Source organism: Burkholderia sp. E168m22 (assembly GCF_001319805.1).
In the GTDB taxonomy this organism is placed as follows: Bacteria; Pseudomonadota; Gammaproteobacteria; order Burkholderiales; family Burkholderiaceae; genus Burkholderia; species Burkholderia orbicola.
Window position 1 is genome coordinate 1 of sequence record NZ_BBSK01000109.1, and the last position, 112,617, is coordinate 112,617.

Consider the following 112,617-nt stretch of genomic DNA (forward strand, 5'->3'; position numbering starts at 1 on the left):
CTGGCCGTGCCGATGAAATAGGCCGTGTAGGCGAGCAGCAGGTTGGCCGAGAAGAAGGTGTGGACGTTCATGCGAACCTCGCGGGGATGATCGGGAGATTGTTGGCAAACCCGCGCCGTCTGCCCATGGACAATTACGCGGCCAATCGCTGGGCCAGTTGCGTGGCCATGCAACCAATCGCCGCGCCGAACCGTCTCTGTTTTGAAACAACTGGCGCGTTCGCCGCCGGTTCGCGCGATGCGGCGGCGTGCGCTCCATGCAGCCGTTTCACGTCGGCGAACGCACGGCGGGCATGGCCGCACCGCGCGGCACGCATCGTTCCGGCCATTCGCCGGCACGAGCGCGCGATGCGCCGGACGCCCGCGTTACGTTACATCCGTGAAGCATTTCGCGTCGCCGCGCCGCGTCAGGCGCCCGACGTCGCTTACCTGCCGCCCGTAGATGCCCTCCTCGATCGCCTGCGCGATCCAGTCCCGGCGGGACTCGCCGACCGACGCCGGATCACGGCTCAACATTGCTCAACAATCGTCCGGCGGGGCTGGTACGGAATCTGCATTCCGTTCGGGCAGAAGCCGCGCCCGGTACCGCGCGGACATGATTTCACCCTCGGGCGCTCCCACGGATACGCCCGTACGATATGCACACGCAGCGAGGCTCTTCATGGATGCGCAGCCCAATTCGTCCGATACGTCATTCCAGCTCTTCCTCGCGAAAGTGCTCGAACAGCCACTGCCCGACTGGACCGAAAAACAGCAGATGGAACTCGAGATGGCGCGCACGCTGTCGACGCAAATGGTCACGCTCGCCGAAGACATGCGCGGCCGCACGCCCGATCTTGCTCGTTGCCTCGTGCTGCTCCGCTACGCGAAGGTGCTCGACTTCATGCTGACGTCGCTCGCCGCGCACCGCGACATCCATCCGCAGACGCTGCGCACGCTGTTCCGGCTCGCGAACCTGAAGGTCGACGATGCGTATCCGGTGTGAGCGGACGCAAGGGATCGGGCGCCGCGCACGACCGTCGCGGCAACGCCGGCCATGCGCGATTCGCGCGAATGTCGGATAACCTCGCCGCATGAGCGTTAGAAATAGAAACCGGACATCCCGGCTCGCCGGCGAATTCGGCTTCTTCGTGAAGCAATACGGTCGCAACGCGCGGAAGCATCCCGATCGAACGATCGCCGCTACGATCACGACACCGAGCGCATGATGAAGCGACTGTCGCCGGCCGATCGCGCCGATCTGCTGGCCGACGGCGAACGGGACGTCACCCCTGGCTCCCCCTGACTTGCCCCACTCCACACGCACGGCCCGCCTGCCCCTCCACGCAAACGGAGGTACAATCGCGCGCCATGAACGCACTTCGCCGCTTCCTGCTCCGGCCAGGCGTCGCACGACAGTGGCTGTGGGGGTTCCTCCTCGTGACGCTGCTGTCCCGCGCGCTGATGTCGGGCGCCGTGATGCTCGATCCGGACGGTCCGGATGCGGGCTCGGTGGTGCTGTGTTCAGGCCAGGGCCCGCTGATCGTCACCGCCGCCGCGCTGGCCGCCCGCTTCGACGCGAGCGCGCCGATCACGCCGGCCAACGATGCGCTGGCGCTCGTCGATGCACTGAAGCACGACGCGCACGCCGACAAGGCGGCGTCTTCCGGTAACGGCGACAGCCTGTGCGCATTCGGCGCCGCGCTGTTCACCGCGATCGCATCGTTCGTGCTGCTGGTGCTGCTGTTTCCCGCGGCGCCGCCGCGACGCTTTCGCGTTCACTTCGACAGTCTTCCTTTCGTGCGATCGGTATTCGACGATCGCCCGCCCTCCCGCGCCCCTCCTCGGTTCTGCTGAACGTTCCGCCCAGTGGCGCAGGCACGTCGACGTGCCTGCGCGTTCACGCCGTTCGTTTCACCCGACCTGATTCACGCGTTCACCCGCCTGCCCGCATCGCGCGGGCGACGCCGCCCTGCGCCCCGTTTGCGCAGCGCACCGCGCCGCCTGCTGCGGCGATGCCCGCACGCGGGTGCGACGCACGTTGACGGCCGCCGGCCCGCGCCGGCCCCGCCGCTCGACGAACCGAGGAGTTCACACCATGTCGACCACCGTCGATCGGGCCATCTCGCCCGCCCGTTCCGCCAGCGCCGGTTACCGGACGCTCTGGCGCTGGCACTTCTACGCCGGCCTGTTCGTGATGCCGTTCCTCGTGATCCTCGCGATCACCGGCACGCTCTATTGCTTCCAGCCGCAGATCGAGCCGCTGCTGTACCCGCACCGGCTGGTCGTCGAACCGCGCGCGACGCCGCGGCTCGATGCCGACACGCTGCTCGCCCGCGCCCGCACCGCGATGCCGGCCGACGCCACGGCGGTTTCCGTGCAGGTCTCCACCGCGCCGGACCGCAGCGCCGAGTACGTGTTCCGGTTGCGCGACGGCAGCCGCGAGAGCGTGTACGTGAACCCGTACGACGGCAGCGTACTCGGCACGCTGAGCGTCGAGAACCGCTTCATGCAGGTCGACCGGATGCTGCATCGCAAGCTGCTGCTCGGCAAGACCGGCGAGTTGCTGATGGAGCTCGCCGCCTGCTGGACCTTCGTGATGATCGGCACCGGCATCGCGCTGTGGTGGCCGCGCGGCGCGGCACGCGTCGGGCGCGCGCTGCGGCCCGACCTGTCGCTGCGCGGCCGGCCGCTGTGGAAGAGCCTTCATGCGACGGCCGGCATCTGGCTCGCGGCCGGCACGATCGCGTTCATCCTGACCGGGCTGCCGTGGTCGGGCTCGTGGGGCAAGAACTTCAAGGCGCTCGCCGCGACCGTGAACCTCGGCGCGCCGGAAGGCGCGTGGGGCGGCGCGTCGATGCGCTCGACGCGTCCGGGTGCCGCCGCGACGGCCGCGCATGCGCCTGCGCAGGCCACCGCGCCGTCCGGCCATCACCACGATTCCGACGAATCGATGCCGGGCATGGTGATGGACGACCTGCCGTTGCCGCAAACGCCGTGGGCGGTCGGCAACGTGCCCGTGCCGCATTCGCCGGCCGCGCCGACGCCCACACCCGCGCCGCTGCCGCTGGCCCGCGCGATCGCGATCGTCGCCGGGCTCGGCGTGACGAGCGGCTACACGCTCGCGCTGCCGTCCGGCCCGGACGGCGTGTTCACCGCGTCGTACTTTCCGGCCGACCCGAAGGCCGAACGCACGATCTACGTCGACCAATACAGCGGCGCGGTCTTGAAGGACATCCGCTATGGCGACTACGGCGCGGTATCGAAAGCGGTGTCGTACGGCACGTCGCTGCACATGGGCCGTTATTTCGGGCTCGCGAACCAGATCATTTGCGCGGTGCTGTCGCTCGGGCTGGCCGCGATGGCCGTCACGGGCACCGTGATGTGGTGGAAGCGCCGCCCGGCCGGGACGCTGGGCGCGCCGTCGCGCGAACGCGGCACGCCGCCGATGCGCGGCTGGCTCGCCGGGCTCGTGCTGCTCGGCCTCGTCTTCCCGTTGATGGGGCTGACGATCGTCGCGGTCTGGTTGCTCGACCGGCTGCTGTTCGGCCGCGCGGCGCGCGCCGCGGCGTGATCGACGCAAGCGCTTCCCCCATTCTAAGGAAACCGAAACAATGAAGTTCAGATTGATGCTGCCCGCCGCCGTGCTCGCGGCGCTGTCGCCGGCCGGGCAGGCACAAACACAGGAACGCAGTGTCGACGGCGCCGGCGCCATGCTCGCACCGATTCGCGTCGACGCGCAGAAGGCGCCCGCCCTGACGCAACCGCTCGACACGGGCAGCCATCTCGGGCTGTCGCCGCTCGAAACGCCCGCGAGCGTCGAGCAGATCAACCGCGCGACACTCGACACGCGCGGCGACAGTTCGATCATCGACGCCGTGAGCCGCGCCGCCGGTATCAGCGCGTCGCCGCATCCCGGCAACGGCAACTCGGAGCTCGCCGCGCGCGGCTTCGTCGGCGCGTCGTCGGTCACGCAGCTCTACGACGGCGTGCGCCCGTACGGCGCGATCGGCGTCACGTTCCCGTTCGATACGTGGTCGGTCGACCATATCGACGTGCTGCGCGGCCCCGCGTCGGTGATCTACGGCGAAGGCGCAATCGGCGGCGTGGTCAACATCGTGCCGAAGAAGCCGACGCGCACGCCGATCCGCAACGAACTGCAAGTCGGCGGCGGCACCGAAGGCACGGCACGCGCCGCGTTCGGCAGCGGCGGCGCGATCAACGACAAGCTGTCGTACCGCTTCGACATCAGCGGCAACCGATCGTCGAACTGGGTCGACCGCGGCGATTCGCGCAACCTGTCGGTGTCCGGCGCGCTGCGCTACGACGTGACGCCCGACCTGTACGTGACGGCGTCGTATGCGCAGGGCTTCATGCATCCGATGCAGTATTTCGGCGTGCCGCTCGTCAACGGTGCGCGCGATCGCGCGCTCGACAAGAAGAACTACAACGTCGGCGACGCCGACATCGCGTTCCGCGACAGCTGGGCCACCGTCTCGGCGAACTGGCAGCCGAGCGACAGCCTGAACGTGACGAGCACGCTGTACCGGATGAAGAGCAACCGTCACTGGAAGGATGCGGAGTACTACACGTACCTGCCGTCGAGCGCGCAAGTGCGGCGCAGCAGCTACACGGAAATCTTTCACGACCAGGAACAGTACGGCAACGTGACGACGGCCACCGTCGGCGGCGCGCTGCTCGGCATGCGCAACACGTTTTCGGCGGGCGTCGAGTTCAACCACACGACATTCCAGCACGACAACAATTCGCCGTATGCGGGCACGTCGACGGTCGATCCGTTCAACTTCGATCCGGGCAGTTTCATCAACACGGCCGGCACGTTTCCGAAGTACCGCAGCCAGTCGAACCAGTACGCGCTGTTCGCGGAGAACCGGCTCGAGATCACGCCGCGCTGGTCGGTGATCGGCGGGCTGCGCTACGACCATGCGAGCGTGAACCGCGACGATCTCGTGAACGGCGGCGCATTCACGAAGGTGTTCGCGAACACCGGCTGGCGCATCGGCACCGTGTACGACGTGCGGCCCGGCCTCGCCGTGTACGGCCAGTATTCGGTCGCGGCCGATCCGGTCAGCTCGCTGCTGTCGCTCAATGCGTCGAAGGCGAACTTCACGCTCGCGACCGGCCGGCAGATCGAGATCGGCGTGAAGCAGTCGTTCCTCGACGGTAAGGCCGAATGGACGCTCGCCGCGTACCGGATCGTGAAGAGCAACCTGCTGACGGCCGACCCGGTGAACCCGAACCAGTCGATCCAGGTCGGCCAGCAGTCGTCGCGCGGGCTGGAGGCGACGGTCGGCGCGGAGATCGCGAAGGACTGGCGCGTCGATGCGAACGTGTCGATCCTGCGCGCGAAATACGACGATTTCCAGCAGTCGTCCGGCGGCACGACCGTGTCGCGCGCAGGCAACGTGCCGGTGTCGGTGCCGCAGCGGCTCGCGAACCTGTGGGTGAGCTGGCGCTTCGCGCCGGACTGGACCGGCATAGCGGGCGTCAAGTACGTCGGCAAGCGATTCGCCGATACCGCGAACCAGCTCGTGATGCCGTCGTACACGACCGTCGACCTCGGCCTCGCGTGGAAGCCGCGCAAGGACACGACGATCACCGCCCGTGCGTACAACGTGTTCAATCGCCGCTACGTGCAGTCCGCGTACTACAACGAGACGCAGTATCTGCTCGGCAACGACCGGCGCGTCGAGGTGCTGGCGAACTACCGGTTCTGAGCGCGCAGGCCGCCGCGCAACGTGCCAGGCGGCACGGCCGCGGCGGCGTGCCGGTCAGCCTTCGGCATCGCCGGCGCGCGTCGATGCATCATGCACGCGTGCCCGCCGCGCGCCCGGCCATCCACTTCCGGTAGCGCCGCGTCTGGCACTGCGCGGCCAGTTGCTGCCGCACCAGCGCGCGCAGCGGCGATACCTGCGGATGCGTGCGGCGCCCTTCGCTCAATCGCGTGAGCTGGAACTTGACGACGGCCATGTTCGCCAGCGCGCCCAGCGCCTTGTTCTTCCAGCGGATCGGCTGCAGCACCGGCGCGCTGTCCTTGCCGGCGCGCCAGTCGCGCGGCAGGTTCGGGTCGATCGACAGCGCGGTCGCGATGCCGACCATCGCCACGCCGCTGTTCACCACCTGCTCGGCCACCGCACGACGCCGGATGCCGCCCGTGACCATCAGCGGCATCCGCGCGACGGCGGTGATGTCGCGCGCGAATTCGAGGAAATACGCTTCGCGCGCCAGCGTGCGGCCGTCGCGCGCCTCACCCTGCATCGCCGGCACTTCATAGCTGCCGCCCGACAGTTCGACGAGATCGACGCCGAGAGGATTCAGCAGTTCGACCACGCGCTTCGCGTCGTCCGCGCTGAAACCGCCGCGCTGGAAATCGGCCGAGTTCAGCTTCACCGCGACGACGAATGCCGGCGACACCGCCGCGCGCACCGCCTTCACGATATCGAGCAGCAGGCGCGCGCGATTCTCGATGCTGCCGCCCCATTGATCCTGCCGGCGGTTCGTCAGCGGCGACAGGAACTGGCTCAGCAGATAGCCGTGCGCCGCATGCACCTGCACGCCGGTGAAGCCGCTTTGCTCCGCGAGCTGCGCGGCGCGCACGAAGCGCTGCTGCACGTCGGCGATGTCGGCGGCCGTCATCTCCTTCGGCACCGGGAACTGCTTCGACAGCGCGCCGAGCGCGAGCGGCACGGCCGACGGCGCGAGCGTCGTCTGGCCGAGCGCCGCCTGCATCTGGCGCCCCGGGTGATTGATCTGCATCCACACGTGCGCGCCGTTCGAGCGGGCGATCTGCGCCCAGCGGCGGAAACGATCGAGATGCGCGTCGTTTTCGAGCACGACGCCGTTCGGCCCCGTCATCGCGCGGCCGTCCACCATCACGTTGCCGGTCAGGATCAGCCCGGCCTGACCGTCGGCCCACGCCTGGTACAGGCGCAGCAACGCGTCGGACGGCGCGTGATCCGCATCGGCCATGTTTTCTTCCATCGCGGCCTTGGCCAGACGGTTCGGAATCACCGCCCCGTTGGGCAGTGTGAGGGGCGCAAACAGATTCATGGTGGGACATCCTTGATTGACGATGGCCCACGATAACTTTAAAGTCAACTTTAAGGTCAAGCCCTTTTTGGAGCCCATCATGAAAATCGGCGAACTGGCGAAGGCGAGCGGCCTCGCGGCGTCGCGCATCCGCTTCTACGAAGCAAGCGGCCTGCTCGAACCGGCCCGCCGGCAGGCGAACGGCTATCGGGAATACGGGCCGGAAGCGTTGACGCGGCTCGCGATCATCGACCGCGCGCAGTGCGCGGGCTTCTCGCTCGACGAGATCCGCGCGGTGCTGCCGCCCGATCTCGGCGCATGGCCGCACGACGAACTGCTGGTCGCGCTGCGGCACAAGGTCGACGAAATCGCGCTGCTCGAACGGCGTCTCGCGCAGAACCGGCAACATCTGGAAACGCTGATCGACGAAATCGAGAACAAGCCGGCCGGCGAGGATTGCGCGGGCGCCGCGCAGCGAATGCTCGACCGGCTGTGCGAGCAGGCCGCCGAGCCGCTGGAGGCGACGCCCGTCGTGCGGCCGGCGCGCAAGCGGGCGTGATGGAGTGTGCTGCAGGATTGTGATGCGGAATCGCGCCGCGCCGGCCATCGATCGATGCGCGCCACGGCCTGAAACACGATGCGGTGCAGTTGTCCGGATTTGCTTACGTCGCAGGTAATCGACGCGCGCAGCCCGCGCCGCGATCATGGCTTCATCGACTCTCGAACCGCATCACGCCAAGGAGCCCGCCATGACCGCCTACGCCATCGCCCACCTGCACGACGTCGAAATGTGCGACGACATCGTCGAATACCTCGAACGGATCGACGGCACGCTCGCACCGTACGACGGCCATTTCGTGATTCACGGCGCCCGGCCGGAGGTACGCGAAGGCGTGTGGCGCGGCGACCTGATCGCGATCGCGTTTCCGGATCTCGACATGGCGCGCGCGTGGTACGACTCGGATGCGTACCGGCAGATCCAGCCGCTGCGTGAACGGCACGCGAGCGGCCCGTTGATCCTGATCGACGGCGTCGACGAACGGCACAAGGCGACCGACATTCTGCGTTGATCGCCGACGCCCGAGGCCGCCGCCCTGACTTATTTCACGTTGCGCTCCATCGGCTCGCCGACGACGAACCCGCCGCCCTGGAACCGCTGCGCGGGATCGTCGTATTCGGCCGTCGGCGCCGTCACCGGGAACAGCCCCGCGAACTGCTCGGAGCTGTCACGCGGGCGAAAGCCGAGGAAACCGACCTTCGTGTTGTCCCACCACTTCACCGGGTTGTCCGACGCGCCGTAGACGATCGCGTGGCCGACGCGGTTCGTCAGCAGCGAGCAGCGCACGAGCTCGATGAAATCGCGATAGCTGAGGAACGTGACGAGCATGCGCGGGTTCTTCGGCACCTCGAACGACGAGCCGATCCGCAGGCATACGGTTTCGATCCCGAAGCGGTCGAAGTAGTAGCGCGACAGCGATTCGCCGAAGCACTTCGTCACGCCGTACAGGCTGTCCGGGCGCAGCGGCGCATCGGCGTCGAGCACCTCGGTGACCGGATGGAAACCGATCGCATGGTTCGAGCTCGCGAACACGACGCGCTTCACGCCGTGTTTGCGCGCGGCTTCGTACAGGTTGTACGTGCCGGTGATGTTCGCGCCGACCAGATCGTCGAACGGCGCATCGACCGAAATGCCGCCGAGGTGAACGATCGCGTCCACGCCGTCGACGAGCTGCATCACGGCCGGCCGGTCGGCCAGGTCGACCACGCGGAGTTCTTCATGCGCGGCCGCGTCGCCGAGCGCCGCGATGTCGCTGACGCGCACGACGTCGGCCCAGTCGGCGAGCGCGCCGCGCAACTGGCGGCCGAGGTTGCCGGCCGCGCCCGTCAGCAGCAGGCGGCCGAACGGTTTGCGCGCGGCGGTGGATGAGGCGTTCATCGAATCTCCTTGATCTGACCTAAATCGGAAAACGTTTTCCAACTATACGCGTGCGCGGCGTCGAGCGTCAATGGTCGAATCTGCTCGCAGCCATCCGCACTTTCCCGATATCGACGGGTGGCTGCGCGCCGTCTTTTTCTGCCACAATCCGGCGTTATCGAACGAAAACGTTACCCTTCCGATGAAAAAAGTTTCCTCGACGATCCGCGACGTGGCCGCCGAAGCCGGCGTGTCGGTCGCGACGGTATCGAAGTACGTGAACGGCACGCAACGCTTCTCGCCGACCGTCGAGGCACGGCTCAAGGAGGCCATCGAGCGGCTCGGCTACCGATCGAATCCGCTTGCGCGCTCGATGATCACCGGCCGCACGCGCACCATCGGCCTCGTGATCCTCGACATCAGCAACCCGCACTTCACGAACGTCGTGAAAGGCGCGAACCGCGTCGCGCTGCAGCACGACTACACGCTGCTGCTCGTCGATACCGAGGAAAGCCAGGCGCGCGAACGTTCGCTGATCGAGGCGCTCGCGCAGCGCGTCGACGGGCTGATCGTCAGCACGCGGATGCCCGACGAGGAAGCCGGCTGGATGCTCGACCTCAACAAGCCGCTCGTGCTGCTGCGTCGCAGCCCCGGCCTGCCGATTCCGAGCGTCGGCATCGACAACCGGCTGTCGACCTACATGCTCGCGCGCCACCTGCTCAACCTCGGCCATACGCGCATCGCATATCTCGGCTTCGGCACCGCGCGCGTGAACGACGAACGAATCCAGGGCGCGCGCGACTGCCTCGCCGAAGCGGGGCTCACGCTCGACGTGCACGACGCGCACGCGCCGACCGCCGAGGCCGGCGAGCGCGCGTGCTCGCGCGTGATGCTCGGGCCGCAGCGCCCGCAGGCCGTGATCTGCTACAACGACCTGATCGCGCTCGGCTTCATGAAGGAAGCCGCGTCGCTCGGCTTCCGGCTGCCGCAGGACGTGTCCGTCGCCGGCATCGACAACGTGCCGTACGGCGCATACGCGGCGCCCGCGCTGACGACCGTCGACATCCAGAGCGAGAACATGGGCGAACTCGCGATGCAGAAGCTGATCGATGCGCTCGCCGGGCGCACCGACGCGAGCTATTCGACGTTCGAGCCGCGGCTGATCATGCGCGCGTCGACCGCATCGGCCGCGGCCGGATAACGCAATCGCGACGCGTCACGCCCCCGAACGAAAAACGCCGCCCCCGAGGGCGGCGTTGTTGCTTGCCGACACGCGATCACGCATCGAGTTTCGCGGGCTTCATCTTCGGCGTGAGCACGTGCATCACGGCCAGCGCGATCAGGTAGGCCGACGCGCCGATCGCAAACAGCACCCAGTAGTGGCCGGTGCGCTGCAGCACCTGGCCGATCACTTCCGAGAACAGCACGCCGCCGATCGAGCCGGCCATCCCGCCGATGCCGACCACCGACGCGACCGCGCGGCGCGGGAACAGGTCGGACGCCGTCGTGAACAGGTTCGCCGACCAGCCCTGGTGCGCGGCGGCGGCGAGGCCGACGATCAGCACCGCGATCCACAGGCTCTGCACCTGCGATACGAACGCGATCGGCAGCACGCAACATGCGCAGATCAGCATCGCCGTCTTGCGCGCCCGGTTCACGCTCCAGCCCGCGCGCAGCAGCATCGACGACAGCCAGCCGCCGCCGATACTGCCGACCGTCGTCAGCGCATAGATGCAGACGAGCGGCAAGCCGATGTGCTGCATGTCCATCCCGCGCGATTCGTTCAGCCACTTCGGCAGCCAGAACAGGTAGAACCACCACACCGGATCGGTCAGGAACTTGCCGATCAGGAAGGCCCACGTCTCGCGCTTGCGGATCAGTTCGCCCCAGCGCGGCGCGCCGGCGTTCGCGTTCGCCGCGTCGAGCGCTTCGGCTTCGTCGCGCGGCTCGTCGTATTCCGCGGCGAGCGCGCGCGTGTCGGCCGTGCGATACATCACCAGCCACACCGCGAGCCACACGATGCCGATAGCGCCGATGATCACGAACGCCGCGCGCCAGCCGTAGGCCACCGCGATCGCCGGGATGATCGCCGGCGCGAACACCGCCCCGATGTTCGCGCCCGAGTTGAAGATGCCGGTGGCGAGCGCGCGTTCGCGGCGCGGGAACCATTCGGCCGTCGTCTTGATCGCGGCCGGGAAGTTGCCGCCCTCGCCGATCCCGAGCAGCGCACGCACGAACGCGAAGCCCGTCACCGAGCCGACCGCCGCATGCAGCATCGCGGCGATGCTCCATACCAGCATCGCCACCGCGTACGACACGCGCGTACCGAGCCAGTCGACGATGCGCCCGAAGCCGAGCAGACCCAGCGCATAGAACGCCGAAAACGCCATCACGATGCGGCCGTACTGCACCTGGCTCCAGCCGATGTCGTGCTGGAGCATCGGCGCGAGCAGGCCGAGGATCTGCCGATCCATGTAGTTGATCACGGTTGCGAAGAACAACAGCGCACACACGGTCCAGCGGTAGCGGCTGGCGGCCGCGCGCACGGCGCCGACGACGGCAGATTGCATGAATGTCTCCGATGCGCGGTCGCGCCCGTCGCGCCGCGCGGTATTCGTTGACCGGCGACCGGCGCCGGGGTGAACGGCCCACGCGCTGACGCACCGGCCCTTTCACCAACCTATCTGGAAAACGTTTTTCAAAGGATAGGACGTCTGCCGCTGCCGTGTCAGTCGGGGATTTCGATGAGTCATCTCAAATTAGTCGCGGTAAAAGAGACGACTGTTTCGCAGAGTGGTATTAACCGTTTTTCCCCTGATTTTCCCGCTGCGGCGCGGCAGGCGCGCGGCGGCCGACACACATGTCCGATTCCAGCCAGAATCGACCGCGAGGATGGTTTACAGTCGCCCCATGCGCCTCGATCCTGACACCTGCTACGACGCCCTGCTTTCGCGGAACCGCCGCTTCGACGGCTGGTTCTTCGTCGGCGTCGCGACGACCGGGGTGTACTGCCGCCCGGTCTGCCCGGTGAAGCCGCCGAAAGCGCAAAACTGCACCTACTACCCGACCGCCGCGGCCGCCGAGAAAGCCGGCTTCCGGCCCTGCATGCGCTGCCGCCCCGAACTCGCGCCCGGCCACGGGCTGCTCGACCTGTCCGGCAATCTCGCCGACGCGGCCGCGACGCTGATCGACGACGGTTTCCTGAATGCGCATTCCGTCGCCGCGCTCGCACGGCGCGTCGGCGTGACCGAACGCCATCTGCGCCGCATCTTCGGCGCGCAGTTCGGCGTGTCGCCGGTCGAGTTCGCGCAGACGCAGCGGCTGCTGATGGCCAAGCGGCTGCTGACCGATACCGCGCTGCCGGTGGCCGTCGTCGCGTCGACGGCCGGGTTCGGCAGCGTGCGACGCTTCAACGACCTGTTCCGCCAGCGCTACGGCCTCAATCCGCTACGGCTGCGCAAAGGGGCCGGCGCGTCGGCCGACGGCGACATGACCTTCCCGCTGCCGTACCGGCCGCCGTTCGCGTGGGCCGACCTGATGCGTTTTCTCGCGCAGCGGCAGATCGACGGCGTCGAACGAATCGACGCGAAGGGTTATGCACGCATCGTCGAATTGCCGAATCGACACGACGGCGGCCGCGTCGCCGGCTGGCTGTCCGTCACGCACGTGCCGCAGCGCTTCGCGCTGGCCGTCACCGTGTCGCCCGCGCTGACGCCGGCCGTGCCGGCCGTGCTCGCACGCGTGCGCCGGCTGTTCGATCTCGACAGCCGCCCCGACGTGATCGACGCGCATCTCGGCGATCTCGCGAGCGGCTCGCCGGGGTTGCGCGTGCCCGGCGCGTTCGACGGTCTGGAGATCGCGATCCGTGCGATCGCGGGCGAGCAGCTGGCGGCGGCGCAGGCCGATACGCCGTTGCTCGCACGGATCGCTGAGCGCTTCGGTCACTCGGTCGACGGTGCGCCGCCCGGCCTCACGCACGCCCTGCCCTGCGCCGCGACACTAGCCGCACTGCCGCCTTCGGCCCTCGAAACGATCGGCATCGAGCGAGACATGGCGCATGCGATCGTGTCGCTCGCCCGTGCTGTCGACGACGGCACGCTCGCGCTCGAACCGATGGCGCCGCTCGATGCGACGCTCGCCGCGCTGCGCGCGCTGCCCGGCTTCGACGAACGCGCGGTGCAGTACGTCGCGATGCGTGCGATGGCATGGCCGAACGCGTTCCCCGCCGACGACGCGTTGCTGCCCGCCCGCCCCGAGCGCACCGACCGCACGCGCGTGCCATCATCAGCGCCGCATGCGGCACGTTGGGCGCCGTGGCGCGCGTATGCCGCACTGCATGTGTGGCGCCTTCATGGAGATGGATTGCGATGACTCCCGCTCACCTGATTCCGAGCCCGCTGGGCGACATCGCCGTACGCATCGAGGACGATGCGCTCACGGGCCTGTACTTCGTCGGCCAGAAATACTTCCCGTCGCTTGCGATCCTGAACGACGCGCACACGCTCGCCACGTCGCCGATCGCACGTCGGGTCGCAGAGGAAATCGCCGAATACTTCACCGGCGCGCGCGACACGTTCTCGGTACCGATCCACCTGCGCGGCACCGCGTTTCAGCGACGGGTATGGCAGGAACTGCTCGCAATTCCGTTCGGCGAACTCGTGTCGTATGGCGACATCACCGAACGCGTCGGGCTGCCGATGAGCGGCGCACGCGCCGTGGGCGGTGCGGTCGGCCGCAATCCGGTATCGATCATCGTGCCATGCCATCGCGTGGTCGGCGCATCGGGCAGCCTGACCGGCTATGCGGGCGGCATCGAGCGCAAACGTGCGCTGCTGTCGCTCGAAGGCGCAGAACTTTCACGCGGCGCGCATCATCCGATGCAGCAGGCGCTCGCGTTCTGATCGACGAAGCGCGTCACGCGGGCAGCACCGGCCGGCGCGCTTCACGCTTCGCATATGCGCCGGGCGTCATGCGGAATTTCGCCTGGAACAGCGCGATGAACGACGACGTCGAGTCGTAACCCAGTTGTGCGGCCACCGTGCCGATCGGCTCGCCTGCATCGAGCAGCGGCAACGACGCGAGCAGCCGCACGCCCTGCCGCCATTCCGTGAACGACAACCCCGTGTCCTGCCGGAACAGCCGCGACAGCGTGCGCCGCGTCGCGCCGACCTGATGGCCCCATTCGTCGAGACTGCGCGTATCGCCCGGCGCCGCATGCAACGCGCGCGCGATTTTCAGCAGGCGCGGATCGCGCGGCAGCGGCACCGTGAGCGGCGCCGGCTGCATGCGCGCGATCCGGTCCGCGATCAGGCACACGAGCGCACCGTCGGGCCCCGCCTCGTCGTAATTCACCGGCAACTCGCCGGTCGCGATCACCAGCTCACGCAGCAGCGGCGTCATGCAGAGGATCGTGCAATCGTCGTTCACGTCGCCGCGCGCGAGGGCTGCGTCGAGATACAGGCTGTGGAACGCGACGCAATCGCGCGTCGACACCGCGTGCGGCACGTGTGGCGGAATCCACATCGCATAGTGCGGCGGCAGCAGTTGCCGGCCCGACGGCGTCGACACCTCGAGCACGCCGCTCGTCGCATACATCAACTGCGCCCACGGATGACTGTGCGCGTCGACGCTCACGTTGCCGGGAATGCCGAACGCGCGCACGTACAGCGGCCTCGGCAGGCGCGTCATCGGCGGCACTGCGTAAGGGTCGCCGGGTTGTCCCGCCAGCAACATAAGACGTCCTCCGAAGGTCATTGCACGAACGCACGCGATGCTACCGTGGCGGCTCCCTTTTTCACACGGCTTCCGCCCATGAGCGCTCATACCCGCATCACCCGCAAGACCGTCACCGCGATCCGTTCGACCAAAGGCATCGGCAGCCTCGTGTCGCTGACCGCGTACTCCGCGCCGATGGCGAAGCTCGTCGATGAAGTGGCCGACGTGATCATCGTCGGCGACTCCGTCGGCATGGTGCTGTACGGGATGCCCGATACGCTGCGCGTCACGCTCGACATGATGATTGCACATGGGGCGGCCGTCGTGCGCGGCGCCGCGCAGGCGTGCGTCGTCGTTGACCTGCCGTTCTCCACGTTCCAGGAATCGCCCGCGCAAGCGTATCGCTCTGCCGCGCGGCTGCTCGCCGAAACCGGCGCGCAGGCCGTGAAGCTCGAAGGCGGCTGCGAGATGACCGACACCATCCGCTTCCTGACCGATCGCGGCATTCCGGTGATGGCGCATGTCGGCCTCATGCCGCAGCAGGCCAACGCGGCGGGCGGCTTCCGCGCGCAGGGCATGGACCCGCGTTCGGCCGCGCAGGTGTTCGACGCCGCGTGTGCGGCCGAGCGGGCCGGCGCGTTCAGCGTCGTCATCGAAGGCACCGCCGAAGCGCTCGCGCGCCACCTGACCGAAACGCTGACGATCCCGACGATCGGCATCGGCGCATCGCCCGCGTGCGACGGGCAAGTGCTCGTGACCGAGGACATGATCGGCGCGTTCGATGCGTACACGCCGCGCTTCGTGAAGCGCTACGCGGATGCGAACGCGGTGATGCGCGACGCGATCCGCCAGTACGCTCACGACGTGCGGCAGCGCGTGTTTCCCGAGCCCGCGCATTGCTTCGGATACGGCAAGCCGCTGCAACTGGCGGACGCGGCCACCGCCGCGTGATGCCGGACGAACGACACGGTGGACTTACGTCATGTGCGTTTGCGCATCGCGTGCGCGACCCGCGCGTTCGCTTCGAATTTCGCGCGATGCGTCGAAAAAAACGTTCGCACGTTGCGGACGTTCGACGCGCCGGTGAACAGCCGCCGCGCGAATTCGTCGTATTCGGCAACGTCGGCCAGATCGGCGATCACGACGAAATCGGGCCCCGGCGACACGCGATAGCACTGCGTAACGGCCGGTTCCGCGCACACGTACGCTTCGAACGCGTCGTAGTCTTCGGCCGTCTGCCGGTCGAGGCTGATCTCGATCAGCGCGGTGACGGCCGTGCCGATCGCGACCGGATCGAGCACCGCGACCTGCCGACGGATCACGCCGGCTTCCGTCAGCCGGCGCACACGACGCATGCAGGTAGGCGGCGATGACAGCGCGCGCTCGGCGAGTTGCAGGTTGGACACCGACGCGTCGTCCTGCAGGATCGCGAGGATGCGCAGATCGAGTTCGTCGAGGGTGATGCCGGCCATCGGCCACTCCTTCCGATCAGAGAGTGAAATTTAATTTCAACATGATAGACTATCATCCGTTAGTTTCATATTTATTTGTTTTTTGAAATTTAATTCCATTTCACCGGCTCTACCATCGCTCTCACTGATCCAGACAGGACATTTACGGAGCGCGATATGTGTGGAATTGTCGGGGCGGTTGCCCAGCGGGACATCCTGCCGAACCTGGTCGATGGCCTGAAGCGGCTCGAATACCGCGGCTACGATTCGTGCGGCGTCGTGGTCTACCGCGACCGCGCGCTGGCGCGCGCCCGCAGCGTCGATCGCGTCGCGAACCTGCAGCGTGAGATCGCCGATCAGGCGTTGTCCGGTTACACGGGCATCGCGCATACGCGCTGGGCCACTCATGGCGCCCCCGTCACGCTCAACGCGCATCCGCACTTCTCGCCGAGCGACGCCAATGCGCGCATCGCGCTGTCGCACAACGGGATCATCGAGAACTGCGATCAACTACGTGCGGAATTGCAGACGCACGGCTATGTGTTCGCGAGCCAGACCGACAGCGAGGCGATCGCGCACCTGATCGACCACCTGTACGACGGCGACCTGTTCGAGGCCGTTCGGCGTGCGGTCGCGCGACTGCGCGGCAGCTATGCGATCGCGGTGATGTGCCGCGACGAGCCGCACCGGATCGTCGGCGCACGCGACGGGATGCCGCTCGTCGTCGGAGTCGGCGAAGGCGAAAATTTTCTGGCGTCCGACGCGATTGCACTGTCGGGTATCACCGATCGCATTGCCTATCTGGAGAACGGCGACGTCGCCGACATTCAACTGCATCGCTACTGGATCGTCGACGCGGCTGGCCAGCGCGTCGAGCGCGCGGTGCAACGCGTCGCCGCGCATAGCGGCGCGGCCGATCTCGGATCGTATCGCTACTACATGCAGAAGGAGATCTTCGAGCAGCCGCAGGCCGTGGCCGATACGCTGCTCGACGTTTCGTCGATCATGCCCGAGCTGTTCGGCGACGGCGCTTGGCGTGTGTTCAATGACGTCGATTCGGTGCTGCTGCTCGCGTGCGGCGGCAGCTATCACGCGGCGCTGACCGCGAAGTACTGGATCGAGAGCATCGCGAAGCTGCCGGCCAGCGTCGAGATTGCCAGCGAGTTTCGTTATCGCGACAGCGTGCCGAATCCGCGCACGCTGGTGGTTGCGGTGTCGCAGAGCGGCGAGACGGCCGACGTGCTCGGCGCCGTGCATGTCGCGAAACGCAGCGGGATGATGCACACGCTCGCGATCTGCAACGTGGCGACGAGTGCGCTGATGCGCGAATGTGCACTGCAGTTCGTGACGCGTGCGGGGGTCGAGATCGGTGTCGCTTCGACGAAGGCGTTTACGACGCAGCTCGTTGCGCTGTTCCTGCTGACGTTGTCACTGGCGCAGGTGCGCGGGCGGTTGAGTGACGACGAGGAGAAGGAACATCTGCGGGCGCTGCGGCATCTGCCCGATGCGATGTCGAAGGTGCTCGCGCTGGAGCCGCAGATCATGGCGTGGTCGGAGTTGCTCGCGAGGCGCGACAACATGCTGTTTCTCGGGCGCGGGATGCATTATCCGATCGCATTGGAAGGCGCGCTGAAGATGAAGGAGATTTCCTATATTCACGCGGAGGCTTATCCGGCGGGGGAGTTGAAGCATGGGCCGCTGGCGCTCGTCAGCAATGAAATGCCAGTGATCGCGGTTGCGCCGAATGACATGTTGCTTGAAAAGCTGCGATCGAACATGCATGAGGTCAGTGCGCGGAATGGGCGGCTTTTTGTGTTTGCGGATGTTGACTGTGGGATCGTGCCGAGTGAGGGGATCGAGGTGATTCGGCTTAACGAGTACTACGGGCCGTTGTCGCCGATCTTGCATACGGTGCCGATGCAGTTGCTGGCGTATCACGCGGCGCTCGCAAGGGGGACGGATATTGATAAGCCGAGGAATTTGGCTAAGTCGGTGACGGTGGAGTGAGGGGCGTTTTCCGCCCTTTCGTGGTGGTTTACAAAGATGTTGTCCTATCGCGCCTCGCTGCATGCTCGAACTTCAACAACGTCGTAACACGTCGCCGGAATCCCACAACATCGAAAGTCGATTCACCGCCTAAATGGCTAGGAAATTCCGCCGTAGATCAAGAAACGGAGCTTGAGCAGTTTCGCTATCAATTGTAGAGATTGATCCGTGCTACATAGCGGAAAGCGACTGAATGAACGGTGATTCAGGGGTACCGGACTGGAGTGCACGCCACACCGCCATCAAGTTCTCCCGGTTCGCTGCCGCCCACGCCGAAACCGACTTGTCGTATTTGCGATCGAGGGTTCCCTCGATTCTCTCGCCTGTGTCTATAGCATATGTCGCGACATGATTGTTTTTACCGTAATCGACATGAAAATGCGCCCTAGCATGTTGTTTTTCTTGATACATCTTAATTTTTATATTCTCATGCTTGAGCACTAATTGTTCAAGCATGCCAGATGCCTGACCACGAGATGGCCGAGACATCAAGTCAATTAACGCAAGTTGGTTTTGGAGTGATGCAAGATTCAGTTCCACGGCGTCTCTCGTCGGATGTAGTGATCGCGATCATATCGGATACACTTAGAAACCGTGAATTTCAATCGTTCCGTATTGCCCCGAGATTGTCGTCGTGATCTTTAGCCGGCTACTGACGGCAGCGGTACCGGTTACCTTACGAGCTTCACTCAAACGTTGCCTACCTCAAGGAATGCCCTGAGCCGAACAGAGCTCAGGGACAAGCTTATTTGCGAAGGTACACTTCGACTGCGCGAACGCATCGTCTGACGACCGCTCCTGCACATGTCAGGCCGCCGCTGATCGGCCCCGAACGAAATGATGCTCCACCCTCGTCCGTAGCACCCCCTCCACCGCCGCAAGCCGCTCACGCAGCCTTACCGCCTGCCCTTCCGTCATTTCACCGAGCACGATTTTTTGTTCGAGAACGTCGCCACAGCGCGTGATGGCCCACCGATCGACCGTAGCCGTTTCCCCTTCGAGCACGGCCGCCGCGGTCGAAACGATGCCCGGATTCCGTCTCGAAACGAGATGAACCGTATGCGTCAAAGTGAAACCGGGAAGAAAATGCGACCAGTCTTCACAGACCGTCTGATGGGAAGCGGAGGAAACTTGGCTCATGGTTGCTCCGGATGAATGGTTATCGAACCGGTGCCAGCCATGCTGCTCCCGTTTCGTTGCCGTCAATCGGCCGCATCGCCTCGAGGGCGTCCACCTTGCCCGGGAGGGCAGGTTGGCGTCGGGAAACCCGACTCTGGATGCTTGATTTCTCACGTTCGACATTCCGAACGTGGATTCATTATATCGAAAAATCGACGGCGAACAAGGAGTCTGTGAAAAGCAGCACTTCGGCGGGACAGGCGCCCCCGCCCGCCCCACCTCCACCGAGCGCCTAGTATGAGGGTCGGAATCCCGTCATATCCGACGAAAACCACACACTGAACCGCGTCCCCGTCGCCAGCACATCGACCGTCAGCTTCCATTGATGGGCCTCGGCAATCTCCTTGCAGATCGCCAGCCCGAGCCCCGCACCGTCATACCGCGAATCCGGCGCCCGCCAGTATCGATCGAAGACCAGCGGAAGATGTTCCCGCCGAATCCCCGGCCCTTCATCTTCGACATGAATCGCCGTATCAAGAACAGTCAGCACCACGACCCCGCCCGACGGCGACGCATTGATCGCATTCTCGAGCAGGTTCTTGAGCAGGATGAAAAGCGCCCCGCCATCCGCCCGTATCGGCGACGCGGAATCGCGCGCTTCGATATGAAGCGTCACCTGCTTCGCATCGGCCTTGCCGGCCAGCAAGCTCACGACGTCCCGCGCGACGTCGGCACCATTCACATCCCCGAAACTGAAGTTCTGCGCTTCGCTGACTTCAGCCAGATGCAGCAGTTGCTTGACCTGCCGCGCCATCAAATCGATCTCGCGAAGCAAAAGCGCCTTCTGGCTAATGTCCGGTTGCAGCTCGATCTGCCCTCTGACCAGCGTGAGCGGCGTCTGCAACTCGTGCGCGGCGTCGGCCAGAAACTGCTGCTGCACCGCAAAGCCATTCTCGAGCCGGGTCAGCGCGTCATTGAATGCATCGATCAGCGGCTTGATCTCGCTGGGAATCCCCGCCGACGACAGCCGCGTCTTCAGATTGCGCGGCTCGATTTCCCGCGCGGCACGCGATACCTCCCGCAACGGCTTCAGCACATGGCTGATCGTCAACGGCAGCGTCAGTCCGAAAATGACGGTCGCAATGACCAGCACATAAACGACGGTCTTCGGTATCGGATCGATCCGCGTCCTGACGAGCGCATCGACGAGTTGGTCGCTGTGCGCCACCTGCACGTAATAGACGACGCTCCCGTTCAACGCGCGCTGCGTCGCGACCGCGTATGCCTTGCCGTCGATCGTGGTGGGCAGCACCTTGCCTGCCACCGTCGCGAGGTCCTCTGTCAGCCACGGTCGATCGTCGCTCGAAGGCACCGACGCCAGCAACACCTTCCCCGTCGCATCGAGCACGCGATACTTCACGTCGGCCGGCAAGAGCCGGAACATCACCGCCGGATGCTCGCCCAATCGCACGGATGCCGGCCGCCCGGCCGCATCGAAACGCATCCCGGCCACGATATGACGGATGCTCTCCATCTGCTGGCGCCGTCCCAGGAACTCGGGATATCGATCCAGAAAATAGACGGAAAGCGCGGACAGCAACGCCAGGCTGATGGCGAACGCGGCAACGTTGGTCACCCACAGACGCGTCGACAGACGCAGGACCCAATGACGGAACATGGCGGTTTTCTTACGAGGGAGTAGCCACGTGCGACACGCGGCGAAGCATCGTCACGCGTCCCGCAGCGCGAAGCCGGCGCCGCGGATATTGGTGAGCCGCATCGTTGCGCCGATCGCCGTCAATTTCTTGCGCAAGCGGTGCACGGTCACCTCGAGCGCGTTCGGCGTGACCGCTTCCGCGAGCCCCCATGCGGCATGCTCGAGGTTCGAATGCCGGACGGTCCGGCCCGCCGCTTCGATCAGGCAAAGCATGATCTGCAGCTCGGCCGGGGCCAGCAATACCGTCCGGTCGCCACAGCGCATCGCCCGCTGGGGCGGGTCCACGGTCACGTCCGCGAACGACGCGACGAGCGTCGTGAGCAGCGCCGGACGCCGCATCAGCGTACGGACGCGGGCGACGAGTTCGCTCATTTCGAACGGCTTGGTCACATAGTCGTCGGCGCCGCTTTCGAGTCCGTCGATGCGGTCATGCAACGCGTCGCGTGCCGTCAGCATCAGGCAAGGCATCATGCGCCCCGCCGCGCGCAGCGTCCGCAAGAACGCCAGACCGTCTCCGTCGGGCAATCCGCGATCGATGATCAGCAGCGCGTAATCGGCCCGGTCGACACCGTAAGCAGCTTCCCGAGCATTGCCGAACCGGTCGGATTCTATTCCCGCCGCGGCCAACGCCTGGGACAACAGGCCGGCCAGGCGCTCGTGATCCTCGACAATCGCCACTCTTGGCATGCTCGCACTCACTTGAACCGATACATGTAGCCGATCCGGGCCTCGGGAATGAACCGCCTGCCGACGAGCGGACTGTCGGTGATGCCGTCGCCGAGACGCGACACGCCCACGTCCACGAACATCGTCTGCTGCTTCGTCAGCCGGTAGTCGACACGCGTGCCGGCCGACACGTTCACGGCCGAACCCGCGCTGTAGGCGGCGCGCCAGGCACGCGCCTCGGATGGTCGCACGCCGTAATAGTAGTCGACGTATTTGTTGCTCAGCCATTCCACGCCGACATGTGGCGCGATCGAAAATGCGCCGACGGCGAACGCCTTCTCGAAGCCGATCTTCGCGCGCTCGCCCTTGTTTCCGCCGAGCAGGAAGCTACCCGACAACGTGCCGAAGCCGGTGCTCCATGACAGTGCAGGGCCGTACCAGAACGCGCCCTTGCGATTTTCCATGCCGTTGAGGATCGGCGCGTCCGAGCCCTTGTATCCGTCGAACAGCGAGAACTGGCCACGAAACGCGAGATTGACGCCACTCCAGCTGCCGATTTTCAGATCGACCGTGGTGCCGATGGCCTGCACCCATTTGTTGTCGAAGTAGACCAGCGGAAAAGGCAATACACGGGTGCCGTCGCCCCTGTAGGCCGACGGCTCGATGCCGACGCCGGCGCCCAATCCCCAGTGCGTGACGTTCGTCGCGTTGTTGAGGATAGTCAGCCCCGTATTGTCGGGATCGGGCGGGCTCGCGCCCTCGTCCGCCCACGCGGAAGCAGATGAAAGTGCAAATGAAGCGGCAATCAGCCATAACGGGCGTGCGCGGCGAGAGGCAATTTTCACAATCGTTCCTGGAGTCGAGGGTCGAAACGGGGGCTACTGTAGGACCAGTCGACTTACCGCTCACTTACCAGGAAAAAATCATCGCTTTGCGGACTGTGCGGGAAATGCAGATCGTGGGAAATATCGACGCAGGGCGAGCCTGTGTCGCCCCCGCGCCTTTAAGGAATATCGCAGTGCGCCCCGTCAAAACACCGTATGCAACCCCATCCGTGCGACCGCCTGACTCGCGGAACTCGACGCCCCGTCATTCACTTGGAACGAGGTCCGACTTTGGCAATGTCATCGACGAGCTTCTCCAGCTTGCTGACATGGTGAGTGATTTCCGCAAGGTCCCGATCGCGCTCAATCTTGTTTAGTACCTCGACATCGATTTCGAGAATTTCTGCAATTTCCTTTGCGAGCGCGGCGGAAATCGGCCGATGCCCTTTCTTCCCTTTTGGCGTCAATATATGACTTACGCGGGACATGGAGCGCCATCCAAGCCGCAAAGCCAGATCCTTTTTAGTACCGACCGGCATTTTTTCCAACTGCGCGATCAGATTTCTCCGCCGACGCTCCTCGGGAGGCAGTTGAAAATCCTCGATAGGCCCACCTGTGTCGAATGCGAAATTTTGTCGAACCCTCGCCACTTCGTCCTTTGCCGCCTGTTCCTGTAACGACTCGCGCTTTCGCGCTTCAATTCTGGAGTTCAACCCGGCAAGACCACGTTGACGATTTCTCCGAGCCGCTCGAACATCATTACCAAGCTTGACGAGCGCGGAAATATCGCCCTTTTGTGCCGCCGTTACACATTCCAGTAAATGCGCCTCCAGAAATATCTGGTATTTCTCCAGCCAAACTGCTCGCTCGGCCCTTTGAGCTTGCCCGAACTCATCGACCCGACGCTGTAACGACGCCGACAGACCCGAGTCAAAACGTTCTTCGAGAAGTCGCGCGAGCTCCTGCCCTACGCTCGCTCCCCGCGCCTTCGCCGACGCGACCAGATTCCGCTTGAGACTCACCGGGATACGAGCAAACAGGGGCTCGGTGCGCGCTTTCAGTTTATCAACCATGCAATCACTTTAGCATGGCTGCTCGAAAACGACGCCATGGCCTAAAGTCGCTCCAGTCACACTCGTGGCCAACCTTCTCTAGAAAAAGAGGCAAATATGAGCAAACTCGGCATCGCGGAAGGCATTAAATTGCGCGGAAATGTCAATCGCATTACCGAAATCATGAAGCAAGGCACACTGGAGGACGCCGTCGCCTGTTTCGCCCTGGGCGGAATGACGCTGCAGGCGAGCGGCGGCGACGTCCCTCTCCTGCGCAATCTGTCGGAACTGACCCGTACGGCCTTGCCGAAACGGGTGGTCAAGGACTACTTCGGCGCAAGCAACGGCGTCGTCATGAGTCTCGCGTAAGCGAGTATGGCAATCGCAAACGCAGTAAAAGTCGAAAAGAAAACGGGCCGCCTGGCCCGTTTTCCGTTTGATCCGCCCAACGATAGGCGTCGCATACGCGACGCACCACGGCGCATCTGAAGCGCGGCACCGCCGCCCCGTCAAAACACCGTATGCAACCCCATCCGCGCGACCGCCTGAGTCGCGGAACTCGATGCCCCGTTCGGGTCCAGCACGCCATTCACCTGCGCATTCGCGCCGCCATTCGCGCGCTGACAATCCGCCGACACATACACCATCGTCCGCTTCGACAACAGGTATTGAAGCGCGACGCTGATCTGATGCGCATGGTTGTCGTTCACCGCTTCATTGCCCTTCATGTACATGTATTTCGCGCCCAGCACGATATCCGGCCTGATCCGCCACAAGCCGCCTGCCTCGGCCATCCACACGCCCGCATCGTTGAACGAATTGCGCACGGTGGTCATCAGCGCCTTCGCGGTCACGACACCAAAGTCGTAGTGCATGCCGACACCCCAGTTGCGCACGCTGGTCGACGGCACGCCCGGCGCCGGGCCGTACTTTTCGTTCGTATAGGCCGCGCCCACGCCGAAAGCCCCCAGCTCGTAGTTCACGCCGGCGCTGACGGCGTTGTCCGCACCGACCGAGCCGGCCACGCCGCCGAACGCATACATCACGCCGCCAGAAAAACCCGCGACCGTCGGCGAGCTGTACTTGACCGAATTCGCGATCGGCTTGCTGCCGGCCGTGCGGTCCCAGTCGAACGCGCCGGTCGGATTGCCCGGCAGCGCAAGACGCTGGAACGGGCCGTTCCGAAAGCCGTACAAGCCGGAAATGTCCCGCGAAATCGCGTTGCCCCTTGAAAAGAGCGCATCCACCATGAAGTCGTACTGATTGCCCAGCGTGATACTGCCGAACCGGTCGCTCTCGATGCCCACGTAGGCGTTGCGCCCGAAAATCCCGGTCCCGACGATGCTCCCGTTCGCCATCGAGAACTGGTTCACGAGCGCGAACGTCGCGCGATATCCGCCGCCGAGATCCTCGGTACCGCGCAGGCCGAACAGGTTGGGCGCGAATATGCCGTCGTCGAACTTGACGTTCTTTCCGCCGCCCTCGTTGCTGACGTACGTGATGCCGGAGTCGATCAGCCCGAACATCGTCACGCTGCTTTGCGCCCACGCGCCTTGTGCCACGGCGAGCATCGCCAATACACCCAACCTGAGTTTCATGTCGTCTCCGTCTTTTTTATGAAAATACGAGTCCGTCACCCGTCGCGGGGCGGGTGTTCGCTCATTGCTTTGTAGAAAATCGCCTTGATTCAGGCAGTCACATCAACACCAGAAATTAGTTTTACTGATTGATCAATTCGAAAAATTTCCAGTGAACCTGCATCGACGCGCAAGCATTCCAAATCCGCGAAATCAAGCGCCCCGAAAGACGATCCACGCGGATGCATCCACCTCGACGGCCACGGTTTCCAGCCCGGCCCCCGTGCAGGGCCCGTCGATACACACGCCGTCATCGAACCGGAACAACGCACTGTGATGCGCACACATCAACACCTGCGACCGGTAGCAGGACACAGTGCCCGGCACGAAATCGAGCGGCACCGAAAAGTGCGGGCAACGATTCACGTACGCCCACACCTGCGCGCCACGCCGCACCACGATAATGGGCTGACCGATACACGCTGCGTCGACGACTCGCGCGCCACCATCGGGCACATCGGCCACGCGGCACAGCTGTTTCGCTTCCATCGCTCACACCCTTTGCTCGGGATTGCCGAGGCTCCAGTCCCACGGACGCACCTCGACGTGCGAGAACAGGCCCTCCTTCACATACGGGTCGTTGCCGACGAACCGCATCACCGCATGGATATCGTCCGCCTCGATGACGAGCAGCGTGCCGTTCATCGCGTCGCCTTGCGGGTCCAGCGTCGGGCCGCCGAGCCGCACATACACGCCGTGCTCGGCCGCCGAGCGCAGATAGCTCCGGTGAATCGGGCGCATGCGGTCGCGCACGTCACGCATGCCCGGTTGGTCGGTGGCAAACACCGCGAAAAAACGCGCCATGGCGATCAGCTCCGATCGAGGATGAAGCCGGACATCGCTTCGCGGTACAGGCCGTGCAGGCCGATCTGGTGAGTCATCACGTCGTTCTCCGTTCGCCCATCCGGCCGCTCAATGCGGCGCGCGTCCTTCCCATGCGTGCTGAAGCAACGCGCGAATCGCCGCGCGTTCGATCGGCCGCGGGTTCGCATACGGATTCCTGCATGCCAGATCGGCTGCTTCGTCGAGCCCCTGCTGCGGCATCCCGATATCGGCGAGCGCCGGCGCGATGCCGAGCTGCGCGTTGAGCCTGAACAGCAGCGGCCCGGCTTCCGCCGCATCGCGCCCGCCCAGCGCCCGCGCGACGCGACGCAGCGCATCGGGCGCAGCGGCGTGGTTGTAATGCGCGGTATGCGGCAACATCGCCGCGTGCGTCTGCGCGTGCGGCAGGTTGAACGTGCCGCCGAGCGTGTGGCAGAGCTTGTGATGCAACGCCATGCCGACCGCACCGAGGCAGGTGCCGGCGAGCCACGCGCCATACAGCGCGCGGCTGCGCATCGCACGATCTTGCGGATCGCGCACGACGACGGGCAACGCTTCGCCGAGCGCACGGATCGATTCTTCGGCCATCAAGCTGATGACCGGGTTTGCATCTTCCGCGTAGAGCGCCTCGACCGCATGCGCCATCGCATTGACACCGGACGCCGCCGAAATGGCTGGCGGCAACGACACCGTCAGCGAAGGGTCGTAAATCACGGTCCGCGGCAGCACGCGCGCATCGCGCCCGGTGCGCTTCAACCGATCTTCGGTGAGCCCGTAGATCGGCGTCATCTCCGAGCCGGCATAGGTCGTCGGCACGGCGAGGATCGGTAGCGACGATTGGAGCGCGATGGCCTTGCCCAGCCCGATCGTCGAACCGCCGCCGACCGCGATGCAACAGTCCGCGCCCAGTTCGGCGGCCGTCTCGCACGCCGCGCGTGCGACTTCGACCGGCACGTGCATCACGGCCTGCGCGCACACGCCGGCCGCCCGCTCGCCCAGCACGTCCTTCACGCGATCGGCGAGCGGCTGCTGTTCGGGCGTGGAGAGGATGAGCGCGCGGCGTGCGCCGAGCGCCGACAGCTCGTCCGGCAGCCGGGCCAGCGCGCCCCATTCGAAGACCACGCGCGACGGGGTGCCCTGATAGACGAAGCGCTCCATACGAGCCTCAGCGCTTGAAATGCGGCGGCACGTTGCCGTCGACGTTGACCCACACCGAGCGCGCTTCCGTGTAGTCGTGCATCGCCTCGAAGCCCATCTCGCGGCCGTAGCCCGACTTGCCGACGCCGCCGAACGGGCTGCCCGGATTGACGCGCTTGTAGCAGTTGATCCAGCACATGCCTGCGTCGATCCGCGCCGCCATCCGGTGGGCACGCGACAGGTCGTTGGTCCACAGGCCGCTGCCGAGCCCGTATTCGGTTGCGTTGGCGATGGCCAGCGCTTCGTCGTCGCTGCCGAAGCGCAGCACGGTGACGAACGGGCCGAACACTTCCTCCTGCGCGACACGGTCGGTCGCACGCTTCGCCTCGATGATCGTCGGGCGCACGTAGTAGCCATTGGCGAGCGCCGGGTCCTGCGGTGCGCTGCCGCCGGTCAGCACGCGGCCGCCCTGCTCGCGCGCGACGTCGACATACGACAGCACGCGATCGAGGTGCTGCTTCGACGTGAGCGGCCCCATTTCGGTATCCGGATCGAGCGGATTGCCGATCCGGATCGACGAGGCGAGCGCGACGAAGCGTTCGAGGAACGCGTCCGCGATGCGTTCGTGCAGCACCAGGCGCGACCCCGCGATACAGGCCTGCCCCTGGTTGTGGAAGATCGCCCACGCGGCGCCGTTGATGGCCGCGTCGAGGTTGGCATCGTCGAACACGATGTTGGCGCCCTTGCCGCCCAGTTCCAGTTGCACGCGCTTCAGGTTGCCCTGCGACGCTTCGACGATGCGCCGGCCCGTCGCCGTCGACCCGGTGAACGCGATCTTGCCGACGCCTGGATGTTCGGCGAGCCGCTGGCCGGCCGTATGCCCGTAGCCGGGCACGATGTTGACGACGCCGGCAGGAAACCCGACCTCGGCCATCAGCTCGACGATGCGCAGCGTCGACAGCGGCGTGATTTCCGACGGCTTGAGCACGACCGTGTTGCCGGCGGCGAGCGCCGGCCCCATCTTCCAGCTCGTGAACATCAACGGAAAATTCCACGGCACGATCTGGCCGACGACGCCGATCGGCGCGCGTTGCACGTAGTTCAGGAAACCGGTCTCGACCGGGATCACCGAGCCTTGCAGCTTGTCGGCCATGCCGCCGAAATAGCGAAAGCAGGCCGCCGTGCGCGGCACGTCGAGCGCACGCGAATCGCGAATCGGGTGGCCGGTGTCCAGCGATTCGAGCTGCGCCAGCGCGTCCGCGTTGGCTTCGATCGCATCGGCCAGGCGCAGCAGCAGACGGCCGCGCTCGGCGGCCGGCATCGCCGACCAGGTCGGGAAGGCGCGCGCCGCGGCTTCGACGGCCAGATCGACGTCCGCCGCGGTGGCCGCCGCGATCTTCGTGATGACGGAGCCGTCGTGCGGGTTCAGCACGTCGATCGTGCCGCGATCGACGGCGTCGACGAAGCGCCCGTCGATGAAGAGTTGGGTTTGCATGAATCGTCCTCGGTGTATCGCAAAAGCAAAAGCGGAAGCTGCAACTGACGCGCGGCCTAGAACGCGATCGGGTACGGCGCGAGCTCGCCGCTCTCGTAGCGTTGCGGCAGATCCGGCGTCGCGTTTTCCCAGACCAGCAGCATCGAGCGCTTCGTCGAATAGCCCTGATGCCGGATATCGGCCGGCATCGCGCAGATGTCGCCGGCCCGCATCGTGATGCGCGCACGCGGCGCGCCGGTGTTCTTGTCGCCGATGTCCCACACGATTTCGTCGGACAGTTGCAGGAACCATTCGACGCGATCGTTGCCGTGGAACACCGGGAGGATGAATTCCTCGGTGGTCGGGCAAAACAGGCTGCGCCCGCACACCGACGTGACCGACGGATTCCACGTCACGTCCGAGCGCGACAGGTACTTGAACAGGTTGAACGCGTGCAGTTCGCCGTCGAAGCCCGGCTCGACATGCACTTCCGGTTCGTCCTGCGTCACGTCGAGAAACGCGCGGTTGACCGGCAGCTCGTCGCGCAGCGGCGAGTCGCCCTCGAGGCCCGGCATGCGGCGCGTCGCGATGCGCGTGCGCTCGATCGCCGCGCCGTTCTCGCCGTGCTTGCGGCCGAACGCCGTGCCCGTTTCCTCGGGCGCCGCGAACGGGTCGAAGCCTTCGTTGGTCCAGTCGTGCAGCATCGCCTTGAAGGTCGCCATGATCGTCGGCGTGTCAAAGGTCTCGGTGTAGTCGACGCCGGCGTCCTTCAGGATGCCGTTGAAGGTGCCCGCATACATGTCGACCTTGCCGTAGTGATTGCGCGTGCCGAATACGTGGTCGAAATTCACCCAGCCGTAGAAGAAGCCCCATGCGACGTCGCGCATCATCGCGCGCAGGAACGCGTCCGCCGGCATCGCATGCGTGCGGGTCTGGCCTTTCGCGGGCCAGCTGATCTTCACGAAATATTCGTCGCGCTGGAAGGCGAATTCGCCAAGCTGAAAGCGGCGGTAGCCGGTGACGGCATCGGCTTCGGTCGATCGCACCAGATCGGCGGCAAAGCCGGTAGAAAGGTCGAGGGTCTCGAGGGTGGCCATTACGTGTCTCCTGGAATAGTCGAATGCGGTCGGAAGGTCAGTGCAGGCAGATCTCGGCCCACTTCTCGACGGACAGCTCGCCGAGCACGGTCTGGACGAGCGCGACGCCCGGCCGGCTCGCGGTGAAGCGATACGCACAACCGGCCGGCAGCAGCGCCTGATGCCCTTTACGCAACACGACGTACCCCATGTTTCGGCCGGCCGGATGCGCGCCCGCGCGCACGGTGCCGCGGCCCGATTGCGGCGGATCGTCGAGCTTGATGAAGTCGATGCGGACTTCGCCGTCCATCTGGATCGCGAACTCGTCGTGCGCGCACGCGAACCACGGCGACTGCCCGTCGGTCCGCAACACTTCGATCACGTATTCGAGGTTCTTGCCGGCGACGACCTTTTCGTAAGGGGCCGACTTCGACGCCACCTCGAAGACGTTCGAGAAGGCGTAGTGCTGCGCGCTGCCGCTGGTGATTTCGATCTCGCCCTTCCGGTAACCATCGAGCGAACCGAAGACGGTGTGGAATGCCGTGCTGGTCATTGCTGTCTCCTGAGTTGAACCGCTTGTTGGATTCCACTCTAGGGGCAACGAACACCAGCAACAAGGCAACGGACGACGATTACGGCATTTGCGTTTCGCGAATAATCCGCGCGGGTCAACGCACCCAGCCGCGCGCCAGCAGCGGCAGATCCCACGGCGATTCGTCGCCGATGTATTCGGCGAGGAATTCGACCAACGCTCTCACCTTCAACGCCTGTCGCTGCGTCGCGGGATAAACGGCGGCGAAGCTCAGCGGCGCGAGCTGGTAGTCGGTCAGGATCGGCACCAGGCGGCCCGCGACGAGCGCGTCGCTCGCCACGAGCGTCGGCAGGCAGACGACGCCGCCGCCAGTCAACGCGTACTCGCGCAACAGATGAACGGAGTTCGAGCGGATCATGCCCGGCAACTCCATTTCGACGACCTCGTCCCCGCGCGTCATCGTCCAGCGGTTGCGCGACGGGTAGCCCGAATACAGCGCCGTGGTGTGTTGCAGCAGATCGCGCGGATGTTGTGGTGCACCATGCGCGTCGACATACGCTGGCGCGGCACAGAAGAGACGCCTGACCGTAAACAGCCGTCGCTCGATCAGCGACTCGGAAATCGGCGGGAAGATCTGGAACGCGATGTCGAACCCTTCTTCGACAGGGTCGACGACGCGATCGTTGACGATGATGTCGAGCTGGATGCCCGGATAGCGCTGATTGAATGCGGCGAGCGGCGCGCCGAAGTGATCGAGCGCGAAGCCGGGCAGCATCTGGATGCGCAGCCGGCCGGTCGGTGTGGCGCGCAGTTCGCGCATCTGGTCCGTCAGCTCGTTGACGCGGCCCACCACCTCGGCACACTCGCGATAGAACGTCTCGCCGACTTCCGACAGCCGCACGTGGCGCGTGCTGCGGTGGAACAACGGTGCATTGACGAACTTCTCGAGCTGCTGGATGCGGTTCGTCACGACCGAACTCGTCACACCCAGTTGCCGCGCCGCTTCGGCGAAGCTGCTGGCCTCCGCGACCCTCACGAATGCCTCGATGCTCAGAAACCGGTCCATACCGCACCTTTTTTCGACAGCGGAACCGGCAGTCTACCTGTGCGGGCGAAGCGCTGTGTCATGCAAAAGGCGTCACTGTGTCGCCAAATCGATGTCAATCGCCGGGCGCGCCGGCACCGGTGCTCGAAGGTACGCCCGCGCCGGTATGCGCTCGCCGGCATTACCGCGACTGCTCGCCGGCGGCCAGCCCCGGTTGCACGGCCGCGCGGCGCTGCAGCACGGCCGGTGCGGTTTCCTTCAGCAGCAGGCTGACCACGATGCCGAGCAGCACCGAGCCCATCGGCAGCCACAGAATGTTCTGGATGCCAAAGTGTGCGGCAACGTAGCCGCCCATCGCCGGCGCGATGCCGCCGCCGAAGATCTCGCCAACGCCGACCACCACGCCGATGGACGTCGACACGAGGCCGACCGGCGCGGCCTCGGTCGCTACCGGCCCGGACAGCAGCGACACCAGCCCGAGCGTGAAGAACGATGCGACGAACAGCACACCGAACAGCGCGAGCGGCTGCGGGCCGAGGCCGCGGAACACGTAGAGCATCACGGCCGTGCCCGCGAAGCCGACGATGCTGGCGATGCGGCGGCCGACCAGATCGGACAGGCCGGGCAACCCGAACTGGCCGAGAAAGCCGCCGAAGCCGATCGCGGACACGACGAGCCCCATCTTCTGCGTGCCGAGCGACAGGTAATCGGTCAGGTACAGCGGCAGCAGCGCGCCGAGCACGAAGACGCCCGTCATCGCACAGCACAGCGCGGCCATCGCGACGAGAATGTTGCGGCTCCTGAGCACATGCCCGAGCGACGCGGGTGCGTGCTCCGACGCGACCTCCTTCGCAACCTTCGGCTCGCGGATCACGAAGAACATGATCGCGCCGAGGATCAGGCCGGGCACGGCCACGAGCGCGAAGACCCAGCGCCACGACACGAAACCGAGCAACTGCGTGGCGATGATCGGCGACAGCGCGAGGCCGAACAGCGCGAAGCCGCTTTGCTGCAGGCCGAGGTTCAGGCCGCGCCGCCGCGGATGCGACGCATCGGCGGTCGCCGCAAAACTCGTCGGACAGAACGAGCCTTCCGCGACGCCCATCAGCCCGCGAATCGCCATCAGGCCGAGCAGCCCGCCCGCGAGCCCCGAGAAGCCCGACAGCAGCGAGAACGCGATGATGGCCGGTATCAGCACCTTCCGGCGGCCGATCTTGTCCGAGATACCGCCCATCAGCGCCGCGAAGATGCCCCACGACAGGCCGAGCACGCCGATGCAGTTGCCGACGTCCTGTGCGGTCAGGTCGAGGTCCTTCATGATCGAAGGAAACAGCGGCGCGATGAGCCAGCGGTCGAGGCCGACCAGCCCGAAGCCGAGCGCCAGCAGCGTCACCGCCTTCCACTCGTATGAGGTATCCCACTCGTTTGCTTGCATGTCCGTCTCCGTGGACGCCGGTTCGCCCGCGTGCGCCGCAGCGCCTGCGCATGGCCCGGGTCCGATGGTTTTTGTGTGCGACGCGAATCGCGAGGATCGCGAGGAAGTGCCGGCTGGCGTCCGGATTCGACGCATCGAACGGGCTCAGCCAACGCCACCACGATAGGTGCGCGGCCGCCGATCGGGTATGGAACAACCAGCGAACGCGTCATTCGCGAAACGCAAATAATCGGGAGCGGCGGGCGGGAAGGGGCGGCGGGAAAGCGTCGGGCGAAGGGTGCGGCACTGGAGTGGCACTCGCTCGCGTGTTACCGGGGGAATCCCTCATAGACCTCGGGGTGTCGGCGGACTGCTCGCTCGGTGCGGTCGATTCCGTGTTGGAAAACGTGCTCGATGGATGCGGAGCAACTGGAAAGAAGTGCTCCGGGCACCCTTCCGGCGAGCCGTCGCCGTCGAAAACTTCGTCGCCAATCTTCACCTGTATGGGCACCGGCCAGATCGAGAAGTAAATTCCATTATTCATCGATTTCATAAAACATTATTCCACACGGAGCCCAATCCCCAGCCAACTTTGGATCCTTTTTCCCTTCTGTCCCCCGTATCATTTCCGTCACTACGCAATCAGCAAGAGACGGACATGAGCGACACCACCCCGCTGCACTACCTCGACTACGCAGCCACGACCCCTGCCGATCCGCGCGTGATCGAAGCGATGACGGCCTGCCTCGGCTTCGACGGCATCTTCGGCAACCCCGCATCCAGTTCGCACGCCGCCGGCCGGCTCGCGAAAGACAAGGTCGAGCACGCCCGCGCGCAAGTCGCCTCCCTGATCGGCGCGGATGCCGACGAGATCGTCTGGACGTCGGGCGCCACCGAGTCGAACAACCTCGCGCTGAAGGGCTATGCGGAACACGCGACCGGCAAGCGCCACCTGATCACGAGCCGCCTCGAGCACAAAGCCATCCTCGACACGATGGCGAACCTGGCGAAACACGGCACACAGGTCACCTTCCTGACCCCCGATGCCCACGGCGAAATCACCGCCGACGCGGTGGCGGCCGCGATCGGCCCCGACACCGGCCTCGTGTCGCTGATGCTCGTGAACAACGAGATCGGCACGCTGACCGACATCGGCGCGATCGCCCGCATCGTGCATGCCGCCGGCGCACTGCTCCACGTCGACGCCGCGCAGGCGCTCGGCAAGACGCCGATCGACGTGCGCGCGCTCGGCATCGACATGATGTCGATGTCCGCCCACAAGGTGTACGGCCCGAAGGGCATCGGCGCGCTGTTCGTGCGCCGCGAGATCGCGAGCCGGATCGCGCCGCAGATTCACGGCGGCGGCCACGAGCGCGGCTTGCGCTCGGGCACGCTCGCCACGCATCAGATCGTCGGCATGGGCGTCGCATGCGCGCTCGCCGCTGAAAAGCTCGACGGCGAAGCCGCACGGATCGCGGCGCTCGGCGCGCGGCTCACCCGCGCGCTGTTCGCGCTCGGCGACGTCACGCAGAACGCGGCCGCCGCCCGCCGCATCCCGCACACGCTGAGCCTGACGGTGCATGCGCCGGGCTTCTTCCCGTTCATGCTCGGCGATGCGCTCGCCGTGTCGTCCACCTCCGCATGCAATTCGACCAGCGGCGCGCCGTCCCACGTGCTGACCGCGATCGGCCTCGATGCGGAAACCGCCGGGCGCACGGTGCGCATCAGCTTCGGGCGGTTCTCGACCGAACAGGACGTCGACTTCGCGATCGGCTGTTTCGCGCGGGCGATCGAGCAATGTCGGGCCGCGGCGGCGACCGGCTTCACCGCGTCGCGGCAGATCACGCCGGCCGACCTGAAGGCGATCCGCAATGCCGGTTTCCGCGCGGTGATCTGCAACCGGCCGGATGGCGAAGGCGACGATCAGCCGGCGTTCGAGGAGATCGCCGCGGCCGCGCGCGAACTCGGCATGGACGCGCGCTACCTGCCGGTCGAACGCGACCGCATCGGCGACGCGGAAGTCGACGCGTTCGGCGCGCTGGTCGACGCGCTGCCGAAGCCGGTGCTCGCGTATTGCCGCAGCGGCAGCCGCTCCGGCCTGCTTTGGAATCGGCTGTCCGCGCGACGCACGGCCTGAGCCGCCGCCCTTCCGCCGTTACGCGTCACCCCTGCGTTCACGCACGAAGCCGATGCCTCGCTGCATGAACGCCGGATGGCGCCGGTCACTTCCGCCTCACGTCTGTTCATCGCCGTTCACCGGCGTATAGATCGCCAGCTTCAGCGCGGGATCGTCGTTCGCCTGAAACGTCGCGTACTCGTAGCGCTGCGTGCCGCGTCGCGCATGCACGAGCACCTTCTCGCCCGACACGCCACTGCGCACGTCATGCGCATCCCACCATTGTGCGAACTCGCCGCTGCCGGTGCGCAGGCGCGCCACCAGCGCGACGAACGCCGGGTCGCTCGCGTAGAGATCGTGGTTCGCGCGAAACAGCGCGATCATCCGGCGTGCCTCGTCGGCCCAACTGGCGGCGAACAGCGCACGCGCGTACGGCGCCTCGAACATGTAGACGAGGATGTTGCGATCGGCCGGCGCCAGCCGGTCGAAGCCGAGCAGATCGGCCGCGGCAGCATTCCACGCGAGGATGTCCCAGCGCCGGCCGGTCACGTACGCAGGCTGCTGAAGATGCGCGACGAGCCGCGCGATGGCCGGCGGCACATGCTCCGGCACGAACGCACGTGCCCCGTCGCGCCGCGCGAGCGTGCGCAGGTGGGCGGCTTCGGCCTTGTCGAGCCGCAACGCGCGCGCCAGCGCGTCGAGCGTCGCATCCGACGGATTGACGTCGCGCCCCTGCTCGAGCCGCACGTACCAGTCGACGCCGATGCCCGCCCGTTCCGCGACTTCCTCGCGCCGCAGGCCGGGCGTGCGCCGGCGCGGGCCGTCGTGCAGGCCGACGGCATCCGGGCGCAGCTTCTTGCGCCGCGAGCGCAGGAAATCGCCGAACGGGGTTCGCGTGGTGACGGTCATCGGGTTCGCTCCGTGCTGGGTGGTACCGGCCGATCCTGGGTTCGCGCCGGGCCTTGTTGCCGATTCTAAGCCTGCCAGAATCGACGCGTCCCCACCCCGAGGAAGCGTCATGAAAGCTGCGATCCTGAAGTCGCTCGGCCAGCCGCTCGCGATCGAAACGATACCGGACCCCGTGCTCGGCACCGGCGAAGTCGTCGTGGACGTCGTCGCGACGCCGGTTCTGTCCTATGCACGGGAAGTGTTCAGCGGCGAGCGCCGCTATCCGATCGAGTTGCCGATGGTGCCGGGCTGCGGCGCGATCGGCCGGGTCCGGCAAACCGGCCCCGACGCGACGCAATTGCAGCCGGGCGACTGGGTGTTCTGCGACCCGACCGTGCGCTCGCGCGACGATGCGCGGATGCCCGACATCGTGCTGCAGGGCTGGAGTGCGCGCGGCGAAGGCGGCAAGCAGTTGCAGCGCTATTTCCACGACGGCCCGTTCGCCGAGCGGCTGCGCGTGCCGACCGAGAACGCGGTGCGCATCGGCGCGATCGCGCCGGCCGACGCCGCGCGCTGGTGCGCACTCAATACGCTGCTCGTGCCTTACGGCGGCCTGCTTGCGTCCGACCTGCGCGCCGGCGAAATCCTGCTCGTCAGCGGCGCGACCGGCAATTTCGGCAGCGCCTGCATCGCGGTGGCGCTGGCGATGGGCGCGCAATGCGTGGTCGCGCCCGGCCGTAATGCACGCGTGCTGGCGGAGCTCGAACGCCGCTTCGGCGAGCGCGTGCGCACGGTCGGGCTGACCGGCGACGAAACCGCGGACCGCATCCGCATGCAGCAGGCGGCGCCGGGGCCGATCGACTGCGTGATCGACCTGATGCCGCCGTCGGTGCCGGCGACGACGGTGCGTGCCGCCGTGATGGCCGTGCGTCCTTATGGACGCGTGGTGCTGATGGGCGGCGTCGGCATGCTCGGCGGAGCCGGGCTCGAGCTGCCGTATCCGTGGATCATGCGCAACGACATCACGCTGCGCGGCAAATGGATGTACCCGACGGAAGCCGTGACGCTGATGACCGGGCTCGTCCGCGGCGGGTTGCTCGACCTCGGGCATTTCGACGTAACGGTCTTCGCGCTCGACGACGCGAACGACGCGGTCGCGCATGCGGCGGAACATGGCGGGCCGTTCAGGATGACGGTGATCGCGCCGTAGCCTGCGCGATGGGTGCTACTTCGGATACTCCAGTTGCAGCGCGACCCAACTGGACGTCGCGTCGTCGTAGCGCGCCGCGATATCGGCAAGCACGCCGGGCAGCGCCGAATCGCCCCGCCGGCCAGCCGACATCGCCACACGCGCGTGCCGGACATCGGCCGGCTGCGCCAGCAACCGCAGCCCGTGCCTCGACTCGACTACGCTCGCATCGGCCGTCGCGACGACATCACTGCGCCAGGTCCGCGCCCACGCGTCGGCGGTCAACGCGACCGTGAGTTCGTCGAACCCGCTTTCGACCGGCAGATCGAACGTCTCGTGCCGCCAGAACGCGAGGCGGTTCATCAATGCGATCGCCACCGCGCGCGCGGTCAACCCGAACCGGCCACCGTCGTGATCATCGCTCCAAGCCTGTACGCCGAGGCCCCGCGCTGTCTCGCGCGCTGCGTTCGGTCCGGCCAGCACACCCAGCAACGCCAGCGAAGCGGGAATCGATGCGGATACGCCGGTCGTCGTCATGACGTTGCCGTCCATCACGTAGCGACGATCGTCGACCCATTTCGTCTCGGTGAAGCGGCGACGCAGGCCCTCGCGCGAATACCAGTGCGACGTTGCGGTGCGCTGCCGCAGCAGGCCGGTGTTCGCGAGGACCTCGGCGCCATCGCAGATCGCCACCATCGTCGCGCCGGCAGCAGCCTGCCTACGTAGCCAGGCCAGCACGGCCGGCCGGTCCGCACGATGCAGCGCGGGAACGATCACGACGTCGGCGCCCGCGGGCACCGTCGCGTCGAACCGGTCGAACGTGGTATCGGCCAGCATGCGCAGGGCGGGCATCAGTTCGACCGTGCCTTCGTCGGCCGACACGGCGACGACATCGACGGCGCCGGAGCGCTTCAGAATCGCGTACGGAACGATGAAATCGGTCGTCTCCGTGCCGGCGTTGTCCGCGACGATCACCACGAGCGGCCGCGTGCGGCCCGCCTTCGGCATGGCGATCGTCAGCGTCCGGGCCGCCGCCGGCGCATCTTCCGCCATCGCCCGCGTCGGCCCCCCCAATGCCCACGCACCCAACAGCCCGCACACGAGCAACACCGCGCTGCCTGTCTTCCGTTCCCGCATCGTCCACCCGTATCGATCGATTGCATGTCCGGAAAATTACAAGGATCATGCTCGCGGTCACAAGGACAACTCCACCGCACTTTCCGCCATGTCCCAGTCAACCTGTTCGGCACGCGACATCGTCGTCGTCGGCTTCGAAGGCGTCCAGTCGCTCGACATCACGGGGCCGATGGAAGTGTTCGCGGTCGCGAACCGTCATCTTCCGGCGCACGCCGCCCCATACCGGCTCACGCTCGCGTCGCAACACGGGGACGACATCGTCACGCACGCGGGCCTGCGCCTCGCCGGCGCGGCCGCACTGGCGGCGCTGCCCGCACGAATCGACACGATCATCGTCGCGGGCGGCGATGAAGCGGCGCTGCGGCACGCCGCGTCGGAAGCCGGCGTGCTGCCGTGGCTCCGCACGCGGATCGCGGACACGCGGCGCATCGCGAGCATCTGCACGGGTGCGTTCGTGCTCGCCGCCGGCGGATGGCTGGACGGCAAGCGCGCGACCACGCACTGGAACCAGTGCGCGACGCTACAGGCGCTCTGTCCCGACGCGCGGATCGAACCGGACGCGCTCTACGTGAGCGATCCGCCGTTCCATACGTCGGCCGGCGTGACGGCCGGCATCGATCTGTGTCTGGCACTCGTCGAGGCGGACTGCGGCGCGCCCACCGCGCTCGCGGTCGCACGCGAACTGGTGCTGTTCATGCATCGTCCCGGCGGACAGGCGCAGTTCAGCGTCGGGCTCGACATCCAGGCTCGTGCGACGCCGCGCATGCGTTCACTGCTCGCCGACATCGCCGACGATCCGGCCGGCGACCTCGGCGTCGCCGCGCTGGCCGCGCGAATGCACATGAGCGAACGGACCTTCGCGCGCAATTTCTTCAGGGAGACCGGCGTGTCGCCCGCGCAGTACGTGCTGGCCGCGCGTGTCGAGCGAGCGAAGGCGCTGCTGGAGCGGGCCGACTGGCCACTCGAACGGATCGCGGAACGCGCGGGATTCGGCAGCGTGGACGCGCTGCAGCGTGCGTTCGCGAAACGCGTCGGCGCCTCGCCGCGCGACTATCGCGCGCGCTTCGGGCCGCGACGCGAGAAGCGGCGGAGGGAATAGGACGCCGGCCGATCCAGCGCCTGCGCCCGCCGACATTCGGCGGCCCGCGCGACCGAAAGCCGCGCCGGCTGCCGCCCTGCCCGGCTACGTCACTCGTCCTGCTGTTCCTGCTGCGCCTGCACCTGCCGCTGCCGGATGAACTGCCGGACATCGCTCATCGTCACGCGGCCGGTGTGCTTCGCATCGATCTCGTCGAAGTGCTTCGACACGAAGCCGAGCCCGCTGCTCTGCGCCTGCGCTTTCGTCACCGCCGCGCCGTTGCTCAGCACGGTATTGCCGCCGAGCCGCGCGTCGACGCGCTGTTGCGCCTGCTGTTGCAAGGCCGCGCCGGTCGACGGCAACACCGGCGCCGCGCGCGTGGCCGGAAAGAACGGACCGTCGACACCGCGCCCGCCGTGCGGCAGCTTCACCGGCGCCACCGCCTGCGGCGGCAACGCATGGGCACTGCTCATCACGGCACCGAGCACGATCAACGGAGACATACGCCGCATCAATTGGATTAGGGACATGATCGCTCGCATTCAATGGATGAAGAGAGGGTTCCTTTGATAAGGACTCCGTCGCTCAAGGGGTTGCCGCCAGCGTCGTCGCGGCGGTCGCGCCTGGCGTGCTGCCGGTCGGGACGCTCGGCGGGTTTTCATCCGGCCACGGCGGCGGCAGCGTGTGCAGCGTCAGCGCCGTCGGAATCCGCGCGCCCTTGTAGAAGGTCTGCAAATCCCGCTTCATCTGCGGGCGCGCGACGTCGTCCAGATAGATCATGTGACCACCCTGGAAGAAGTTCACCTGCAGCTTCGGATTCAGGCCCTTCACCGTCTGCAGCCGCGCGAGTTGCTTCTCGGTGTTGAAGAACGGCGTCGCGAGATCGTGGAAGCCGTTCTCCGCGAGCACGCGAAGCTTCGGGTTGAGCTGCAGCGCGCCGAGCAGATCGGGGATCGTGTCCGGCATCGGCTGGCCGTCGTGCGAGAAATCCCAGACCTCGATGATGTTGTCGTTCAGCGGCAAGTACGTCGCGTTCGGGGCCGTATAGCCGAGGTAATCCGGCATCTGCGTCGCGAGCGCGTTCGTGAACGGCTGAGAGATCAGGATGTCGGACGGATCGCCGTCGTTCTGCAGCCGCGGGTCCGAATTCGGCAACGACACGCGCCCGTCGTACCGGCCGATCGTCGTGCCGGGCAGCAGGCTCGTGCCGAACGGATTCGCGTTGAAGTAACCGCGCAGCGCCTGCTGGGTGAGGCTCGACGGGATCGACCACAGCCTGAGCGTCGCATCGCTCGGGAACACCGGCGTGCCGAGCGCATCCGGGATGCCGAGCTGGCTCAACACCCACGACTGCGAGTACTTCTGCAGCTGGCTGTAGATCAGCGTCGTGAACAGTTCCGTCTGCAGTGCATACAGATCCTGGTTCACCGGCGCCGGCGACACCTGGTTGAAGTACGCCGCGACCGCCGCGTAGCCGGGCAGATAGCCGGCCACCGTGTCGGTATCGAGCAACAGCCCTTCGGTCGATTGCGTGATCGCCACCGCTTCCACCGCGTCCGCGAAGTAGTTCAGGATCGCCGACTGCAGCACGATGCCCGTCAGGTGCACGCCGGCCGATTCGAGCGCGAGCGCGAGCATGTCGGTACGCGGCGTGCCGTACGATTCGCCGTACAGGTAGATCGGCGACGTGCCGCGGCTGTTGACGTTCAGGTAGCGCTGGATGAAGTCGCGCATGATGTTCACGTCCACGTCGGAACCCCAGTACTTCTGGTTGGTGTTCGGCAACACGGCTTCCGACAGCCCGGTGCCGGGCGGGTCGATGAACACGAGGTCGGTGGTGTCGATCAGGCTCTCCGCATTGTCGACGAGCGGATAGTTCGGCCAGTTGTTGCCGAACAGCGGATCGGGCGTGGCCACGCGGGTCGGCGCGAACGAGCCGAGGCGCAGCCAGATCGACGACGAGCCGGGCCCGCCGTTATAGACGAACGTGACCGGGCGCGGCTTGCCGTTCGTGCTGGGCGCGGTGTACGCGACATACGACATCGACGCTTCCGGGTTGCCGTTCGCATCCTGCGCGGTCAGGTGGCCGGTGGTGGTCGTGTAGTCGATCGTCTTGCCGCCGCCTTTCCACTGGTAATGCATGACGGCCGCTTTCTCGGACACCTGCGACGGCGCAAGGCCGTCGGTCGCGTTCATCGAGTACGCGACCGGGTCGACGTACGGCTGGTTGGTGGCCGGCGCCTGGGTGCCGGCGGCCTGCGCGCTGGCCTGCTGGCTCGCGGTGGCCTGCGCGAGACTCGACGCGCCGACGGACGACGAATCGTCACCGCCGCATGCCGCGAGCGCCAGTGTCATGGCAGTCAATGCGCCTAGCCCGGCCAGCCGGCCGCGACGAACACGGCGGCTGCCGGTACTGCTCCTGTCTGGTTTCATTCTCTGCCCTTTGATTTCGGATACCGTGTCACAAAGGCCGCCAACGCCCGCGACACGCGCAAGCTGACCCGCCACTCGCGTTGCACGATCGGCAGTCGGCGGTTGGGGATGGGACTGCTAAGAGACTGAACTTGATACAGACACAGCAAACTGCTGGCGAGAATGATGCCCGGACGCGCCCCCTGCAGTTTGGACAACTTTTGTATGACTGAAACTTGAGCCATGACAAAAATAGGCGGTGCTGCGCCGCGTTGTCAAAGATCATTCGGATATTAAAAATCCCGCAATGATGCGAAGGCTGGACAGTGTCTGGTATTTGAAAGAAAACGGAATTATTCGTGCAAGGCGAGCTTTATCGGCTATGTCGCGTCGAATATTTTACTTTTTCGGCATAACACGGAAGCCTTTCCTGCATTGGAGAAACGCATCGAAAGCCTTCAGATCGACAGGACTATTCTTTCAATTTTATTATCGTCAATCGATTAAGACGATGCAGCAGCATGCACACGTCATTCGATGATTCTTTCCATTTCAATCGCACTTCAATCGAAGTATCGATGTGCACCGCATCATCCATAAAATACCGGTTCGATTAATTGTTCACGGCATTATTTACCCGGTATTCGAACGGCTTTCCGGAACGGGCGCGATGTCCGGCATTGCCGCACATCGCGCCGTCACCAAGACTCAAACCACGCTTACTTTCCGCCGCCCGGCAGCGCGATATCGATCAGCACCGGATCGTGATCCGACGAACGATACGCATCGGCCGCGTAGAACGTCTTCTGCTGCTCGGCCGACTTGTACGCAAGCGTGTACTGCAGCGCGAGCGGCTCGTCCGCATTGATGTGCCATTCGTGCACGGCCTTAACGTGCGACGCGAGCGGCAGCGTCGCCAGTGCGTGGTCGAGATAACCGGCTTCGCCGTTGTACACGTAGCTGTACGCATTCGCGCCGATCCAGCGCGCGACGAGGTTGCGGTAGCCGCGCGATTCCAGCGTGCGGATCGGATCTTCGTACGTGTAGCTGTTGAAGTCGCCGATCAGCAGCACGCCCTGGCTCTTGACGCCCGTCGGGTTGCCGGCCAGCCAGTCGGCGACCTTCGCCGCCGCGCGCGTGCGCGTCGGGTTCCAGCAGCCTTGACCATCGCCCTGGTCGAGATCGTCGTTCGCGGCGTCCGGGCAGTTCTTCGACTTCAGGTGGTTCACGGCCACCGTCAGCGCCTGCTTGTTGCCGTTGACCAGCCGGAACGACTGCGCGAGCGGCTGGCGATTCTTGTCGTCGATCGCGAGCGTCGCCGCACGGCCGACCGGCTCGACCTTGCGGCTGTCGTAGATCATCGCGACCGCAATCGCATCGCCGCCGAGCCGCGACGTGCCCGGATCGACCACGCGCCAGTGGTTGCCCAGCTTCGCCGCGAGCTGGCGCACCGCGCTCAGTTCGCCATAGCCGTTGTTCTGGATTTCCATCAGGCCGATCACGTCGGCGTCGATCGCCTTCAGCGCGCTGACGATCTTCGCTTCCTGGCGCTGGAATTCCTGGAACGTCTTCGCGCCGCGATTGTTCGGATCGTCGAAGCCGCCGCCGAGACCGTTGCCGTTGAAGTAGTTCAGTACGTTGAACGATGCGACGCGCAGGTTCGATTTCGGATCGCGCGCCGGTGCGATGGTGCGCGGGTTCGAACGCGCGTCGAACGCCGGCACGGCCGCGCCCGGCAGCGGCTGCACGCGCCAGGCGCCGTAACGCACTTCGAGCACGCCTTCCACGTCGCGCACGGTGTAGCCCGCGCGCAGCGTGTTCGCGGCCGACAGGCCCGGCGCCGGATACGGCACGGTCGCGGGGTTCTGCTTGTTCGAGCCGTCGTCGAGGATCAGGCGGTTGCGCGCGTTCGCGTCGATCTGCGTCTGCGCCTGCGCGGGCGGCACGACGCTCGTCGGCGTACGCAGGCGGCCGTTGCTGAGCATCACGCTGCCGTAGCGGCCGAGTTCGTAGTTGTCGGTGACGCTCAGCGTCTGCGGCAGGCGCACGAGCATCCCTTCGTATGCGGCGAACGCGCTCGGGCTGTCGACCGGCAGCGTGAGCGTCGCGGGCGTGACCGTCTGGCCGTTCGCGCATACCGCGATCGCGCCCTGCAGCGTGAGCTGCGTCTGCCCGTATTTCTCCTCGACCTTGCCCGTTACGTGCACGAGATCGCCGGCCTTCGCGCGCGCTTTCGGCGCATAGACGAACAGGCCTTCGGACACGCCCGGCTGGTTGCGGCGCTGCGCGTCCGCCTGCTGGACGAAGAAGCCGCCGAAACCGTCGGTGCCGCCGAAATCGGCGGTGACGACCGCTTCGATCGATGCGTTCTGACCGGCGAGCGGCGACGGCGCGCCGGCCCCCTGGATATCGGCGATCGGCGTCGTGCTGCCGCCGCAGTTCGCGCTGACGGGCGCGGCAGTGGCGGCGAATACCGGCGCGGCGAGCGTCGGGAGCAACAATAGCGGGGCAAACAGGCAGATTGGCGAGCGCATGGCGGGAATCCCGGTTGTGAGGGTGGCGAAAGCTTAGCGGCGCTCAATGACAGTTTTTGGTAATCGCGAGACAGGCCGATGTAATCGTCGTCATCACGCCGCGATCGCCATGCGTCGTCCGGTCAAGTCTCGACAATGCAGCCGATCTTCCGACGACGAAGCCCCGCCGCTAGGCCGTCCCCGGCAACGCGCTCGACACGAGCACGGCCGCCACCATCAGCACGCCGCCGAGCACGACCGCCTCGACTCGCAACACCATGCCGAACCGTCTCAACGCGCGTACCGGTATCGCGGCGGCCGGGTCCTTCAACGCGGCCAGCAGCTCCGGCATCCCGAAGAAGCGGTTGTGTCCGCCGAGCATCGCGGCAATCAGCACGAGCACAAGCTTCAGCAGCAGGATTTGCCCGTACGTCGACGCGAACAGGTTGGCGGGTGTATCGACGCCGCGCCAGCCGTTGTACGCGCCGGTCGCGAACAACACGACCAGCGCGTAAGTGGATGCGTCGGACAGCGACTGCACGAACGATGCGCCCGTCGCGCGTTCGCTCGCCGGCATGCGGGCGAGCCGCGACATCACGCCGAATGCCGTCACGAGCACGAGCCCCACCCACGCGCTGATCGCCAGCAGATGCAGCCAATCGATCCACACTGGCACGCTGAACAGCCCGGCGTCCACCGGATGGCCGCCGTTGCTGCGCGCCAGCGCGACACAAGCGAGGGCAGCCACCATCGCGAACGGAAACCGCGTGTCGTCCGTGCGTCCGACGAACGACAGCAGCACGACGACGAGCATGAACGCCGCCCCGGCCAGCCACGCATGACCGAAGCCGGTGCGCGCGAGCATCGAACACACCGCCAGCCCTGCGTCGAGCAGCGACACCTCGCTCATCAATGCGCAGTGCGCCCAGAATGCGGCGACGCTCGCGAGCAGCGATACGACGGACGCAATACGCAGCGTCGCGGCGAGCCGCCGCCCAACGTCGTGCTGCCACGCGGACACGCCACGTGCGAGCCAGTGCCGGCCGAGCAATGCGCCGACGACGACCGCGAACCCGGCGTTCTGGATCGCCACCGCCACGAGCCGCAGCAGGCCGACGATGCCGTCGTTCATTCCTTCACCCGGAACGTATAGGCGCCCTTCGTGCGATGCGCATCGGCCGTCATCGCCGCCCACTGTACGGTGTACGCGCCTGCCGCAAGCTTCGGTATCGCGACGGTCATCACGCGCGGGTTCGACGCGTCGACCTTCGCCTTGTCCTGCGTGACGGCGTTGCCGCTCGCGTCCGACACCTTCACCGAGCTGAACGCCGGTTCGACGTCTTCGTTGAACGTGAGCCGCACCGTGTCGGGCGCCGCATCGATCGTGCTGCCGGCCGCCGGTACGGCGCGCTCCAGCTTGCCGTGCGCCGACGCCGCGACCGGTGCGCCTGCGAAGATGGCGGTAGCCGCGGCAAAGCCGGCCAGCCGCTTGAGCATCGAGATCGTCATGTTCACGCGCTCCGCTTCACGGCTTCTTCAGCTCGACGACGGTCAACGCACCGTCCACGTCCTCGGCGACGAAATCGATCGTATCGCCCACCTTCACCTGCGCCAGCATCGCCGGGTCCTTCACCTTGAACACCATCGTCATCGCGTCCATCCCGAGGTTCTCCAGCGGGCCGTGCTTGATCGTCAGCTTGCCGGCCGCCGTGTCGACCTTGCGGATCTCGCCGTGCGACATGCGCGACGCCGCGGCGCCCTGCTTCGCATTCGCGCTCATGTCCATGCCGGCCATGTCGCCGGCCGCGTACGACGCCGCGGAGAACGCCAGCGCGCACCCCGTCGCCATCAAAACCAGTCCCTTCTTCATCGTGTCGACTCCCGTGTGAGTGAATGGAAACCGGCGGCCGCATCGACGCGGCCGCCGCATGCTGCTTCAGCCGTCCGGCAATTCGCCGGTGTATTCGTATGCGACGGTGCCCTTCGGATGCCGGAACCAGCCCGGATCGCGATAGTCGTTGCGGCCCAGCCCCTGCCGCACCTTGAGCACCGTGAACATGCCGCCCATCTCCAGCGGCCCGAACGGGCCGGTGCCGGTCATCATCGGCAGCGTGTTGTCTGGCAGCGGCATCTCCATGCCGCCCATCGCGCCGCCCGTGCTGCCCATCGCCATGTAGTCGGGCACGAGCTTGCCGATGCGCTTCGCGAGATCCTTCTGCGGTACGCCGATCAGGTTCGGCACCTGATGGCCCATCGCATTCATCGTGTGGTGCGACTTGTGGCAATGGAACGCCCAGTCGCCCGGACGATCGGCGGTGAACTCGATCGCGCGCATCTGACCCACCGCGACATCGGCCGTCACTTCCGGCCAGCGCGCGGCCGGCGGAATCCAGCCGCCGTCGGTGCCCGCGACCTCGAAGCTGTAGCCGTGCAGGTGGATCGGGTGGTTCGTCATCGTCAGGTTGCCGAAACGAATCCGCACGCGGTCGCCGGCGCGCACCGGCAGCGGATCGATGCCCGGGAACACGCGCGAGTTGAAGGTCCACATGTTGAAGTCGGTCATCTCGTTCACGCGCGGCGTGTAGCTGCCCGGGTCGATGTCGTATGCGGCGAGCAGGAACACGAAATCGCGATCGACCGCCATCGTGCCGCGGTCCTTTGGATGTACGATGAACATCCCCATCATCCCCATCGCCATCTGCACCATCTCGTCGGCATGCGGGTGATACATGAACGTGCCGTGCGCTTCGAGCTGGAACTCGTAGACGAAGGTCTTGCCGGGCGGGATATGCGGCTGCGTGAGGCCGCCGACGCCGTCCATCCCGTTCGGCAGCCGCAGCCCGTGCCAGTGGATCGTCGTGTGCTCGGGCAGCCGGTTGGTCACGAAGATGCGGACCTTGTCGCCTTCGACGGCCTCGATCGTCGGGCCCGGCGACTGACCGTTGTAGCCCCACAGGTTCGCGTTCATGCCGGGCGCCATCTCGCGCACGACGGGCTCGGCCGTCAGGTGGAATTCCTTCCAGCCGTTCTTCATCCGCCACGGCAGCGACCAGCCGTTCAGCGTCGCGACGGGCGTGTACGGGCGGCCGTTGGGCGGCACGAGCGGCGGCTGCGTGCCGGCTTTCGCCATCGTCGGCGCGTCGGGCAACGACGCGGCGCCAGCCTTGCTGACCATCGCCGCACCGAGCAGTGCGGCGCCCGAGCCGCTGAGAAATTGTCGACGGGACACCATGTCAATGACCTTCCGGATGCGGTTGCGTGGCGGGCGCCGACGGCGCCGCGGGAGTGGAAGCCGGCTGCGGCGCAGCGTCGGCGCTGGATGGGGATTGGGGTGCGGATTCGGCGGAATGCGTCGCGCTCGGCACGGCACCCGGTAACGGCAACCGGCCGCCGACGGCCATCTGCAGATCGGTTTCCGCGAGCCAGTAGTCCTTCAGCGCATCGATGTAGCCGTTGACCGCGCCGACCTGTTCGCGCGCATCGGTCAGCAGCTCGAACACGCTCGCGAGCATCCCGTTGTAGCGCAGCAGCAGTTCGTCGGAGATCGTCTTGCGCAGCGGCACGACTTCGTCGCGATAGTGCGTCGCGACGTCGTAGCTCGTCACGTACGCCGCATACGATTCGCGTACTTCCGAGCGTGCATCGATGGCCGTTTTCGCGAGCCGGTTCGCGGACTGCATGTAGATCGCCTCGGCGCGCGCGACCTTGGCGCCACCCCAGTCGAACAGCGGAATCTCGACGCTGATCTCGTAACCGTGCTCGTGGCCCTTGCCGGTCTCGTAGTCGTTCACGTAGCCGAGCTCGACCGCGTTGACGAAACGCGTGGCCTTGCTCAGGCCGAGCGACGACGCGACGCCCTGCGTCTGCAGCTTCGCGGCCTGGACGTCGAGGCGATTGCCCATCGCGAAGCGTTCGAGGTCGGGCAGGTTCGGGCGCGCCTTCGGCAGATCCGGCAAGCGCTCGGGCAGCGCGTACCGCGTGCGCTCGCCCCACAGCCCCATCGCGCGCGTGAGCTTCTCGCGTGCGGCGATGGCCTGCTGCCGCGTTTTCGCGTGCTGCGCGACCGCGTCGGCGTGAAACGCCTGTTCACGGGCGTAGTCGAGCCGGCTGAAGTTGCCGGCCTGCCGCATGCGCAGTGCGAGTTCGGCGGCCGCGCTCGCGGCGTCGCGCACCTGCTGCGCATAGTGTGCGGCCTGCTCGGCGGCGACCGCCTCGACATACGCGCGGCGCGCGTCGGCCGCGACCTTCAGCATCGCATCGGCCGTTTCGAGCTTGGTCTGCTCGAAACGGCGGCGTTCGATCTTCGTTGCGAGCGGCATCGTCAGCAGCGCGAACACGTTCGCCGAGAACGTGCGGCCAAGCGTCAGCTCGCCATCGCCGGCACGCGTGCGGCTGAACGCGAAGCGCGGGTTCGGCAACCGGCCGGCCTGCACGAGGTCGGCCTCCGACAGCCCGAGTTCCGCGTACGACGCCTGCAGCCCGCGGTTGTTCAGCAACGCGACCTGCACCGCGTCGTCCATCGACAGCGGCTTGCCGAGCAGTTCCTTCGTCCGCTGGTCGACCGCTTCGCGGTCGGCGTCGGTCCTCACCACCACCGCGTCCTTTCCGATGCGTTCCGATGCAGCCGACGACACGGCGTCGAACCCGCCATCCTTCGAAAACGTCGTGCAGCCCACGAGGAACGCCAGCGCGATCGCGGCCGCGCCGATCCTCGGTGATATCGCGAGCGTCGTCATCGCGTGGCCCCTCCGTGCGTCGAATGGGGCGCGGCGTTGCCGGTCGTGCGCCCTTTCGCGGGCCGCTCCATCACGTCCCGGTTCAGTTGCTTCCAGCCCGGGCCTGCGTCGTCCCGATACGGCCGGTAGCCGTCGAACGCGGACGTCACGGTGACGTCCGGCACCGACGCGGCGGCGTCCGCCGGATCGGGAAACGGAGTTTGCGCGGGCGCGAGCGACGGCACGAGGGCCGCCACGCCCAACAGCGCCGCAATGATCAATCGCATGAACATGTCTCGTCGTAAGTCGTCCGGCGCGCCGGATGCGGCCGCCGGAGCGGATGGCGGATCGCGGCGCATCGGCCGCGGGCAGCGACTAGGCGGGCATCCGGCGCGGCGGCCGGTCGATGCCGCCCGTCAGGAACGACACGCCCCCGGCCGAACGCGGAGGCGCGACGATGGTGACGCCGACGCTCGCCGCGGCGGGCACCGCAGGCGCACTCGACATCCCCGTGCCAAAGCAGCAGGACACGCACGCGGCACATGACGACGCATGCCGCGCGTGATCGCCGTGATCGTGATGGCCACCCTGCGCGGCCGGCATCGCGTGCGACGCCTTTTCCTCTTGCGGCACGGCGGCGCCCGGGCACTGCATCGAAACCGCCGCGAACGACGGGATCGACAGGCTCAGCGCGAGCAACACGACGACGAGAAATGTGCGCCAGTACGACATGGATGCGAGATCAGGCAGACAGCGATCGTTAGGGCCGGCGCGTCGCACGACGGCGCGCTCCGGGGACAAGACGGTCGCAGCTTATCGCCGCCGCGGTGACGACGGCATGGCCGAAACATGACCGGCTTTTCATGACAATTCCGTCATCCGCCGGTCATTCTTCACGCACGCGCGCTGCCGTACGCTCCGGCGTTACACTGACCGGCTGGAATCACGGACAGCCTGCCTCACCATGCGGATACTGATAGTCGAAGACGAACCCAAGATGGCGTCATACCTCCGGAAGGGGTTGACGGAGGCGAGCTACACGGTCGATGTCACGGAAAACGGCCAGGACGGCCTGTTCCTCGCCTTGCACGAGGATTTCGACCTGATCGTGCTCGACGTGATGCTGCCCGCGCTGGACGGCTTCGAGGTGCTCAGGCGGCTGCGCGCGCAGAAGCAGACGCCCGTGCTGCTGCTCACGGCCCGCGAGGCGATCGAGGACAAGGTCGCCGGGCTCGAACTCGGCGCCGACGATTACCTGCTCAAGCCGTTCGCGTATGCCGAATTCCTCGCGCGTATCCGCTCGCTGCTGCGCCGCGCGCCACGCAACGTGCGCGACATCCTGCACGTCGCCGATCTCGAAATCGACCTGCTCAAGCGTCGCGTGCGGCGCGCGGACACTCGCATCGACCTGACCGCGCAGGAATTCGCGCTGCTGCAGTTGCTCGCGGAACGCGAAGGCGAGGTGCTGACGCGCACCTTCATCACGTCGCAGATCTGGGACATGAATTTCGACAGCGACACGAACGTCGTCGACGCGGCGATCAAGCGCTTGCGCGCGAAGATCGACAACGCGTACGAGAAGAAGCTGATCCACACGATCCGCGGCATGGGCTACGTGCTCGAGGATCGTTCGTGACCGCGCGCCCCGCGTCGTATTCGCTGCTGCGGCGCCTGACGCTCGCGTTCGCCGCCGTCGCGGCGCTGGTATTCGCGCTGACTGGCGCGTATCTCTACCGCTCGTTGTCCGCCGAATTGACACGGCGCGACGACATCGAGATCTCCGCCAAGCTCAACCAGTTCCTGCAACTCGCGCGCGCCAGCGGGTCGACAGCCGCGCTGCGCGCCGATCCGGCCGTGTTCCACGACGTGCTGCTGTCGCATCCGGGCGTCTATCTCGGCATCTACGATGCGCAACACCGCCCGCTTGTCGAGCATTCCGACGAAGCCGGCAACACGCTTGCGTCGGTGATCTCGGCCTCGCATCCGGCTGGCAACGCCGGCAGCCCGTTCACGTGCGCGCCGCCCGGCATCGGCACGTCGCGCTGCGTGTATGCGCGCGAAACGCTGCCGTCCGGCGAAGCGATCCAGGTCGCGCTCGCGCGCACCGCAACCGATCGCCAGTCGCTGCTCGAAAGCTATCGCGTCGACATCTGGCTCGCGGCGGCCGTCGGCGCGCTGCTGGTCGGTGCGCTCGGCTATGCGGTCGCGTCGCGCGGGCTGCGCCCGGTCGAGAGCCTCGGCCGACAGACGTCGCGCATCGAGGCGCACAACCTGAACGCGCGCCTCGACGCGCGCGGCGGCCCGGTCGAATTGCGCGAGCTCGCCACGTCGGTGAACCGGATGCTCGACCGGCTCGAACGCGCGTTCGTGCGGCTGTCGCAGTTCTCATCCGATCTCGCGCACGACATGCGCACGCCGCTCGCGAACGTGATCAGCTCGTCGCAGATCACGCTGTCGCGCGCGCGCACGACCGACGAATATGAAGCGCTGATCGAATCGAATATCGAGGAATGCGAACGGCTGCAGCGGATGATCGAGAACATGCTGTTTCTCGCCCGTACCGACAATGCGCGGCAGCACCTGAAGACCGCCGAACTCGATGCGGGCAGCGAACTGCGCCGGCTCGCGTCGTATTTCCAGGCGCTGGCCGACGAGGCCGGCGTGCGCATCGACGTGCATGGCGAAGCGCCGGTCGTCGCGGATGCGACACTGTTCCGGCGTGCGGTGAGCAACCTCGCGTCGAATGCGCTCGAACACGCGCAAGCCGCGTCGACGATCGAACTGGCCGTGTCCGTACAAGGCAGCTACGCAGTCGTCGAAGTCACGAATCGCGGCGTCGCGATTCCGCCCGAACAGGTCGAGCGGATCTTCGAGCGCTTCTACCGGATCGATTCGTCGCGGCACGGCGCGGCGCGCAACGCGGGGCTCGGGCTCGCGATCGTGAAGTCGATCATGGAGCTGCATCGCGGCAAGGTGGAAGTCGCGAGCCGCGACGGGCGCACGACGTTCGCGCTGTACTTTCCACGCGGTACGGATAGTTAAGTCATGCGCCGCCGCATTCGGCGCTAGCGATCCTGCACCGCGCCGAACGACGTGCGAACGCACACGAGCAACACGATGGTCGCTGCGCTGAATACGGCCCCCGCATAGAACGTGGCGGCGGCGCCCATCTGGTCCCACAGGGCACCCGCGACGACGCTCGATACGAGCGTGACGATGCCGCTGATCAGGTTGAACACGCCGAACGCCGTCCCTCTCAATTCGGCCGGCGCGGCCTGCGCGACCATCGTCGCGAGCAGCCCTTGCGTCATCCCCATATGGAGGCCCCACAGCGCGACACCGACGAGCACGGTCGGCCAGTGCGCGCCGTGCGCCAGCACGATATCGGCGACGATCAGCAGCGCGAGCCCGACCACCATCAGTTTCGTGTGGCTCGTCGTATCGGCGAGCTTACCGAACGGGTAAGCGGACAACGCGTATACGACGTTCATCGCGACCATCACGAGCGGCACGAGTGCGACGGGCACGCCGCTGCTCATCGCGCGCAGCACGAGGAACGCCTCGCTGAAACGCGCCAGCGCGAACACGCCGCCGACGGCCACGACCCACCAGTAGCGCGCGCCGAGTTGCGCGACGACCTCGCGGCGAACCGGATTGACGCGCTTCTCGCCCGGCGCACGTGCGGGCTCATCAATGCCGACCGCGAGCAGCGCCACGGCGAGCACGCCGGGGATCACGGCCAGCCAGAACGCGAGGCGGAAATCGTCGCGCCACATCAGCATGATGACGACGGCCAGCAGCGGCCCGAGGAACGCGCCCACCGTGTCGAGCGACTGACGCAACCCGTACGCGGCGCCGCGCAGGTGAACGGGCGTCACGTCGGCGACGAGCGCATCGCGCGGCGCGCCGCGAATCCCCTTGCCGACGCGGTCGACGATCCGTGCGGTCACCACGACACCGATCGTCGGCGCGATCGCGAACAGCGGCTTGCTGAGCGCGCCGAGGGCGTAGCCGGCCACCGCGAGCCATTTGCGATTGCGCAGATAGTCGCTCAGCGTGCCGGAGAACACCTTGACGACCGGCGACGTCGCCTCGGCGATCCCCTCGATCAGGCCGATCGTCGTCGCGCTCGCACCGAGCCCCGCCATCAGGAACATCGGCAACAGGCTGTGGATGATTTCGGACGACACGTCCATCAGCAGGCTGACACAGCCGAGCACCCACACGCTGCGCGGAATCTGCCGAAGAATGCCGGTCGATGAGTCGGTCTGCATGGGTCGTCCCCGGTTCAGGAATCCTGACGCTGAATGCCTGTGATGCTACTGCAGTCCCGTGACACGATCGCAGGTTGCGCGTGCACCCTGGTTATTCCGCCGCGTCGCGCCGGAGTTTCGCCTGCCGGCGCGTGCGGTCGTTGAGGATCTGGTGCCGGCGATGGTCGGTCAGCTTCTTCCAGTCGCGCGCCTCGTCGCGGGTGCGCAGGCAGCCGACGCAAAAGCCGGTGCGGCCGTCGAACGCGCACAGCTCGATACACGGCGATTTCACGGCCACGATCAGGCCGCCTTCGCGGGCGTCAGCACTTCGACGGTCACGTGCGACACGCCGTCGAAGCCCGCGACCAGCGCATGATAAAAGCGCGCATCGCGCGCGGCGTCGCCCGATTCGACCGACACGATCGCGCTCATGTGCCCGGGGCCCACGCGCCACACATGGAGATCGTTGACCTTGTCGCCGAGCGCCTCGATCGCGCGGCGCACGTTGTCGGTCAGCTTGCGATCGACGTTGACGTCGAGCAGGATTCCGCCCGTATCGCGCATCAGCCCGTACGCCCAGTTGGCAATCACCAGCGCACCGACGATGCCCGCGAGCGGGTCCATCCAGACCCATCCGAACGCCCGCGCGAGCAGCAGGCCGACGATCGCCAGCACCGACACGGCCGCGTCGGCGATCACGTGAACGTAGGCCGACCGGATGTTGTGATCGCGATGCGCGGCCGAGTGCGACCCGTGAGCATGATGCGCGTGGTGTGCGTCGTCGTGGTCATGGTCATGGTGATCGTCGTGCCCATGCGCATGATGATGGCCGTGATCGTGCCCGTGATGGTGATCGCCGCTCAGCAGCCACACGCTGGCGAGGTTCACGGCAAGCCCCAGCACGGCGATCGGAATCGCTTCGTCGAAGTGAATCGGCACCGGCGCCAGCAGGCGCGCGATCGCCTCATAGCCGATCAGCAACGCGATCATCGCCAGCACGATCGCGCTCGTGAAGCCGGCCAGGTCGCCGAGCTTGCCGGTGCCGAACACGAAGCGCGGATCGTCGGCGTGCCGGCGCGCATAGGTATAGGCCAGCGCGGCGATCAGCATCGCGCCCGCATGCGTCGACATGTGCAGCCCGTCCGCGACCAGCGCGAGCGACCCGAACAGCGTGCCGCCGACGATCTCGGCGATCATCATCGCCGTGCACAGGCCGATGACCATCCACGTCTTCCGCTCGTTGCGCGCATGGGCGGCGCCCAGAAACGCGTGACTGTGCGCGCCGCCGGCCGCCGGGCTCTTGAATTCGTTCATGTTCCGATCCGCTTACTTGAAATAGCTGTGGACGACCTCGATCAGCTGCTCGGTCGCGCTGCCTTCGTGCGCGTCGGGCGTGTCCGCATCGACGAGATGCGACCGGATGTGATCTTCCAGCACGACCGCCAGCAGGCCGTTCATCGCGCCGCGGCAGCTCGTGATCAGTTGCAGCACGTCGTTGCAGCCGCGCTCGTCTTCCAGCGCCCGCTCGATCGCCTCGACCTGTCCCTTGATACGGCGCACGCGGTTCAGCAGCTTCTGTTTTTCGCGAACGGTATGACTCATCGATGGCTCCTGTATAGGGTAGGGGAGTATATCTCCAAAGCGCTGCCCCTATAGGGTGGAGGGGTATATTTTTTCGAGACGAAGGCTTGTCGAAAGAAAACCGCTCGGCTAGACTGCTTTCCGTCTTTGGGGAGTAGCCTGCTTTCCGTCCCCCGGAAAGCGAACGCGTCAACACACTCGGCCTGCGGCCGTGGCGCGTTCAACCTGATCGGCTTGGCGAGACCATCGGCACATCGCGTCGTTCCTGGTCGGACGTCGGCGGATGTGTCATGGTTCGTCAGCGTCCGACCACGGAGTCCCCATGTTCCTCCCTGCTCACCTGCCCCACGCCCCCGCTGCCTGCGGAGGTGCCGCATGACCTTCATGTTCGTCGAACTCGCGTTCATGCTGATCGTCATCCTCGTCGCGGCCGAAGTCTTCACCAATGCGCTCGAACATCTCGGCGAACGCCTGAAGATTTCCGAAGGCGTGACCGGCTCGCTGTTCGCGGCCGTCGGCACCGCGCTGCCCGAAACGATGGTGCCGCTGCTCGCGCTGGCCGGCGGCACGTCGAGTCAGGCCGTCAACGAGGAGATTGGCGTCGGCGCGATCCTCGGCGCGCCGCTGATGCTCGCGACGCTCACCACGTTCCTGATGGCGCTCGCCGTGATCCGCTCGCGCGGGCCGCGCGGCACGATTGCGCCCGAACGCACGGGCTTCGTGCGCGACATGAATACCTTCCTCGCCGCCTTCTCACTGGCGACCGTCGCGATGTTCGTCCCGCATCACAACTGGGCCGTGCGCGCGCTGCTCGCCGCGATGCTGGTCGGCCTCTACGTGATGTACGTCGTGCTGACGTTCCGCGCGTCGACTCGGCTCGTCGATGCCGGGCACGGCACCGAGGCGCCGCATGCGATGTTGCTGTCGCGCATCGGCCTGCCGACCAACCTGGCGACGATCGTGCTGCAACTGCTGATCGGCGTCGCGCTGCTGGTCGGCGGCGCGAAGGGCTTCATTCACGGCGTGGAAGGCGTGTCGCACGTGCTCGGCGTGTCGGCGCTGCTGCTGTCGCTGATCATCGTGCCGATCGCGACGGAGCTGCCGGAGAAGGTCAACAGCGTGCTGTGGATTCGCCGCGGGAAAGACACGCTGGCGTTCGGCAACATCACCGGTGCGATGGTGTTCCAGGGCACGCTGCTGCCGGCCATCGGCATTATGCTGACGCCGTGGGAGCCGCGCCCCGAAGTGCTGACCGGCGTGATCATCACGCTCGCGGCGGCGGCCTGGCTGCGCGTCAATGCACGTACGCGCGGGCTCGCGATCTGGGCGTTGCTTGCGAATGGCGCGGGTTATGCGGGATATCTGGCGGTGACGCTGGCGCGTTGAACGCCGGTCGGGCGCGCCGGCCGACCAACACGTCGGCGCGCGCGCTTCACGGCGCCGGATGCGGGCGGCAGCTGCGACGCCCGCATCCCGCCGATCAGGAACCCTTGACGAGTTTGACGATCGTCAACGTGCCGTCGACTTTCTCGATCCGCACCTTGACCTTGTCGCCCGCATGCGCTTGCGCGAGCATCGCCGCATCCTTCGCCTTGAACGCCATCGTCATCGGCGGCATCCCGACGTTCTGCAGCGCGCCGTGCTTCAACGTGATCTTGCCGCTCGCGGCATCGACCTTCTTCACTTCGGCGTCGGTCAGCGCGGCGTTCGATTCCGTCGCGCCGTCCGACGACATCTTCATGCCGGACATGTCCATGTTCGACATCTCGCCGGCGGCAAGCGCCGGTACCGCGAAAGCACTCAGCGCGACGACAGCGGTTACAGCAGCGATCAATTGATTCATCTTCATCGTGATTCTCCGGTGGGAAGGGATGGCACGTTCGTGCCGGAAGGAACTGCATCGGAATGCCGCGCTCGGCTCGCGCTTCGCGCACGACGGCGCTGCAGCAGAAGCCACGCGGCGGGAATGACGAACATCGACAGCAGCGGCGCCGTGACCATGCCGCCGACCATCGGCGCGGCGATGCGCTGCATGACTTCGGAACCGGCGCCGTGGCCGATCATGATCGGCACGAGGCCGGCGAGCACGACGGCGACCGTCATCGCCTTCGGCCGCACGCGCAGCACCGCGCCTTCGCGAATCGTGTCGAGCAGCAACGCATCGGTCAGCGGTTCGCCGGCATCGAGCCGGCGCTGCAGCGCGCCCTTCAGGTACAGCAGCATCACCACGCCGAATTCGGCCGCCACGCCCGCCAGCGCGATGAACCCGACCGACGTCGCGACGGACACCGCATGGCCGAGCGCCCATACGAGCCAGAATCCGCCGACCAGCGCGAACGGCACCGTCGACATCAGCAGCAACGCGTCGGCCGCCGAATCGAACGTGACGAACAGCAGCACGAAGATCACGACGAGCGTGACGGGCACGACGGTGCGCAGCGTCGCCGCCGCGCGTTCGAGATACTCGAACTGTCCCGACCACGCGATCGAATAGCCGGGCGGCAACGCGACCTGCCGCGCGACGGCCTGCTGCATCGCACGAACCGCCGTGCTCAGGTCGACCCCGCGGAGATCGACGTACACGTAGCCGGACAGCCGTGCGTTCTCGCTGCGGATCATCGGCGGCCCGTCGGCGATCGCGACACGCGCGACGTCGCCGAGGCGAATCTGCGCGCCGCGCGCGGTGACGACCGGCAGTTGCCGCAAGTTCTCGAGCGAATCGCGGATCTCGCGTGGATAGCGGATGTTGATCGGGAAACGCTCGCGCCCGGCGATCACTTCGCCGATGTCCTCGCCGCCGATCGCCGACGACACGACCGACTGGATATCCGCCACCGACAGCCCGTAACGCGCGGCGGCGAGCCGATCGATGTCGACGTCGACGTAGCGGCCGCCGTTCAGCCGTTCCGCGAGCGCGGACGTCACGCCCGGCACGCGCTTCACGGCGGCCTCGACCTGCGTCGCGATCGCGTCGATTCCCGTCAGGTCCGGCCCGGAAATCTTCACGCCGACCGGCGTCTTGATCCCGGTGGACAGCATGTCGAGCCGGTTGCGGATCGGCGGCACCCATACGTTCGACAGGCCCGGCACCCTCACCGTCCGGTCGAGTTCGTCGACGAGCTTCTCCGGCGTCATGCCCGGCCGCCATGTGCTGCGCGGCTTGAAGCGGATCGTCGTCTCGAACATCTCGAGCGGCGCGGGGTCGGTCGCGGTATCGGCTCGGCCCGACTTGCCGAACACAGTGTCGACCTCGGGCACGGTCTTGATCAGCCGGTCGGTCTGCTGCAGCAGCTCGCTCGCCTTGTCCGCCGAGATGCCCGGCAGCGCGGTCGGCATGTACAGCAAGTCGCCTTCGTCGAGCGGCGGCATGAATTCGCCACCGAGCCGCGACAACGGCACGGCCGTCAGCACGAGCGCGACGACCGCCACGCCGATCGCGGCCCACGGGCGCCGCAACGTCGCTTCGAGCAGCGGCCGGTACAGGCGGATCAGCACGCGATTGATCGGGTTCGCGTGCTCGTGCGGAATGCGGCCGCGCACCAGATAGCCCATCAGCACCGGCACCAGCGTCACCGACAACCCGGCGGCCGCCGCGATCGTATAGGTCTTCGTGAACGCCAGCGGCGCGAACAGCTTGCCCTCCTGCCCTTCCAGCGAAAACACCGGAACGAACGACAGCGTGATGATCAGCAGCGAGAAGAACAGCGCGGGCCCGACTTCCGCGGCCGATGCCGCGACGAGCTCCCAGCGACGCGCGGCCGTGAGCGGCTCGCCCGGATGCGCGTGGTCGTACGCTTCCAGATGCTTGTGCGCGTTCTCGATCATCACGATCGCCGCGTCGATCATCGCGCCGATCGCGATCGCGATCCCCCCGAGCGACATCAGGTTGGCATTCACGCCCTGGTAGCGCATCACGATGAACGCGGCCAATACGCCGAGCGGCAGCGACAGGATCGCGACCAGCGCGCTGCGCAGATGGAACAGGAACACCGCGCAGACGACACCGACGATGACGAATTCCTCGATCAGCTTGTCCGTCAGGTTGTCGACCGCGCGCGCGATCAGTTGCGATCGGTCGTAGGTCGTGACGATCTCGACGCCGGCAGGCAGCGAACGCTTGAGGTCGGCGAGCTTCGCCTTCACCGCGTCGATCGTCGTCAGCGCGTTCTTGCCCGAGCGCATCACGACGACACCGCCCGTCACTTCGCCCTGCCCGTTCAGTTCCGCGATACCGCGCCGCATCGCCGGGCCGACCTGGATGCGTGCGACGTCGCCGAGCAGGACCGGCGTGCCGGTGTCGTCGGTGCGCAGCACGACGTGACGGAAATCGTCGAGCGTGCGCAGGTAGCCGGACGACCGCACCATGTACTCCGACTCGGCCAGCTCGACGACCGAGCCGCCGGATGCCTGGTTGGCCTTGCCGAGCGCCTCCGCGACCGCCGCCTGCGTGATGCCGTATGCGCGCAGCTTGTCCGGGTCCAGCACGACCTGGTACTGGCGCACCATGCCGCCGATGCTCGCGACTTCGGAGACGTCCGGCACGGCCTTCAGTTCGAACTTCAGGAACCAGTCGTTGAGCGCGCGCAACTGGCCGAGATCGTGACGGCCGGTGCGATCGACGAGCGCGTACTCGTATACCCAGCCGACGCCGGTCGCATCGGGCCCAAGCGACACGGTCGCGCCCGCCGGCAGGCGGCTCTGCACCTGGCTCAGGTATTCGAGCACGCGCGAGCGCGCCCAGTACTGATCGGTGCGGTCGTCGAACAGCACGTAGACGAACGCGTCGCCGAACGACGAGTAAGCGCGCACGGTTTTCGCGCCGGGCACGCCGAGCAGCGTCGTCGTCAGCGGATAGGTCACCTGATCCTCGACGACCTGCGGCGCCTTGCCCGGATACGACGCCTTCACGATCACCTGCGTGTCCGACAGGTCGGGCAATGCGTCGAGCGGTGTCTGCCGCAGCGAATGCACGCCCCATGCCGCGAGCAGCACGGTGGCCAGCAGCACCAGAAACCGATGATGGACGGACCAGTGAATGAGGCGCGCGATCATCGCTCACCTCCCTGCGGCTCGACCTTCGTCAGCCGGTAGCCGTCGTCGGCCTGCGTGAACGCGAAACGCACGGTCTGCCCCGGCTTCACGTCCGGAAACGCGTGCGCCGACGGCTTGCCGAACGCCATCGTCATCGCGCCCCAGCCGAGCGCCGGCACCGGCTGATGCGAGAACGTGATGTCGTCGGCCGTGACGTTCTCCACCTTGCCGGTGGTTTCGTAGACCGGCGCGCTTGCCGTCGCGGACGATGCGGCCGAGCTTGCGCCTGCCGCCCGCTCCAGCCGCGGCAGCACGCTTTTCAGGCTGGCTTCCGAATCGATCAGGAACTGCCCCGATGCGACAACCGTATCGCCTTCGTTCAGCCCGCCGAGCACTTCCGTGTCGCCGCCGACGTCGTTGCCGACCGTCACCGACACCGGCTGGAGCCGGCCGTCGCCGAGCTTCGCGATGACGATCGTGCGCTGGCCGGTCGCGATCACGGCCTCGGACGGCACGAGCAGGCGCGACACCGTCTCCTTCGCGGCGACCCGCACGCGCATCAGCATGCCGGGCGTGAGCTTCAGCGATGCGTTGTCGATCTCCACACGCGCCTGCAGCGTGCGGCTGCCCGTGCTGATGCCGGGCAGCACTTCGCGGATGCGGCCGCTGAAATGCCGGGCCGGATCGCCCGCGAACGTCGCGTCGACCGACATTCCCGGCTGCACGTTCAAAGCGAGCGCTTCCGGCACCTCGACGACCAGCCACAGCGTCGCCAGCCCGGCGATCTTCGCGAGCGTCTGGCCGGGCGCGACCATCGCGCCGTCGCGCACGTTCAACTCGCTGACGACGCCCGTCTCCGGCGCGCTCAGCACGACGTGCGTCTGCGCGCGGCCGGTACGATCGAGATTCGCGATCATCCCGTCCGGAATCGACAGCGCGCGCATTCGTGCGCGCGCCGCATCGAGCAGGTTGCCGTCCATGCCGCCGCGCTTCAGCGCGAGATATTCCTCCTGCGGCGCGAGCCAGTCGGGCACGAACAACGATGCGACCGGCGCGCCCTTCGCGATGCGCTGCATCGGCGCGCGTGCATACAAATGGTCGATGTAGCCCGTGACGCGCGACTGCACGACCTCCACGCGCGCTTCGTCGAACTGCGTGGTGCCCACCGCGTCGAAGCCGGCCGCCGTCTGCTGCCGACGCACGGTCGCATAGCGGATGCCGAGGTTCTGCTGCAGGCCCGGATCGATCCGGATGCCTGCCGCGGCACCGCCTTCGTCCGCATAGACCGGCTGCAACTGCATGTCCATGAACGGCGATTTGCCCGGTTTGTCGAAGTGCTGGTTCGGCACCATCGGGTCGTGCCAGTACAGCACCTTGCGTGCGGCCTGCTGAGCCGGCATACCCGACGGCGCAGCGGCGGGCACTGAGGCCGTCGCCGCGCCGTTCGTCGCACGGCGAACGCCCGCGAAATAGCCTGCGCCGACGAGCACCGCGCCGGCGGACGCGATCAACACCGCACGCATCAGTGATTGCCTTGTCATGAGCATCTCCTTCACTGCGCGGCGGCCATCGCCGACGGCACGACCTGATATTCGAGCTGTGCCCAGGTCTGCGACACGTCGCGCCTGAGGTCGAGCACCTGTAATTGCGCTTCGAGTTGCGCACGCCGCGCGGCGAACGTGTCGGCGAGCGACCCCGTGCCGGCCCGGTACGCCGCCGTCGCGAGTTGCACGCGCTGGTCGGCGGCCGGCAATAGCGCGGCGCCGAGGTTCGCGATGCGTTCGCGGCCGCTCGCCAGCGTGTCCGATTGCGTGCGGATGTCGGCCTGTACCTGGCGCAGCGTGTCCTCGTACATCAGGCGCGCCTTCGTCGCGAGCGCCGCCTTTTCGGCGACGTCGCGATTCTGTCGATTCTTGCGATTGAGCGGCAGCGGGATCGAGACGCCGACCGACACCATGTTCGAATACGCGCCGCCGCGCTGCTGGTACGCGATTTCCCACGTCCAGTTGGGGCTGCGCTCGCTGTTCGCGACCGCGGCGTCGGCTTCGGCCACTGCGATATCGTCCGCGGCGGCGACGAGCGCCGGCTGCGACAGGCGCAGTTCGTCCGGCGGCAACGACGATACGAAGGATTCGGGCGCGGGCGGCGTACCGGCCACGTCCGTCACGGGCACCGCCGTCCAGCGGGCCAGCGCGATGAGCGCGGTGCGATACGCCTGCTGTGCCTTGAGCACCTGGTCCTGCGTCTGCGCGAGCATCGCGCGGGCCTGCACGACGTCGCCCGCGCTCGCCTTCGCGCCGCGATACGACGCCTGCGTCGCGTCGAGTTCATGGTTCATGTGACCGAGCAGCGCCTGCTGAAGCGCGAGCGCCTGCTTCGCATAGACGGCATCGAGCCACGCCGTCGCGGTCTGCCGGCGCACGGCCGCGAGTTGCACGAGATAGCCGGCGCGCTCGCGGCCGACCTGTTCGTCGGCCAGCGCGGTACGCAGCCGCCGCTTGTCGCCGGACACCCATTCCTGCTCGATGCCGATGCGGCGCATCGTCATGAAGTCCTGACCGACGGTGAAGCGCTGCCCGCCGTTGACCGGCAGGTTGTCGATGCCGGCCTTGAGCATCGGGTCCGGCAACTGGCCGGCCTTGACGGCCGCTTCGGAACGCGCGAGCACGGAAGCCTGCGCGGCCTGCATCGACGCGGAACGATCGGTGGCGGACTGCAGCGCGGCGTCCAGCGTCAGCGACGACGGCTGCGCGTGAACGGCGCCCGCCACCAGCAGCGCGGCCCACGGTACGGGCGCGCGCCGACCTGCACGCGGCATGCGCAGCGTGCGGAAAACGAATGACATGGTGTAACCCCAAATCGGAATCCAAAGGGATTCCACGTCCTGCGCGCAGGACGAACCTCACCGCGTGCGCGGCGAACCGGTCAAATCGGGATCAGCTGATGCGTGGCGGCCGCCACAACCCGTTCGGGTCGCGAGCCGGGACGGACTGCGTGTAGTGGAAGACGATCGTGCTGGCGAATGCAGCGGGACGGCTGACGTCGGCGCGGGCGGCCGGGTGGTAGAGACTGCCGAACTGGCATTGGGCCGTCACCTTGCAGGCCATGCCCTTGGCTTTGGCCTTCGCGTGATCGGCGGATGGCGGCTGCATCGAATCGCAATCGCTCATCTCGGCGGACATGGCCATGTTCATGCCCGTGTCCGCGTCCATCGACATCGTGTGCTGCATCGGACATTCACCGGTCAGGCCGCTGGCTGCCAGCCCCGTGATGGGCAGCACCGCGCACAGCAGCAGCAGGATGAAGGTCCGAAGCAGTTTCATGGCGGCGATTATAGCGCGCACTGTTGCGGCATGGCGCGGCGCCGCTACAACGAAATGATGCGCCCTCCCCGCTGCGGCGGCCGCGCGTCATCGCAACAGGTTGTCCGCCGCCAGCGCCGCCTGCACGGCCGGCCGCTCCCGCACCCGCTCGTACCACGCACGCAGATGCGCATGCCGGCTGAGGTCGATATCCGCGTTGTATACCGAGCGCATCCAGTCGGCCTTGCCCCAGCCGGTCAGCGCGAACAGGTACGCATCGGCGACGGTGAACGTGTCGCCGGTCAGGAACGTCCTGCCGTCGAGCTGGCGGTCGATCCATGCGAAGCGGCTGTCGAGCTTCTGCCGCACGGGTTCGACGTACCTCCCCGCCTGCACCGCATACAGCAGCGGGATGAAGCCCTTGTGGATCTCGGTGCCGAGAAAGTTCAGCCATTCCATCAGCCGGTAGCGCGCGAGCGTGCCGTAAGCGGGTGCGAGCGCGGCCTCCGGGCGCTGGTCCGCGAGATACTGCGCGATCACCGGCCCTTCGCGCAGTATCGTGCCGTCGTCGAGTTCGAGCAGCGGCACGTAGCCGAGTTCGTTCACGTCGTAGTAATCGCGGCCGCCGTCGACGACATGCTTGCGCGCGTCGACCTTGACGATCTCGGCGTCGATATCGCCTTCGCGCAGCACGATGCAGATCGCCTGCGAACAGCTGCCGGGAGCGTGATAGAGCTTCATATGGTTCCTTCGTGGGTTGTCCATGTATCGATTCGCCGCGACGCGGGCGCTAATATCTCGCATCGGCACACGGCTGAGAAGACGGCAGTCGTTTGTGCCGTAGTCACAAAAAATTAACCGACCAGGATTCGGCGCGATGAAAACGAGTGCGACAGGATGTTCCGTTGAAGAAGCGATGCGCCTGCTCGGCGGCCGCTGGCGGCTGCTGCTGGTGTCGTATCTGCTCGACGGGCCGCGCCGCTTCAGCGACCTGCGGCGCGACATGCCGGGCATCTCGCAGCGCATGCTGACGCTCGACCTGCGCGCGCTGGAAGACGCGGGGCTCGTGCGGCGCACCGTCTATCCGGAAGTGCCGGTGCGCGTCGAGTACGATCTCACCGCGGACGGCGACCGGCTGCGGCCGGTGGTCGACGTGATGCGCGAATTCGGGCTGTGGCTGAAGGCGCGCGACGCGCACGTCGACGCAATGCCCGACACCGCGGCTGCGATCGAAACGACGATGCACGCTCATAAATAACCCTTCAGCAGGAATCGATGCTCATGGAACTGCACGCTACCGTCGGCGCGGCCACGTCCGACCTCGACGACGACGAAAGCTTCGCCAATATCTACTGTCACGATGCGGAGCAGGACTATTGCTTCGCGCTGTCGCGCTTTCCGGACGATGCGCTGATCGAAGTGATGGTGCGCGACCAGCTCAACGTGCGCGTCAAGGATCTGTCGGTGCAACTGACCGACGATACGATCGACGTCGAGATCGAACCGGGCGTCGCCGCGCGGCTCGACGGCCAGACGCGTTACGTGATCCATCTCGCGCCCGGTCAGTACGATCCGGGCACGCTGCGCGCCGCGTTGAAGGAAATCTTCGTCGGCAAGAGCGGCTATCGCGACGACAGCACGCGGGGCTGACCGGTCGCCTGCTTGCTCTCCTTCGTGACGACGCCGGTCCGCGCCGGTCGGCACGTTCCCATATATTGAACGGCACACGTCCCATTAATGGGGATACCTGCCCAAATGTTGACGCACGCCGCGCCACGGCTCTAACGTTCGCCCCAACGCCATTCGATTCGGCCGCCTCGTTCGCGAGCGCCGGCCGGGGCATAGAACACAGGAGACGACCGTGGGCCCATCCGCGTCACGCACCCATGCCAACCCGCCGCAGCGGCCATCCGCGCACACCGGTACCTCATCCGAATCAGCTACCCGCGCGGCCGCCGCCGCGGCCCCGGCCACGCCGCCGAGCCGCAAGCGGCTGCTGATCCTCGCGCTACTGTTCGTCACGGTCGTGATCAACTATCTCGACCGCAGCAACCTGTCGATCGCGGCGCCCGAACTGTTCAAGGAACTGAACATCGATCCGGTCCACGCCGGCCTCGTGTTCTCCGCGTTCGGCTGGACCTATGCGCTGATGCAGATTCCGGGCGGCTGGCTCGTCGACAAGGTGTCGCCGCGCGTGCTGTATGCGGGTGCGCTCGCACTGTGGTCGGCCGCGACGCTGCTGCTCGGCTTCGCCGGTTCGTTCGTCGGACTGATCGTGCTGCGCCTCGCGGTCGGCGCGCTCGAAGCGCCGGCCTATCCGATCAACAACCGCGCGGTGACGACCTGGTTCCCGACCCGCGAGCGGGCGAGCGCGATCGGCGGCTACACGTCGGGGCAGTTCGTCGGCCTTGCGTTCCTCACGCCGGTGCTCGCGTGGCTGCAGGTGCATCTCGGCTGGCACATGGTGTTCGTCGCGACCGGCCTCGCCGGCATCGCGTGGGCCGCGGTCTGGTATGCGGTGTATCGCGAGCCGCGTGCGTTACGCGGCGTCAATGCGGCCGAAATCGCGCTGATCCGCGACGGCGGCGGGCTCGTCGATCTCGAGGACCGCATCGCGGCGCGCAGCGACCGCGCACCATCGACGTGGCGCGATCTCGGCGTCGTGCTCGGCCGGCGCAAGCTGTGGGGCATCTACCTCGGCCAGTTCGCGCTGAACTCGACGCTGTGGTTCTTCCTCACGTGGTTCCCGACCTACCTCGTCAAGTATCGCGGGATGGACTTCATCAAGTCGGGCTTCCTCGCGTCGCTGCCGTTCCTCGCCGCGTTCGTCGGCGTGCTGTGCTCGGGTGTGCTGTCGGACTGGCTGATGCGGCGCGGCGCATCGCAGGGCTTCGCGCGCAAGCTGCCGATCATCTCGGGCCTGCTGATCTCGACCTGCATCATCGGCGCGAACTACGTGAGCTCCACCGGCTGGGTGATCGCGTTCATGACGATCGCGTTCTTCGGCAACGGCTTCGCATCGATCACGTGGTCGCTCGTGTCGGGGCTCGCACCCGCGCGACTGCTCGGCCTCACGGGCGGCGTGTTCAACCTGGTCGGTAACCTGTCCGCGATCGCGACGCCGATCGTGATCGGGCTGCTGGTCGACGGCGCGGACTTCTCGCGCGCGATCACCTACATCGCCGCAATGGCGCTCGCGGGCAGCCTGTCGTACGGGCTGCTCGTCGGCAAGGTCGAGCGCATCGACGCGTAAGCGCTGCAAGGGCGGCGCACCTGCGCCGTCCGGCCTGACCGCTGCCCCGGCCGACGCGACACACCGCCGATGCGGCCGACTCCGGAAACGCGCCCGACCCGCCCCCGCCTTCCCGACAGCCGTCGATTCAGTTGCCGCGCCTGCCTTCGGCCGCGCGCCGATCGCTTTCGTCCCCCCGAAGTCGAGCCCCTTCGATTCGCCCAGGCGCGTGCCCTGCGGCACGATGCGCCTGATCAGGTCGGTCATCGGAATCGCTTGTCGCTCGATTGAAAAAGACGGGGACGCAGTGACTCGTTTACACTGCCCCGGTATGCCCTCTTCGGGATGACACGCGACGTTTTACGAGGCGAACGGATCGGCAGGTCGCCTGCCTGTATTCCCTCCCGACTCCCTCCCGATCACGAGCCGAACAGATGCTTTTTTCGTATCAACGAAACGCGCGTCATGGGCGGAACAGGCCTTGGGAATCGCATGCTGCTCAACGTGAACGCCATCCACCGCGACAACGATCGCATCAACATATCGTTCAAGGCATTGGGCGAGCTGATCGAGACGGTCGGCACGCCGCACTTCGTGCCGCGCCTCACGCAACTGCTGAACGAGGTCGTGCCGCTCGACGTCGCGCACGTCGAACGCTCGCGCGTCGACACGACGATGCCCACCGGCTACCGTTGCGAATGGATCGGCAGCAGCGGCATCGGCACCGCGTCCACCGACATCTCCGACGTGATGACGCTCTACTACGAGCGCTTTCTCGACAGCGACCCGCTGTTCGCGGGGCTGCGCGGCAAGACCGGCACGATGCTCGTCGTGCGCGACATCGCGGCGATCCCGCCCGGCGAATTCCGCCAGCGGCTGTTCGACGACGTGCATATCGGCCACGAATGCGTGCTCGCACGGGGCACGCGCTATTCGCAGCATTCGATCGCCCTGGAGCGCGGCCGTGACCGGCCGCCGTTCACGCTCGCCGAGATGAACCGCTTCCGCAGCATCAGCGACATGCTGTTTCCGCTGCTCGAACTCCATGCGTCGACCACCGCCGCACGGCGCATCGCGCATGCGACGCCCGACGTCCATCCGCTCGCGCAGTTCGATGCGCGGCTCGCGGCCGACGGCGTGAAGCTGTCGAAGCGCGAATACGAAACCTGCAAGCACCTGCTCTCCGGCAAGACCGTGCCGGAAACCGCCGACATTCTCGGCGTGCGCGTCGCGTCGGCCGAGTCGTACGTGAAACGTGCATTCGCGAAGCTCGGCGTGCGCACGAAGCGCGAACTCGCCGCATGGGGTTCGGCCACCGCCGTGCTCCCCGCCGCCGGATCGTATGACGACGGCGCACCGCCGGCCATCCCGCGCTGACCTGAGCCGCTGCGTCTGCGTCCCGGCGCAGCGAACGAAGCAACGACGAGGACGCGATGCGGCGCGCATTCATCGCACCGACGATCGCATCACGGATACCATCACATCATCGCGCCATCGCGCCGAAGACAGGACACCGACCTATGGACCGAGCCGAACACATCAGCATCGAACCGGCGCTCGCGCTTGCCGCCGACGAACTGGACGGACGCGATTTCTCGTTCGACATCGCGTGGGAATTGAATGCGCCGTATCAGGACTTGCTCGATCTTCGCGCGCTACCGGCGCGGCGCAAGGACTACGGCTTCGATCCTGCCGGCTGGGCACGCGACGCATCGGGCCGCACGGCGCTGTTTCGCGCGACGGCCGGCGAACGGCTCGCGGGATTCGTCGCGATCGAGGAAAGCTGGAACGGCATGGCCGAGATCGCGGAACTGGCCGTCGACCGCCACTGCCGGCGCCAGGGTATCGGGAAATTCCTGCTGGCAGCCGCGGAAGCGTGGGCGCGCAGCCACGGGTTCGGCTTCATGCGGCTCGAAACGCAGGCGAACAACGTCGCGGCCTGCTCGACGTATGCGCGTGCGGGCTTCGTGCTCGGCGGTCACGACCGCTTCCTGTACGCCGATGGCGAGAACGCCGGAGAAGTCGCGCTGTTCTGGTACAAGGATCTGCGCGACGGGCAGACCGCGCGAAGCCGCACGGTCGACCCGGCATCGGTGCAGCCGATGCGTTGATGCACGGCTGATCGTCACGTCAATGCAGTGTGATTGCCCCGTTACTTGCGCGTCGCCACGATGAACAGGCGCGGAAACGGCAACAGCACCGTACCGTCGTCCTGCACCGGATAACCGTTCGGGCCGGCCAGCGCGTCGCGATAGCGCGCGAGAAACGCGCGCTGTTCGGACGCGTCGAGCGCCGCGAGGAACGGCCGCAGTGCGCTGCCCTTGAACCATTCGACGACCGCGTCCGCGCCGCCGCGCAGCGGGTGGTAATAGGTCGTGCGCCACACGTCCACACGCGAACCCAGCGGCGCCAGCAGCGCATGGTAATAGCGCGCATCGAATCGCTCGGTGCGCGCCGCGCCTTTCAGCTTGTCGGCCCACGGCCCGCCTGCGGCGACTTCGCGCATCAGCCGGTGCGCGGGTTCGTCGAGATTGTCGGGCATCTGCACCGCGAGATGGCCGCCTCGCGCGAGCCGGCCGACGAGCCTCGGGAACAGCGTGTCGTGCGCAGGCACCCATTGCAGCACCGCATTCGACAGGATCAGGTCATAGCCTCCCGGATCGTCCCAGGTGGTGACATCGGCAAGGTCGAAACGCAACGCCGGCAGGCGCTTGCGCGCGGCCTCGATCATGTCCGCCGACGCATCGATCCCGTGGATCGTCGCGTCCGGCGCGCGCGCGATCAGCGCTTCCGTCGAATTGCCCGGCCCGCAGCCGATATCGATCGCGGTATGGATCGGCGTGTTCGGCACGGCGGCCAGCAGATCGCGCACCGGGCGCGTGCGTTCGTCCTCGAACTGCACGTACTGGTTCGCGTATTGATCGAGCGGGGTCGTCATGATAGTTCTCCTGGTCGGCATGAGCAGCCGCCGCGCATCCGGGCACCGGATGCAACGGGCCGTCGATTCAGCGCATTCTGCGACTGCCGCCGACCTTCAGTAAAATGAATTTAATATCGTGATTGATTCAAAATTCTGATGAAGATCGATACGCTCGGTGTCCAGGCTTTCGTCGCGATCGCCGACGGCGGCAGCTTCAGGCAGGCAGCCGATACGCTGCACGTCACGCAGACGGCGATCACGCAGCGGCTGCGCAAGCTCGAAGCGTATCTCGGCGTCGCGCTGGTCGAGCGCACGACGCGCCGTACCACGCTGACCGAGATCGGCCGGCGTTTCCTGCCGCAGGCGCGCCGGCTGCTGAACGAACTGTCCGATGCGCTGACCGAAATCCGCGAGACGGGCCTGAGCCAGCGCGGCGACGTCACGATCGCGTGCGTGCCGACGGTCGGCGTGCAGTACCTGCCGCGCATCCTGCGCGCGTTCTCCACGCACCGGCCGCATGATCGCGTGAAGATTCTCGATCACGCGTCGGCGTCGGTGTTGCAGGCCGTGCTGCGCCGCGAGGCGGAATTCGGCATCAGCATCGCTGGCGACCAGCACCCGGAACTGGTCAGCGTGCCGCTCACGCACGACCCTTACGTACTCGTGTGCCGCGACGATCACCCGCTCGCGAAGCGGCGGCGCATCCGCTGGGCGGCGCTGCAGCCGCATCCGCTGATCTTCGCCGGCGAAGTGAGCGGCAATCGCGGGCTGCTCGATGGCGCGTTGAAGACGAGCGGCGTATCGCTGCATTCGTTCTACGAGGTGCAGCGCAGTTCGACCGCGCTCGGGCTCGTCGCGGAAGGGCTCGGCGCGGCCGTCGTGCCGAAGCTCGCGATCCAGAAGAATGCGTATCCGATGATCCGCACGATCGAGCTCGTCGAGCCGTCGGTGTCGCGCACGCTCGTGCTCGTCATGCGGAGGAACGCGCAACTGTCGCCCGCCGCGCGGGCGCTGTGCGACATGATCGTCGAGCGGGCGACGCCCGGGCGGTGATCCATGAGCCTTCCGGCGCTACCAGCTTGTCACGAGATGTCAGGAAACCGCCCGTTGCCGCTCAAAGCACCTTGACCATAAATACGCGCGCGGCGCCTGCCGGCTCGCACGGCACTTCGCCGAATGTCTCGTAACCGTGCTTCCGGTAGAAGTCCGGCGCCTGGAACGAGATCGTGTACAGCACCGCACGCGCACAACCGCGCCGCTTCGCTTCCGCTTCGGCCTCGCGCAGCAGCCGGCTGCCGAAGCCGTCGCCGCGCAGCGATTCGGGCAGATAGAACAGATCGATGAAGAACACGCCGAGCGACGTGCGGCCGGCGAGGCCGCCCAGTACGTCGCCGGTCGCGGGATCGGTCACGTAGACGTCGAGCGCGGCCGTATCGGCGCGCCCCGTCATCGCATGGTTGAATTCGCCGAGCTTGCGGCTGATGAAGTCTCGGGCGGCCGGTTGCTCGGTGTCGGTCAGTTGAAGGGTGACGTCGGGATGGGCTGTCATCGAAGCGAACGCGTGCGTGAATAGACCGCCGGGCGGGCGGCGCCCGCGGCGGGTATGACACGACTATAGCGCGTCGTCATGCGCCGTGACGACGCGCGATGATCGCTCGATATCGCGCGACGCCGTGACGCCACGACGCGCCGCCGGCGTCAGAACGGCTTGGTCGGCAGGTACTTGCCGTCGAGCGTGATCACCGCACGCGAACCGCCTTCCGGATCGTCGACCTTCTTCACGTCGAGCCGGAAATTGATCGCGCTGATGATGCCGTCGCCGAACTTCTCGTGCACGAGCGCCTTCAGCGTCGTGCCGTACACCTGCAGCATTTCGTAGAAGCGATAGATGGTCGGGTCGGTCGGCACGCGATCGTCGATGCTGCCGCGCAGCGGGATCATTTGCAGCAGCAGCACCGCGTCGTCGTCGAGGCCGAGCTTGTCGGCGACGACGCGCGCCGCGTCGGCCGGCAGCGCATGTTGCCCGAGCAGCGCGGCCGTGACGAACGCTTCGCTCAGGCCCGTGCCTTCGGTGAGCTGCGCGAACGACAGGTTCTTGCGCGCCTTCGCGAGGACGACGGTTTCCGCCAGCGCGTGGCGCGCCGTCTGACTGTGCTGGGACTGGATCATGGTAATGCCTCGTAGTGGAGTGGGAGCGATTCAGGCCGCGACGGGGAATGTCGCGGGGGTTGCACGGACGCCGGGATGGTCCGCAAGGGGAACGAACCGGCCGCTCGCGCCGTCGTAGGCGTCGATGCAGCCCGATTCGATGTCGTAGACCCAGCCGTGCAGCGCGAGACGCCCTTCCTCGAGCGCGAGCCGCACGGCGGGATGCGTCTTCAGGTTGGCCAGTTGCGCGACGACGTTCTCGCGCACCATCGAGTCGATCCGTTCGCGCTCGCTGCGATGCATGCGCGCCTCGTTCACGACCCGTGCCGAATCGGCATAGCGCAGCCAGTGGCCGACGGCCGGCATGTGGTCCATGCACTGGCAGGTCGCAATCGCGGTCATCGCGCCGCAATCGGAATGCCCGCAGATCACGACGTCGGTCACGCGCAGCGCGGCGACCGCATATTCGACCGACGCCGACACGCCGCCCGGCTCCGGGCCGTACGACGGCACGATGTTGCCCGCGTTGCGGACCACGAACAGGTCGCCCGGCTCGCGCTGGGTGACGAGCTCCGGCACGAGCCGGCTATCCGAGCACGAGATGAACAGCGCCCGCGGATTCTGGCTACGTGCGAGATCACGGAACAGCGCGTCGCGCGCCGGATAGGCGTCGCGCTGGAACTTCAGGAAGCCCTCGATGATGTCCGTCATCGCGTGTTCTCCGGTGCGGGTGGAATCGATGAAGGGCAGGTTACGCCCGACTTCCGATAACGTAAAAGACTGATTTTTGACGTCCTCCTACGCCTAAAGGCAGAGGATTCCCACACCTGGCGATGCACGTCCGCATCGGAGAATGTTCAGCGCAGCGTTGATATCTCGATCATGCACGACACCACATCTACTGCAGGCCCACTCTCTTACTCGCAGCCCCGCGATACCTTTCGGCCGCGTCGTGCTGTCTTGCGATCCGCACGCCGAACAGGACTGGGTAGAACCACTTTCGTCCACCTCCTCGAACGTGGCCCCGTGCGCGATCGCTTTGTAGCGGAGCTTGTTTCGGAAGGACGACCAGGATGCGTCGTAGACGCTCTTCGCCATCCTGGTTCTGGCGAGTTTTGCGGCCGACACGTTGCCGACCGCGATGTAATCGAACCGCCGCACCAGATCGAGCGCGAGCTTGTGCTGGAAGTCGGCGCGGGCATTGGCGATCTTCGCGTGCAGCTTCGCGATATGCCGCTTGTGCTTTCGCGCTCGCTGCGCTTTCGCCAGCTTTTCCGCCGCTCGTCGGCCGAACCGGTCATTGGGCAACTTCTCGCCGGTCGAAAGTGTGGCGAAGTCTTTCAAGCCGAGATCGATGCCGACACCGGAACGAATCGGGCGGGCCTGCACATCGGGCATCTCGATCACGATATTGAGAAACCAATTACCACGCGCGTCCTGCGCGAAGTTGCTCCTGTCCTTGATCTTGCCTTCGGGAAGCGGTCGACTGTTGAACACGCGGAAGGTGTTGCCGGCAAAGCGAAACGCTTCGCCTTCGCGCTTCAGGTCTCGGCCCTTCAGCGGCACCCAACCGAGCGATTTCCTGCCGCGATAGCGCAGATAAGGGCGTCGACGCTGGCTGCGCGACTTCGCATATTGCTCGCACGTCGCGTTAACCGTGCCGGAGTGAATACCGAGTTCCTTGCTGCTGCCGGTCGTCAGCACGTTCAGGTCGAATCCTGTAGGCCACTTCTTGCCCCACTTGAGCGCGTGCTTCTGCGTGTCGTTGCAGAAGTTCCAGACGTAGTTCACCGCGCGGCCCTGCTTGTTAAGCAGTCCGTTGAGCGATTTCACCCGGTAGCGGTAGACAAGGATCATGCCGGTAATCCTAACCCGTGGAAGAAGCTGCCTGTCAACAGCACGCCCTTCCTTCCCGCCATCAATGGCGGGTCTCTCGGAGAAAATCGACCGGATAAGCACGACTTATAGGAATCGCCATGCTGCTGCGTCACATCCACTATTTCCTGGCCGTCGCCGAACACCGCAGCTTCACGCGCGCGGCCGCCGCGCTGCACGTGTCGCAGCCCGCGCTGTCGCAGCAGATCCGCCAACTCGAGGACACGCTCGGCGCGCAACTGTTCGACCGCACCGGCCGCGTCACGCGGCTGACCGATGCCGGCGACGTGTATTTCCGCTATGCGCGGCAGGCGCTGCATGATCTCGCGGAAGGCCGTCGGGCGATTCACGACGTGCAGGATATGAGCCGCGGCTCGCTGCGCGTCGCGGTCACGCCGACCTTCACGAGCTATCTCGTCGGGCCGCTCGTCGAGGCGTTTCACCGCCGCTATCCGGACGTATCGCTGTCGGTTCGCGAGATGTCGCAGGAGCGTATCGAGGCACTGCTCGTCGACGACGAGCTCGATGTCGGCATAGCATTCGACGAGGTGCAGACGGCTGATATCGACGCGCAGGCGCTGCTGGTCGAGACGCTCGCGCTCGTCGTGAACCGCGGACACGCGCTCGGCAGCCAACGCAAGGCCGGCCTGCGCGCGCTGCACGACGCGCCGCTCGTGCTGCTCACCGCGGAATTCGCGACGCGCATGCAGATCGACCGCTATTTCCGAGAGCACGACCTGCAGCCGCGCGTGCTGATGGAAGCGAATTCGCTCGGTGCGGTGATTGAGATCGTGCGCCGCACGAACCTCGCGACGCTGCTGCCGGCGACGATCGCGGTCGAGCACGACGATCTCGTCGCGGTTGCGCTCGATCCGGCGGGGCTGAGGCGCACGGCCGTGCTGCTGCAGCGCAAGGGTGGGTATCGGAGTGCTGCGGCGCGGGCGTTCGTCGAGCTGGCGCTGGCGCGGGGGGCGGGGCCGGTCAGGCCCGCGCGCTGACCTCAGCTGCCGGCAACGGATCGTCGCCGGCGAACCGACTCATGGAAACATCGACATGTCGAACCTGCTACGCCGCATGACGCTCAACCCGCTTGCCATCGCCGCGCTGCTGGCAGGCGCAGCCTGGTGGGTCCACGCACAGACGCGCGCCAACGGCCCGTATCGCGTCGTGGGGTTCACGTGGCGTCTACAGCTTCGTGGTCGACGGCTTCGGCGCCGGCAGCGTGCACGCACGCCAGTTCGGCGGCGGGGGTGGCACGGTGTGCTGCATGAGCGTGCCCCGCGGCAAGCAGACCTGGCACGTCAGGGTCACTTACGACCTGACGGCTGAAGAAGACGCCAGGAACCAGGCACCTGAAATCGTCGAAACCGAGGTCGCCGTGCCGGCTTTGCCGAACCGGCGAGACGGCTATATCGAGTTTCGTTTCCTGCCCGGCCGCAAGATCGACGCCCGATGGGCGGCGTACCCGACGATGCCACGCATGCGCGATGGCGGTTGATCGGAGAAGGGCCGCTCGTGGATGCTGCGTAGCCGCGCGGAATAGTCGCGCGACGCCGCGTCAGTTGTACCCGAGGATCGCCACCGCCGCGACGTCCGGCCGATCGATGGTGCTGCCGACGAGCGACGTCATCGGTTCCTGCAGCACGGCCTGATACGACGTCACGCGCGCGTCTTCCGGTGCGCCGCTTTCGCCCACGACCGGCTCGTCGAACGCAACATCGAAACCGCTATAAAACCCCGCTTGCTTCTGCGAAAAAGTCATCTCCACTCCTTTGCCTTGATAGGTCGTTGATGTTCTAGCTGGCCTGCTTCAACGCCGCCGCATGCACGGGCGCACTGTCATGCACTGCCTCGGCCCGCGCAAGCTGCGCGCGCGTACGCCGCGTGATGTGGATCACCGCGAACACGACCGGCGCGATCAGCAGCCCTTCCGCCAGCTCGGGATCGACCGGCAGGTTCATCACGTGCAGCGCCTTGAACGCCGCCGTCGCGAGCGACAGCACGTAGTACGAAATGGCGGCCACCGACAGCCCTTCGACCGCGTGCTGCAAATGCAGCTGGTTGCGCGCGGTGCGCTCCATGCCGGCCAGCAGCCGCGTCACGTCCTTTTCCTGCGCGAGATTCACGCGAGTGCGCAGCAGGTCGACCGCCCGTGCGATCCGCGCGGCGATCTGTTCGTGGCGCGCCCATACGCTACAGCAGGTTTCCATCGCCGGCGCGAAGCGCCGCTCCATGAATTCGGCGATCGTCGGCATCCCTTCGATACGCTCCTCGCGCAGCTCGTGGATGCGCGCCAGCACGAGCTTTTCGTACGCGCGCGACGCGCTGAAGCGCGCCCCCGATCCCGACAACGATTCGACCCGCACCGCGAGATGCGTGAGCTTGACGAGCAACGCCGCATCGTCGCCGTCTGCGCCGCTCGCATCCATCCGCTGCATCAGCGCGTGCAGCGCCGCATGGATCTCGTCGAGCTCGCGGCTCATCCGGCGCGCGACGGGGAGTGCCAGCAGCGCCATCATCCGGTACGTTTCGATTTCATACAGACGCTGCAACAGGCGGCCGCCCTGCTCCTCGCGGAAATCCTCGTCGACCACGAGAAAGCGCATGAAGCCGTCGTCGCGCACGTGCCAGTCGCAGAACACCTTGCCGCCGCCGAGCACGCGGCTGCCGACGAGCGCGGGCCCGTCGATCCAGCGCCGCAGGTCGCCGCATACGCGCCGCGCGGCGTCGCCGGACAGCAGCTCCATCCGCACCGCGACGAAGCGGATGCCGGCCAGCCGCGCGAACCACGCGGCCGGAATGCCGTCGATCGCGAGATCGTCGAAATAACCGGTGTCGCGACGCGGCGCGACGAACGTGAAGGTCGAGAATTCGGTGTGGCGCTCCCACTTCAGGTGCCAACCGCACGGCGACTGCACCGCGTAGTGCGTCGCGCCTTCGTGCGGCGCGTCGATGCCGGTATCGCGGCACAGCGCGTGCAGCAGCGTTTCGTGGATGTCGGGCTGGCCGTCCGCATAGATCGCGTAGTGCGTGAGCGACACGGCTTCGGCGAGCCGCAGGAACGGCCGGGCATGCAATTCCGCGGCCAGTGCGGCGCGCAACGGATGGTCCATCATCGATTCACCACGCTTTCCTGTTCAGTCCCGCACGCCGGATTGGCGCGGCCCGACCGCCGCGCCACCCTCGGGCGAAACGCCAGCGTGATCGCACTATGGCAGACACACAGCAACAATAAAAACGCATAATGCTGATCGTTACGTTCAGTTTTCCTGATACCCATGAAGATGCTCGATCACGACGTGCTGGCCACCGTCGTCGCCGTCGCGGAAACCGGCAACATGACCCGCGCGGCCGAGGCCGTGAACCGCTCGCAGTCGGCCGTGAGCATGCAGATCAAGAGCCTGGAGGACGCGATCGGCCGGCCGCTGTTCGTGCGCAAGCCGCGCAGCATCGTGCTGACGCGCGAAGGCGAGGTACTGCTGGGATTCGCCAGACGAATGCTGGCGCTGCGTGACGAAGCATGGGCAGCCGTGGTGCGGCCGGAGGTGACCGGCAAGGTCGTGATCGGCGTGCCGGACGACTATGCGTCGTCGCTGCTGCCGTCGGTGCTGAAGAAATTCTCCGCGACCTACCCGAAGGTCGAGATCCAGGTGATGGGGCTGCCGAGCAGCGCGCTCGCGCCGCTGATCAAGGAGGGCACCGTCGATCTCGTGTGCGGGACGCGCATCAAGGGGCTGTCGGGCGACTTCATCCGCCACGAGCCGATGGCGTGGGCCGCGATGACGAACGGGCCGCGTGTCTGGGAGGAACGGCCGCTGCCGATCGCGGTGTTCATGCCGGGCAGCGTCGCGCGCGAGAACGCGATCCGCAGCCTCGAACGCGCGAAAGTGCCGTACCGCACGTCGTATGAAAGCCCGAGCCTGCTCGGGCTGCTCAGCATGGTCGAGGCCGGCCTTGCGGTCGCGCCGCTTGCCCGCTGCGCGATTCCCGCGCAACTGTCGATGCTCGGCCGCTCGCACGGGCTGCCCGACCTGCCGCCGCTCGAGCTGATCCTCGCGCGCAGCACCAAGTCGAAACGGCCGCCGTGCGACTTCCTGGCGGAACAATTGATGGAAGACCTGCAACGGCAGACCGGGCAGACCGGCGACGCGTGAGCCCGCCGGCGGCCGCGCGCCGCCGCGTCACCCGTGGCCGGTCGTGCCATGCCCGGCCACGCGCAACGCCGCGTTGACGATACCGGCCACCGTGTCGACGAGCGCTTCCAGCGTGTCGCCGTGCACGTGACGCCCTGCCGGCGGAACGTGCTCGTTGCGCCGGCCGCCCCACTGCGAACCGGCCGTGACCGACAGCGTCGCGCTGAACCGCTGGCCATGCCGCCGGCCGAAGATGCCGATGCGCCGCTCGGCGACATAAGCCTGTTCGGGAAGAAACAGGCGGATCTCGACCGCCGCTTGATCGGGGTCGGCCGCACACGTATCCGCATCGAACGCCGGTGCGAATGCCTTGACGATGCGGAACGTCACGTGAGAATCCCACGCGGTGAGCGGCCCGCCGGCCGCATCGACGCGTTCGGCGTCGACCAGCCACTGATGGCGATCGGGCACGCGAATCGCCTGGCGCAGCAGCACGTCCGCCGTGCGAACCGTCACCATCAACTGCCGGGCAAGCTGCCTGCCCGACGGCAACGCCGCGGTATGCGCGCGACGGGCAGCCGGGCGCGCAATACGCACTTCTTCCGTAAGGTACATAGGCCCTCCCTGTTCAGGGGTAGCGCCGCGTTCGACGCAGCGCACAAACGTCCACCATCGGCGGCCGGCGGACAGCACGGCGGCCGGCGAATCGGCGGCGGATTAGCCAAGCAATCGCCGTTCCCGGCTCAGCGCACGCCAGCCGGAACGCACAATTGGCGCGCGATCGGCCCGATCACCGCGTCGACTTGCTGCGCGATCAGCGTGTGCAGCGTGAAATCCAGATCCTCCGGGGCGATGTCGAAATGCACGTGGATCACGTTGCGCACGGCGCGCGCGCTGACGACATACACACCGAGCGGGGAATGCAGCAGCGCGGCAAGCCGGGCGTGCGCCGCCGCGGCGGAGTCGGCCGTCAGTGTGACAGGCAATTGCAGGCGCGGGCGCGGCGCCGGGAACGGCGTGACGTTGCCGGGTGCGCCGGCACGCAACCGCCGGCCGGCGACATCGAACGCGGGAAAGGGACGAATAAAGGTCATGGCGCGGACGCAAGCCGTCTCGGCTGTTCGACACGTCCCCAGCTTAGAAGAGGCGGTATAAACGCCGTGCAAAAAAACGGGGCGGCCGTGCAAAAAACGGCATGCCGGTCGGGCCCCGGCTCGTATGGACAATGTAATACGGCCGCTCGGCCGTCGCCAGCGCCCCCGTCAACCATGACAGGTCGACAGCCGGCGATCCGTCGATACACTGTGAGCCATCCCGACGGCCGCGATCGCCCTCACCGATGCCGGCCGCCGCTTCGCTTGCGCACGGCTTCCCGCTTTCCGTCCGCCCCGCGCATCTTCCGCACGCTTTCCAAGGAATTGCACTTGAAGCACTGGCATTACGCGCTGTTCGCCTTCGCCGGCCTCCTGGCCGCCGCGTCCTCTCACGCGCACCCCGTCTGCACCGTCGTCGCCGACGCCGCCACCGGCAAGCTGCTCGTGCAGCAGGGCGACTGCTCGACCCGCGTAACGCCGGCATCGACGTTCAAGGTCGCCATCGGCCTGATGGGCTTCGACGCCGGCGTGCTGAAGGACGAACACACGCCCACGCTCGAGTTCCACGCCGGCTACCCCGACTGGGGCGGCGCGCCGTGGCGCGAACCGACCGATCCGGCGCGCTGGATGAGGCTGTCGGTCTTCTGGTATTCGGAGCAGGTCACGCAGGCGCTCGGGCAGGCACGCTTCCAGCAGTACACGAGCGCGTTCGACTACGGCAACGCGGACGTCACCAGCAAAGCGGGCGAACTCCCCGGCATGATGGGCGCGTGGGTCAATTCGTCGCTACGGATCTCGCCGCTCGAACAGGTCGCGTTCATGCGCAAGATCGTGCAGCGGACGCTGCCCGTCAGCGCGCACGCGTATGACATGACTGCGCGCATCACGCTGCTCGACGCGCAACGGGGCGGCTGGACGGTGCACGGCAAGACCGGCACCGGCTCGCCGGGCATCCAGTACGACGCGGCACACGCGTACGGCTGGTTCGTCGGCTGGGCGACGAAGGGATCGCGCACGCTGGTGTTCGCGAACCTGATCCAGGACGACGAGCGGCAAACGCCCAATGCCGGCCTGCGCTCGCGCGACACGTTCCTCGCGGCGCTGCCGACGCTCGCCGCCGCGGCCCCGCCGCAATGAGCGCCGCTCCCCGCAACGCCCGCATCGACCTGCTGCGCGGCGTCTCGATCCTGCTCGTCCTGCTGCATCACTTCAACATCGCATATCCGCTGCGCGACACCGCGCTCGCCCGCGTGCTCGGCTGGGACACGATCCATGCGATCGTGCGCAACGGCAACTACGGCGTGACGATGTTCTTCGCGATCTCGGGCTACCTGATCACGTCGAACGCGCGCCGCCGCTGGGGCAGCCTCAGCGCGCTCGACGTGCGTGCGTTCTACGTGTCGCGCATTGCACGGATCGTCCCGTGCCTGCTTCTGCTGCTCGCGCTCGTCAACGGCCTCGCGGCGGCCGGTGTGCCGATCTTCACGAACCATGCGCCGCAGGGCATCGCCGTGTCGTACTGGCTCGTGAATCTGGCATCGCTCACGTTCTGGATGAACGTGCTGATCGGCGCGTACGGATGGGTCAACTACGCGCTCGGCGTGCTGTGGTCGCTGTCGGTCGAAGAGGTGTTCTACCTGTCGTTCCCGCTGCTGTGCATCGCGTTGCGCCGCGACACGCGGCTGTTCGCGTTCTGGCTGCTGATTGCGGCGATCGGTCCCGTGTACCGCTACACGCATCCGGGCGACGAAGGCGGCTTCCTGTACGCGTACTTCGCCTGCTTCGACGGTATCGCGATCGGCTGCTGCACCGCGCTGCTCGCCGAACGCGCGCGCTGGCAGATGCTCGCGGCGGCGCCCGTGCAATGGCTGGTCGCAGCACTGATGACCGCGCTCTATCTCGCGTGGCCGATCGCGCAAAGCCATGTGTTCGGCGTCTCGGCGATGGCGCTCGGCACAGCCGTGCTGCTGATCGGCGCACACGCCGAACACGCCCCCGGTCACGGTCGCCTGCTCGCGCCGCTGCGCTGGAGCGGCCGACTCAGCTACGAGCTGTATCTATTCCATCTGATCGTGCTCGGCGCGCTGCGCACGTTCTGGCCGCCGTCGTCCACGCAGGGCGACGGCAAGCTCGCGCTGCTCGTCGCGTACCTGGCGCTGTCGGCAGCATTGAGTGCGGTCATCGCGCGCGGCTACGCGACGCCGCTCGACCGCTTCATCAAGCGCATCGCATCGCGGCCAGCGGCGCGGATGACCGACAGCGCGCGCGTCTAGTTTTCCGCGTGCGGCGGCGAACAAAAGCCGGCGTCAACGTCAACATCCGCGTCGGAATCCCTGCCTTCGGGGAGCCGAGGACATCAAGTAGCCTGTGCTGCTCACCACGGATGCTTTCGAAATGAAAGGCGATGGTAGGAACCGGATGTGACGGCAAGATGAAGGGAAACTGGAAGGATCGGCAGGGCCGCTGAAAGGATGCGACGGGGCGCCACGTCCGGGCGCCCCGCGCGCGGCGGGTCAGCCGGCGTATTCGGCGGCAGCGCAGCGTACGGTCACGATGCGCGCAGGCGGAATATTTGCCCAGACGATCCGGCTGCCGCTGGCAACGAATGCCGAATCGCCGAGCGGATGGCGACCGGGAGGGCGCAAATCGTACGTGAACTGGATCATCACGCCGTCGGCCGACAGCACCCTCTGACATTGACCGACGATCGCCGCCACGTCCTCGCGCGGCAGCGTGCGCAGCGGCAGGCACGACACGATCGCATCGACCGTGGCGCCCGGCGGCAACAGCCGTTCGAGCCGCCGCGCGTCGCCCGACACGATCGAGATCCCGGGAAAGCGCCGCCGCAGATGCTGCACGAACGCCGGCGAGCGTTCGACCACCACGAGGCGCCGCGGCGCGACACCGCGCTCGAGCAGCGCCGCGGTGATCGCGCCGGTGCCGCCGCCGAGCTCGACGACCAGCCCGTCGCCATCCGGCACCGCGTCGGCCATTTCGCGCGCCAGATGCCGCGAACTCGGGCACAACGCGCCCACCGCGGCCGGCCGGCCGACCCACTCGCGCACGAACAGTGCCGAGACACGCCACGCGTTCGGCCACATCATAGGCAGGCCTCCGGCGCTTGCGCGGTTGGCGGCGGTGTGCCGATGACGGCACGGAACGGGGCTACGGCGACACGGGCAAGGTTCATGTGCATCCTCCTCGGCGAATCGGTCCGCCGCGGGGCGCGCGACGGTCAATCGATTCTAGGAAACGCAAACTTAAGGCGACGTGAAGATTGACCCTGATTCGCCTGACCAATTCGTGCCCGATCACCCGTCGATTTGCGGTTGGCGATCGACGCTCTGCTGAAGTGGGCGGGATAACGCTCGGCGACGATCCGGATCTGCTGGGGCGCCATCTCGATCGCGGCGAGATCGTCGGCCGTCAGCGCTACGACGGTCGAAATAGGGTCAGTATTTCAGCGCGCGGCGTCTCTGCTGCCGCTGCTCGCCGAAGCCGTGCGCGAGCGGGCAGCACAGCCGAGTTGTGAACCGCGCGCCATGCTCACCGCACGACGCGCGCGCCTACCGTCACCGCAAGTTGGTTCTCGCGAGTTCCACGATTTCGTCACCGCGCCCGCTGAGGATAGCGCGCAGCATGAACAGGCTGAAGCCCTTCGCATGCGCGAGCTCGATCTTCGGCGGCATCGCGAGCTCGTACTTCGACGTGACGACGTCCACCACCGCCGGCCCGTCATGCTCGAACGCCGTGCGCAACGCGTGCTCGACGTTCTCCGAATGCTCGACGCGCACGCTGAAGATACCGGCGCCCTTCGCGATCGCCGCGAAGTCGGTCGGGCTCAGATCGACGTTCGTGTCGAGATAGCCGGCCGCCTTCAGCTCCATCGACACGAAGCCGAGCAGGCTGTTGTTGTACACGACGACCTTGATCGGCAGCTTGAGCTGGCGCGCGGTCAGCAGATCGCCGAGCAGCATCGACAGCCCGCCGTCGCCCGACAGCGACACGACCTGCCGCCCCGGATGCGCGCCCTGTGCGCCGAGCGCCTGCGGCATCGCGTTCGCCATCGACCCGTGATTGAACGACCCGTGCAATTGCCGCTTGCCGTTCATCGTCAGGTAGCGCGCGGCCCACAGCGTCGGCGTGCCGACGTCGGCCGTGAAGATCGCATCCTCCGCCGCGACTTCGTCGACGATCTTCGTCAGATACTGAGGATGGATCGCGCGGCCCGGCGGCTCGGCCACCGCGAGATCGTCGAGCCCCTTGCGCGCGGCCGCGTAGTGCTTCAGCGCGTTCTCGAGGAACCGCCGCTGCGTCTTGCGCGTCAGCCGCGGCAGCAGCGCCGCGATCGTTTCCTTCACCGTGCCGACGAGCCCGAGCGCGAGCGGCGCGCGATGGCCGAGCTGCGAGCCCTTCCAGTCGATCTGCGCGATCTTCGCGTTGGCCGGATAGAACGGCCGGTACGGGAAATCCGTACCGAGCATCAGCAGCGTGTCGCACGACTCCATCGCGTGATAGCCGGAACTGAAACCGATCAGCCCCGTCATCCCGACGTCGAACGGGTTGTCCCATTCGACGAACTGCTTGCCGCGCAGCGCATGCACGACCGGCGCGCCGAGCGTGTCGGCCAGCGCGACCACCTCGTCGTGCGCGCCCTGCGTGCCGCTGCCGCACAGCAGCGTGACCGCATCCGACCCGTTGAGCAGCGCCGCGAGCCGGTCGAGATCGGCATCGGCCGGCAGGATCGACGGCGGCGCCGATTCGCTCCACGCCGGCGCCTCGTCCGGGCCGTCGCCGAGCGCGATGTCGCCCGGCAGCACGATCACCGCCACGCCGCGCTCCTCGATCGCGGTGCGCATCGCCCGCGCCAGCACGCGCGGAAACTGCGACGCGTTCGTCACGAGCTCGGCGAAGTGACTGCATTCGCGGAACAGCTCCTGCGGATGGGTTTCCTGGAAATAGCCGAGACCGATCTCGGTCGACGGAATGTGCGCGGCGATCGCGAGCACCGGCTGGTGATTGCGGTGGCAGTCGTACAGCCCGTTGATCAGGTGCAGGTTGCCGGGCCCGCAACTGCCCGCGCACACCGCGAGCCGCCCGGTCGACGCGGCGTCGGCGCCGGCCGCGAACGCCGCGCTTTCCTCGTGCCGCGTGTGCATCCAGCGGATCGAGCCGAGCTGGCTCAGGCTGAACGACAGGCCGTTCAGGCTGTCGCCCGTCACGCCCCAGATGCGCTCGACGCCCGCTGCCGCCAGCGTCTTCGCCAGGTATTCCGCCATCGTCTGTCTTGCCATGATGCCCTCGCTCGTTGATCGGTCGTCGATTGATCCGGCGGCGGCGCCTGCGGCCTTCGCCGAGATGACGGGACGAGCATACGCGATCGCGCCGGGCGGCGTCGTGACGGTGCAAGCGGCATGGCATGCGCGACAGCGCGGCCGGGCCCGTTCGCGCGGTCAGCCCGCTCTTTCCGCGCGATCGGAAGAGCGTCGCTGCCGCCTGGGCAATCCGTGCACGCGGGCCGACACGAGCTCGACCGGACGCCGCTTCGTCCGAAAGCGTCCACCCGGCCACGCGCGGACGTCATGCGCTATACCGGCAGCGCATGCGTCGACAGGATCTCCTTGAGCACCATGAACGAGCGCACCTGCCGTACCCCGGGCAGGTACAGCAGCTGTTCGGCATGCAGCCGATTGAAGCTGTCGTTGTCGCGCGTACGAACGAGCATGAAATAGTCGAATTCGCCGGTCACGACATGGCATTCGACACACCCTGACACTTTCTGCGCGGCCTTCTCGAACGCGGCGAACGTTTCCGGCGTCGAGCGATCGAGCACGAAGCCGATCACGACCAGCATCCCGGCACCGAGCGGCTTCGGGTCGAGCAGCGCGACGATGCCGCGAATCAGCCCCATTTCCTTCAGCCGCTCGACGCGCCGCAGGCATGCCGGCGCGCTCAGCTTCACTTTCGCCGCGAGGTTCACGTTCGAGATCGAGGCGTCCTGCTGCAGTTGCCGCAGGATCGCGCGGTCGATGCGGTCGAGCGCCGGTGCGGCGTCGGCGGGTGATGCGCTGCCGCGGTCTAATTTCATTGCGCCAATCTCCTTTTCAGCGAATCGTAATTGTTTATTTTTAATTCACAGCGTCGATAAAGTAGGTCGACGCAATTCATTTCGCAAGCTCATTTCCCGCGCTTCTGCCTATCATTTTCGTCATCGGCGCACGGCCTGCCGGCCGCGCCCGAACGATCCGATTTCCCGCCTTGTTCCCCTTCCGGAGCCCCGCCGATGAATCTGCAACGCTTCCCCCGTTATCCGCTGACGTTCGGCCCGACGCCCATCCAGCCGCTCAAGCGCCTGAGCGCGCATCTCGGCGGCAAGGTCGACCTGTATGCGAAGCGCGAGGACTGCAACAGCGGCCTCGCATTCGGCGGCAACAAGACGCGCAAGCTCGAATATCTCGTTCCCGACGCGCTCGCGCAGGGCGCCGACACGCTCGTGTCGATCGGCGGCGTGCAGTCGAACCAGACCCGCCAGGTCGCGGCCGTCGCCGCGCATCTCGGAATGAAATGCGTGCTCGTGCAGGAGCACTGGGTCAACTATGAAGATCCGGTGTACGACCGGGTCGGCAACATCCAGTTGTCGCGGATGATGGGCGCCGACGTGCGGCTCGTCTCCGACGGTTTCGACATCGGCATTCGCCGCAGTTGGGAAGAAGCGATGGAGAGCGTGCGACAGGCGGGGGGCAAGCCGTATCCGATTCCGGCCGGCTGCTCCGAGCATCCGCTCGGCGGGCTCGGGTTCGTCGGCTTCGCGGAAGAAGTGCGGGCGCAGGAAGCGCAGCTCGGCTTCAAGTTCGACTACGTCGTCGTCTGCTCGGTGACGGGCAGCACGCAGGCGGGAATGGTCGTGGGCTTCGCGGCCGACGGACGCGCGGACCGCGTGATCGGCATCGACGCATCGGCGAAGCCGGAACAGACACGCGAACAGATCACGCGCATCGCGCGGCATACGGCCGAGCTGGTCGAGCTGGGCCGCGATATCGTCGAACAGGACGTCGTGCTCGACACGCGTTACGGCGGACCCGAATATGGTCTGCCGAGCGACGGCACGCTGGAAGCGATTCGGCTGTGCGCACGGCTGGAAGGCATGCTGACCGATCCCGTTTATGAAGGGAAATCGATGCACGGGATGATCGACAAGGTGCGGCTCGGGGAATTCGAGCCGGGGTCGAAGGTGCTGTATGCGCATCTCGGCGGGGCGCCGGCGTTGAGTGCGTATAACGGGATTTTTCGCAACGGGTGACGTCGCTTTTCGAGACAGTTCGCACTCAACGGCCCCGGTACCCAAACCGACACACGTATAAATTGAAATGCCGCCGGCAAACCGGCGGCAAAAGATGCGTCCACGGATGCGGCGCACCTGAGGCACTCGATTCAACGTGCTCGGATCGTGCTAGTTGCAACGACTCGCGCAATGCAGCAGCGGGCAACGCGCCCGCTTAGTTCTGCGTGAGCGGATTTAGCGTCGTGCACAGGAAGCCCGTGCAGTTCTTCGGCGTGAAATAGAACGACGCCGTCACCGGCGCGGGGGTGCCGAGCGCGATATCGCTCAGATAGGCGGCGCCCTGCGCGCCGAACGTATTCGCCTGCTGCACGAAGCTCGCGCCGGTCGACTGGATCGCGGCCGACTCGTACGAGAAGGTCGGCGACTGCGTCTGGTCCTTCACGTAGATCCACGAGATCGCGGTGCCGAATGCCATCCCGCCCTTCGCGCGATAACCCTTCGCCCCTTCGCTGTTGGCCTGTGCGACGAAGTCGCTGACCGTCGACGTCGGCGCCAGCGCGTCGTACGTATAGGTCGCGTTCGACGCGTTGTTCTTCATGTACACGTTCGCCTGCACGGCGCCCACCATCAGCGGGCCGAGGAACCAGTAGCCCGACTGGCCCTGGCCGTTCGCCTGCGTGAGGAACGCGTTGGCATCGGCCGGCAGGCCGGTCGTCGTGTACGTGTAGGTGGCGGACGAACCGCCATCCTTGCGATAGAGATCGCCGTACGTGAGCGGCCCTTCGTAGCGGTAGCCGCTCGCCCCTTGCGCGTTGGCCGCGTTGACGAAGGACGTCATGTCCGCCGGCGCCGTCTGCAACTGGTACGTGTAGGTCTGCGCGGTGCCGTCGTTCACGAAGATCGACTGCGTTCCGCCGTTGCCCGCGGTGTAGAAGTAGTCGCCCAGATAGCGATAGCCCTTCGCGCCTTCGTTGTTGACCAGCGTCAGGAAACTCGCGCGATCGGCCGCGACAGGCTGCGCCTCGTAGCGCCACGTCAGCGTGCTGCCGCCCGAGCCACCCGAACCGCCGTTGCCGCCGGAACCCGTGCCGCCCGAACCGGTGCCGCCGCTTCCGCCGTTGTTGCTCGTGCCCGATCCGCCGGACGCCGCGGGCGAGGAATTGTCGTCACCGCCGCCGCAAGCGGTCAGCGCGAGGCAGGTCAATGCGATCAGTGCAACGGCTTTCATCGGGGTCACCTTCTGAACGAACAGGACGAACGCAGCCCGTACGCGCGAATCACGCCGCACGCACCGGCCATCACGAATCAAGAATCAGAAATCAGGAATCGGCCGGCGGCATCCCGCCGGCCCGGCAACGTCAGTTCACCTGCAGCTGGCCACCGCGGCCCAGCCCGCCCTTCACGTCCTGCGCCTTGTAGCTGCGCAGCGCGACGACCATCTTGTTGTACGCGTCGATGAACGCCACGACCGTCGCCTTGCCTTCCGGCGTCGACGAGAAGCCCGCCAGCGCGCCGCCCACGCCGCCGCCGAAGCCGCCCAGCGCCGCGCCGTAGTTCGTCGCCGTCGAGCTGCCTTCCGACGCCGCGATCTGCACCGCCGAGCGCACGTCGAACAGCGTCAGCGTCACCACCGACGCCTTCGTCTGCAGGTGGCCCGCCACCGCCGCCACCGCGCTGTTGCCGATCAGCCCGCCGATCATGCTGCCGATCCCGCCGATCGGCGAATCGTTGATCACGATCTGCGGCTCCATGTAGTAGTCGGCCGCGACACGCTGGCCCTTCTGCTGCTTCGAGCCCGCGCGGTATTCGCCCGAGTTGCGCTGCAGCTGCGTGATGCGCGACAGGCGCGCGTCGCTCTTCTGGTTGCCGATCGACGTGATCACGAAACAGTTCGACTGCTGCACGGCCAGCCGCAGCAGCGGATCAATGCTCGTCACCTTGGTGGCGCTGCCGAACTGGCCCCACCAGTCGGCGTTGCGGCCGTCGTCGACGGCGATCGTGCCGAGCGGCGACGTGCAGCGCTGCAGTTGCGAATCGGCGCCGGCGCTCGCGCCGCCTGCCGCCGCGCCCGTCACGCCCGCGTTCTGGCCGCCGGGCGTCACCACGCCGCCGCAGCCCGCGACGGACGCGCCAAGCGCTGCCACCAGCGCACCTTGAGTGAGACGTTGGGAAAGGTTGGTCTTCATGTCGTTGTCGATCGATTAGAGTCGTTGTTCGGCTTATGTGTCCGTGCGAACTTCGATAAGCCCCCCGGCGTGGCGCGCGATGGTGGTCTCCCCGCGGCTGCCCCGTTGCCCGATGCCCGGTCAGTAGTACCAGTACGTCTGCTGCCAGACGCCGTAGTACGGATAGCCCGAGTACCAGTAGCCGTAATAGGTGTCACGCCATTGCGTGCGCCATTTCCAGTCTTCTTCGTCCTCTTTCTTCGCCTTGCGCGCGAGATCGAGCAGCTTTTTCGATTCCTTGTCGCCGCGAGCGGCCGCGATCGACAGCCACTTCTCCGCTTCGCGCGCATCCGAGCCCATTTCCTCGAGACCGAACAGGTAGAAACTGCCGAGCGCCTTCTGCGCGTTCAGGTCGCCGCGCTCGGCCGCTTCGCGCATCCACTTGAGCGCCTGATAGCTGTCCTGGCGCACGCCGTCGCCGCGGAAATAGCGCAGGCCGAGGTCGTAGGCGGCCTTCGGCTGGGTTTTCGCGGTTTGCTTGAGCGCGGCGATGCGCGGATCGTCCCGCTCTTCCGCATCGTCCCTTTTTTGATAGGAGACCTGATCTTTAGGGCGATCGGAACAACCTGTGTCGTCGCAGATCCGTACCGTGCTGGCGGTGACCGACGGGTCTTGCGCGCACGCGGCCAACAGCAACAGCAGCCCCGGTGCGAGTAGACGGCGATACATGGGTACTTTCCTCAAGTTTTATTGGCGCCGCAATTCTTCGAGCTATCCCACCCCGTGAGCTCGTACCTGGTTGCGCGCGGCGCAGCGGATACAATTTCATCCGCCAACGCCGACACGCAGTCCTAGGCTCTCTCAGGTTCTCTCTTCGAATCGTTCCATCACTATTTCATTGCTGCCGATTTTCGCTGCCCGACCGGGGTCAGCAACGCTCTCCAAACATGACGCAACAAACAATAGTGACGTGGTGAGCAATAATAATGGAGAAAAACGGCATGTCAAGGCCCTTGGCGTGTTTGAAGTTTGCGTGACACGTCAGTTTTGATATGCTCTCCCTCGCCAAAAACCCTGGAGACCCCATCGAGATGTCCACCACCGAGCAGGCCAACGTCGATCTCATCACCGCCAACAAGGTGCGCGATCTCCTGAACCGGAACGGCATTCCGCCGCGAAGTCACAACACGACGATCGCCAACGTGCTCGGGCTGAGTTTCTCGGTCGTCACGCGCAAGATGAAGGGCTTGATCCCGTGGAACCTGTCGCAGTTGCAGGACATCGCGACGCACTTCGGCGTGCCGCCCGCGATCCTGCTCGACGACAAGGGCACGCAGCCGGCCGCGGCCGAGATGATCGACGCGACATTCGTGATCGAGTCGAAGCGCTTGCGCTGCCGCGCCGCGATCTCGACGAAGGCCACCAGCCAGATCGAAACGGATTTCGTCGCGCTGCAGTGGCAGGGCGAATGGATCGTCACCGAGCGCGAGCACGCGCGCGAGGGCCGCACGTATCCGGTCGACGTGATCGAGCTGCGCTCGGCGCAGCCGAACGTGTATGCGGCGCGGATCGCCGTGGTCGACGATTCGCACGACGTCGCCGAAACGGTCTGTGAATATTTCATCGAGAAAGGCGTGAACGCGATTCCGTACTTCGACGGCGCGAGCTTCCGCAAGGCGCTGGAGGTCGAGGATTTCGACGGCTACATCCTCGACTGGATGCTCGGCGACCAGACGGCCGCCGAACTCGTGCGCGGCATCCGCTCGAGCGAGAACAGCGGCGCGCCGATCTTCCTGCTGACCGGCAAGATCTCGACCGGCGAAGCGAGCGAGGACGAAATCGCGCACATCGTGTCGCACTACAACGCGCGCTGCGAAGAAAAGCCGGTGCGCCTGCCGATCCTGTTCGCGGAAGTCGCCCGCGAACTGAAACTCACGCTGCCGGCGGCGTCGGCCGCGAACTGAGAACCGGAAACCGCGGCCGGAACGACAACCCGCTACCCGCACCACCAGACCGAGGGAAAGACATGCGCGTTTCAACCATCTGGATCAAAAGCCTGCTGACGGCATGCCTGCTCGGGATGACCGTCGCGGCGTGGGCGGCGGCGTCGTTCACGTTTACCGTCGACGGCAAGATCAGCAAGAGCAACCAGCAGGGGAAGATGACCTACGTCTTTTCCGAGCAGGCGCTGATGGCGCTGCCGCAGCATACGATCGTCACGTCGACGAGCTGGACGCCGAAGGCGACCTTCACCGGCCCGCGCCTGTCCGACGTGCTGAAGACGGTCGGCGCGCACGGCACGCAGATCGAATTTCGCTGCATCGACGAATACACGTTCACGATTCCCGTGTCGGACGCCGACAAATACGGCGTGATCCTCGCGCGGACGATGAACGGCAAGGTGCTCGGCAACGACAACTACGGCCCGCTGTGGATCATGTATCCGCGCGACCAGTATCCCGACGAGCTGAAGACGCCGCTCGGCGAGGCCAAGTTCGCGTGGCAGATCATCGGTCTGACCGTGAAGTGACATGACGCGGCGGCGATGGAAAAATAGAAAAATCATCCTGGTCCTCGGCTCGCTGTGGATCATGGGGTTCGCCGCGTGGGCGTTCCTGCTGTGGGATCTCCTCGCCACCTCGGTCAACGAGGGCGTGCTCGAGGGGCCGCGCGAAGGCGTGTTCTGGACCGCCGCGCAATACCGCAACGTGTATACCCGCTTCGATCGCCAGCTGATTCTCTACGCGACGCGCGAGGACGATGACTTCGATCACCTGCAGATGCAGCTCGACAGCCTGTCGGTGTCGTTCGGGTTCCTGCAGCGGCCCTCGGAAGTGTCCCAATACTGGCTGCGCATCCCGCGCGCGCGCAATGAGATCGACGCGCTCGGCGAATTCATGACGCGCCTGAAGCGCGAGGTGCCGCTACTGCGCGACTCGCCGAAGCAGGCGCGTCAGGTGATCGACGAAGTCAACGCGTACTGGCCGAAAGTCAACGGCCTCGCGAACTACTTCCGCGCGATCGAAATGGCGCAGCGCGATTTCACGTTCCATCAACTGAAGGACAAGCAGCGCGCGATCCTGATCCTCGGCATCGTGCTCGGCGTGATCCTGTGCGCGCTGTTCCTGCTGCTGTTCTATACGATGCGCACGCGCGACGACCTGCTGGAGCGGCAAAACGCGGCGCTCGATGCGGAGCGCAAGGCGTCCGACCGCGCGTTCGAGATGATCGAGGCGAAGAACGCGTTCCTCGGGATGGTCAGCCACGAGCTGCGCACGCCGCTGCAGGCGATCTGCGGATCGATCGAGATCCTGCTCGCGCGCCCGCAATCGGATGCGAACCTGAAGACGATCCGGCGGCTGCAGAATTCCGCGCTGTCGCTGGAGGCGCTCGTCAAGGACCTCACCGACTACATCAAGCTGCGCTCGACGAAGCGCGTCGCCGAACTCGATACCGTCGGCATCGCGCCGCTGCTTGCCGAAGTGCTCGAACCGCTGCGCGAGAGGATCGCGACGAAACGGATCACGGTCACGCAGCACGTCGAGCCGGCCGGCCTCGCGATCTGCTCAGATCGCAAGCTGCTGCGACAGGTGCTGTCGAACCTGATCGAAAACTCGGTCAAGTACACGACCGGCGGCTCGATCACGGTGGCGATCACGCTCGCCGATGCGCCGGCCGGCCAGCAGGTGAGGATCGCCGTACGCGACACCGGCGCGGGCATCGCGAAGCAACATCTGTCGAAGATCTTCGAGCCGTTCTATCGCGCGAACGACGCGGTCGGGCTGCACGTGGACGGGATCGGCATGGGGCTCGCGGTCGTGCGCGAAATCGTGACGACGCTGCGCGGGCATGTGGACGTGCGCAGCGTGGTCGGCGAAGGCAGCGAGTTCGTCGTGACGCTACCCGTCGAAGTGCCGGGCGTCGACACGGCCGGCACCGTGGCAGGCGATGCGCCCGCGCTGCCGCCCGTACCGGCGCACTGCGGCCGGCGCGCGCTGATAGTCGACGACAACGACAACGCGCGCGAAACGCTCGGCGCGATGCTGTCGGCGCTCGGCCTCGAGGTGGATCTGTGCGGCACCGGGCAGGAAGGCGCCGCGCGCTTCGGTACGGGCCGCTACGATCTCGTCGTGCTCGATCTCGAACTGCCGGACCTGAGCGGATTCGACGTGGCGCGGCGCATTCGCGCGATGGCGCAACCCGATGGCAATGGCAATGGCGATGGCCGGCGTCCGGCGATCCTCGGCGTCAGCGCGTATGAATCGGCCGCGCTGCGCGAGAACCAGCGGGTATTCGACGCGTTCCTGCCGAAGCCGGTTCACCTTCGCGAACTCGGCGCGCTCGTCGAGAAGCTGCTCGCCTGAGCGCGGCGTCACGCGTTTCCTACCGCTCGTCCGCTCGCTTATTCGCCGATCAGATGCAGCACGATGTCACGCCGGTGCGCCGCGCGGCGATGCTCGAACACGTAAATCCCCTGCCACGTGCCGAGCACCATGCGTCCGTGCTCGACCGGAATCGACAACTGCACCTGCGTGAGCGCCGTGCGCAGATGCGCGGGCATGTCGTCGGCGCCTTCGGTGTCGTGTTCATAGCGCGTGTCATCCTCGGGCGCGAGTGTCGCGAAATAGCGTTCGATATCGCGCTGCACCGACGGGTCCGCATTCTCCTGGATCAGCAGCGACGCCGACGTATGGCGGCAGAACACGGTGAGCAGGCCGGTGCGGATCGCCTGCTGGTCGACGAACGCGCGCACCTGCGGCGTGACTTCGACGAGCCCGCTGCCACGCGTATCGACACCGACGTGCGTAATCGCCTGTTGCATCGCCATGACCTCAGGCCAGCGCGGCGAAGCCGTCGGCTTCGATCTGTTTCGCATCGGCGGGGCGCACGACGCGCGCGACTTCGACCCCATCGCGCAGGAAGACCAGCGTCGGCCACAGCTTCACGCCGAACGAGCGGCCGAGCGGACGGCCGGGGCCGTCCTCGATCTTCAGGTGCCGCACGGCAGGATGCGCGGAGAACGACGCCGTGATCGCAGGCTGCGCGCCTGCGCAGATCCCGCACCAGTTCGCGCCGAATTCGATGACGGTTGCGCCGCCCAGTGCGTCGACTTCCGCGCGGGTCGGCGCGTTGGCGGTATAGCGTTGCTCGGTGTCCATCAGGCCCTCGTGTGCGTTGGCGGAACGTGACTGCACGCGCCGGCGCGATGCGGGCGCGTGCGGCCTTCGATTTCTTACTGTAGCGGAAAAGCCCGCGCGCTGCCGGCGCGGTCCGCGCGCATCGTCCGGAATGACACGACAAGAATCGGAGCGCCGCATCGCCGCGACGGGATCAGCATGGGAACCGATCCCGTCAACGAGGCTTCGACCATGAATGCGCCGCATTGCGTCACCGAACCGAACATCCTCTACTTCGGCACGCCCGTCGTGCTGGTCAGCACGCTGAACGAAAACGGCACGGCCAATCTCGCGCCGATCTCGTCCGCGTTCTGGCTCGGCTGGCGCGGCGTGATCGGCATCGCCGCCAGTTCGCAAACCACCCGCAACCTGCTGCGCACCGGCGAATGCGTGCTGAACCTGCCGTCGTCGGCGCAGGCGGACGCGGTCGACCGGATCGCGCGCACGACGGGCACGTACCCGGTACCCGACGGCAAGCGCGCGAAAGGCTACGTATTCGAACCGGACAAGTTCGGCACGGCCGGGCTGACCGAAGCGGCATCGCAAACCGTCACGCCGCCGCGCGCGCTCGAATGCCCGGTGCACATGGAGGCGGTCGTCGCGGCCACCTACGGAATCGGCGACGACACGCCCGACCTGCGCGGCCGCATCCGCGTGTTCGAGCTGCGCATCCAGCGCGTGCACGTGCATCCCGACCTGCTGATGGACGGTCATCCGGACCGCATCGATCCGGACAAGTGGTCGCCGCTGATCATGAGCTTCCAGAAGTTCTACGGGCTAGCGCCGCGGCAGGTGCATCCGTCGCGGCTCGCCGAAATTCCCGAACGCGCGTATCGCAGCCCCGACATCGAGCGTTCGCGCGACGCGGGCACGCTGGCCGGTAGCGCACGGTAATGAAGCGCGCGGGAGAACGCCTGTGAATTCGATACGCCGCCCTGCTGCCACCCGTGCGGCCGATGTCGCCGCGCCGGCCCGGCACCGCCTCGTACTGCCGGCGCTGTGCATCGCCGTGCTGATCGCGCAGATCGACACGGCGATCGTCAATCTCGCGACCGAACCGATCGGCGCCGCGTTCGGCGCCCGCGTCGCCGCGCTGCAGTGGGTGATCGACGCGTACAACCTCGCGTATGCGGTGCTGCTGCTGCTCACGGGCGGCCTGATCGACGACCTGTACGGCCGGCGGCGTGCATTCGTGCTCGGCGCGACGGTGTTGAGCGGCGCGTCGGTCGTGTGCGCGCTCGCGCCGACGCTGGCGTGCTGATCGCGGGCCGCACGCTCGCCGGCGCGGGCGCCGCGCTGCTGATCCCCGCGTCGCTCGCGATCGTCCGCGTGCTCTGGCGCGATCCGGCCGAACGCGCACGCGCGCTCGGCATCTGGGCCGCGTGCGGCGGCATCGCGATGATCGTCGGCCCGACGCTCGGCGGCGTGCTGATCCACGCGTTCGGCTGGCGCAGCATCTTCGGCGTCGTGATTCCGTTCGGCATCGCCGCGATCGCACTCGCCAGCGCCGTCGTGCCGGAATCGGCCGATCCGCGGGGCCGGCGCTTCGATCCGGCCGCCCAGGTGCTCGGTGCGATCGCGATCGGCTGCGTCGTATTCGCGACGATCGACGCGCGCCACGACCCGCTGCGCGCGCCGCTGCTGATCGGGACCGGCGCGGCCGCGATCGCGCTGTTCGTGCGGATCGAACGGCGGCTCGGCACGGCCGCGCTCGTGCCGCTCGACCTGTTCGCGAATCGCGCGTTCCGCGGGATGCTGGTCGGCAACGGCGCGATGACGTTCGGCGGCTACGGGATGCTGTTCGTGCTGCCGCTCGCATGGCAAAGCCACCACGTGCTCGATGCCACCGGTGCCGGCCTCGCGCTGCTGCCGATGTCGGTGCCGTTCGCGCTCGTGTCGTTCGGCTCCGGTGCCGTTGCGGCCCGCGTCGGCGCACGCACGGCCGGCGCTGGCTGCGTCGCGCTGATGGGGCTCGGGCTCGCCGCGATCGGCATCGGCGCGGCCGGGTCGACGAATCCGCACGCGCCGATGCTCGCGTGGGCCGAGGCGGGGCTCGCGCTGACCGGCACGGGCCTCGGCCTCGCGGTCGGCTCGCTGGCCGCGACGGCCGTCGGCGCGGTCTTCGGCGTCGCGCTGCTGGGCGCGCTGTACGACGCGTGCGGCGGCGGCGCGTCGGGGCTGCGGGTCGCGATGCTGACGGGCAGCACGCTGCAGCTCGCGGGCGCGGCGCTCGCGTGGCGCACGGCCGGCACCGGCACGCGGGCCGGCGCACCGAGGCCGATCGGATAAGATACGGCCGGCCACGCACCTTGGCCCATGACCGAACCGACGGAGTGTTTTCAGTGATTCAACCGACCGAAGTATTCAAGGACAACCTCGCGCAACTGCCGGCCATCGACGGCATCGCGCGCATCGATCTCGTCGGCGCGAACGGCGACGTGGCCGCGACCATCGAGAACCAGCCGGGCAAGCAGGGCTCGCTCGCGGTGTACCACTATCTGAAGCAGACGTTCGGCACGCTCGACGCGAAAGCGGCCGAGCACGGCCTCGCGGTGTTCGCCGAGCATACGGCCGACGCGCGCAATCGTCCGGGCGCGCACCCGAACGTCGATCGTCTGCTGGCGATCGTGGCCGGCGGCGACGCACTGCGCATCGACGTCGTCGCGAAGGACTGAGTCGGCGGCGACACGCACGCGTGCCGCCAGGCGGCGCGCGCGACCGTGGCGGACCGGCGAAAAAGCGCTTGCCCCGCCCGTCCCACTTTCCCCAGAGACAACCAGCGTGCTTCCTTCCGTTGCCTCACCGCTCAGCCGGCATCTGGCGTCGATCGTTTCGATCGCGGTACTTGCCGGCGCCACGTTCGGCGGCACGGCATCGGCCGAGCCGCTGCGCACGGCCTCCGATATCGCCGGAGCGTCGCTCGTGCCGCTCGGCACGCTGCCGCACTCGCCTGAAAGCGGTTCGCTCGATCCGTTCTGCACGCAATATCGCGCGAAGTCGACCACGGCGGCCGGCCGCGAAGTCGCGAAGCGCGACTGGATCGTGACATCCGAGGCACCGCTCGGGCACTACACGGTCGTGAGCTTCGCGAGCGGATTCAACGCCGGCACGAGCGCGATCTGTTTCGCGCGCAACGGCAACCTCGGCGTATTCGACGGCGCGACGCTCGTCGCGCTCGGCTACACGGCGCGCAAGGCAGGCTGGCAGCTCGGCTCGGTCGATCGTCTGGAAAACGGTGCACTGCTCGTCTGGGGCGGCGACGGCCCCGGGGCGCCCGTCGGCGAGCTGCACGAGGAAAACGGCGGCCTGCGGCTGACCCGCGTAGCCGCCGAAAGCACGCACTGCAGCGGCCGCGCGGTCGTGCCGAACGTATACGGCAAGCCGCTCGACGCGGCCCGCAAGATACTGATCGCGCATGGCTGGCAACCGCTGCGGCCGCGCGAGAAGCCGGACGCGATGGACGGGGCTGCAACGCTCGCGAAGCACGGCATTATCGAAGCCGAAGCGTGCTCGGGCACCGGCGTCGGGTATTGCGCGCTGCGCTACCGGAATGCGGCCGGCGTGCTCGGCGTGACGACGGTGGGCGGCGAGCCGGACCGGCCTTCCGAGAACACCGTGATCGACTATCAGGTTGCCTGTCGCAAGCAGTGAACGGCGTGCAGGCGGCGCATGCGCAATGCATGCGTCATGCGATCCGTGCCGCCAGGCCATCGTCCGTTCGCTCGATTGACCGGCCTCGCGCGCCCTCCTACACTGAGTTCCCTTTTACGCCGCACCAGCAAAAGGGACTGCCATGATCGACCTCTCCACGCTCGCGCTGTTCTCCGGCGCGTGTCTCGCGCTGACCATCACGCCCGGCCCCGACATGTTGCTGATCGCGTCCCGCAGCGTGAGCCAGGGCCGGCGCGCCGGCTTCGCGACGCTCGCGGGCATTCAGGCCGGCACCTACTGCCACGCGCTGGCGGCCGCGTTCGGTCTGTCGCAGCTCTTCGTCGCGGTGCCGCTCGCGTATGACGTCGTGCGCTTCGCCGGCGCCGCGTATCTGCTGTATCTCGCCTGGAAAACGTTCCGTTCGGACGCGACCGCGCTGTCGCCGGTCGCGTCGCAACGTCGCCGCTCGACCGCGACGATCTTCCGCCAGGGGCTGACGACCAACCTGCTGAACCCGAAGATGGCGCTGTTCGTGCTCGCGCTGTTCCCGCAGTTCGTGCGGCCCGAGCAGGGTTCGATCGCCGTGCAGATTCTCGTGCTGGCGACGGTGCTCAACCTGATCGGGCTCGTCGTAAACGGCGCGGTGATTCTGTCCGCGAGCCGGCTGAGCCAGCGGATCGGCGCGCGCCGCCGGCCGTCGAAGGTGCCGCAGTATCTGCTGGGGTCGGTGTTCGTGGGGCTGGCGGCGCGGCTCGCGATGGCGGGACGGCACTGAGGGCAGCCAGCAGCGCGAACGGAACCGTGCGAGCCCCGACGACACACGAGGCCGTCAGCCGTCGCGACCGGTGCCCGAATCACGCGTGTCCATCACCACGCGCAACGAACCGCTATCGAGGATGCTTGCCGGCGTCACCGTGCGGCGGTGCCACGGAATCCGGCCGAAATACCAGATCCTCCAGAAGCCGAGCGGATGATCGGGATTCCGGTGCAGCAGCGTGTCGAAGGTCTCGACGTCGCCGAGCACGATCCGCGTCGCATCGCACACAACCTCGCGCACGAAACGTGAGCAGAACTGCCGGCGCGACGCGAGATTGAAACCCGTGTCGTAGACCACACCGATCCGGCGCATCGCCGCGGCGACGAGTTCGCGACGCTGCGCGGCGTCGAGCGGCTGCCTGAGCCGCGCGATCACGCATGCGCCGCGATCGGAGCGCGCGAGAACCCGCGACATCGTCGTGACGCGCGACAGCGGAAACGTGCTTTCGGCGATCAGCGTCTCGCCGCCGCGCTCGCCGACGACGATGCCGACGTGATTCGTCCATGAACGCGTCGCGCTCGCCACTTCGAGAAACGGCCGCACGGTGACGCGGATGAAGACGATGTCGCCGATTTCCGGTTCGGCCGGCAACGGCTCGGCAAGCGAGTCGGGAGCGCCGGCGGAAAGGAGCCGCCGCCGGCGCGCGCCGGGCGAACGGATCAGAAGCGGCTGGCGGCCCGGGTCGACGACCATACGAACCTCGCGCGAGTGGACATGACGCGAGCATGGCAGGCGCAGCCGCACGCCGCATCCGCTTCATCTGCAAGGGCTGGAATCCGCGCCGCCGGGTGGCGGATTTCGATACTGGCGTGACACGCGAAGCGCCCGAACCCAGCACCCTTCAGCGCGTCGCACCCAGCGCCACGCGCAGCCGCTCCATCAACCGCGTGTAATGCCGCAGCACGTCGTCCTTCGACACGACATTCGCGGTCGAGAAACGCTCGGACCACACCGGCTTCCATTCATACGAACCGTGCACGCTGCGGTCGCCGTCGGGCGCCTGGATCAGCGAGCGGATCCGCGCGTCGCGGCCCGGCCCCGTATGCATCTCGAACAGCGCGTGGATGAACGTGTGATACGCGTCGTACACGTCGTCGTCGAACAGGTAGCGGTAGATGTGGAACGTGCGGTCGAGGTCGCGCTTCGCGCGGATCACGTCGTCCGGCGAGATGTCCTTCCAGTAGCCGATCCACGTGTAGAAGCACAGCAGCGCATTGAGCTGCGGCGCGACCGCGTCGTACAGCGCGAGCCGCTTCTCGATCAGCCGCTGGTTGGTCCACTGCACGAGCTCGAGCCGCTTCAGCCGGCGCGCGACGAGCCAGCCGAGACACGCGACCGACAACGGCGTCAGCACGCCGAGCACGAGCTTGACGATTTCCAGCGAATTCCACGGCGTATTGAATGGCTGCATGTAGGGCTTGACAGGAAAAAACGCATTCGCGTCGACGCGTAACCCGGCGCGCTACGCAGCGCCGCTCGGCCGAGCGCGTCGGCATTGACCGTTAGTTGCTTGCACATCGAACACCGCATGACCGTGCCGGCAATGCAGGCGATGCGACTCACTCCGTCAGTGTATCGGGCGATTGTCACCGTGCAATGCCGCTCATCGTCGACGCATCGTCACGCGCCCCGCGCGTCGCCCCGCTTCAGGTGGGTAGCGCCGACGTGAGCTTGACCTTCTGCATCGGAATGTCGGTCTTCACGCTGAGCACGCCGGGGATGCGCGTCAGGTATTCCATCTGGAAGCGCCGGTAATCGTCGATGTCGGCCGCGACGACGCGCAGCAGGAAATCGCAGTCGCCGGCCATCAGGTGGCATTCGACGACTTCCGGCATCTGCTGGACGGCCTCGGCGAAACGGTTCACCGATTCCGCGTCCTGCCCCTTCAGCCATACGCGGGTGAAGATCGTCAGCCCCTTGCCGACCTTCGCCGGGTTCAGCACGGCCACGTATTTCTCGATCACGCCGGCTTCCTCGAGGAGCCGCACGCGCCGCAGGCACGGCGACGGCGACAGCCCGACCTCGTGCGCGAGTTCCACGTTCTGCATGCGGCCGTCGCGCTGCAGCGCGCTCAGAATCCGGCGGTCGATAGCGTCAAGTTTCATGTGGCATCCGATTCCAAAAAATTCGCGTATCACGCGTTCAATGCCAAATTTTGGGAAAAATCTGGCGACAACGCAACCCGATTCGAGTCAAAAAAGCAGACAATCCCTCCCCCGAAGGAGGAGTGATGAGCAGTAGCGTTTCAACGTCGTCCGGGCTTCGCGACAAGCCCGCCTATGTCGCCGAGATGGGCCGCGGTTTGCGCGCGGCGCTGCCCGTCATGCTGGGTTTCGTGCCGTTCGCGCTGGTGCTGGGCGCGCAGGCCGCGCAGAAAGGGCTGAGCCTGTTCGAAGTGCCGATGATGACGGGCCTGAACTTCGGCGGCGGCTCCGAATTCGCGGCGATCCATCTGTGGACGTCGCCGCCGCACATCGCGCTGATCGTCGCGATGTCGTTTCTCGTGAATTCGCGCCACATCCTGATGGGCGCCGCGTTCGAGCCGTATATCCGCCGCCTGCCGCGCCGCCACGCGTTCGTCGCGCTGTTCTTCATGTGCGACGAGAGCTGGGCGATGTCGCTCGCCGACGCGCGCGAGCGCTCGGCCACGCACATCAGCGTGCCCTATTACGCGGGCATCTGCATCGGGCTCTACCTGACGTGGATCTCGATGACGACGCTCGGCGCGGCGGTCGGCCCGACGATCGGCAACGTCGAACAGTACGGCTTCGACATGGCGTTCACGGCCGTGTTTCTGGTGCTGCTGCGCGGGATGTGGAAAGGGGTGCGCGCGAGCCGTCCGTGGTTCGTGAGCCTCGTCGTCGCGGCGGCTACCCATCTCGCGCTGCCCGGTGCGTGGTACGTCGCGGCCGGCGCCTGCGCGGGGCTGATCTCCGCGCTGCTGTGGGAGCCGCGCGATGCCTGAGCTTCCGGATTTCGGCACCGTCGCGACGATCGTGCTGATGGCGTCGACCACCTACCTGTCGCGCATCCTCGGCTACGTGCTGCTGCGCAACCGCACACTGAGCCCGCGAATGGCGTCGGTGATGGAGAACGTGCCGGGCTGCGTGCTGATCTCGGTGATCGCGCCGGCCTTCGTGTCGACGCGCCCGGCCGACTTGCTCGCGCTCGCGGTCACGCTGCTTGCGGCGACGCGCCTGTCGATTCTGCCGACCGTCATCGTCGGCGTCGCGTCGGCCGGCCTGCTGCGCTACCTGCTCGGCTGAACGGTTCCGGCCCGCCACACCGGCACGCACATTCCACGACACGACGAACGGGCGCACGATGCGCCCGTTTTCGCGTCCGCGCCGACCGGCGCCACGGGCGCGACACGACGATCCTCACGCCGGAGTGCTAGCCTTGTGGCTTGCGCCATGCCGCACTTCCCCGCTCATTGCCTTTCACGAGGATCGTCCCGATGCAAGCAACCCGCCCGCTGTTCGACCGTGTCCTGCTCACCAACGACGACGGATTCGACGCCCCCGGCCTCGACATACTCGAACAGGTCGCCACGCAACTCGCGCGCGAAGTGTGGATCGTGGCGCCGGCCGAAGACCAGAGCGGCACGTCGCATTCGCTGAGCCTGCACGAACCGCTGCGCGTGCATCGCAAGGGCGAGCGCCGCTTCGCGGTGCGCGGCACGCCCGGCGACTGCGTCGCGATCGCGGTCAGCCACCTGATGAAGGGCGCGCGGCCCGACGTCGTGCTGTCCGGCGTGAATCGCGGCGCGAACCTCGGCACCGAAACGGTGTTTTCCGGTACGGTCGGCGCGGCGATGACGAGCATGCTCGTCGGCGTGCCGGCCATCGCGCTGAGCCAGGCCTTCACCGATCGCAACGCGGTGCCGTGGGGTACCGCACTCGCGCATGCGCCGGACGTGATCCGCCGGCTCGTCGCCGCCGGCTGGGACAGCGACGCATGCCTCAACGTGAATTTCCCGCCGCGGCCGGCCGACGACGTACGCGCCCTGAAGGTGACGAACCAGGGCGCCGGCACGCTGCAGGGCGTCGAGATCGTGTCGGGACGCGACCCGCGCGAGATCGACTATCACTGGCTGAAGCTCGCGCGCGCGCCGCGCGACGACGATGCGGGTTCGGAAACGGTCGCGCTGGGCGAAGGGTATATCGCGGTCACGCCGCTGAAGTTCGAGCGCACGCACGATCAGGCGCTCGCACGGCTGCGGTCGAACCTCGGCTGATCGATCGCGCGTTCGAACAAACCCTGCGGCGGCGCATACGATGCGCGCGCCGCCGGTTCACCGCGTCAGCCGTCGCCCGTCACCCCATCAAGTCAGATTCAACCCGCCGTCGAGCATCACGATCTCGCCCGTCACGTAATCGGAGGCGACGAGCATCGCGACCGTCTGCGCGATATCGTCCGGCGTCGCCGCGCGACGCATCGGCGCGCGCTCGCGCCAGAGCTGCTGCGCGTCCGTCCAGTCGGCGGTCAGCGGCGTATCGACGAGCCCCGGCGCGACCGCATTGACGCGAATCGCCGGCGCGAGCGTGCGGGCGAGCAGCCGTGTCGTGTGATTGAGCGCGGCCTTCGCGGCCGCATACGGGATCGATGCGCCCTTCGGGCGCATGCCTGCATGCGAGCTAACGTTCACGACGCACCCGGCCCGCCCGTGCGACGCCGCTTCGCGCAGCGCCGCCTCCGCTTCGGCCACCAGCCGGAACGGCGCGATCACGTTGATTTCATGCATTTCGCGCCACACGTCGGGTGTGGCCGCCGCGAGGTCGTCATGCGGAATCACGCGGCTGACGCCCGCGTTGTTGACGAGCACGTCGAGCCGCCCGTGCACGGCGAGCGCATCGCGGATCAGCCGCACGCGCTCGGCATCGTCGGCGAGATCGGCCTGCACATATGCACCGCCGAGTTCGCGTGCCATCGCCCGCCCGGTGTCGGCCGAGCTGCGCGAATGCAGGATCACCGCGTAGCCGTCGGCCGCGAGACGCCGTGCGACGGCCGCGCCGATTCCCGACGTCGAGCCGGTGACGAGCGCGACCGGCCGGTGCACGCGCGACGCGCGCGGCTCGCCGGCGGCTTCGGTCTCAGGTGTCGTTTCGGCAATCGGGGCAGACATCGGCGGCAGCGGCGCGTCCATGGCGTGGAACCCAGTTAGTGGCGTTCCCGCATCATAGGCGACGATGCAACTGGACACGAATGTGATGGCGACAACGACAAGATCACATCCACGAAGGACCTAAAAGGACGTTCTAGTAGAACCCGTTCTGCCTATTGCGACTCTTAAGCGACGTACGGCCGACATCACCGCAATCCTGCAGGACTCATAGCAACTGCGCTCGCCCCGCACCAAGAATTTCGGCGCCAGGCAACCGTGCAGCACGCTCGTCGAACGTGAGTAGAGGTGCCCGACCAGCTGCACTAGCCTGACCGACGTGCAGGCAGTCTGCGAAATCCCCGCCATGCTCGCGATACATGTGCAGCGCACGTTCAAGCGCACCCTCCGCTTCAAAACTCAGTTCCCGCGTCTCGAGCAGGGCCGTGAGCGCAGTCAGGATCTGCTGGCGGTCGAATTTATAGCGCGATCGCAGAACCCATTCGAGTTCGAGCATCACAGTTACCGGTATGTAGAATGCGTCCGCTTGTCCAGCCGAAGCGGCAAACAGCTCACGGACATGCGCGACTTGGTCAACGTCGTCATTGGTCAACCAACGCACCAGAATATTTGTATCAAGACTGGGCATCAAGCGTCGCCTATCCCCATGGCATCGATTGGCACACTTGTGATCGACGGTAGGGCACCTTGCAAATCAAGCAGGCTGCGGGTTTTGGCGCGCAAAATGACCGTACCGTCATCCAGTGGTGTGAAGACAATCCGCACGCCTGCGGCGAGGCCAAGCGCATGCCGGATGCCGGCCGGCAATGTAAGTTGCCCCTTGCTTGTAAGTGTGGCTTCGAACACGATATCTCCTTACTTTTCAATTAATTGTAAGGCAATTTGCCCATCTTCGCAATAGCGGTAGTGGTGAGCGAGAGGCAAACCGGTCAAAGGGTGAAGCCGCTACTGACCGCTCCACTCGAAACCCAAGTGACGGCGAGTCAGTCAACTTGATACGTCCCCAAACAGCGAAGCCGCATTAGTCGAGCGCAAGCGGCGCGACGGTGTGTCGACACTTGGCGTGCGGCCGGTTGCCGTCACCGTTCCCCGTACAGGTAGCGACCGCGTTGCTCTGCGGCCCGTCTTCTCGCCGGGCTCGGCGTACTGCCGGAATCCGGCAAATGTGCGCCGAAATCAAGGCGACCTTGTTACGGCGTCCCTGCCGACTAGTTGATCAACGCCAGCGCCGGCGCGAGCGCACTGTTCGGATCCTGGCCGTTCCACTGGCCGACCCACGCATCGTTCGGCGTCGAGCCCATCACGAAATCGAGCCTGCCGCCCGCCTTCATCTCGTCATAGGTGATGTATGGCCGATGCAGCGGCGTGCCGTTCAGGCTGACCGACTGCACGTAGCGATTGACCGACGACGGTGCGGCGCCCGACGCCGTATGCGCGGTGATCGTGAAGCGTCGCGCACCGCCGAACTTCAACGCGCCGCCGGCGCTGCTGCCTGATGCCATCGGGATGTCGATCGACACCTCCTCGAACAGCGGCGTGCCGAAATAGAACACGCCGCCCACGGGATTCAGCGAATAGATGCCGAGCGCGGACAGCACGTACCACGCGGACAACTGGCCGCAGTCGTCGTTGCCGGGAATCGCCGCATCGCGCACGCGTCGCGGATCGTTCAGCGCGGCCTTCAGGCTGTCGCCGCTCAGCAATGCACGATCGCCGGCCGTGAGCGTCAGCGAGTACATGTCGTCCATCACCGTGCGCACGCGGTCCTGCGTCTTCGACGGCATGCCGGTGACGTCGTACAGGTACGGCAGGTGGTTCGCCGGTTCGTTGCCCGCGAAGAACTGGCCGCTGCGGCCGGTCAGGTCCGGGAAGCCCTGGTTGTACTGGAAGGTCAGCGGGTTGGCCGGATCGAACGTGCGGTCGAGCTGCGCGATGAACTGGCTTTTGCCGCCGAGCAGCGTGATCAATCCCGGGAAGTCGTGGAAGATGTTCCACGTGTCGACCCACGAATTCGATTCGGAGAAGTCGGTCTTTTCGGCGGCCGTCGGATCGAAGCCCGCGACCCAGTTGCCCTGCGCATCCTTCGGCTGCGAGAATTTCCAGCCGTTGTTCGGCGCCGGGTTGAACACGTTCCGGTAGTTCTGGCTGCGCGTCAGATAAGGCTGGTAGTCGGCCGTGCTCTTGCCGGCCGCCTTGCCGACCGCGGCCGTCGCCCAGTCGTCGAACGCATAATCCTGCGTGGTCGACACCGACGCGTTGTCGCCCGCATAGACGTAGCCGCGCTGGCGATACTGGTCGAAGCCGTGCGCGCTCGCGCGCTGCGTGGTCGTCAACGCGGTCCAGATGTCGTCGATGCCCGCGCTCGTCAGGTGCTTCAGGTACGCATCCGCGATCATCGGAATCGACGGGTGGCCAGCCATCGTGAAGGTTTCCGTTTGCGCGAGCGGCCACACCGGCAGTTCGCCCTTGCCGTTCTGCGCGAACTGCGTCAGCAGCGACTTGACCCAGCCGTCGACGCGCTCGGGCTGCACCAGCGTCATGAGCGGCGCCTCGGCGCGGAACGTGTCCCACAGCGAGAACGTCGACGAATAGTCGAAGCCCGGGTTCGCATGCTTGCTGGTGGTCGGCGGCGACGTCGTGCCGTCGTTCGACGAATCCATGCCGACGTAGCTGCCGTCCGCGTTGTTGTAGACCGTCGGCGCGAGCATCGTGCGGTACAGCGACGTGTAGAACATCGTCCGCTGGTCGGCGCTGCCGCCCTTGATCCGGACCCGATCGAGCGCGGCGCTCCACGCGCGCTCCGCCGCGCCGCGCACCTGGTCGAACGACTTCGCGCCGACTTCCGACGCGAGATTGGCCTGCGCATCCGTGATGCTCGACGGCGAGATGCCGACCTTCACCGCGACCGCGCCGCCGTCGCCGCCGTCGCCGCCGTCGGCGAACGTCAGGTACGCCTTGAAGCCGTCCGCGCTGAACGCGACGTGCTGCGTATCGAACGGCTTCGAGAACCGCGCGACGAAATACGTCGGCTTGTTGTTCGCCCAGTTGTTGGTGAACTGCCAGCCGGCGATCGTCCGCGCGTCGACGACCTGGATCTTGCCGCTCGCGGTCGAGCCACCGATCGGGTTGTCGATGCTCACGATCATGCTGCGTTTCTGCGTCGCCGCGCTCGGGAAGTACGTGTAGCGATGCACGCCCGCGTGCGTGGTCGCCGTCATTTCCGCGAGAATCTTCGCGCCCTGCACGTTCCACGGCGTGTTGCCGCTGCCGACCGGCGCCAGCTTCACGCGGTAGTAGCCGGGGCTCGCGGTTTCGTCGTCGTGGCTGAACGACGCGTCGTAGGTGATCGATGCATCGGCGGCAACCTTGGCCAGCGTCGCGGTATCGACCGGCGCGAGCGTCGGCAGGAACCGCACTTCACCGCCCGAGCCGATGCCGGTTCCCGACAGATGCGTATGCGTGAAACCGGTAATGAACGGATCGTCGTACTGGTAGCCCGACGTGCGATCCCAGTTCCACGGCAGCGTATGCGCGCCGCCGGTCGTGTCCGGCCCGAGCTGCACCATGCTGAACGGCACGGTCGCGCCCGGATACACGTGGCCGTGGCCGCGCACGCCGCTGCTCCAGTCCGCGTTGATGTCGAGGTTGGCCGTGCCGATCATCGGATCGACGCTGCGCAGCACCGATCGCTTGTGCGCGCCGCCGTTTTCCCCCTGATCGTTCTGATCGCCCTGGTCGTTCTGGTTGCCTTGATCTTTCTGGTTGCCCGGTGCGTTCGACATCTGCGCGAGCACGCTCGCATCTGTCGCCCCCTGATCGCCCCCGCACCCCGACAACACGGCAAGGCACCCGATACCCACCACGTGACGTAGCTTCATCCGTTCGTCCCTCCCTCTCTCCGCGTCGATCCTGTCGGCAAGAACCGCTCTTCGATCCTCCCGCCCTACTGCGCGCCCGCCGCCCGCGGGAACGACGGCATCGCAGATGCATCGGCGCCCCACGTCGCGGCGCTCGCATCCGCCGTCATCGCGTACGTAAGCTTCCCGCCCTTCGCGATGTGCTCGAGCGGCAGCCACGCGGCGGGCCACGACGTGCCGTTCAGCTTCAGCGACTTCACGTAGAACGACGCGCCGTCGCCCGAACCCGCGCCCGGCGCGGCGATGTGCAGCAGGCGGTAGCTGCCGTCCTGCTGCCCGACGCGCACCGTGATCGCCTCGAACTGCGGGCTCGACAGCGCAACGCCGCTCACGCCCGGCACGACCGGGTAGAGACCGAGCGCGGCCCACACGTACCAGCCGGACAGTGCGCCGAGATCGTCGTTGCCGGGCAGCCCCGCCGCGCCGGGGCCAAACGCGTTGGCGAGCGAAGCGTGCAGCACGCGCTGCGTATGCGACGGCGCGCCGGCCCACGCGTAGACCCACGGCACGGCCATCGTCACTTCGTTGCCGACGTAGAAATACGGCTGCTCGGTGCCGATGTTCAGGTGAGTGAAGAACGTGTCGAGCCGCTTGACGACCGGCGTGGCGCCGCCCGCCTGCGCGATCACGCCGGCGAGATCGTGCGGCACGTACCACGTGTATTGCTCGGCATTGCCTTCCATAAAGCCCGACCCGTCGGTGATCCACGCGCCGGCCGACGTCTTGGGCCGGATCGCGCCGCGATCGAACAGGTGTTGCCAGTTGCCGCTCGACTTCAGCAGCGCGCCGGCCGTCGCCGTGTCGCCAAGCGCCGTCGCGAAGCGCGACACCGCGAAATCGCGCAGGGCGTATTCGAGCGTGTTCGACGCGGTCTGGTTGTCGCCGCTGCCCGATGCGGGCACGTAGCCGAGCCGGTCGTAGTCCGCGCGGCTGCCCATCACCGGCGTGCCCGCGCACGCGGCGCCCGGCGCGGTGCTGGCCTTCATGATCGACAGCGCGGCCTGCGTATCGAAGTGCGTCGCGCCGAACGCATACGCGTTCGCCGTGATGATCGAGCCCGCATCGCCGGGCATCACGGCCGTCTCCGTATTGAAGTACGCCCAGCGCGGGAACGCGCCGCAGGCCTTCGCATCAAGCACGAGCGACTGCACGATGTCGCTGGTGCGCACCGGATCGAGCAGCGCCTGCAACTGGATAAACGAACGGTCGATGTCCCATCCGGAGAAATTCGCGTACATCGTGCGGCCGTTTTCGACCTGACGCGTCGGCGCGGTCGATGCGCCGTTCGACGCGTAGAAATCCGGATACTGGCCGTTCACGTCGTTGAACACGTTCGGATGCAGCGACGCGTGATACAGCGCGGTATAGAACTTGGTCTTGTCGGCATCGCTGCCGCCCGCGACCTGGATCGCGTTCAGGCGGGCGTTCCATGCGGCGCTCGCCGCGCGGCGCACCTTGTCGAAACGCCAGTTCCGTTCGCCTTGCGCATCCGTTTCCGGATTCTCCGCACGCAGGTTCGCCTTCGCGTTCGCTTCGCTGACGAACGAGATGCCGAGCTTCATCATCACGTCCGGATGCTTGCTGTCGACGTTGAACGTCAGCGTGACGGGGCGGTTGTTCGACAGCGCAGGCTTGGCCGCGAACGGCTGGCTGAATTCCGCGTAGTAGTAGACGGGCACCGCATGTCCGGCCCAGCAAAATCCGCCGCCCGCGATCGTGCCCGACAGCGCGCGGTCGCCGACCTGGCTGACCGTGTCGCTCGTCGTGCCTTGGGCGCGGTTGTTCAGCACGGTCGGATCGATCGCGATCGTCGCCTGCTGGCCCTGCGCGAGCGCCGGGTACGTGAAGCGCGCGAAGCCGGTGCGCAACGTCGCCGTCAGCTCGGCCTTGATGCCGTTGCCGAGCGTGACGCCGTAATAGCCGGCCTGCGCGGTTTCGTTCGTGTGATCGAACGTGGCCGGCGTGCCGGCGTCGCCGGGCGCGAGCTGCGGCATCACGTTCAGGTAGCCGCCGTTCGCCCAGCAGCCGGTACCACTCAGATGCAGGATGCTGAATGCGTTGATCGACGCGTCGCCGTACCAGTAGCCGCCGGAGAAACCGGAGCCGTCGCCCTTGCGCCCGTCGTATTGCGCGGTGGGCGTCATCGGGCTCCACTGCATCATCCCGAACGGCACCGTCGGCCCGGGGAACGTGCCGCCGCCGAGACCCGAGCCGACCGGGTCGGCCGGCTGGTCGGTCGCGTAGTCGGTGCCGATCAGCGGGTTGACGTATTGGACGACGCGGACGTCGGCGTTTTTCCTTGCCGCTTCGCTGCCGTTGCCGCTTTCGTTATCGTTGCCGCCGTTGCCGTTCTCATTGCCCTGCGACTGCGCGGACGTCGACATGTTCGCTGCCACGGCCGACGGCGAATCGCCATCTCCGCCGCAGGAAGCCACGGCCACGCACAGCGCCAGCAGCGCCGTTCCCAACCCCCAGTTCCTCGACATCGCCTGTCTCCGTTTCGTTCTTGAATCAAGCCGTTTGTTCGAACTACTGAGCTTTCTATCAGGACTCTTTTCGTGACTTTTCGCGCACCCGCGCAATCGGTCGAAAATGCCGGGCGCGTATTTATTTCCGCATTCTGGTATCCGAAAAAGATGCACCGACCTATCGAAATACCGGTACTCAGAAACGGACAATGGGCACCAGCGTGCCCAAATAAACGCGTTTTCTCTACCCCGTGTTTTTACGAATTTTTATTTTGTTTATCTAAACAAAAAGCGATTGATTCGATTTTTATACGGAATCCGTCGTCGCCCCCACTCGCGAGGAGCAAATTCATCGTTCGGATCGCTGCCAACGATGCATGAGCCAGAACACGAAGCCCGCCAGTGCCCCGAGGCCCACGAACGCCATGAACCCGAGAACGACCGCCACACCGGCCTTGAAAACATCGTCATCCCAGATCGCGGTGCAAATCAAATAAGTGGCAATCCAGGTCAACAACCCCGTGATGCTGCCACACAGGCACGATGAAATCATCGAAACGCGCCAGTATTTCGTGACCAGCAGATATTGTGGAATGGCAAACGCTGCCGTGCCCAGGTAGGCGATTGGGATGGAGTATTTGAGCGACCCGGGATCATCGGCCCAATACGACCACACCAGACCGGGCACAAGGGCCGAAAGGGCAAAAGCAAGAAAAGGTATCTGACGCATCGATATAGGCAGCAGCCGACGGCAACCATTCCATTGAAATCAAGAGCATTCGGCGCACGAATCGCGCATCTCGCGCGGCCACGTTTACGACCTTCGTGGCTTCGCGATGCATACGCCGGCGACGGGTATCGTCTCACTCGTCCGAGATCGGGACATTCACCGAGTATTCGATGTGCACGCACTATCTGTCCGCGGTAATTCCCGCGCGCACTTTGTACGAACAGCTTGCTCGGAAAATGACGTGCAACCGGCCGTCACGGCTGTTTCGGCAGCTCGACATACTCCTCGAGCTCGCCCGCGATATAAAGCCGCTTGCCGATGCGCGGGTATTCGCACACGTCGTGCTCGAGCCGCTGGCCGCCGACGAGCAGTTCCAGCGGCGCATCGCCAGTGTTCTGCACCGTATGCGCGTCGCCGCCGCGCGGAAAGCCGATGAAATCGCCGGGGCCGATTTCACTGGCGTGCTCGCCGATCGTCACCGCGCCGGTGCCGGACAGCACGTACACGAATTCCTCTTCGTACAGGTGGCGGTGATATTCGGCCGATTCGTGGCCGGGCATCAGCGTGAGCAGGTGCACGCCGAATTGCGTCAGCCCGGTCAGGTCGCTGAGCGGTCGCTTGAGACGAACGGCATTGGGATTGAGCGAATGCACCGCGCGCGTCGGTTCCATCTTCGCGATATCGGCGGCCTTCAGCAGTTCCCGGGGAAAGGGAGTCGACATGGGGATCTCGCAAGCGTGAATGCTTCGGTTGAACGCACGGCGCCGGCGCGGCGCGCGCAGCAGCCATTGTCCGACATTTTCACGCTGGCAAGGGCGCGCCGAACCGCACCCGGCGACGCAGTCAACGCGCGCAATCGGCCAGCAGGTTCGCCAGCACCGCCGCGCCTTGCGCGAGGTGTACCGGATCGGCATCTTCCGCTTCGTTGTGGCTGAGCCCGGCCTTGCACGGCACGAACACCATCGCGGACGGCGCGACGTATGACAGGTTCACCGCGTCGTGCCCCGCGCCGCTGCACATCTCCAGGTATGGATAGCCGGCGGCGGCCGTCGCCTGCCGCACGCGCACGACGCAGTCCGCATCGAACACCACCGGCGCGTATTCGGCGATCGTCTGCACCTGCACGCACGTGCCACGCAGCGCGGTGCGCTCCATGCAGATTGCCTCGATATCGGCGACGAGTTGCTGCAACGCCGGCCGCGACGGGTGGCGCACGTCGACGCTGAAGCGCACCTTGCCCGGTATCGTGCTCGGTGAATTCGGCTCGCACGCGACATGGCCGACGGTCACGCGCGCGTCGGCATCGAACGCATGGCCGTGCTCGACGATCGCGGCGATCATCGCGGCCGCCACGCCCATCGCGTCGCGGCGCACGCTCATCGGCGTCGTGCCCGCATGCGACTCGAAGCCGGTAACCGTGACGTCGAGCTCGTAGATGCCCTGCACCCCCGTCACGACGCCGATCGGCAAGCCGGCCTGCTCCAGCACCGGCCCCTGCTCGATATGCGCTTCGAAATACGCTTTCGGCATCTGTCGCTCGCGCGCGGGGCCGGCGAAACCGGTGCGCTCGAGTTCGTCGCGCAGCAGCACGCCCGTCTGCATGCACGGGCGCGCCAGTGCATAGTCGAGATCGAGCGCGCCCGCATAGACGGCCGAGCCCATCATGCCCGGCGTGAAGCGCGAGCCCTCCTCATTGGTCCACGCGACGACGTCGATCGGGTGCCGCGTCGCGATGCCGTGCTCGTTCAGCGTGCGGATCGCCTCGAGGCCCGCGAGCACGCCATAGACGCCGTCGAAGCGGCCGCCGAGCGGCTGGGTGTCGAGATGGCTGCCGCACATCACGGCCGGCAAGCCGGGCTGCGTGCCGGGCCGGCGCGCGAACACGTTGCCGATCGGATCGATGCGGATCTCGCAGCCCGCGGCCTCGCACCAGGCGATGAAGCGGCGCCGGCCTTGCGCATCGTCGTCACTCAGCGCGAGCCGGCAACTGCCGCCGTGCGCGGTCGCGCCGATCGTCGCCATCTCCATGAGCGAATCCCACAGTCTCTGCTGGTTCACGCGCATCATCGTCGCCGCTCCTGAAAAGCACCGAGCATATACACTCGACCCAATAAGAAAAATCCAAGATTTCGTTGTTGATGATAATTTTTACTTGTCACTCGGCGTTCCGCCCGGCCCCCGTGCCTTCTTTCTCACTGGATCGATCGCCCATGAAGCTCAAGCAACTCGATGCGTTTCTCGCGGTCGCCGAGCATCGCACCATTCGCGGTGCGGCGCGTGCGCTCGGCGTCACGCAGCCGGCCGTCAGCGGCATCGTGCGCGAGCTCGAACACGAGCTGGGCGTGCCGCTCGTCGTGCGCAGCGTCAAGGGGATCGCGCTGACCGATTACGGCAGCGCATTCGCGATTCGCGCGCGGCTGATCGTCGAGGAGATCCAGCGCACGCGCGACGAGATCGAGCAGTTGCGGCTGGGCACGACCGGCTCGGTATCGATCGCGGTCAGCCCGACCGTCGCGTTGACGATCCTGCCGCGCGCGTTCGCGGCCTTCACGCGCGACCTGCCCGGCGCGACGCTGAACGTCGACGATGCACTGACCGCGACGGACCTCGCGCGGCTGCGCGACGGCTCGCTCGACTTCATCGTCACGCACCAACTGTCGAACGCGCTGCCGGACCCGGACGAATTCGCGAGCATTCCATTGTTCCGCACGGCGTTCGCGGTCGTCGCGCGAAGCCGGCATCGGCTCGCGCGGGCCCGCTCGTTGCGCGAGCTCGTCGATGCGCACTGGTGCGTGCCGCGCTACGGCGAAGGCGGCGACGACCTGATCCGCTCGATCTTCATGCCATTCGGCCTCGACGTGCCGAAACGCGTGGTGCACTGCCCGTCGTTTGCCGCGACGCTCGGGCTCGTGTCGCAGACGGATGCGCTCGGCGTGTTCGCGCGGCCGCTCGCCGAGGTCGAACGCCAGTCGCGCGGGATCGTCGCGTTGAATCTCGCCGA

General features: G+C 66.6%; 113 protein-coding genes, 1 pseudogene and 2 riboswitches (1 of these 116 only partly in view). Of the genes and pseudogenes, 43 read left to right on the top strand and 71 right to left on the bottom strand.

The genetic code is table 11. The features are described 5' to 3' along the window. Positions 1-365 precede the first annotated feature (365 nt). Positions 366-515 carry a hypothetical protein gene (locus AP428_RS37265; RefSeq protein WP_166488163.1) on the bottom strand — a complete coding sequence of 50 codons (150 nt, stop codon included), beginning with the start codon at positions 513-515 and terminating at the stop codon, positions 366-368. 145 nt (positions 516-660) lie between these two features. Here AP428_RS37265 and AP428_RS24810 point away from each other — a divergent pair, with 145 nt between their 5' ends. The 4 genes from AP428_RS24810 (at position 661) to AP428_RS24825 (ending at position 5,716) form a co-directional block, all read left to right on the top strand. Further along, positions 661-984: a hypothetical protein gene (locus AP428_RS24810; protein WP_006484612.1), complete on the top strand. Its 324-nt coding sequence runs from the start codon at positions 661-663 to the stop codon at positions 982-984. Between the two features lie 365 nt (positions 985-1,349). Further along, a complete protein-coding gene (locus AP428_RS24815; RefSeq protein WP_011694508.1) occupies positions 1,350-1,835 on the top strand; it encodes a hypothetical protein in 486 nt (161 codons plus the stop codon). Between the two features lie 241 nt (positions 1,836-2,076). Then, positions 2,077-3,552, top strand: a complete 1,476-nt coding sequence (locus tag AP428_RS24820) for a PepSY domain-containing protein (protein ID WP_011694507.1) — start codon at positions 2,077-2,079, stop codon at positions 3,550-3,552. A 40-nt stretch (positions 3,553-3,592) separates the two neighbouring features. Then, positions 3,593-5,716 carry a TonB-dependent siderophore receptor gene (locus tag AP428_RS24825; protein WP_011694506.1) on the top strand — a complete coding sequence of 708 codons (2,124 nt, stop codon included), beginning with the start codon at positions 3,593-3,595 and terminating at the stop codon, positions 5,714-5,716. Positions 5,717-5,804: 88 nt separating this feature from the next. Here the strand turns inward: AP428_RS24825 and AP428_RS24830 are convergent, their stop codons facing one another. Further along, positions 5,805-7,049 (bottom strand): NADH:flavin oxidoreductase/NADH oxidase family protein, encoded by a 1,245-nt coding sequence (locus tag AP428_RS24830; protein ID WP_011694505.1) that lies wholly within the window; start codon positions 7,047-7,049, stop codon positions 5,805-5,807. A 79-nt stretch (positions 7,050-7,128) separates the two neighbouring features. Here AP428_RS24830 and AP428_RS24835 point away from each other — a divergent pair, with 79 nt between their 5' ends. Both AP428_RS24835 and AP428_RS24840 read left to right on the top strand, forming a co-directional pair. Further along, positions 7,129-7,587, top strand: coding sequence for a MerR family transcriptional regulator (locus AP428_RS24835; RefSeq protein ID WP_011694504.1), 459 nt, complete (start codon positions 7,129-7,131; stop codon positions 7,585-7,587). 190 nt (positions 7,588-7,777) lie between these two features. Further along, entirely contained in the window at positions 7,778-8,098 is a 321-nt protein-coding gene (locus tag AP428_RS24840; RefSeq protein ID WP_011694503.1) for a DUF1330 domain-containing protein, read from the top strand. Between the two features lie 29 nt (positions 8,099-8,127). Here AP428_RS24840 and AP428_RS24845 read toward each other — a convergent pair whose 3' ends face one another. Next, positions 8,128-8,964 (bottom strand): NAD(P)-dependent oxidoreductase, encoded by an 837-nt coding sequence (locus AP428_RS24845; protein WP_011694502.1) that lies wholly within the window; start codon positions 8,962-8,964, stop codon positions 8,128-8,130. 70 nt (positions 8,965-9,034) lie between these two features. Between AP428_RS24845 and AP428_RS24850 the strand changes: the two genes are divergently transcribed. Next, on the top strand, positions 9,035-10,144 hold the full coding sequence (locus AP428_RS24850) for a LacI family DNA-binding transcriptional regulator (RefSeq protein ID WP_011694501.1): 1,110 nt from the start codon (positions 9,035-9,037) through the stop codon (positions 10,142-10,144). A gap of 76 nt (positions 10,145-10,220) precedes the next feature. On the opposite strand, the gene AP428_RS24855 is transcribed toward AP428_RS24850, so the two are convergent. Further along, complete coding sequence (locus AP428_RS24855) at positions 10,221-11,513, bottom strand: MFS transporter (RefSeq protein WP_006479818.1); 1,293 nt, start codon at positions 11,511-11,513, stop codon at positions 10,221-10,223. A gap of 322 nt (positions 11,514-11,835) precedes the next feature. On the opposite strand from AP428_RS24855, the gene AP428_RS24860 reads away from it, so the two are divergent. Both AP428_RS24860 and AP428_RS24865 read left to right on the top strand, forming a co-directional pair. Beyond that, entirely contained in the window at positions 11,836-13,314 is a 1,479-nt protein-coding gene (locus AP428_RS24860) for a DNA-3-methyladenine glycosylase 2 family protein (protein WP_011694500.1), read from the top strand. Continuing rightward, positions 13,311-13,844, top strand: a complete 534-nt coding sequence (locus tag AP428_RS24865) for a methylated-DNA--[protein]-cysteine S-methyltransferase (RefSeq protein ID WP_011694499.1) — start codon at positions 13,311-13,313, stop codon at positions 13,842-13,844. The genes AP428_RS24860 and AP428_RS24865 overlap by 4 nt, the downstream gene beginning before the upstream one ends. A gap of 13 nt (positions 13,845-13,857) precedes the next feature. Here the strand turns inward: AP428_RS24865 and AP428_RS24870 are convergent, their stop codons facing one another. Continuing rightward, complete coding sequence (locus AP428_RS24870; RefSeq protein ID WP_011694498.1) at positions 13,858-14,676, bottom strand: helix-turn-helix domain-containing protein; 819 nt, start codon at positions 14,674-14,676, stop codon at positions 13,858-13,860. Positions 14,677-14,754: 78 nt separating this feature from the next. On the opposite strand from AP428_RS24870, the gene panB reads away from it, so the two are divergent. Continuing rightward, complete coding sequence (gene panB / locus AP428_RS24875; RefSeq protein ID WP_011694497.1) at positions 14,755-15,609, top strand: 3-methyl-2-oxobutanoate hydroxymethyltransferase; 855 nt, start codon at positions 14,755-14,757, stop codon at positions 15,607-15,609. 29 nt (positions 15,610-15,638) lie between these two features. On the opposite strand, the gene AP428_RS24880 is transcribed toward panB, so the two are convergent. Further along, positions 15,639-16,130, bottom strand: coding sequence for an Lrp/AsnC family transcriptional regulator (locus AP428_RS24880; protein WP_011694496.1), 492 nt, complete (start codon positions 16,128-16,130; stop codon positions 15,639-15,641). Positions 16,131-16,286: 156 nt separating this feature from the next. Here AP428_RS24880 and glmS point away from each other — a divergent pair, with 156 nt between their 5' ends. Continuing rightward, positions 16,287-18,116: a glutamine--fructose-6-phosphate transaminase (isomerizing) gene (gene glmS, locus AP428_RS24885; RefSeq protein ID WP_011694495.1), complete on the top strand. Its 1,830-nt coding sequence runs from the start codon at positions 16,287-16,289 to the stop codon at positions 18,114-18,116. A 210-nt stretch (positions 18,117-18,326) separates the two neighbouring features. Here glmS and AP428_RS35820 read toward each other — a convergent pair whose 3' ends face one another. The 6 genes from AP428_RS35820 to AP428_RS37490 all read right to left on the bottom strand — a co-directional run bounded on the left by AP428_RS35820 (position 18,327) and on the right by AP428_RS37490 (position 23,554). After that, positions 18,327-18,695, bottom strand: coding sequence for a DUF4160 domain-containing protein (locus tag AP428_RS35820; RefSeq protein ID WP_197285609.1), 369 nt, complete (start codon positions 18,693-18,695; stop codon positions 18,327-18,329). A gap of 267 nt (positions 18,696-18,962) precedes the next feature. After that, complete coding sequence (locus tag AP428_RS36860; RefSeq protein ID WP_153188191.1) at positions 18,963-19,295, bottom strand: hypothetical protein; 333 nt, start codon at positions 19,293-19,295, stop codon at positions 18,963-18,965. 42 nt (positions 19,296-19,337) lie between these two features. Next, positions 19,338-19,441, bottom strand: a riboswitch (SAM-I-IV-variant riboswitch). 125 nt (positions 19,442-19,566) lie between these two features. Further along, the gene (locus AP428_RS24895; protein ID WP_011694490.1) at positions 19,567-20,952 is read right to left on the bottom strand and encodes an ATP-binding protein; all 1,386 of its coding nucleotides are present in this window, start codon (positions 20,950-20,952) and stop codon (positions 19,567-19,569) included. A gap of 51 nt (positions 20,953-21,003) precedes the next feature. Then, the gene (locus AP428_RS24900; protein WP_011694489.1) at positions 21,004-21,678 is read right to left on the bottom strand and encodes a response regulator transcription factor; all 675 of its coding nucleotides are present in this window, start codon (positions 21,676-21,678) and stop codon (positions 21,004-21,006) included. Positions 21,679-21,686: 8 nt separating this feature from the next. Then, positions 21,687-22,502, bottom strand: coding sequence for a MipA/OmpV family protein (locus tag AP428_RS24905; RefSeq protein WP_011694488.1), 816 nt, complete (start codon positions 22,500-22,502; stop codon positions 21,687-21,689). 248 nt (positions 22,503-22,750) lie between these two features. After that, on the bottom strand, positions 22,751-23,554 hold the full coding sequence (locus AP428_RS37490) for a hypothetical protein (RefSeq protein ID WP_011694487.1): 804 nt from the start codon (positions 23,552-23,554) through the stop codon (positions 22,751-22,753). A gap of 96 nt (positions 23,555-23,650) precedes the next feature. On the opposite strand from AP428_RS37490, the gene AP428_RS24915 reads away from it, so the two are divergent. Further along, positions 23,651-23,902, top strand: a complete 252-nt coding sequence (locus tag AP428_RS24915) for a hypothetical protein (protein WP_011694486.1) — start codon at positions 23,651-23,653, stop codon at positions 23,900-23,902. 140 nt (positions 23,903-24,042) lie between these two features. Here the strand turns inward: AP428_RS24915 and AP428_RS24920 are convergent, their stop codons facing one another. The 9 genes from AP428_RS24920 to AP428_RS24960 all read right to left on the bottom strand — a co-directional run bounded on the left by AP428_RS24920 (position 24,043) and on the right by AP428_RS24960 (position 32,691). Continuing rightward, positions 24,043-25,131 (bottom strand): porin, encoded by a 1,089-nt coding sequence (locus AP428_RS24920; RefSeq protein ID WP_011694485.1) that lies wholly within the window; start codon positions 25,129-25,131, stop codon positions 24,043-24,045. Between the two features lie 192 nt (positions 25,132-25,323). Further along, on the bottom strand, positions 25,324-25,659 hold the full coding sequence (locus tag AP428_RS24925) for a Rieske 2Fe-2S domain-containing protein (RefSeq protein WP_011694484.1): 336 nt from the start codon (positions 25,657-25,659) through the stop codon (positions 25,324-25,326). A gap of 3 nt (positions 25,660-25,662) precedes the next feature. After that, positions 25,663-25,974, bottom strand: a complete 312-nt coding sequence (locus AP428_RS24930; RefSeq protein WP_011694483.1) for a YciI family protein — start codon at positions 25,972-25,974, stop codon at positions 25,663-25,665. Between the two features lie 108 nt (positions 25,975-26,082). Further along, complete coding sequence (locus AP428_RS24935) at positions 26,083-27,150, bottom strand: maleylacetate reductase (RefSeq protein WP_011694482.1); 1,068 nt, start codon at positions 27,148-27,150, stop codon at positions 26,083-26,085. A 7-nt stretch (positions 27,151-27,157) separates the two neighbouring features. Then, positions 27,158-28,624 (bottom strand): aldehyde dehydrogenase family protein, encoded by a 1,467-nt coding sequence (locus AP428_RS24940; RefSeq protein WP_011694481.1) that lies wholly within the window; start codon positions 28,622-28,624, stop codon positions 27,158-27,160. Positions 28,625-28,680: 56 nt separating this feature from the next. Next, positions 28,681-29,700: a hypothetical protein gene (locus AP428_RS24945; RefSeq protein WP_011694480.1), complete on the bottom strand. Its 1,020-nt coding sequence runs from the start codon at positions 29,698-29,700 to the stop codon at positions 28,681-28,683. A gap of 37 nt (positions 29,701-29,737) precedes the next feature. Beyond that, on the bottom strand, positions 29,738-30,232 hold the full coding sequence (locus AP428_RS24950) for a hypothetical protein (protein ID WP_006479834.1): 495 nt from the start codon (positions 30,230-30,232) through the stop codon (positions 29,738-29,740). Positions 30,233-30,347: 115 nt separating this feature from the next. Continuing rightward, positions 30,348-31,277, bottom strand: coding sequence for a LysR family transcriptional regulator (locus AP428_RS24955; RefSeq protein ID WP_011694479.1), 930 nt, complete (start codon positions 31,275-31,277; stop codon positions 30,348-30,350). Positions 31,278-31,437: 160 nt separating this feature from the next. Further along, positions 31,438-32,691, bottom strand: a complete 1,254-nt coding sequence (locus tag AP428_RS24960; protein ID WP_041489629.1) for an MFS transporter — start codon at positions 32,689-32,691, stop codon at positions 31,438-31,440. Between the two features lie 637 nt (positions 32,692-33,328). Here AP428_RS24960 and AP428_RS24965 point away from each other — a divergent pair. Then, positions 33,329-34,807 (top strand): aminotransferase class V-fold PLP-dependent enzyme, encoded by a 1,479-nt coding sequence (locus AP428_RS24965; protein WP_011548374.1) that lies wholly within the window; start codon positions 33,329-33,331, stop codon positions 34,805-34,807. 96 nt (positions 34,808-34,903) lie between these two features. Here the strand turns inward: AP428_RS24965 and AP428_RS24970 are convergent, their stop codons facing one another. Then, a complete protein-coding gene (locus AP428_RS24970) occupies positions 34,904-35,695 on the bottom strand; it encodes a helix-turn-helix transcriptional regulator (RefSeq protein ID WP_011548375.1) in 792 nt (263 codons plus the stop codon). A 109-nt stretch (positions 35,696-35,804) separates the two neighbouring features. Here AP428_RS24970 and AP428_RS24975 point away from each other — a divergent pair, with 109 nt between their 5' ends. Continuing rightward, the gene (locus AP428_RS24975) at positions 35,805-36,884 is read left to right on the top strand and encodes a zinc-binding alcohol dehydrogenase family protein (protein ID WP_011548376.1); all 1,080 of its coding nucleotides are present in this window, start codon (positions 35,805-35,807) and stop codon (positions 36,882-36,884) included. A gap of 15 nt (positions 36,885-36,899) precedes the next feature. Here AP428_RS24975 and AP428_RS24980 read toward each other — a convergent pair whose 3' ends face one another. After that, positions 36,900-38,000 carry a DJ-1/PfpI family protein gene (locus AP428_RS24980; protein WP_011694477.1) on the bottom strand — a complete coding sequence of 367 codons (1,101 nt, stop codon included), beginning with the start codon at positions 37,998-38,000 and terminating at the stop codon, positions 36,900-36,902. Positions 38,001-38,088: 88 nt separating this feature from the next. On the opposite strand from AP428_RS24980, the gene AP428_RS24985 reads away from it, so the two are divergent. Further along, positions 38,089-39,099, top strand: coding sequence for a GlxA family transcriptional regulator (locus AP428_RS24985; protein WP_011548378.1), 1,011 nt, complete (start codon positions 38,089-38,091; stop codon positions 39,097-39,099). A gap of 89 nt (positions 39,100-39,188) precedes the next feature. Here AP428_RS24985 and AP428_RS24990 read toward each other — a convergent pair whose 3' ends face one another. The 10 genes from AP428_RS24990 to AP428_RS25035 all read right to left on the bottom strand — a co-directional run bounded on the left by AP428_RS24990 (position 39,189) and on the right by AP428_RS25035 (position 49,450). Continuing rightward, positions 39,189-39,581, bottom strand: a complete 393-nt coding sequence (locus AP428_RS24990) for a 2-oxoglutarate dehydrogenase (protein ID WP_226292281.1) — start codon at positions 39,579-39,581, stop codon at positions 39,189-39,191. An 82-nt stretch (positions 39,582-39,663) separates the two neighbouring features. Continuing rightward, positions 39,664-41,511 carry a peptidase S10 gene (locus tag AP428_RS24995; protein ID WP_011548380.1) on the bottom strand — a complete coding sequence of 616 codons (1,848 nt, stop codon included), beginning with the start codon at positions 41,509-41,511 and terminating at the stop codon, positions 39,664-39,666. 698 nt (positions 41,512-42,209) lie between these two features. Then, the gene (locus tag AP428_RS25000) at positions 42,210-44,024 is read right to left on the bottom strand and encodes an ExeM/NucH family extracellular endonuclease (protein WP_011548382.1); all 1,815 of its coding nucleotides are present in this window, start codon (positions 44,022-44,024) and stop codon (positions 42,210-42,212) included. Between the two features lie 169 nt (positions 44,025-44,193). Further along, a complete protein-coding gene (locus AP428_RS25005; RefSeq protein ID WP_011548383.1) occupies positions 44,194-45,135 on the bottom strand; it encodes a CopD family protein in 942 nt (313 codons plus the stop codon). Beyond that, positions 45,132-45,512, bottom strand: coding sequence for a copper homeostasis periplasmic binding protein CopC (gene copC / locus AP428_RS25010; RefSeq protein WP_011548384.1), 381 nt, complete (start codon positions 45,510-45,512; stop codon positions 45,132-45,134). Before copC ends, AP428_RS25005 begins: the two co-directional genes overlap by 4 nt. Before the next feature lie 16 nt (positions 45,513-45,528). Then, a complete protein-coding gene (locus AP428_RS25015; protein ID WP_011548385.1) occupies positions 45,529-45,873 on the bottom strand; it encodes a copper-binding protein in 345 nt (114 codons plus the stop codon). A 66-nt stretch (positions 45,874-45,939) separates the two neighbouring features. Next, positions 45,940-47,235: a multicopper oxidase family protein gene (locus AP428_RS25020; RefSeq protein WP_011548386.1), complete on the bottom strand. Its 1,296-nt coding sequence runs from the start codon at positions 47,233-47,235 to the stop codon at positions 45,940-45,942. A gap of 1 nt (position 47,236) precedes the next feature. After that, positions 47,237-48,739 (bottom strand): TolC family protein, encoded by a 1,503-nt coding sequence (locus AP428_RS25025; RefSeq protein ID WP_011548387.1) that lies wholly within the window; start codon positions 48,737-48,739, stop codon positions 47,237-47,239. Beyond that, a complete protein-coding gene (locus tag AP428_RS25030) occupies positions 48,736-49,005 on the bottom strand; it encodes a hypothetical protein (protein ID WP_041489495.1) in 270 nt (89 codons plus the stop codon). The genes AP428_RS25025 and AP428_RS25030 overlap by 4 nt, the downstream gene beginning before the upstream one ends. 88 nt (positions 49,006-49,093) lie before the next feature. Next, a complete protein-coding gene (locus AP428_RS25035) occupies positions 49,094-49,450 on the bottom strand; it encodes a hypothetical protein (RefSeq protein WP_041489424.1) in 357 nt (118 codons plus the stop codon). A gap of 232 nt (positions 49,451-49,682) precedes the next feature. On the opposite strand from AP428_RS25035, the gene AP428_RS25040 reads away from it, so the two are divergent. Together AP428_RS25040 and AP428_RS25045 are read left to right on the top strand one after the other, a co-directional pair. Then, positions 49,683-50,354, top strand: coding sequence for a heavy metal response regulator transcription factor (locus AP428_RS25040; protein WP_011548390.1), 672 nt, complete (start codon positions 49,683-49,685; stop codon positions 50,352-50,354). Next, on the top strand, positions 50,351-51,760 hold the full coding sequence (locus AP428_RS25045) for a heavy metal sensor histidine kinase (protein WP_011548391.1): 1,410 nt from the start codon (positions 50,351-50,353) through the stop codon (positions 51,758-51,760). The genes AP428_RS25040 and AP428_RS25045 overlap by 4 nt, the downstream gene beginning before the upstream one ends. 23 nt (positions 51,761-51,783) lie before the next feature. On the opposite strand, the gene AP428_RS25050 is transcribed toward AP428_RS25045, so the two are convergent. The 4 genes from AP428_RS25050 to AP428_RS25065 all read right to left on the bottom strand — a co-directional run bounded on the left by AP428_RS25050 (position 51,784) and on the right by AP428_RS25065 (position 54,573). Continuing rightward, on the bottom strand, positions 51,784-52,992 hold the full coding sequence (locus AP428_RS25050) for an MFS transporter (protein ID WP_011548392.1): 1,209 nt from the start codon (positions 52,990-52,992) through the stop codon (positions 51,784-51,786). 91 nt (positions 52,993-53,083) lie between these two features. Beyond that, entirely contained in the window at positions 53,084-53,269 is a 186-nt protein-coding gene (locus AP428_RS25055; RefSeq protein WP_006479855.1) for a DUF1289 domain-containing protein, read from the bottom strand. Positions 53,270-53,271: 2 nt separating this feature from the next. After that, complete coding sequence (dmeF, locus tag AP428_RS25060) at positions 53,272-54,285, bottom strand: CDF family Co(II)/Ni(II) efflux transporter DmeF (protein WP_011548393.1); 1,014 nt, start codon at positions 54,283-54,285, stop codon at positions 53,272-53,274. Positions 54,286-54,297: 12 nt separating this feature from the next. Beyond that, entirely contained in the window at positions 54,298-54,573 is a 276-nt protein-coding gene (locus tag AP428_RS25065) for a metal/formaldehyde-sensitive transcriptional repressor (RefSeq protein WP_011548394.1), read from the bottom strand. A 116-nt stretch (positions 54,574-54,689) separates the two neighbouring features. Then, positions 54,690-54,858, top strand: a riboswitch (yybP-ykoY riboswitch). 69 nt (positions 54,859-54,927) lie between these two features. Here AP428_RS25065 and AP428_RS25070 point away from each other — a divergent pair. Then, positions 54,928-55,938, top strand: coding sequence for a sodium:calcium antiporter (locus tag AP428_RS25070; protein WP_011548395.1), 1,011 nt, complete (start codon positions 54,928-54,930; stop codon positions 55,936-55,938). Between the two features lie 94 nt (positions 55,939-56,032). Here AP428_RS25070 and AP428_RS25075 read toward each other — a convergent pair whose 3' ends face one another. The 6 genes from AP428_RS25075 to gstA all read right to left on the bottom strand — a co-directional run bounded on the left by AP428_RS25075 (position 56,033) and on the right by gstA (position 63,626). Next, on the bottom strand, positions 56,033-56,401 hold the full coding sequence (locus tag AP428_RS25075) for a copper-binding protein (RefSeq protein ID WP_011548396.1): 369 nt from the start codon (positions 56,399-56,401) through the stop codon (positions 56,033-56,035). Then, a complete protein-coding gene (locus AP428_RS25080; RefSeq protein WP_011548397.1) occupies positions 56,398-59,604 on the bottom strand; it encodes an efflux RND transporter permease subunit in 3,207 nt (1,068 codons plus the stop codon). Before AP428_RS25080 ends, AP428_RS25075 begins: the two co-directional genes overlap by 4 nt. After that, on the bottom strand, positions 59,601-61,124 hold the full coding sequence (locus tag AP428_RS25085) for an efflux RND transporter periplasmic adaptor subunit (protein WP_011548398.1): 1,524 nt from the start codon (positions 61,122-61,124) through the stop codon (positions 59,601-59,603). Before AP428_RS25085 ends, AP428_RS25080 begins: the two co-directional genes overlap by 4 nt. 11 nt (positions 61,125-61,135) lie before the next feature. Further along, the gene (locus AP428_RS25090; protein ID WP_011548399.1) at positions 61,136-62,428 is read right to left on the bottom strand and encodes a TolC family protein; all 1,293 of its coding nucleotides are present in this window, start codon (positions 62,426-62,428) and stop codon (positions 61,136-61,138) included. Positions 62,429-62,519: 91 nt separating this feature from the next. After that, positions 62,520-62,906 (bottom strand): hypothetical protein, encoded by a 387-nt coding sequence (locus AP428_RS25095; protein WP_011548400.1) that lies wholly within the window; start codon positions 62,904-62,906, stop codon positions 62,520-62,522. An 87-nt stretch (positions 62,907-62,993) separates the two neighbouring features. Further along, entirely contained in the window at positions 62,994-63,626 is a 633-nt protein-coding gene (gene gstA, locus AP428_RS25100; protein WP_011694476.1) for a glutathione transferase GstA, read from the bottom strand. Between the two features lie 136 nt (positions 63,627-63,762). Between gstA and AP428_RS25105 the strand changes: the two genes are divergently transcribed. From AP428_RS25105 to AP428_RS25125, 5 genes are all read left to right on the top strand, one after another. After that, on the top strand, positions 63,763-64,143 hold the full coding sequence (locus AP428_RS25105) for a helix-turn-helix domain-containing protein (protein ID WP_011548402.1): 381 nt from the start codon (positions 63,763-63,765) through the stop codon (positions 64,141-64,143). 17 nt (positions 64,144-64,160) lie between these two features. Continuing rightward, positions 64,161-64,535, top strand: a complete 375-nt coding sequence (locus tag AP428_RS25110; RefSeq protein WP_011548403.1) for a hypothetical protein — start codon at positions 64,161-64,163, stop codon at positions 64,533-64,535. A gap of 211 nt (positions 64,536-64,746) precedes the next feature. Continuing rightward, entirely contained in the window at positions 64,747-66,138 is a 1,392-nt protein-coding gene (locus AP428_RS25115) for an MFS transporter (protein ID WP_011548404.1), read from the top strand. A gap of 471 nt (positions 66,139-66,609) precedes the next feature. Beyond that, complete coding sequence (locus AP428_RS25120) at positions 66,610-67,494, top strand: helix-turn-helix transcriptional regulator (protein ID WP_011694475.1); 885 nt, start codon at positions 66,610-66,612, stop codon at positions 67,492-67,494. A 143-nt stretch (positions 67,495-67,637) separates the two neighbouring features. Beyond that, positions 67,638-68,228: a GNAT family N-acetyltransferase gene (locus tag AP428_RS25125; protein WP_012338829.1), complete on the top strand. Its 591-nt coding sequence runs from the start codon at positions 67,638-67,640 to the stop codon at positions 68,226-68,228. 41 nt (positions 68,229-68,269) lie between these two features. Here AP428_RS25125 and tam read toward each other — a convergent pair whose 3' ends face one another. Beyond that, entirely contained in the window at positions 68,270-69,055 is a 786-nt protein-coding gene (tam, locus tag AP428_RS25130; RefSeq protein WP_012338830.1) for a trans-aconitate 2-methyltransferase, read from the bottom strand. Positions 69,056-69,193: 138 nt separating this feature from the next. Here tam and AP428_RS25135 point away from each other — a divergent pair, with 138 nt between their 5' ends. Continuing rightward, positions 69,194-70,090, top strand: a complete 897-nt coding sequence (locus tag AP428_RS25135; RefSeq protein WP_006479871.1) for a LysR family transcriptional regulator — start codon at positions 69,194-69,196, stop codon at positions 70,088-70,090. Positions 70,091-70,151: 61 nt separating this feature from the next. Here AP428_RS25135 and AP428_RS25140 read toward each other — a convergent pair whose 3' ends face one another. The 4 genes from AP428_RS25140 to AP428_RS25155 all read right to left on the bottom strand — a co-directional run bounded on the left by AP428_RS25140 (position 70,152) and on the right by AP428_RS25155 (position 73,042). Further along, positions 70,152-70,586, bottom strand: coding sequence for a GNAT family N-acetyltransferase (locus AP428_RS25140; protein WP_011548408.1), 435 nt, complete (start codon positions 70,584-70,586; stop codon positions 70,152-70,154). A 149-nt stretch (positions 70,587-70,735) separates the two neighbouring features. Next, the gene (cynS, locus tag AP428_RS25145; RefSeq protein ID WP_011548409.1) at positions 70,736-71,206 is read right to left on the bottom strand and encodes a cyanase; all 471 of its coding nucleotides are present in this window, start codon (positions 71,204-71,206) and stop codon (positions 70,736-70,738) included. 30 nt (positions 71,207-71,236) lie between these two features. Beyond that, positions 71,237-71,896: a carbonic anhydrase gene (locus tag AP428_RS25150; protein WP_011548410.1), complete on the bottom strand. Its 660-nt coding sequence runs from the start codon at positions 71,894-71,896 to the stop codon at positions 71,237-71,239. A gap of 93 nt (positions 71,897-71,989) precedes the next feature. Beyond that, positions 71,990-73,042, bottom strand: coding sequence for an RNA-guided endonuclease TnpB family protein (locus AP428_RS25155; protein WP_011548411.1), 1,053 nt, complete (start codon positions 73,040-73,042; stop codon positions 71,990-71,992). 119 nt (positions 73,043-73,161) lie between these two features. Here AP428_RS25155 and cynR point away from each other — a divergent pair, with 119 nt between their 5' ends. Together cynR and AP428_RS25165 are read left to right on the top strand one after the other, a co-directional pair. Beyond that, on the top strand, positions 73,162-74,058 hold the full coding sequence (gene cynR / locus AP428_RS25160; RefSeq protein ID WP_011548412.1) for a transcriptional regulator CynR: 897 nt from the start codon (positions 73,162-73,164) through the stop codon (positions 74,056-74,058). Positions 74,059-74,255: 197 nt separating this feature from the next. Further along, the gene (locus tag AP428_RS25165; protein ID WP_012338832.1) at positions 74,256-74,558 is read left to right on the top strand and encodes a DUF3304 domain-containing protein; all 303 of its coding nucleotides are present in this window, start codon (positions 74,256-74,258) and stop codon (positions 74,556-74,558) included. A gap of 60 nt (positions 74,559-74,618) precedes the next feature. Here the strand turns inward: AP428_RS25165 and AP428_RS25170 are convergent, their stop codons facing one another. Together AP428_RS25170 and AP428_RS25175 are read right to left on the bottom strand one after the other, a co-directional pair. After that, the gene (locus AP428_RS25170) at positions 74,619-74,822 is read right to left on the bottom strand and encodes a hypothetical protein (protein ID WP_011548414.1); all 204 of its coding nucleotides are present in this window, start codon (positions 74,820-74,822) and stop codon (positions 74,619-74,621) included. 34 nt (positions 74,823-74,856) lie between these two features. Further along, a complete protein-coding gene (locus tag AP428_RS25175; protein WP_011548415.1) occupies positions 74,857-76,176 on the bottom strand; it encodes a DUF3422 family protein in 1,320 nt (439 codons plus the stop codon). A 162-nt stretch (positions 76,177-76,338) separates the two neighbouring features. Between AP428_RS25175 and AP428_RS25180 the strand changes: the two genes are divergently transcribed. Further along, positions 76,339-77,214, top strand: coding sequence for a LysR family transcriptional regulator (locus tag AP428_RS25180; protein ID WP_006485479.1), 876 nt, complete (start codon positions 76,339-76,341; stop codon positions 77,212-77,214). 27 nt (positions 77,215-77,241) lie between these two features. Here the strand turns inward: AP428_RS25180 and AP428_RS25185 are convergent, their stop codons facing one another. Continuing rightward, on the bottom strand, positions 77,242-77,808 hold the full coding sequence (locus tag AP428_RS25185; protein ID WP_011548416.1) for a hypothetical protein: 567 nt from the start codon (positions 77,806-77,808) through the stop codon (positions 77,242-77,244). Between the two features lie 128 nt (positions 77,809-77,936). Beyond that, positions 77,937-78,287, bottom strand: a complete 351-nt coding sequence (locus tag AP428_RS25190; protein ID WP_011548417.1) for a hypothetical protein — start codon at positions 78,285-78,287, stop codon at positions 77,937-77,939. 324 nt (positions 78,288-78,611) lie between these two features. Here AP428_RS25190 and blaOXA point away from each other — a divergent pair, with 324 nt between their 5' ends. Together blaOXA and AP428_RS25200 are read left to right on the top strand one after the other, a co-directional pair. Further along, positions 78,612-79,424, top strand: a complete 813-nt coding sequence (gene blaOXA, locus AP428_RS25195; protein ID WP_011548418.1) for an OXA-1043 family class D beta-lactamase — start codon at positions 78,612-78,614, stop codon at positions 79,422-79,424. Continuing rightward, positions 79,421-80,560, top strand: a complete 1,140-nt coding sequence (locus AP428_RS25200) for an acyltransferase (RefSeq protein WP_011548419.1) — start codon at positions 79,421-79,423, stop codon at positions 80,558-80,560. Before blaOXA ends, AP428_RS25200 begins: the two co-directional genes overlap by 4 nt. A gap of 240 nt (positions 80,561-80,800) precedes the next feature. On the opposite strand, the gene AP428_RS25205 is transcribed toward AP428_RS25200, so the two are convergent. Beyond that, entirely contained in the window at positions 80,801-81,391 is a 591-nt protein-coding gene (locus AP428_RS25205; protein WP_011548420.1) for a class I SAM-dependent methyltransferase, read from the bottom strand. 173 nt (positions 81,392-81,564) lie between these two features. Here AP428_RS25205 and AP428_RS36870 point away from each other — a divergent pair, with 173 nt between their 5' ends. After that, entirely contained in the window at positions 81,565-81,819 is a 255-nt protein-coding gene (locus tag AP428_RS36870) for a hypothetical protein (protein WP_011548421.1), read from the top strand. A gap of 40 nt (positions 81,820-81,859) precedes the next feature. Here the strand turns inward: AP428_RS36870 and poxB are convergent, their stop codons facing one another. Both poxB and AP428_RS25215 read right to left on the bottom strand, forming a co-directional pair. Then, positions 81,860-83,581, bottom strand: a complete 1,722-nt coding sequence (gene poxB / locus AP428_RS25210) for a ubiquinone-dependent pyruvate dehydrogenase (protein ID WP_011548422.1) — start codon at positions 83,579-83,581, stop codon at positions 81,860-81,862. A 293-nt stretch (positions 83,582-83,874) separates the two neighbouring features. Then, entirely contained in the window at positions 83,875-84,375 is a 501-nt protein-coding gene (locus AP428_RS25215; RefSeq protein WP_011548423.1) for an Lrp/AsnC family transcriptional regulator, read from the bottom strand. A 195-nt stretch (positions 84,376-84,570) separates the two neighbouring features. Between AP428_RS25215 and AP428_RS25220 the strand changes: the two genes are divergently transcribed. Beyond that, positions 84,571-85,587, top strand: a complete 1,017-nt coding sequence (locus AP428_RS25220) for a 1-aminocyclopropane-1-carboxylate deaminase (RefSeq protein WP_011548424.1) — start codon at positions 84,571-84,573, stop codon at positions 85,585-85,587. Positions 85,588-85,783: 196 nt separating this feature from the next. On the opposite strand, the gene AP428_RS25225 is transcribed toward AP428_RS25220, so the two are convergent. From AP428_RS25225 to AP428_RS25235, 3 genes are all read right to left on the bottom strand, one after another. Next, positions 85,784-86,797: a hypothetical protein gene (locus AP428_RS25225; RefSeq protein ID WP_011548425.1), complete on the bottom strand. Its 1,014-nt coding sequence runs from the start codon at positions 86,795-86,797 to the stop codon at positions 85,784-85,786. A 130-nt stretch (positions 86,798-86,927) separates the two neighbouring features. Continuing rightward, a complete protein-coding gene (locus tag AP428_RS25230) occupies positions 86,928-87,755 on the bottom strand; it encodes a hypothetical protein (protein ID WP_011545763.1) in 828 nt (275 codons plus the stop codon). A 120-nt stretch (positions 87,756-87,875) separates the two neighbouring features. After that, positions 87,876-88,463, bottom strand: coding sequence for a tetratricopeptide repeat protein (locus AP428_RS25235; protein WP_011548426.1), 588 nt, complete (start codon positions 88,461-88,463; stop codon positions 87,876-87,878). A 362-nt stretch (positions 88,464-88,825) separates the two neighbouring features. On the opposite strand from AP428_RS25235, the gene AP428_RS25240 reads away from it, so the two are divergent. The 3 genes from AP428_RS25240 to atsR all read left to right on the top strand — a co-directional run bounded on the left by AP428_RS25240 (position 88,826) and on the right by atsR (position 92,098). Next, positions 88,826-89,698, top strand: coding sequence for a helix-turn-helix domain-containing protein (locus AP428_RS25240; RefSeq protein WP_011548427.1), 873 nt, complete (start codon positions 88,826-88,828; stop codon positions 89,696-89,698). A gap of 62 nt (positions 89,699-89,760) precedes the next feature. After that, a complete protein-coding gene (locus AP428_RS25245) occupies positions 89,761-90,264 on the top strand; it encodes a molybdopterin-dependent oxidoreductase (protein ID WP_011548428.1) in 504 nt (167 codons plus the stop codon). A gap of 1 nt (position 90,265) precedes the next feature. Then, positions 90,266-92,098, top strand: a complete 1,833-nt coding sequence (gene atsR, locus AP428_RS25250) for a hybrid sensor histidine kinase/response regulator AtsR (RefSeq protein ID WP_011548429.1) — start codon at positions 90,266-90,268, stop codon at positions 92,096-92,098. A gap of 38 nt (positions 92,099-92,136) precedes the next feature. Here atsR and AP428_RS25255 read toward each other — a convergent pair whose 3' ends face one another. Together AP428_RS25255 and AP428_RS25260 are read right to left on the bottom strand one after the other, a co-directional pair. Continuing rightward, positions 92,137-92,556, bottom strand: coding sequence for a secondary thiamine-phosphate synthase enzyme YjbQ (locus AP428_RS25255; RefSeq protein WP_011548430.1), 420 nt, complete (start codon positions 92,554-92,556; stop codon positions 92,137-92,139). A 10-nt stretch (positions 92,557-92,566) separates the two neighbouring features. After that, the gene (locus AP428_RS25260; RefSeq protein ID WP_006485487.1) at positions 92,567-92,893 is read right to left on the bottom strand and encodes a thioredoxin family protein; all 327 of its coding nucleotides are present in this window, start codon (positions 92,891-92,893) and stop codon (positions 92,567-92,569) included. A gap of 210 nt (positions 92,894-93,103) precedes the next feature. Between AP428_RS25260 and AP428_RS25265 the strand changes: the two genes are divergently transcribed. The 5 genes and pseudogenes from AP428_RS25265 (at position 93,104) to AP428_RS25285 (ending at position 97,337) form a co-directional block, all read left to right on the top strand. Further along, the gene (locus AP428_RS25265; protein WP_027812970.1) at positions 93,104-93,805 is read left to right on the top strand and encodes a flavin reductase family protein; all 702 of its coding nucleotides are present in this window, start codon (positions 93,104-93,106) and stop codon (positions 93,803-93,805) included. 22 nt (positions 93,806-93,827) lie between these two features. Continuing rightward, positions 93,828-95,200, top strand: a pseudogene (locus tag AP428_RS25270) (MFS transporter). A 53-nt stretch (positions 95,201-95,253) separates the two neighbouring features. Continuing rightward, entirely contained in the window at positions 95,254-95,586 is a 333-nt protein-coding gene (locus AP428_RS25275) for a DUF2322 family protein (protein WP_041489425.1), read from the top strand. 106 nt (positions 95,587-95,692) lie between these two features. Further along, positions 95,693-96,562, top strand: coding sequence for a PASTA domain-containing protein (locus AP428_RS25280; protein WP_011548434.1), 870 nt, complete (start codon positions 95,693-95,695; stop codon positions 96,560-96,562). 142 nt (positions 96,563-96,704) lie between these two features. After that, positions 96,705-97,337: a LysE family translocator gene (locus AP428_RS25285; protein ID WP_011548435.1), complete on the top strand. Its 633-nt coding sequence runs from the start codon at positions 96,705-96,707 to the stop codon at positions 97,335-97,337. A gap of 54 nt (positions 97,338-97,391) precedes the next feature. On the opposite strand, the gene AP428_RS25290 is transcribed toward AP428_RS25285, so the two are convergent. The 3 genes from AP428_RS25290 to AP428_RS25300 all read right to left on the bottom strand — a co-directional run bounded on the left by AP428_RS25290 (position 97,392) and on the right by AP428_RS25300 (position 99,484). Further along, on the bottom strand, positions 97,392-98,072 hold the full coding sequence (locus tag AP428_RS25290) for a YebB family permuted papain-like enzyme (protein WP_011548436.1): 681 nt from the start codon (positions 98,070-98,072) through the stop codon (positions 97,392-97,394). A 148-nt stretch (positions 98,073-98,220) separates the two neighbouring features. Beyond that, positions 98,221-98,790: a hypothetical protein gene (locus tag AP428_RS25295; protein WP_011548437.1), complete on the bottom strand. Its 570-nt coding sequence runs from the start codon at positions 98,788-98,790 to the stop codon at positions 98,221-98,223. Positions 98,791-99,025: 235 nt separating this feature from the next. Next, a complete protein-coding gene (locus AP428_RS25300; protein ID WP_006486309.1) occupies positions 99,026-99,484 on the bottom strand; it encodes an Lrp/AsnC family transcriptional regulator in 459 nt (152 codons plus the stop codon). A 125-nt stretch (positions 99,485-99,609) separates the two neighbouring features. Here AP428_RS25300 and AP428_RS25305 point away from each other — a divergent pair, with 125 nt between their 5' ends. From AP428_RS25305 to surE, 3 genes are all read left to right on the top strand, one after another. Next, positions 99,610-100,344: an AzlC family ABC transporter permease gene (locus AP428_RS25305; protein ID WP_011548438.1), complete on the top strand. Its 735-nt coding sequence runs from the start codon at positions 99,610-99,612 to the stop codon at positions 100,342-100,344. Next, positions 100,337-100,645 (top strand): AzlD family protein, encoded by a 309-nt coding sequence (locus AP428_RS25310; RefSeq protein WP_011548439.1) that lies wholly within the window; start codon positions 100,337-100,339, stop codon positions 100,643-100,645. The genes AP428_RS25305 and AP428_RS25310 overlap by 8 nt, the downstream gene beginning before the upstream one ends. A 191-nt stretch (positions 100,646-100,836) precedes the next feature. After that, the gene (surE, locus tag AP428_RS25315; RefSeq protein WP_011548440.1) at positions 100,837-101,616 is read left to right on the top strand and encodes a 5'/3'-nucleotidase SurE; all 780 of its coding nucleotides are present in this window, start codon (positions 100,837-100,839) and stop codon (positions 101,614-101,616) included. Between the two features lie 87 nt (positions 101,617-101,703). Here the strand turns inward: surE and AP428_RS25320 are convergent, their stop codons facing one another. The 8 genes from AP428_RS25320 to AP428_RS25350 all read right to left on the bottom strand — a co-directional run bounded on the left by AP428_RS25320 (position 101,704) and on the right by AP428_RS25350 (position 111,683). After that, a complete protein-coding gene (locus tag AP428_RS25320; protein ID WP_011548441.1) occupies positions 101,704-102,525 on the bottom strand; it encodes an SDR family NAD(P)-dependent oxidoreductase in 822 nt (273 codons plus the stop codon). Between the two features lie 184 nt (positions 102,526-102,709). Continuing rightward, positions 102,710-103,129 (bottom strand): PIN domain-containing protein, encoded by a 420-nt coding sequence (locus AP428_RS25325; protein ID WP_011694472.1) that lies wholly within the window; start codon positions 103,127-103,129, stop codon positions 102,710-102,712. After that, positions 103,129-103,347: an AbrB/MazE/SpoVT family DNA-binding domain-containing protein gene (locus tag AP428_RS35830; protein ID WP_011548443.1), complete on the bottom strand. Its 219-nt coding sequence runs from the start codon at positions 103,345-103,347 to the stop codon at positions 103,129-103,131. The genes AP428_RS25325 and AP428_RS35830 overlap by 1 nt, the downstream gene beginning before the upstream one ends. A 362-nt stretch (positions 103,348-103,709) precedes the next feature. Continuing rightward, positions 103,710-106,379 carry a GH92 family glycosyl hydrolase gene (locus tag AP428_RS25330; RefSeq protein WP_054928396.1) on the bottom strand — a complete coding sequence of 890 codons (2,670 nt, stop codon included), beginning with the start codon at positions 106,377-106,379 and terminating at the stop codon, positions 103,710-103,712. A gap of 65 nt (positions 106,380-106,444) precedes the next feature. Further along, a complete protein-coding gene (locus AP428_RS25335; RefSeq protein WP_011548445.1) occupies positions 106,445-108,904 on the bottom strand; it encodes a GH92 family glycosyl hydrolase in 2,460 nt (819 codons plus the stop codon). A gap of 331 nt (positions 108,905-109,235) precedes the next feature. Beyond that, complete coding sequence (locus AP428_RS25340) at positions 109,236-109,616, bottom strand: hypothetical protein (RefSeq protein WP_011548446.1); 381 nt, start codon at positions 109,614-109,616, stop codon at positions 109,236-109,238. Positions 109,617-109,870: 254 nt separating this feature from the next. Next, positions 109,871-110,338, bottom strand: coding sequence for a cupin domain-containing protein (locus AP428_RS25345; protein WP_006488377.1), 468 nt, complete (start codon positions 110,336-110,338; stop codon positions 109,871-109,873). A gap of 121 nt (positions 110,339-110,459) precedes the next feature. Next, on the bottom strand, positions 110,460-111,683 hold the full coding sequence (locus AP428_RS25350; RefSeq protein ID WP_011548447.1) for a Zn-dependent hydrolase: 1,224 nt from the start codon (positions 111,681-111,683) through the stop codon (positions 110,460-110,462). Positions 111,684-111,826: 143 nt separating this feature from the next. Between AP428_RS25350 and AP428_RS25355 the strand changes: the two genes are divergently transcribed. After that, positions 111,827-112,617, top strand: the 5' portion of a protein-coding gene (locus AP428_RS25355) for a LysR family transcriptional regulator (protein ID WP_012338845.1). The gene runs 127 nt beyond the window's last position; only the first 791 of its 918 coding nucleotides appear in the window; the start codon lies at positions 111,827-111,829; the stop codon falls past the right edge of the window.

Coding starts and splice junctions, on each gene's coding strand:
- AP428_RS24985 (WP_011548378.1), top strand. CDS start 38,089: ATGTCCCAGTCAACCTGTTCGGCACGCGACATCGTCGTCGTCGGCTTC.
- AP428_RS25185 (WP_011548416.1), bottom strand. CDS start 77,808: ATGTACCTTACGGAAGAAGTGCGTATTGCGCGCCCGGCTGCCCGTCGC.
- AP428_RS24995 (WP_011548380.1), bottom strand. CDS start 41,511: ATGAAACCAGACAGGAGCAGTACCGGCAGCCGCCGTGTTCGTCGCGGC.
- AP428_RS24915 (WP_011694486.1), top strand. CDS start 23,651: ATGAGCAAACTCGGCATCGCGGAAGGCATTAAATTGCGCGGAAATGTC.
- AP428_RS25335 (WP_011548445.1), bottom strand. CDS start 108,904: ATGTCGAGGAACTGGGGGTTGGGAACGGCGCTGCTGGCGCTGTGCGTG.
- AP428_RS24865 (WP_011694499.1), top strand. CDS start 13,311: ATGACTCCCGCTCACCTGATTCCGAGCCCGCTGGGCGACATCGCCGTA.
- AP428_RS36860 (WP_153188191.1), bottom strand. CDS start 19,295: ATGAGCCAAGTTTCCTCCGCTTCCCATCAGACGGTCTGTGAAGACTGG.
- cynS (WP_011548409.1), bottom strand. CDS start 71,206: ATGATCCAGTCCCAGCACAGTCAGACGGCGCGCCACGCGCTGGCGGAA.
- AP428_RS24810 (WP_006484612.1), top strand. CDS start 661: ATGGATGCGCAGCCCAATTCGTCCGATACGTCATTCCAGCTCTTCCTC.
- AP428_RS25070 (WP_011548395.1), top strand. CDS start 54,928: ATGACCTTCATGTTCGTCGAACTCGCGTTCATGCTGATCGTCATCCTC.
- AP428_RS25075 (WP_011548396.1), bottom strand. CDS start 56,401: ATGAAGATGAATCAATTGATCGCTGCTGTAACCGCTGTCGTCGCGCTG.
- AP428_RS25295 (WP_011548437.1), bottom strand. CDS start 98,790: ATGCAGCCATTCAATACGCCGTGGAATTCGCTGGAAATCGTCAAGCTC.
- AP428_RS24940 (WP_011694481.1), bottom strand. CDS start 28,624: ATGCAAACCCAACTCTTCATCGACGGGCGCTTCGTCGACGCCGTCGAT.
- poxB (WP_011548422.1), bottom strand. CDS start 83,581: ATGGCAAGACAGACGATGGCGGAATACCTGGCGAAGACGCTGGCGGCA.
- AP428_RS24930 (WP_011694483.1), bottom strand. CDS start 25,974: ATGGCGCGTTTTTTCGCGGTGTTTGCCACCGACCAACCGGGCATGCGT.
- cynR (WP_011548412.1), top strand. CDS start 73,162: ATGCTGCTGCGTCACATCCACTATTTCCTGGCCGTCGCCGAACACCGC.
- glmS (WP_011694495.1), top strand. CDS start 16,287: ATGTGTGGAATTGTCGGGGCGGTTGCCCAGCGGGACATCCTGCCGAAC.
- AP428_RS25290 (WP_011548436.1), bottom strand. CDS start 98,072: ATGGTCGTCGACCCGGGCCGCCAGCCGCTTCTGATCCGTTCGCCCGGC.
- AP428_RS24870 (WP_011694498.1), bottom strand. CDS start 14,676: ATGTTGCTGGCGGGACAACCCGGCGACCCTTACGCAGTGCCGCCGATG.
- AP428_RS25120 (WP_011694475.1), top strand. CDS start 66,610: ATGCTGCTCAACGTGAACGCCATCCACCGCGACAACGATCGCATCAAC.
- AP428_RS25305 (WP_011548438.1), top strand. CDS start 99,610: ATGAGCAGTAGCGTTTCAACGTCGTCCGGGCTTCGCGACAAGCCCGCC.
- AP428_RS24895 (WP_011694490.1), bottom strand. CDS start 20,952: ATGTTCCGTCATTGGGTCCTGCGTCTGTCGACGCGTCTGTGGGTGACC.
- AP428_RS24815 (WP_011694508.1), top strand. CDS start 1,350: ATGAACGCACTTCGCCGCTTCCTGCTCCGGCCAGGCGTCGCACGACAG.
- AP428_RS25050 (WP_011548392.1), bottom strand. CDS start 52,992: ATGCAGACCGACTCATCGACCGGCATTCTTCGGCAGATTCCGCGCAGC.
- AP428_RS37265 (WP_166488163.1), bottom strand. CDS start 515: ATGTTGAGCCGTGATCCGGCGTCGGTCGGCGAGTCCCGCCGGGACTGG.
- AP428_RS25340 (WP_011548446.1), bottom strand. CDS start 109,616: ATGCGTCAGATACCTTTTCTTGCTTTTGCCCTTTCGGCCCTTGTGCCC.
- AP428_RS25090 (WP_011548399.1), bottom strand. CDS start 62,428: ATGTCATTCGTTTTCCGCACGCTGCGCATGCCGCGTGCAGGTCGGCGC.
- AP428_RS24950 (WP_006479834.1), bottom strand. CDS start 30,232: ATGACCAGCACGGCATTCCACACCGTCTTCGGTTCGCTCGATGGTTAC.
- AP428_RS25020 (WP_011548386.1), bottom strand. CDS start 47,235: ATGGTGTCCCGTCGACAATTTCTCAGCGGCTCGGGCGCCGCACTGCTC.
- AP428_RS25180 (WP_006485479.1), top strand. CDS start 76,339: ATGAAGATGCTCGATCACGACGTGCTGGCCACCGTCGTCGCCGTCGCG.
- AP428_RS24840 (WP_011694503.1), top strand. CDS start 7,778: ATGACCGCCTACGCCATCGCCCACCTGCACGACGTCGAAATGTGCGAC.
- AP428_RS24855 (WP_006479818.1), bottom strand. CDS start 11,513: ATGCAATCTGCCGTCGTCGGCGCCGTGCGCGCGGCCGCCAGCCGCTAC.
- AP428_RS25080 (WP_011548397.1), bottom strand. CDS start 59,604: ATGATCGCGCGCCTCATTCACTGGTCCGTCCATCATCGGTTTCTGGTG.
- AP428_RS25310 (WP_011548439.1), top strand. CDS start 100,337: ATGCCTGAGCTTCCGGATTTCGGCACCGTCGCGACGATCGTGCTGATG.
- AP428_RS24900 (WP_011694489.1), bottom strand. CDS start 21,678: ATGCCAAGAGTGGCGATTGTCGAGGATCACGAGCGCCTGGCCGGCCTG.
- AP428_RS25135 (WP_006479871.1), top strand. CDS start 69,194: ATGAAGATCGATACGCTCGGTGTCCAGGCTTTCGTCGCGATCGCCGAC.
- AP428_RS25065 (WP_011548394.1), bottom strand. CDS start 54,573: ATGAGTCATACCGTTCGCGAAAAACAGAAGCTGCTGAACCGCGTGCGC.
- AP428_RS25015 (WP_011548385.1), bottom strand. CDS start 45,873: ATGAAGAAGGGACTGGTTTTGATGGCGACGGGGTGCGCGCTGGCGTTC.
- AP428_RS25000 (WP_011548382.1), bottom strand. CDS start 44,024: ATGCGCTCGCCAATCTGCCTGTTTGCCCCGCTATTGTTGCTCCCGACG.
- atsR (WP_011548429.1), top strand. CDS start 90,266: ATGACGCGGCGGCGATGGAAAAATAGAAAAATCATCCTGGTCCTCGGC.
- copC (WP_011548384.1), bottom strand. CDS start 45,512: ATGACGATCTCGATGCTCAAGCGGCTGGCCGGCTTTGCCGCGGCTACC.
- AP428_RS25265 (WP_027812970.1), top strand. CDS start 93,104: ATGAATGCGCCGCATTGCGTCACCGAACCGAACATCCTCTACTTCGGC.
- AP428_RS25005 (WP_011548383.1), bottom strand. CDS start 45,135: ATGAACGACGGCATCGTCGGCCTGCTGCGGCTCGTGGCGGTGGCGATC.
- AP428_RS24845 (WP_011694502.1), bottom strand. CDS start 8,964: ATGAACGCCTCATCCACCGCCGCGCGCAAACCGTTCGGCCGCCTGCTG.
- AP428_RS25110 (WP_011548403.1), top strand. CDS start 64,161: ATGCTCATGGAACTGCACGCTACCGTCGGCGCGGCCACGTCCGACCTC.
- AP428_RS24975 (WP_011548376.1), top strand. CDS start 35,805: ATGAAAGCTGCGATCCTGAAGTCGCTCGGCCAGCCGCTCGCGATCGAA.
- AP428_RS25025 (WP_011548387.1), bottom strand. CDS start 48,739: ATGACGACGCTCGCGATATCACCGAGGATCGGCGCGGCCGCGATCGCG.
- AP428_RS25345 (WP_006488377.1), bottom strand. CDS start 110,338: ATGTCGACTCCCTTTCCCCGGGAACTGCTGAAGGCCGCCGATATCGCG.
- AP428_RS25175 (WP_011548415.1), bottom strand. CDS start 76,176: ATGATGGACCATCCGTTGCGCGCCGCACTGGCCGCGGAATTGCATGCC.
- AP428_RS25285 (WP_011548435.1), top strand. CDS start 96,705: ATGATCGACCTCTCCACGCTCGCGCTGTTCTCCGGCGCGTGTCTCGCG.
- AP428_RS24825 (WP_011694506.1), top strand. CDS start 3,593: ATGAAGTTCAGATTGATGCTGCCCGCCGCCGTGCTCGCGGCGCTGTCG.
- AP428_RS25350 (WP_011548447.1), bottom strand. CDS start 111,683: ATGATGCGCGTGAACCAGCAGAGACTGTGGGATTCGCTCATGGAGATG.
- surE (WP_011548440.1), top strand. CDS start 100,837: ATGCAAGCAACCCGCCCGCTGTTCGACCGTGTCCTGCTCACCAACGAC.
- AP428_RS25040 (WP_011548390.1), top strand. CDS start 49,683: ATGCGGATACTGATAGTCGAAGACGAACCCAAGATGGCGTCATACCTC.
- AP428_RS25330 (WP_054928396.1), bottom strand. CDS start 106,379: ATGAAGCTACGTCACGTGGTGGGTATCGGGTGCCTTGCCGTGTTGTCG.
- AP428_RS25150 (WP_011548410.1), bottom strand. CDS start 71,896: ATGACGGACATCATCGAGGGCTTCCTGAAGTTCCAGCGCGACGCCTAT.
- AP428_RS24945 (WP_011694480.1), bottom strand. CDS start 29,700: ATGGCCACCCTCGAGACCCTCGACCTTTCTACCGGCTTTGCCGCCGAT.
- AP428_RS24920 (WP_011694485.1), bottom strand. CDS start 25,131: ATGAAACTCAGGTTGGGTGTATTGGCGATGCTCGCCGTGGCACAAGGC.
- AP428_RS24970 (WP_011548375.1), bottom strand. CDS start 35,695: ATGACCGTCACCACGCGAACCCCGTTCGGCGATTTCCTGCGCTCGCGG.
- AP428_RS25125 (WP_012338829.1), top strand. CDS start 67,638: ATGGACCGAGCCGAACACATCAGCATCGAACCGGCGCTCGCGCTTGCC.
- AP428_RS24880 (WP_011694496.1), bottom strand. CDS start 16,130: ATGGCCGGCATCACCCTCGACGAACTCGATCTGCGCATCCTCGCGATC.
- AP428_RS25155 (WP_011548411.1), bottom strand. CDS start 73,042: ATGATCCTTGTCTACCGCTACCGGGTGAAATCGCTCAACGGACTGCTT.
- AP428_RS25030 (WP_041489495.1), bottom strand. CDS start 49,005: ATGCGATTGATCATTGCGGCGCTGTTGGGCGTGGCGGCCCTCGTGCCG.
- AP428_RS25035 (WP_041489424.1), bottom strand. CDS start 49,450: ATGTCGTACTGGCGCACATTTCTCGTCGTCGTGTTGCTCGCGCTGAGC.
- dmeF (WP_011548393.1), bottom strand. CDS start 54,285: ATGAACGAATTCAAGAGCCCGGCGGCCGGCGGCGCGCACAGTCACGCG.
- AP428_RS25320 (WP_011548441.1), bottom strand. CDS start 102,525: ATGGACGCGCCGCTGCCGCCGATGTCTGCCCCGATTGCCGAAACGACA.
- AP428_RS25170 (WP_011548414.1), bottom strand. CDS start 74,822: ATGACTTTTTCGCAGAAGCAAGCGGGGTTTTATAGCGGTTTCGATGTT.
- AP428_RS25095 (WP_011548400.1), bottom strand. CDS start 62,906: ATGAAACTGCTTCGGACCTTCATCCTGCTGCTGCTGTGCGCGGTGCTG.
- tam (WP_012338830.1), bottom strand. CDS start 69,055: ATGACGACCCCGCTCGATCAATACGCGAACCAGTACGTGCAGTTCGAG.
- AP428_RS25235 (WP_011548426.1), bottom strand. CDS start 88,463: ATGTATCGCCGTCTACTCGCACCGGGGCTGCTGTTGCTGTTGGCCGCG.
- AP428_RS25245 (WP_011548428.1), top strand. CDS start 89,761: ATGCGCGTTTCAACCATCTGGATCAAAAGCCTGCTGACGGCATGCCTG.
- AP428_RS24835 (WP_011694504.1), top strand. CDS start 7,129: ATGAAAATCGGCGAACTGGCGAAGGCGAGCGGCCTCGCGGCGTCGCGC.
- AP428_RS25205 (WP_011548420.1), bottom strand. CDS start 81,391: ATGATGTGGCCGAACGCGTGGCGTGTCTCGGCACTGTTCGTGCGCGAG.
- AP428_RS24965 (WP_011548374.1), top strand. CDS start 33,329: ATGAGCGACACCACCCCGCTGCACTACCTCGACTACGCAGCCACGACC.
- panB (WP_011694497.1), top strand. CDS start 14,755: ATGAGCGCTCATACCCGCATCACCCGCAAGACCGTCACCGCGATCCGT.
- AP428_RS24980 (WP_011694477.1), bottom strand. CDS start 38,000: ATGCGGGAACGGAAGACAGGCAGCGCGGTGTTGCTCGTGTGCGGGCTG.
- AP428_RS25085 (WP_011548398.1), bottom strand. CDS start 61,124: ATGACAAGGCAATCACTGATGCGTGCGGTGTTGATCGCGTCCGCCGGC.
- AP428_RS24820 (WP_011694507.1), top strand. CDS start 2,077: ATGTCGACCACCGTCGATCGGGCCATCTCGCCCGCCCGTTCCGCCAGC.
- AP428_RS24955 (WP_011694479.1), bottom strand. CDS start 31,277: ATGGACCGGTTTCTGAGCATCGAGGCATTCGTGAGGGTCGCGGAGGCC.
- AP428_RS25190 (WP_011548417.1), bottom strand. CDS start 78,287: ATGACCTTTATTCGTCCCTTTCCCGCGTTCGATGTCGCCGGCCGGCGG.
- AP428_RS25105 (WP_011548402.1), top strand. CDS start 63,763: ATGAAAACGAGTGCGACAGGATGTTCCGTTGAAGAAGCGATGCGCCTG.
- AP428_RS24990 (WP_226292281.1), bottom strand. CDS start 39,581: ATGTCTCCGTTGATCGTGCTCGGTGCCGTGATGAGCAGTGCCCATGCG.
- AP428_RS24960 (WP_041489629.1), bottom strand. CDS start 32,691: ATGCAAGCAAACGAGTGGGATACCTCATACGAGTGGAAGGCGGTGACG.
- AP428_RS25225 (WP_011548425.1), bottom strand. CDS start 86,797: ATGAAAGCCGTTGCACTGATCGCATTGACCTGCCTCGCGCTGACCGCT.
- AP428_RS37490 (WP_011694487.1), bottom strand. CDS start 23,554: ATGGTTGATAAACTGAAAGCGCGCACCGAGCCCCTGTTTGCTCGTATC.
- AP428_RS25325 (WP_011694472.1), bottom strand. CDS start 103,129: ATGCCCAGTCTTGATACAAATATTCTGGTGCGTTGGTTGACCAATGAC.
- AP428_RS25200 (WP_011548419.1), top strand. CDS start 79,421: ATGAGCGCCGCTCCCCGCAACGCCCGCATCGACCTGCTGCGCGGCGTC.
- AP428_RS24925 (WP_011694484.1), bottom strand. CDS start 25,659: ATGGAAGCGAAACAGCTGTGCCGCGTGGCCGATGTGCCCGATGGTGGC.
- AP428_RS25255 (WP_011548430.1), bottom strand. CDS start 92,556: ATGCAACAGGCGATTACGCACGTCGGTGTCGATACGCGTGGCAGCGGG.
- AP428_RS25230 (WP_011545763.1), bottom strand. CDS start 87,755: ATGAAGACCAACCTTTCCCAACGTCTCACTCAAGGTGCGCTGGTGGCA.
- AP428_RS25215 (WP_011548423.1), bottom strand. CDS start 84,375: ATGAAATTAGACCGCGGCAGCGCATCACCCGCCGACGCCGCACCGGCG.
- AP428_RS25300 (WP_006486309.1), bottom strand. CDS start 99,484: ATGAAACTTGACGCTATCGACCGCCGGATTCTGAGCGCGCTGCAGCGC.
- AP428_RS24850 (WP_011694501.1), top strand. CDS start 9,035: ATGGTCGAATCTGCTCGCAGCCATCCGCACTTTCCCGATATCGACGGG.
- AP428_RS25140 (WP_011548408.1), bottom strand. CDS start 70,586: ATGACAGCCCATCCCGACGTCACCCTTCAACTGACCGACACCGAGCAA.
- AP428_RS25220 (WP_011548424.1), top strand. CDS start 84,571: ATGAATCTGCAACGCTTCCCCCGTTATCCGCTGACGTTCGGCCCGACG.
- AP428_RS25260 (WP_006485487.1), bottom strand. CDS start 92,893: ATGGACACCGAGCAACGCTATACCGCCAACGCGCCGACCCGCGCGGAA.
- gstA (WP_011694476.1), bottom strand. CDS start 63,626: ATGAAGCTCTATCACGCTCCCGGCAGCTGTTCGCAGGCGATCTGCATC.
- AP428_RS24935 (WP_011694482.1), bottom strand. CDS start 27,150: ATGGAGCGCTTCGTCTATCAGGGCACCCCGTCGCGCGTGGTCTTCGAA.
- AP428_RS24830 (WP_011694505.1), bottom strand. CDS start 7,049: ATGAATCTGTTTGCGCCCCTCACACTGCCCAACGGGGCGGTGATTCCG.
- AP428_RS25240 (WP_011548427.1), top strand. CDS start 88,826: ATGTCCACCACCGAGCAGGCCAACGTCGATCTCATCACCGCCAACAAG.
- AP428_RS24860 (WP_011694500.1), top strand. CDS start 11,836: ATGGTTTACAGTCGCCCCATGCGCCTCGATCCTGACACCTGCTACGAC.